Here is a 110783-nt window from a genome sequence, read left to right on the forward strand (position 1 = left end):
GCAGTTGGTGTTTGGCGCCTTGATCATGGGCGCCGGCATCGCCTGCATGCACTACACCGGCATGGCGGCGCTGCGCATGCTGCCAGGCATCGACTACGACCCGACACTGTTCGGCGCCTCGTTGCTGATTGCCGTGGGCGCCTCGGCGGCGGCCTTGTGGATTGCCTTCCGCCTGCGCACGCACACCCCCTACGTGCGGCAGATCCGCGGCCTGGCGGCGGTGGTGATGGGGTTTGCCATCGTCGGCATGCACTACACCGGCATGGCTGCGGCGAATTTTCCCGAGGGCAGCTTCTGCGGCGCGCTGGCGGCCGGGGGCTTGCAGGGCGATGGTCTGGTCTACCTGGTGCTGATCACCACCCTGGCGGTGCTGGCCGTGGCCTTGCTCACCTCGGTGCTGGATGCCCGCCTGGAGGCGCGCACTGCCGAACTGGCCCGGTCGCTGACCCTGGCCAACCAGGAACTCACCCAGCTGGCGCTGCACGACACCCTCACCGACCTGCCCAACCGCACCCTGCTGGCCGACCGTATCGAGCAAGCCATCGCCAAGGTGGCGGAGCAGGGCGGCTGCTTTGCCCTGATGTTCATCGACCTGGATGGCTTCAAACCGGTCAATGATGCCTTCGGCCACCACATCGGCGACCTGCTGCTCAAGGCCGTGGCGGCCCGCCTGCGCGGTCACCTGCACAGCCAGGATACGCTGGCGCGCATCGGCGGCGACGAATTCGTGCTGCTGGTGGAGTTGCAGGAGCCGAACGATGCCGTGGACGTGGCGGTGAAGCAGGTCAACCTGGTATCACGGCCGTTCCGCGTGGCCGAGCATGACCTGCAACTGTCGGCGAGCCTGGGTATTGTCCTGTACCCGGGCAATGGCCAGGACCAGCACGAGCTGCTGCGTAATGCCGACGCCGCCATGTACCACGTCAAAAGCGCTGGCAAGAACGGCTACAGCTTCTTCGACGTGTCGATGAACAGCAATGCCCGCCAGCAACTGCAGCTTGTGCAGGACCTGCGCCAGGCGCTGGAGCAGCGCCAGTTCCGCCTGCATTATCAGCCCAAGTTCGACGCCCAGGCGTGCCAGCCGATCGGTGCCGAGGCCTTGCTGCGCTGGGAGCATCCGCAGCAGGGCCTGCTGCTGCCCGATCGCTTCATTGGCCTGGCGGAAAAGACCGGCCTGATCATTCCTATCGGTGAGTGGGTGTTGATCGAGGCCTGCCGCCAGATGCGCCAATGGCTGGATCAGGGGTACCAGGACTGGCGAATGGCGGTGAACCTGTCGGCCATCCAGTTCTGCCATGCCGGGTTGGTCGAAAGCGTGGCCCGGGCGTTGCAGCAGAGCGGCCTTCCAGCCAATTGCCTGACCCTGGAAATCACCGAAACCACCGCCATGCACGACGCCGATGCCAGCCTGACAGTGTTGCAACGCCTGTCCGACATGGGTGTGGATCTGTCCATCGACGACTTTGGTACCGGCTATTCCAGCCTGATGTATCTCAAGCGCCTGCCGGCCAACGAGCTGAAGATCGACCGCGGTTTCGTGCGCGACCTGGAGCAGGACAGCGATGATGCGGCCATCGTTTCGGCGATCGTGGCGCTGGGCCAGGCGCTGGGCCTGCGTATCGTTGCCGAAGGGGTGGAAACCGACAAGCAGCAGGCCTTCCTGACCCGCCTGGGTTGTGATTCGTTGCAGGGCTACCTGCTGGGCCAGCCAGTGCCGGCTGAACAGTTCATGGGCAAGTTGCAGGCCATGCGTCAGGACAATGCGGCAGTGGGTTAGACCGCATCACGCAGGGGGATGGCAGGGATGAAGGCATCCATTTCCGCTTCGACGGCTTCGATGATGCGCTCCACGTCCGCGGCAGCCATGATCGCCGCGCAGGGGATGCCGGCAATGGCCAGCAGGGTTTCGCCGGTGGCGCGGTCGAACAACCGCGCGACCATGCTGCGCGGCGCATCCATGCTGGCTTCGAAGCCCAGCGGGTGGAAATGCCAACGCATCACCTGGCAGGCGTTGGGGAACGTCATCTTGTTCATGCCAGCCTCCTTGTCCTTGCCTGGACGTGGTGAGCGGGTGGCCATCATGCTATGGCCGCCGGGAAGGTAACCATAGCACCTGTCACGGGTGATTCTCGCTGGCAAATGCGACAAAAGTACTAATGCATGATGGCGGTCACATCCTTGGCCACGCCATCGCCCTCCGCGTGCCGCTCAGGCAAGCCTCTTCCCGGCGGGATAGCGTCAGTTGGGCCTGGGGTCGCCCGCCGTTGCATCGGTGTCAGGTGACGGGTTTTTTCGGACGAACGGTGCGGTTAACCCAGCAACCCTGCGGCGATGTTGATGGTGAAACCGAGAATCGCGGTATTGAAAACGAAGCCCACCACTGAATGCGCCAGTACCACCTTGCGCAGGCCGCGCCCGGCGACGCCGACATCCGAGGTTTGCACCGCCATGCTGATGGTGAACGAGAAGTAGTGGAAATCCCAGTAATCCGGGTGGCGTTCGCCGTCGGCGAAACGCAGCGCGGGTTCATGGTTTTGCGCTGTGTAGAACAGCCGCGCGTAATGCAGGCTGAAAATGCAGCCGATCAACAGCCAGGAACCGGCCACGGTCAGGCCCGTGTAGAGGTAGTGCAGGGCCAACGCTGTGCCTTGCAGGCCGCGGCTGGAGACCAACTGCAGGGTGACGGCGGCGAGGCTGGCAATGGCGGCGATGCACACCGTCAGCAGGACCAGGCCGGCGTTCTCGTCTTCGACGCGGGCGACCTTGTGTACTTTCGCCGGGGTGGCGGTCCAGGTCAGGTAGAACACCAGCAGCAGGTACAGCCAGACACCCAGGTTCCACCCGGCGAGGATGTGCTGAACGGTGTCGTCTGCAGGAATCAGCCACGCCCCGAGCAGGCCGACCAAGGTAGCGGCAGTCAGGCGCGGGTGGGTGTGGGTCAGGCGGTGGAAAGCCATGTGGCCTCTCTGGCTAAGGGTGTGGCTACTACTCTAGACGGTCACGGGGCACGGCTGTGTGGCCTGATGTTTCTTTGATGTCGCCCATCGCACGGCATTGCAACTCTCAGTACACTGCACGCTCCAATCCCAACATCCCCAACATCCGTTGAACTCGAGGTTTTTGCATGACGCTCAGTCCTTTGGCAGGCAAGCCGGCTCCGACCAGCGTGCTGGTCGATATTCCACGACTGCTCACCGCCTACTACACCGGCCGCCCCGATGCGGCCGTGGCGGCCCAGCGGGTGGCCTTCGGCACCTCGGGGCACCGGGGCACTTCACTTGAGTTGAGCTTCAACGAATACCACGTCCTGGCCATCACCCAGGCCATCTGCCTGTATCGCGAAGAGAAGGGGATCGACGGTCCGCTGTTCATCGGCGCCGACACCCACGCCCTGTCGGCACCGGCCACCGCCAGCGCCCTGGAAGTGCTGGCGGCCAATGGTGTGCAGGTGATGCTGTCCAAGGACGATGAATACACGCCCACCCCGGCCGTGTCCCACGCCATCCTTTGCCATAACCGTGGCCGCGTGCAGGGCCTGGCCGATGGCATCGTCATCACCCCGTCGCACAACCCGCCGCAAAGCGGTGGCTTCAAGTACAACCCACCCAATGGCGGCCCGGCCGACAGCGACGTGACCAAGTGGATCGAGGCCAAGGCCAACGAACTGCTGGCGGCGAACCTGGCGGGGGTCAAGCGCATGCCGCATGCGCAGGCGCTGCAGGCAGCCACTACCCAGCGCCACGACTACGTCAGCAGCTACGTGGCCGACCTGGAAAACGTCATCGACTTCGACGTCATTCGTGGCGCCAGGCTGCGCCTGGGTGTCGACCCGCTGGGCGGGGCCGGGGTTCGTTACTGGTCGGCGATTGCCGAGCGCTACCAACTGGACCTGGAAGTGGTGAATACCGAGGTCGACCCGACCTTCCGCTTCATGAGCGTCGACTGGGACGGCCAGATCCGCATGGACCCGTCCTCGCCGTACGCCATGCAAGGCCTGATCGGCCTGCGTGAGCGCTTCGACGTGGCGTTCGCCTGCGACCCCGACCATGACCGCCACGGCATCGTCACCCCGGATGGCCTGCTGCAGCCGAACAATTACCTGGCCGTGGCCATCGACTACCTGTACCGCCACCGCCCGCAATGGCGCAGTGATGCCGCAGTGGGCAAGACGGTGGTGTCCAGTGGCCTGATCGACCGGGTTACCCAGCGCCTGGGCCGTGAGCTGTACGAAGTGCCGGTGGGCTTCAAGTTCTTTGCCCAAGGGCTGTTCGACGGTTCGCTCGGCTTTGGTGGCGAGGAGAGTGCAGGGGCTTCGTTCCTGCGCCGCGATGGCTCGGTCTGGGCCACTGACAAGGACGGCCTGATCCCGGCCTTGCTGGCTGCCGAGATGACTGCCCGCACCGGGCGCAACCCGAGCCAGGCCTACGCCGACCTCACCGCGGCGCTGGGCAAGCCATTCGCCACGCGGGTCGAAGCCAAGGCCGATGCCCGGCAGAAAGCGCTGCTGAGCAAGCTGGCGCCTGAGCAGGTGAAGTCGACCGAACTGGCCGGTGAGCCGATCGTGCAGATCCTCAGCCACGCGCCAGGCAATGGCCAGGCGATCGGCGGGCTGAAGGTGATGACCGCCAATGGCTGGTTCGCCGCGCGGCCGTCGGGCACCGAGGACATCTACAAGATCTACGCCGAAAGCTTCATCGACGAGGCACACCTGCAGCGCCTGGTGCAGGAAGCGCAGGTGTTGGTGGACGCGGCGATCGCCTGATCCGGGCAAGTGCAAGCCGTGCAGGAGCGGCCTGGTGTCGTGATGGGCTGCGCAGCCCATCGCGACGCCAGGCCGCTCCTGCAATCGACCGCGTAAAACCGGTCAGACGGTGTCGGGCACCACGGCGATCACGTCGATCTCCATCAGCCACTCGGCCTGGGCCAACCCGGCGACCACCAGCCCGGTGGAAATCGGGAACACCCCCTTCAACCATTTACCCACTTCCTTGTATACCGGCTCGCGGAAGCGCGGGTCGGTGATGTAGGTGGTGGTCTTGACGATGTGCGACAGGTCCGAGCCGGCCTCTTCGAGCAGTTGCTTGACGTTTTTCATCGCCTGTTCGGCCTGCGCCCGCGGGTCGCCCAGGCCCACCAGGTTGCCTTCGAAGTCGGTGCCGACCTGGCCGCGCACATAGATGGTATTACCGGCACGCACCGCCTGGCACAAGTCGTTGTCCAGGGTCTGGTTGGGGTAGGTGGCCTTGGTGTTGAACATGCGGATGCGAGTATGGGTAGGCATCAGTGGGCTCCGAGGGTGCTGACGTTGCTGATCCGGGTTGGTTGCTGCTCATCCGCGGCGCGTTGCTGGCGGTCGCGGTAGGCGGTATAGGTGCGTTGCGTGGCGATGTGGCCGGCGACGTGCTTGGCGTCGTGCCACACGCCCCAGATGAACGATGAGCCACGCCGCGACAGCCACGGCAGGCCAAGGAAGTAGATGCCCGGCTCGCGGGCTACGCCGCGCTGGTGCTGGGGTTTGCCGTTGGCGTCGAAGGTGTCGACCTGTAGCCAGCTGAAATCCACGCTGTAGCCGGTGGCCCAGATGATGCTGGTGACACCGGCCTCAGCCAGGTCCAGTTGCAGCAGCGGGTTGCGCATGCATTCCGGATCGGCCAGGCGTTTACGGGCTTCGGGCTCTTCCGGCAGGTCAAGGCCGTTGCGCTGGATGTAGGCATCAGCGGCATCCAGCAGGGCCAGGTAGTTCTCGTCGCCGCGGTTGATGTTCTCCACCAGGTTGTCCTGGAAGCGTGCCACTCCGTTGTCGAACGACTGGGTCAGGCCGACCAGGGTCATGCCCTGGTGGGCGAGGGCGCGGAAGTCCACGGTGTGGCCGCCACGGGCACCGCTAACGGCAATGGTCACGTGCTCGCGGCCGGGCTTGGCGACTTCCGCATCCCACTCACCCAGCACCCCCAGCCACCAGCAGAAGTCACGGTTGCGGTAGGCGCGTGGCGGGCGGTCGTGGGCACCGACCGACAGGTATACCTGGCGCCCGGCACGCATCAGTTCCTCGGCGATCTGGACACCCGAGGAGCCGGCGCCCACTACCAGTACAGCCCCTGCAGGCAGTTGTGCGGGGTTGTAGTAGGCCGCCGAATGGATCTGGTGCAGGTTGCTGTCTTGCGGCGCAATGGCCGGAATCACCGGTTTCTGGAACGGGCCGGTGGCAGCGACGACGCGGTTGGCGCGGATCACGCCTTCATTGGTTTCGATGGTGAAGCCGGGACGGTCGCTGTTGCGCACGACCTTCTTCACTTCGATGCCGGTGCGTACTGGCAGGTTGTACTTGCGTACGTACTGCTCGAAGTAGTCGGCGACCTGGTCCTTGCCGGCAAAGGCATCGGCGTCGAGGTCGAATTCCAGCCCCGGGAAGCGGTCGTGCCAGGCCGGGCCGTTGGCCACCAGCGAGTCCCAGCGGCCGCTGCGCCAGGCCTCGGCGATACGCTTGCGCTCCAGCACCAGGTGTGGCACGCCAAGCTTGCTCAGGTGTTCGCTCATGGCCACGCCGGCCTGGCCGGCGCCGACCACGAGGGTGTCGATTTCGAGATTGTTCAGTGTCATGTCCGAGCCCTTGTTCAGGCGGTTTTTGTCAGGTCGGTTTGGCGGACCGCCGTTACCTGGGGCCAGACTAGGGATGCCGTGGAAACGGCGAAAATAGTATTTAGCTTGGGCTTGCCGATAAAACGGCGAAGGCCCCGATTCCTGTGGCTTGCAGGGCTGAGTGCAGCAGCATTTGCGAGGATTCGGCGGGGCTTGGCCTGGCCTTAGTTTTTTCCTCTGCAAGGCCTCGGAAAAAGGTGGTTTCGTCTGCCGGAAGGTTCCACCCAGAATGCCCCGTATCGCACAGCACAACAGGAACCATGACATGACTTTTTCCATCATCGGCCGCTGTCAGGAAACCGGGCAGCTCGGTATCGCCATCAGCTCGTCGAGCATCGCGGTGGGCGCCCGCTGCCCGTGGGTGCGGGCCGGCGTCGGCGCGGTGGCCACGCAGAACATCACCTTGCCGGCGCTCGGGCCGCAGATTCTCGATGTCCTGGAACAGGGCCAGTTGCCGCCTGCCGCGGCGCTGGACAGGGTGCTGAGTGCCAATGGCTGGAGCGAATACCGCCAGGTCACGGTGATCGACAGCCGTGGCCAGGTCGCGCTGTTCACCGGCAAGGAGGCCCTGGGCACGCACCATGCCGTGGCCGGTGAGCAATGCGCGGCAGCCGGCAACCTGCTGGCCTCGCCCCAGGTGATCGAGGCGATGGTGCAGGCTTTCGAACAGGCTGCGGGGCACCTGGCCGATCGCCTGCTGGCGGCCATGCAGGCAGCGATGGCCGCGGGTGGCGAGGCCGGGCCGGTGCATTCGGCGGCGTTGAAGATTGCCGGCGAACTGACCTGGCCGCTGGTGGACCTGCGGGTGGACTGGGCCGACGCTGACCCGATCGGCGCACTCGAGGGCCTGTGGCAGGCGTACCGGCCGCAGATGCAGGACTATGTCACCCGCGCGCTGAACCCGACTGCGGCGCCAAGCTATGGAGTACCGGGCGATGAGTGAAGATGCCAGCCGCGTGCTGCTGGCCCGGTTGATCGGCTTTGCCACGGTCAGCCGCGATTCCAACCTGGCGCTGATCGGTTTCATCCGCGATTACCTGGCCGGGCTGGGCGTGGAAAGCGAACTGTTCCATAACCCGGAGGGCACCAAGGCCAACCTGTTCGCCACCATCGGGCCCAGGGATGTTGGCGGCATAGTGCTGTCCGGGCATACCGATGTGGTGCCGGTAGACGGCCAGGCCTGGAGCGTCGAACCGTTTGCCCTGAGCGAGCGCGATGGCCGTCTGTATGGCCGCGGCACTGCCGACATGAAGGGCTTCATCGCCTCGGTCCTGGCGGCTGTGCCTGCGTTGCTTGCGCAGCCGTTGCGCCTGCCGGTGCACCTGGCGTTTTCCTATGACGAGGAAGTCGGCTGCCTGGGCGTGCGCTCGATGCTGGCCGCCCTTGAGCAGCGCCCGCACAAGCCTCGGCTGTGCCTGATTGGCGAACCCACCGAACTCAAGCCGGTACTCGGGCACAAGGGCAAGCTGGCGATGCGCTGCCAGGTGCAAGGTGCGGCTTGTCACTCGGCCTATGCGCCGTACGGGGTGAATGCCATCGAATTTGCGGCGAAGCTGATCGGCAAGCTCGGGGAAATCGGTGAGGCCCTGGCCTTGCCGGAACATCACGACGCGCGCTTCGATCCACCGTTCTCTACGGTGCAGACCGGTGTGATCAAAGGGGGCAGGGCGCTGAACATCGTGCCGGCAGAGTGCGAGTTCGATTTCGAAGTACGCGCATTGCCAGGCTTCGCCGCGCAGGCAGTGGCCGACCAGTTGCAGACCTATGCCGAGGCCGAGCTGCTACCACGCATGCGCAAGGTCGACGCGGCCAGCGCCATACGCCTGCAACCGTTGAGTGCCTATCCGGGGCTGGCGACCCCGGCAGACAGTGAGGCGGCGCAGTGGGTGGCGTTGCTGAGCGGCTCGGAGGCGTTCGCTACGGTGGCGTTTGGCACCGAAGGCGGGTTGTTCGACCAGGCGGGCATCCCCACCGTGGTGTGCGGCCCCGGGAGCATGGAGCAGGGGCATAAGCCGGACGAGTTTGTCAGTGTCGAACAGTTGCAGGGCTGTGATGCCATGCTGTCGAGGCTGGTGGATTACCTCAGGCAGCACTGAGCGGGCTGGCCGCGAATGAGCCGCACCGCGGCCCATGCACCTCAGAAGGTGGCCTTGACCTGCAGGCCAAGCACCAGCGCGTTGTCGATGGCTTTCCCGGAGAATGCCCCTGGCTCGATGATGTACTGCAGGTCCGGGCGCAGGTTCAGCCACGGCGTGGCCTGGTAGCCATAGCTCAGCTCGATCAGCTGCTCGGCGCTGTCGATATCGGGGAACGGCTGGCCAGCGTTGTAGGCGGCATCCTCCAGTACGTCGCGGCTACGCGGGTTGGGTACGGCGCGGCCATAACCCAGCGCCACGGTATCCTTCGGGCGCCCCTCGAACGGCTGGTACAGCACCACGCCGGCACCATACCAGCGGGTGAACGGCGAGGCGGCCTTGCTCGATGCCGAGTACTGGCCGAAGGCATGCAGGCTGCGGCCCGGCGAGCGTTGGTCATTCCACAGCGCCTGGTCGACCAGCAGGTAGTGGCCGCCACGGCCCGACACCTGTTCATCGCTGCCGATGCGCTTCACATCGGAGCTGTCGTAGTAGTAGCCCAGCTTGTACTCGCCCGGCAGCTCGTCCTGCAGCCTGTATACCAGCTCGACCGGTACCACGGTGCCAGTGGTGTGCTTGGGCCCCAGGTGCCAGGCCCGGCTGGCGTTGCCGTTGCTCTCGGGGTCGACATTGAAGGCTGCCACGCGCAGTTGCCAGGCTGGTGACAGGTCGTATTTCACCCGTACGCCCAAGTGCGCATTGGGGTAGTTGGTCCAGCCACTGCCGCCGGACATGTTCAGCGGGTGGCCGCAGAAACCGGCATTCATGAAGTTGCACAGGATGCCGCTGTCCAGGCCGCCGAGGTCGTTGCCCATGGCCATGTAGCCGAGCTTGACGTTCAGCGCCGGGGTGAACAGGGTGCGCTCGTAACTCAGTTCGGTCAGCCGGGTATAGAGGCCACCGTAGTTTTCCTGGATCGGCAGGCGGTTGCCCACCAAATCTTCCGAGGCACTGTTGCCGCGGCGGTCGTTGACGGTCAGCTGGACTTTCCCGCCGTTGTCCAGGCCATACAGCTTCGACAGGTCGAACTGCACGCCCAGTTTCAGGTTTTGCGAATAGCGTGCCGAGCGGTGCAGGCCGCCATGGGCGTTGTAGGCGGTTTCGCCACTGTAGTCGCCTGTGAACTTGACGCCGTCTGCTTCCAGCTGCTTGCGCAGGCCGCCCCAGTCGCCGGTAAGCGTGCTGCGGGTAGTCAGGTCGGCGTCGGCCAGGGCGGTGGTGCTGGCCAGGGCCAGCAGCAGGGTGGGGGTGATGCGGGGTACGCGGGGCATTGCTGAATCTCGGTGTGTGTTGCGGGGGAATTCGCAAGCAAGCCCGCGTCCCACGAAGGCCACTGGTGGCCCTGTGGGAGCGGGCGTGCCCGCGAAGCAGGCGACGCGGTGTTACGGCAGAGCGTAAGCCATCACGTAGTCGCCACGGTCAGTCGACTGGCGCGCGCCGCCAGCAGTGACCACCACGTATTGCTTGCCGGTTTTCGGCGAGACATAGGTCATCGGGCCGCCCTGGCTGCCCACGGGCAGGCGGGCCTTCCAGATCTCGTTGCCGTTGCTGCTGTCATAGGCACGCAGGTAGAAGTCCTGGGTGCCGGCGATGAACACCAGGCCACCTTGGGTCGACAGGGTGCCGCCGAGGGTTGGCAGGCCGATCTTGATCGGCAGGTGCATGCGGATGCCGAGCGGGCCGGTGTCTTCGACGGTACCGACCGGCACCTGCCAGGCCACCTGGCGGGTTTTCATGTCGATGGCGGTCAGGGTGCCGAATGGTGGCGCCTGGCACGGAATACCGGCTACCGAGAGGAAGCGGTTCTTGTTTACCGCATACGGGGTGCCCTTGAGCGGTACGGCGCCCATGCCGGTGTTCAGGGCCTCGCCGCCGGAGGCCGCACCGCCCTTGTTCTGCGACGGGATCATCTGGATCCACAGGCCCAGGCGCATGTCATTGACGAAGATGAAACCATGCACCGGGTCGGTGGAGATGCTGCCCCAGTTCATGCCGCCCAGCGAGCCCGGGAAGCTCAGCGCCAGGTCGGTGCCGGGTGCGGTGTACAGGCCGTCATAACGCATCTTCTTGAAGTCGATACGGCACAGCAGCTGGTCGTACGGGGTGGCGCCCCACATGTCGGACTCGGTCAGGGTCTGTGCGCCGATCTGCGGCATGCCCACCGACTTCGGCTGGGTCGGGGAATAGGGTTCGTTGGGAATGTTGCCGGGCTTGACCGGCACTTCCTCGACCTGGGTCAGCGGCTTGCCGGTGGCGCGGTCGAGCACGTAGATCTGCCCGGCCTTGGTGCCGATCACCACCGCCGGTACCGACTGGCCGTCGTCCCTGGTGAAGTCGATCAGGCTCGGCTGCATCGGCAGGTCGAAGTCCCACAGGTCGTTGTGCACGGTCTGGAACACCCACTTCTGGTTGCCGGTGGTGGCGTCCAGGGCCAGCACCGAAGCGCCGTAGGTGTGGTCCAGCCGGGTGCGTTCGACGCCGTAGATATCGGTGGACGACGAGCCCATCGGCAGGAATACGGTGTTCATCGCCGGGTCGTAGGACATCGGTGCCCAGCTGTTCGGGGTGCTGCGCACGTAGGTCTTGTCGCCCTGTGGCGCCTGCCGGTCTTGCGGGTTGCCCGGGTCGAAGGCCCAGCGCATTTCACCGCTGAACACGTCGAAACCACGGATCACGCCGCCAGGCATGTCGGTCTGCACGTTGTCGGCGATACGCCCGCCGACCACCACCGTGGTGCCGGCCATCAGCGGGGCCGAGGACAGCTGGTAGTAGGAGTCCGGTACGTTGCCCAGGCCGGCCAGCAGGTTGACCTGGCCGTTGTTGCCGAAGCCCTGGCAGAACTCGCCGGTGTCGGCGTCGACGGCAATCAGGCGGCCATCAATGGTGTTGGTCAGCAGGCGACGCTGGCAGTTGGCACCGGCCGGCACGCTACCGACGGTGACCGGCGTGCTGTTCGGCTGGGTTGGCTGGGCGATTGGCGCGCTGGCGTCGAAATAGGCCATGCCACGGCAGCGCTGCCACACCTTGGACTGGGCGTTGATCGGGTTTTTCCACAGTTCCTTGCCGGAGTCGGCGTCAAGCGCGATCAGGTTGTTGTGCGGGGTGCAGATGAACACCTTGTTGCCCACCTGCAGCGGCGTCAGCTGGTCCTCCGCACCGTTGCCGTCGCTGATGGCCACGTCACCGGTGTGGTAGGTCCAGGCCACCTGGAGCTTGTTGACGTTGTCGCGATTGATCTGGTCCAGCGCGGCGAAGCGGCTGCCGCCTTCGGTATTGCCGTAGTGGGCCCAGTCCTTCTGCTGCTTGCCGGCCTCGACCGGGGTCATGCCCGGGCCTTTGCCGGCAGGGGCGACAGTGGGGTGGGCAACGAACATGTTGCCGACGGCGACGACCAGCGCCACGGCCATGACCGCGGCCACGCCATAGGCACCACGGCCGCTGCTGGCGCCGCTGGCACGCGCCAGCAGCGGGTAGACCAGCGCCACCACCAGGCCGATGGCGCCGAACATGAACAGGCGCGAGAACAGCGGCCAGAACACCAGGCCAACGTCGACCAGTGCCCAGATCGCGGTACCTAGCAGGAACGCCGCGTACAGCCAGGCGCCAGCCGGCTTGCGACGGGCGATGAGAACACCGGCGATGGCCATGGCCAGGCCGCCGACCAGGAAGTACCAGGAACCGCCCAGGCCGGCCAGCTTGACGCCGCCCGCCGCCAGGAGGAGGCCAAGCAGGGCGATGATCACGCCCAGGCCGACCAGGATGATGTGTGTAGCGCCGGAAGCGCGCGGTATTGCTTTCATGCCAGGGATCTCAGCAGGTGGAATACGCGCAGTTTAAACGCTTAGCTTGCTAATTAACAAGTTGGTACATAATTTTGTGAGGCTGATTGTCGCAGGGTAGAACGAGCCCGAATGCCACTAAAAGTATGGATCAGGTAGCGAAAATGACGAGAAAAAGCGGTTCATATGGCCCAGCTGTGGATGTTGTCTGGTTACGCCGGCCACGGACTGCCACTGCGGTAGAACACCACAAGCCAGATCGTCGCTGTGCCGGGGGCAGTCCATTCCACGCGATGGCGGTAATGTGGCGGGATGTCCAGGCAATCGCCCGCTGCCAGCAGGCGGGTGTACTGTTCATGCTCGAAGCGCAGGCCCGCCGCACCGCTGAGCAAGACCACCCATTCGCCTTCGGCCTGGTCGTACCAGAACCCGGGCGGGCTGGCCTGGCCGGTGGAGACGATGCGTTCCACGCGCACCCCCGGGCGGCTGAGCAACTCATCGACACGTTCAGCGCTGGTGGCGGCGCAAGGGGGCAGGTCGGTCAGGAGGTTGTGCAATGTCATGGAATGCCTCGCTCGAAGGGGACTGCTTCCACTATGGACGCGATTTCCAGGTGCCGCGCTGCTTGACCCGCCCGGTCGTTTGTAAGAACTTTCCGAAATTTGGAAGACGGGCAGCAAATGGACAAACTCCTGGCGATGAAAATGTTCGTGGCCACCGTCGATGCCCAGGGCTTTTCGGCTGCCGCGCGCAGGCTTGGGCTGGCGACCTCGTCGGTGACACGCCTGGTCGATGCCCTGGAAACCGCGTTGGGCGCCACCTTGCTCAACCGCTCGACGCGCCAGGTCAGCCTGACCGAGGCCGGCGCACGCTATTACGAGCGTGCCCGGGGTATTTTCGAAGCGCTGGACGAGGCCGATGCCAGCGTCGCCGACCGCGGCGAGGAGCCTGTCGGCGTGCTGCGCCTGTGCTTGCCGGTGGAATTCGGCAGGCGGGTCATCGCCCCGCACCTCGGGTCGTTCCTGGCGCAGCACCCGGCACTGGAACTGGACATCGACCTCAGCGACCGCCTGGATGACCTGCTCGATGGCCGCTACGACCTGTCGATCCGCCTGGGTGACCCTTCACCCAATGACGAGCTGGTGTGTCGCCAGTTGGGGCGCTTCGAGCGGTGGCTGGTGGCCAGCCCGGCTTACCTGGCCGGGCGTGACGCCCTGGAGCATCCACGGCAGTTGCTCGAGCACGCCTGCCTGCGCTTTCGCTACGGGCAGAAAGGCCGCCCCTGGCGTCTGGCCCGGGCGCAGGAGAGCCTGGAGCTGGATGTGAGCGGGCCGTTGCGCAGTGCCAATGCCGACCTGTTGCGCGAAACCGCGTTGGCCGGCAGCGGTATTGCGCTGCTGGCCGATTGGCTGGTGCACGAGGATGTTGCCGCGGGGCGCCTGCAGCGGGTGTTCGCTGACTGGCAGGCCAGCCCCGGGGCGGCCAACAGCAGTATCAATGCCCTGTACCTGCCCAACCATCGTGGCTCTCGGCGGGTGAATGCGTTCATGCACTTTTGCGAAGGCTTGCTGACACCGCGTGGCTAGCGTTGCGCAGCGCGCAAGAGCGCGTTGCGCCAGCACCGGATTCCCGGCGTCAGCGTCGCTGGGTAAGGTGGCTGGCATATTCCATCCGTTGCCGAGGAACCTCGCATGAACCCCTCCCTTGCCGCTGCCCAGCCGGCAGCCACCGGCCTGAGCCGGGCCCTGGTCGCACTGCTGGCGTTCTGCTGCGGCGCGATTGTCGCCAACATCTACTATGCCCAGCCCATCGTCGGGCTGATCGCCCCGGACCTTGGGCTGTCCACCGAACACGCCAGCCTGATCGTCTCGCTCACCCAGCTAGGCTACGCCTTGGGCCTGTTGTTGCTGGTGCCGCTGGCCGACCTGCTGGAAAACCGCCGGCTGATGGTGGCCACGGCGGTGCTGGCCGGGATCAGCCTGCTGCTGGCAGGCACCAGCCGCAGTGGCCAGGGCCAGCTGTTCCTCGGCTATGCGCTGCTGATCGGGTTCAGTTCGGTAGCGGTGCAGATGCTCATTCCGCTGGCGGCGCACCTGGCGCCGGAGCAGCAGCGTGGACGCGTGGTCGGCAACATCATGGGCGGCCTGTTGCTGGGCATCCTGCTGGCGCGGCCGCTGTCGAGCGTGGTGGCCGACCACTTCGGCTGGCGCGCGGTGTTCGTCGGTGCCGCCGGGGTCATGTTGGCGATCATCCTGTTGCTGGCGCTGACCCTGCCGCAGCGTCGCCCCGAGCACAAGGCCAGCTATGCCGGCTTGATGCTGTCGCTGCTGACACTGCTGCGCCGCTACCCCTTGCTGCGCCAGCGCTCGCTGTACCAGGCATTGATGTTCGCGGCGTTCAGCCTGTACTGGACCGCGGTGCCAATGGCCTTGGCCGGTGAGCATGGCTTGTCACAGAGCCAGATCGCGGTATTCGCCCTGGTGGGCGCGGTGGGTGCCGTTGCCGCCCCGCTGGCCGGTCGCCTCGCCGATGCCGGGCATGCCCGGGCTGGCTCGCTGCTGGCGCTGTTGCTGGCCCCGGCGGCCCTGCTGCTGGGGCTGACAGCGCCGGGCTACAGCGTGATTGGCCTGGGCCTCACCGGGGTGCTGCTGGATTTCGCCGTGCAGATGAACATGGTGATCGGCCAGCGCGAGGTGTACGCGCTGGACCCGGCCAGCCGCGGGCGGCTCAACGCGGTGTACATGACCAGCATCTTCCTCGGCGGGGCGCTGGGCTCGGCGGTCGCCAGCGCAGTGTTCAGCCAGTTCGGCTGGCAGGGCGTGGCGTGGGTGGGGGCAGGGTTGCCGGGCGTAGCCTTGGTCATCTTCCTGGCCAAGGCCCGTCGCAACTGAAGGACGATGTGCGCTGCTGCGCAAGCTGCCTGGCTCATCGCCCAAGCGGCAGCGCCACGCCGATCAGGGCAAACAGGCTGCCACAGCAGCGATTGAAGCCTTTGCCGCCCTTGGCCAGCCAGGGGCGGATGCGAAACGCCAGGCGGGCCAACAGGTATTCGACCAGAAACTCGACACTGGCGAAGGTCGCCGCCATGACCACGAACTGCGAGAACAGCCCACGCTGCGGGTCGATGAATTGCGGCAGGAACGCACCATAGAACAACAGCACCTTGGGGTTGGCCATGGCCGACAGCAGGCCCTGGCGGAACAGACCGGCATTGCCTAGCCGGGCGCTTAGCCCGGTCAACTCAAGGTGCAGGCCCGGGCTGCGCCACAGCTGGATCCCCAGCCAGACCAGGTAGGCCCCCCCCAGCCACTTGAGCACGTTCAGTAGCGAGGCCGAGGCCTGCAGCAACGTGCTGAGGCCGAACATGGCCAAGGCGATCAGGGCGCTGAAGCCGAACACCCCGCCGATGATGGTGAACAAGGTCCGCCGTGCGCCGTACAAGGCGCCGTGGCTCAGGGCCAGCAGGCTGTTGGGGCCTGGGGTGAGCGACAAGCCGATGCTGGCCAGCAGGTAGATCAGCCAGGTGTCGAGTGCCATGACGGGATGAGCCTCATTGAGAAGAAGGGCCCAGTCTATGGTCTGGACCTTGTCCCGCCGGGGTATGATCTGGACATTCCATGGTCGTTTCTGGACGCTATGCCATGTCACCCGACATCCGCTTGCTGATCTTGCCGTTACCGGAGTTCGCCTTGCTGCCGTTCGGCGCCTTTCTCGACAAATTGCGCTTCAGCGCCGATGACGAGGATTACAGCCAGCAGCGCTATTGCAGCTGGACCGTGGCCGGGCTCAGCCCTGACCCGGTACGCTCGAGCAGTGGTGCGGTGGTGCAGGTCGAGGCGCTGGTCAGCCAGCTTGACCTGGCCAGTTTCGATTACCTGGTGGTATTCGGTGGGCGCAATGCCATGGCCACGGCCGCATTGGCGCCCTGCTACAAGGCGCTGCTCAGGCAAGCGGGCAAAGCCGGCGTCAAGTTGGTGGGGGTGGACAATGGCGCCTTCCTGCTGGCTGCATGCGGTTTGCTGGAGGGGCACAAGGTGGTCGTGCACTGGCGCCATGAGGCCGAGTTCCGTGCAGCCTTCCCGCAGTTACAGGTGCTGCCTGAGCAGCTGTATTGCATTGACGGTGGCCGCATCACCTGCGCGGGTGGTACCGCTGCCATCGACCTGGCCGTCGCGCTGTTGTCCGGCGTCTGTGGGCGCACCCGGGCGCTCAAGGGCCTCGCTGACATGCTGGTGGATGACCCGCGTGACAGCCGCCATGCCTTGCGCTCGCTGGAGCTGGGGCCAGGGCAGGGGCGGCAGGTGCAGCGGGCACAAGCGCTGATGCGGCATCACTTGGGGACGTCGTGGGCGGTGGAGCGCCTGGCAGCGGAGTTGGGCATCAGCCGCCGCCAGCTGGACCGGCAGTTTCATGCCAGCCATGGCGTGAGCGCCAAGGCCTGGTGGCTGGAAATGCGCTTGCAGCAGGCGCGCTGGCGCTTGCTCAATTCCAGCCATAGCCTGGCGCAGATTGCCGACGAAGTGGGCCTGGGCGACGCCAGTTACCTGGGCAAGTGCATACGCCGGCGGTTCGGTTGCAGCGCCCTTGAATTGCGTGCAAGTGCCCAGTAGGAGCGGATTCATCCGCGATGCAGGCGACGCGGAGAGTGGCACTGGCTCTGCCGGTATCCGCGACCATGGAGGGATACAACGATGTGCGCTGAGCCGCTCATGCCGAACGGCTGAAACCAGGCTATCTCCGCCTGCCTCATTGCGGAGCCCCGAACACCCCCGTCCAGTAGATGCCCGCATCGCTTTTCGGGTCCACCGCATAGGCAGCCCCCAGTTCGCGGAACTCCGGGTTCATCAGCGTGGCGCAATGCCCCGGGCTGTCCAGCCAGCCATCGACTACCTTGTGCGCGGTATCACGCCCTGCGGCGATGTTCTCGCCAATCTGCCGGTACAGGTAGCCGGCCAGTTCGGCCCGGTCACCGGGGGTACGGCCATCCTTGTCGATATGGTCGAAGAAGTTCTGGTTGGCCATGGCCCGGGTGTGGTTGGCGGCGACGCCGGCCAGCACGCCGCTCCAGCTCAGCGCCGGGGCCGCGGCAAACGGCTGGCCACCGCACTGGCGCGGCACTTTGCGCGCAGCATTGATTTCCTGCAGTACTTTCTGCCCTTCGGCCTGCCAGTCGCCCAGGCGGCCGCTGAGCAGCGGCCGCGCCAGCACGATACGCCATTCGCGGCCTTCCTGGCTGACGCCGATATCGACGAACTGCGGGTCGAGCACCACCTGGCAGAAGCTCTCCTCGATGGCGTGCATGGCAGCGCGTGCATCGCGCGGCCCGGACAGGCTGATGGCCTGCACGTTGACCATGGGGTAGGCGGCGCGGGTCATTGCCTGCTGCAGGTCGCGGGTACCTTCTGGCGACAACGCCAGGCGGGTATCGCTGTTGAGCGGCGGCAGCTCCAGCGACGCTTCGCCACCACAGGGCTGGGCCTTGCTGCGGTAGGTATTGATCGAATCGATCAGTTGCGCCTCTTCGCCGGTGGCAGCCAGTGCCCCGGTCGAGACGACCAGGGCCAGCGACAAGGCGGCAACGGATGACAGGACGCGCATGTGGATCTCCCTATGACTGGCAGCGTCGTGGTTTGCGCTGCTCATCCTACACAAGCCCGGGGCTTTTGGCCCGGGATCGTGCAAAGCAATGAAAACGCCGGCAATCGTTGCTGGCGGCAAAAGAGGGAGTAGACCGGCCAGCGCCGAAAAAGTGCGATCTGCCGCCTCATTGCCATGGCTGGCCGGGGCGGGGTTCAGCGCGCCAGCGCCTGGTTTGGCTTGTAGAAGAGAAAATGCCGGGTCTGGGCCGTCCTGCGATAGGCCTTGGCCCAGTCCGGGTGCACATTGCGATCATGAAAGTACAGCGCGCCACCGGTGGTGTCTTTCAGTTGCTGGTTGAGCGCCTTGCGCGCGATCTCCTTGGCGACGCCATAGCGCTGCGGCTCCTCGACCTGGTCGGGGCGCCCGTCGCACCACCAGGAGAACTGGCAGGCCTTGCTCTCGACACCCTGCTTGACCACGCCGCAGATGGTGTCCGGGAAGCCCTCGCTGCCCAGACGATTGAGCACCACGCTGGCCACGGCGGCCATGTCCTCGGCGTCGGCACCCTTGGCTTCCCAGTAGACAGTGCGGGCCAGGCAGGTGAGGCTGTCATCCAGCGGCGCCTGGCCGGCCGGGTCCACGGCCTGCGCCTCACCGGGGGTGAGGATTTCGGCCTTCCTGGGGGGTGGCGCGTTCTCCACCACTTTTTCCTCGAGTACTTCGGCCTTGTCCTCGGCGACGGCGGCCTTGGCCGCATCGGCCGCCTGCAAGGGGCCTGCGAGCATCGCCGAGGCCAGTCCGACCACCATCCACGCAAGGCGCATGGGCACGCTCCCGATCTGTGGGCTGGTTCACAGTCTAGTCAAGTGTCAGCATGAGTACCAAAGGCAAGGTCACGGCGGCCGCCACGGTCTGCAAGGCGATGATGGCTGCCATCAGCGGTGCGTTACCACCCATCTGCCGGGCCATTACATAGGACGAGGAAGCCGTGGGCAGCGCCTGGAACAGCACCGCCACCGTCGCCGCCTGGCCACCCAGGCCCAGCAGCCGGCACAAGCCCCAGGTGGTCAGTGGCATGACCAGGAACTTGAACGCCGATGCGGCCATCAGCGGGCGCACCTGCCGGCCAAGGCTGGCGCCGCCCAGGGCGGCGCCGACGCACAGCAGGCCCAGCGGCAGGGCGGCCTGGCCCAGGGCCTTGACCGTAGGTTCGATAGCGGCCGGCAAGCCCAGCCCGCTGGCGCGCAGCAGCAAGCCGCCAGCGCAGCCGATGATCAAGGGGTTGGCGAAGATCGCCCTTAGCACCGTGGCAGGCGAGCTATGACGGGCACTGAAACGGGCGAACACCAGCACGCAAAGCAGGTTGACCAAGGGCACGATGGCGGCGTTGGCGACTGCAGCCAGGGCGATACCCGCGCTGCCGTAGAGGCCCGCTGCCAGGGTGGCGCCGATGTAGTTGTTGAAGCGGATGCCGCCCTGGAACACCGAGGTGAAATCGGCGCCGTCGTGGTTGCTTGCGCCCTGGTACAGCACCAGCAGAACCGCCCCGGCGATGGTCGAGAGCATCAGCACGCCGACCATGCCCAGCACCGGCACGCCGTCGAGGTTGGCGCTGGCCAGGCCGTGCAGAAACAACGATGGCAGCAGCACGTAGTAACTCAGGCGTTCGGCGCCAGGCCAGAAGCTATCGGCAAGGAAGCCGCGCAAGCGCAGCAGGGAGCCCAGGGCAATCAGCAGGATGATCGGCAGCAGGGTGGTCAGCAGCAAGTGGAGCATGGTCAGCGTTCCGTGGACGGGTACGGGCACAGACTACGGGGCGCAACCGATCTGTAAAAACGTTGTTTTCTTCACTGACTGTTGAGAAAAAATGCACGTTGGCCGGAAGCAGGCTTACCCAGGAGCGTCGACCGTAATTTCAAGCTTCAAGCGCGGTTTTCAGTACTGCACTCAAGTGCCGCCGCTGGCTTTTCTCATGTTCCAGCAACACCACGCGCCGGATCAGTTGCGGTTCGCCAAACGGCAAACACGTGGCCGGCGGCAAGCGGGCAAGGTCTTCGTCAGCCATGGGAATGATGGCCACGCCCAGGCCCATCACGGCCATGCGTGCCAAGGCTTCCTGGCTGTCGAGTTCCATCTGTTCGCTCACTTGCAGGTGCTGGCGGCGCAGTTCCTGTTCGATCTGTCGCCCGGCCCAGGCCCGCTTGTCGAAACGCAGGAACGGCTGGCTGGCCAGCAACTGCGCCACGCTGCGCCCGGCCAGCTCGGGGCTGGCGATGACCCAGAAGCGGTCTTCGAACAACGCGGTGAATTCCAGGCTCTGCGGGTAGGGACTGACCGGTTCGGTAGTGATCGCGGCATCCAGCTCGCCATCTTCCACGCGTCGCGCCAGTTCGGCCGACATGCCGGACGCCACGCTGATGTGCAACTGCGGGTGGTGTGCCTTCAGCCACACCAGCGCCTTGGGCAAGCGCCGCGCCAGTACCGTATGGATCGCCCCCAGGCGCAGGCGACCGCGCAGGCTCGGCCCGCTGGCCAAGGCGTCGGCCAGTTCATCATAGGCAGCCAGGATGGCCTCGGCACGGGCAACCGCCAACTGGCCGGCCTCGGTCAGTGCCACCTGCCGGCGGCTGCGGTCGAACAGGGTCACGTGCAATTCGTCTTCGAGGGTCTTGATGTGCAGGCTCACCGCCGAGGGGGTGAGGCTGAGCAGGTCGGCGGCACGCGCGAACGTGCCGTGGCGGGCAATGGTCACCAAGGTGCGCAGGGCTTTGAGGGACATGCAGGTGGGTCCGGGCTGAACGGTCAGTGCATTGTCAGGCCCGCTCCGGTTGCCAGCAAGCCTGCCCCAGGCGGCTGCCTACAGGCTGCCTTCGACCTTGGCGGCGACGTCTGCCGGCAGCCAGGGTTTCCACACCTCGCGGTTATCGCGCAGGAAGGCGAGCGCGGCATCGCGGGGCCGCGTGCGCTTTTCGCTCATTTCGGCCAGGGCCTTGTTCAGCCGATCGATCGGCAAGTCCACTCGCTCGAACACGCTCACCAGCTCCGGGTGGCTTTGGTGAAACGCCTTGGACACCCCGATCGACAATTTCGCCGGCAGGGAACGGCTGCCCTTCGGCTCAGGGTTGCCAGGGTCGGTGAGGGTGGCCCAGGCCTGGGCATCGAACGGCGGTTCTTCCAGGCGTACGAGCTTGTAGCGGCCCATCAACGGGGTCGGGTTCCAGTAGTAGAACAGCACGGGTTTGCCGCGGCGGATGGCCGCAGCGATCTCGGCATCCATTGCCGCCCCGGAGCCGCTGCGGAAGTTGTTGTACAGCTCATCCAGGCCGTAGGCCTTGAGCTTCTGGCTGTTGACCGTTTCCGAGGTCCAGCCGGTGGGGCTGTTCAGGAAGCGGCCTTTACCCGGGGCTTCCGGGTCACGGAATACCTGCGGGTAGCGCTTGAGGTCGTCGACGCTGCGCAGGTCGGGCGCCACGGGCTTGAGCTGGCGGGCGCTGTCGCCTTCGATCACATAGGCCGGCACCCACCAGCCTTCTTCGGCGTTCTTCACCGTATCACCCAGGGCATACACCTGGCCGGCCTGCTCGGCCTTGACCCAGGCGGGGCTGCGCCCGGCCCATTCCTCGGCGATCACCTGCAGGTCGTTGCGGGCCAGCGCGACCTCCATGCTGACCGTGCTGCCGGGCAGGGTGTCGGTGGGGTAGCCATAGCCACGCTCCACGATCAGCCGCAGGATTTCCGTGGTCAGGGCCCCGCTTTCCCAGCCGATGGCGCCAAAGTGGATGGGCTCGCTGCGTTCGGCCGAGGCGGCGCTGTCGGTAGTGGCCAGGCCTGCGGTGAGCAGCAGGCCGGCCAACAGTGTTGGGATCTTCTTCATCCGGGGGCCTCGTCGGTTGCCGTTGGGTGGCTGCGGGCAAGTGTAGACGAGCGCCTTGGCCGACCGTGCCAGGGCAGATAGGAACACAATCCTGCTGCCCATGCGGGCCACAGGCTGCAAAGGTGGCGTGCCATTTGGTATCCACCCGCTAGCAGGAGTTTCCCGATGACCCTGGACCTGAATTTCGTTTATTACCGCAACTTCCGTTACGACGGCAAACTGCATGTTCGCTGTCTTGGCCCGGACCTGCACAAGGTCAACCGCATTCGTTACGAACTTGAACGTCATGACCCGGATGGCCCGGTATCGTTCAAGGGCGTCTCGGTATATTCCCAGGCCCGCAGTGGCAAACTCAGTGATCACGGCTGCCCAGCCACATTGGTCGCCGATGAAAAGGCAGGTGTCTATTCAATTCGGCCAAGGGTGGTGTTGCTGGATGAGCATGCGCAGGCGATGAACCGGCCACTCGGTGCTGCTGGTGTGATCGACATGCCGCCGCTGATGCTGGATATCAAGGCCGGCGAGAACAACCGCAGCGTACTCGACAATATCCCGCTGCCCGGTTCCGGCGGGCGCCGCAAGCGCTCAGCGCTGCAGCCGTCCCCGACTGAAGATGCGTTGCCACCACCGGTAGCGTTGCCACCAGGCAGCGCCTACCCGACGCTGCTCATCGAGTTCGGTGACGGGGGGCATGAACGCTTTATCGATGACCTGGAGCCCGGCTCGGGCTCGACGCTGCTGCGCCTGTGGCCGAACCTGAAATCAATCATCACGCTCAGGCCGGTACTGGACGAGCAGGAACGCGGTGACGACAGGCTAAGGCCATTGCGCCAGTATTACTGGCTCGATCAGCCAGCCAGCATGCTCAATGACACCTACCTGGCATTGCTGCGTACCCTGGCGGCACAGGACTATGTGTGCTCGCTCCACGTTCTGCCAGCCATGCCGGAACCTGGCCTGCTACTACTCGGCCTGGCCGCGGTGGTGGCGACGCTGCTGACCGGCGCCATCGTGGCGGCAGGCAACAAGGCCTATGAAAATGCCCAGCCCACCCCTGACTTCGAAGCGCAACAAACTTACCTCGACGCGCCCGGCCACAGATGGCGGGGCCTGAATGTTCGCAAGGCTTGGGCAAACCAGGTGACGGGCAAAGGTGCGCGTATCCATTTCTGCGACGGGGGCCTGTACCCACAGCACGAGGAACTGCGCGGCAATCCTGCCCTGAAAGTCGTGTCGTCCGAGCCCAACGATAATCCCCAGCACGGTACTGCATCGGTGGGCATCATCCTGGCGAGGCCGGACGGGGTGGGGGTAACCGGCATCAGTCATGACAGCGAACTGTACCTGTACAACAACCGCACGAACGATGCACAGGGCAATTTCCAGGCGCTCAAGGACCTGCTGCGCAATGTAAATCCTGGCGATATCGTCGGTGTCAATCGCCAGACTGCCCATATCGATGTGCTCAGCACCATGCTGCCGTCCCTGCACGACAAGGCCTGGTGGACGGTAATGCACACGCTGAACCAGCGCGGCGCAGTGGTGGTAAACGCGGCGGCCAATGGCAGCAACAGTACCCTGGCTGATAAAGATACCCAGGCGGGGCAGGGGGTTGACCTGGCCCACTGGCGCTATTTTGCCGACCATGGCGACTCGGGAACGATCCTGGTGGGCGCCTGCCACTCGTATGACGGCAAGCCCCACGCCTATTCCAACCATCACTATCGCTACCGCATGCTCAACGCCTGGGGCGACAGCGTGGTCACATTATCCTATGGCAAATTGCAGGACTTGTCGGGCAACGACAGGGACTACACGGACGCCTACTCTGGCACTTCAAGCGCAACACCGATGGTGTGTGGGGCGCTCAGCCTGATCCAGTCCTACGCCATTGAACACCACCACATCTATCTCGATGGCAACCAGATGCACCAGCTGGTCATGTCGTCCGGTTACCACGATGCCACTTTGCCGGATACCGACGTACTACCAATGGGGGCAAGGCCCAATGTCCATGGCGCTCTGGTGTTGCTGGACCGCATTCTCGGCGGCGGCAGGTTCGAAGCCTGAAGCCTGAAGCCGGGCCGGCGCCTGCCGGCCCGCCCGGTCTCATACGCGGAACTGGTCCATCAGCGCCTGTTGCTGGTTGGCCAGGCTGTTCAGCGACTGACTGACCCGCGCCGATTCGTTGGCCTGCCCCGACAGCGACTCGGTGACGTCGCGGATGGTCGCCACGTTGCTGTTGATTTCCTCGGCCACGGCGCTTTGTTCCTCGGCGGCCGAGGCAATCTGCAGGTTCATGTCGGTAATCACCGTCACCGCCTGGCCGATGCGTTGCAGCGCAGTGACCGCCTGGCCAACCTGCTCGACACCACCCTGGGCCTGGCGGTGGCTGTTGTCCATCGCCCCGACCACTTCACGAGTACCGTTCTGCAGCGCCTCGATCACCTGGCGGGTTTCTTCCACCGACTCCTGGGTACGCTGGGCCAGGTTGCGCACTTCGTCGGCGACCACGGCAAAACCACGGCCGGCCTCACCGGCGCGGGCCGCCTCGATGGCGGCGTTGAGCGCCAGCAGGTTGGTCTGTTCGGCGATCGAGCGGATCACCTCCAGCACCGAACCGATCTTCTCGCTGTTCTGCGCCAGGCCCTCGACTTCGGCCATGGCTTCGCTCATGTTGGCAGCCAGCGCATCGATGCTGGTGGTCGTACGCTCGATCACCGCCAGGCCCTCGCGGGTCGCCTGGTCGGCGTCGCGGGCAGCCTGGGCGGCCTGGGCGGCGCTGCGGGCGACGTCCTGGGCGGTGGCACTCATCTCGTGCGAGGCAGTGGCCACCTGGTCGACCTGGCGGTACTGCTGCTCCATGCCGGCGCTGGTCTGCGTGGCAATTGCCGAAGACTGGTCGGCGGTGCCACGGGCAGCCTGCACCGAGCGCTTGACCTCGGCGATGGTCGGCTGCAGCTTGTCGAGGAAGCGGTTGAACCAGCCGGCCAGCTCGCCCAGTTCGTCGTGCTTCTGATAGGTCAGGCGGCGGGTCAGGTCGCCTTCGCCGCTGGCGATGTCCTTGAGCATGGCGGCCACACCGAGGATCGGTCGGGTCACGCCGCGGGCCATCAGCCACACCAGCAACAGGCCGGCAACTGCCGCGGCCAGGCCCAGGCCCAGCTCCAGCAGGGTGCCGCTGGTGTTCAGTGCGTCCAGCTCCTGCTTCAGCGCCTCGGCCGGCCCGGTCAGGGCGTCCTCCGGCACGTCCAGCAGGACGCCCCACGGTTGGGCATCGGGGATCGGCCTGAACGCTGCCAGTACCTTCAGGCGCTGCTGGTCGTGCAGGGTGGTCAACTTGCCATCGGCCAGCTTGCGCACCAGTTCGGCGCCCTTGGCCGTGTCGACCTGGTCGAAGCGCTGGGCCAGCTTGCTGGCGTCGGCGCTGTAGCCGGCCAGCAGGCCTACCGGGCTGAGGATGCCGACCGTGGTGCGGCCTTCGTACAAGCTGCGGCTGGCGTCCTGGCTCAGGGCCTGCAGGCTGTTGAGGTTGATGTCGACGGACAGGGTGGCGATCACCTTGCCGTCGACCGCCAGCGGGAAGACGATGCTGGTCATCAGTACCTGCTGGCCATCGATGTCATAGAAGTACGGTTCCACCACGCAGACCTTGCCGGATGTACGCGGGCAGACCCACCAGGTATTGGCCGGCTGGCCGCTGGGGCCGATCTCGGTGTTGGCCATGTCGCTTTCCGGCAGGGCCATGGAGGTCAGCTGGCCGATCCGCGGCTGCGACCAGTACAGGGCGAAGCGCCCGGTTGCGTTGCTGCCCAGGTCCGCCTTGCCGGCGAACAGGCTGTCCTTGTTGTCCAGCGCATTGGGTTCGAACACCAGCGACAGGCCAAGCAGGTCAGGGTTGGCCTGCAAGGCGGCGCGCACCTGACGGGTCATGTCCTCGCGCAGGTCGAAGGCATCGAGAAAACGCTTTTCCGCCTGCTCGCGCAGGAACAGCACCTGGCGGGCGAAACCGGCACCGTACTGGTAGGCGTCCATGAACTGGCGGCGGATGTTCAGTGCCTGCACTTCGCCCTGCGACTCGATGCGCGCCTGCGCCGACTCGGTCAGCATCTGCATGCTGCTGGCCTTGACCAGGTCCGAGCTGTGGTCCATGCGGTACAGCGACAGGCCGACGAGCAGGGTGACGATGCCGGCCAGGCAGAGACCGGCGAGCAGGGTAATCTTCCACTGGATGGAAAGTTGTCGCAAAGGCATGGGATGGGTCCCTTGTAATAGGAGTGTGGCTGACGATTGTGTCGGCCGGCGCGGCGTTTTCTTTATTCAAACGTTCAATTTAACCCTCGGGCCTGCTGGGGGCTGCGCCAGGCATTGGTAATCTGCCGCAACATGGCGCTTTTGACTTCTGTCGCCCACTGCTTCAGAGTTCGCGCTTTTTTTCTGTCGCAATGAGGTAAACCAACCATGAATGCAGTGATCGCCGCGGTCGGCATCATGCTGATACTCAGCCTGTCGCGCGTGCACGTGGTCATCGCCCTGATCATTGGCGCCTTGGCCGGTGGCCTGGTGGGCGGCCTGGGCATCGAGGGGACGCTGAAGGCCTTCAATGGTGGCCTGGGGGGCGGCGCCACGGTGGCCCTGTCCTATGCACTGCTGGGGGCTTTTGCCGTGGCCATCGCCAAGTCCGGCCTGGCCCATGCCCTGGCCGACCGCGCCCTGGGCATGATCGAGCGCCAGGGCCATGCCAATGGCGGCAAGGTCAAATGGTTGCTGGTCGGCCTGATGCTGGCAGTGGCGGTGTCTTCGCAGAACATCCTGCCCATTCACATCGCCTTCATCCCGTTGCTGGTGCCGCCGCTGCTCTATGTGCTGACCCGCCTGCGCATCGACCGCCGGCTGATCGCCTGCGTCATCACCTTCGGCCTGATTACCCCGTACATGTTCCTGCCGGTGGGCTTTGGCAACATCTTCCTCAACGAAATCCTGCTGGCCAACGTCGCCCGAGCGGGCGTCGATGTCAGCGGCGTCAATGTCACCCACGCCATGGCCATTCCTGCCGCCGGCATGCTCGCCGGCCTGTTGCTGGCGGTATTCGTCAGCTACCGCAAGAAGCGTGACTACGACCTGGCGCGCATCGAGCAGGTAGAACAGGTGAGCGTGCAGTACAACCCGCTGACCCTGCTGGTGGCCGGGCTGGCCATCGCCGCGGCGTTCATCGTCCAGTTGTGGCTGGACTCGATGATCATCGGTGCCATGGTCGGCTTCCTGATCTTCTCGCTGTCGGGCATCGTGCGCTGGAAAGACACCGACGACCTGTTCACCGAGGGCATGAAAATGATGGCCATGATCGGTTTCATCATGATCGCCGCCTCGGGCTTCGCCGATGTGATGAAAGCCACCGGCGAGGTGAAAAGCCTGGTGGAAACGTCGGCGCAGTGGATCAACCACAGCAAGGGTATCGGTGCCTTGCTGATGCTGTTGGTGGGGCTGCTGGTGACCATGGGCATTGGCTCGTCGTTCTCCACCGTACCGATTCTGGCGGCGATCTTCGTGCCGTTGTGCGTGCAACTGGGCTTCGACCCGCTGGCCACGGTGTGCATCGTGGGAACTGCAGGCGCACTGGGCGACGCGGGTTCGCCGGCCTCGGATTCGACCCTTGGTCCGACTTCGGGGCTGAACGTGGACGGCCAGCACCACCACATCTGGGACACCGTGGTACCCACCTTCATCCACTACAACCTGCCGCTGCTGGCGTTCGGCTGGCTGGCGGCGATGACGCTGTAGGGCAGGGCGGGCGTCAGCCCTTGTCGGGTGGCGGCGAGATGCGGTTGAGCACGGTGCTGCCATCCTTGCTGCGGGTCAGGTAGACCGGCAGCACCTTGGGCAGGTTGTTGACCAGGCGCCCCACCTCGCGGGTGTTGTAGATACCGCTGATGCGAATGCGCCCGGTGCTGGCATCGGCCAGCAGCAGCGGTGCATCGAGGTAACGGTTGATCATCGGCAGCGCCTGGGCCAGGCTCAGGTTTTCGAGCACCAGCTTGCCCTCACGCCAGGCCAGGCTGTTGGCATAATCGCCGCTCTGTTGCAGTTGCGGTTCGAAATCGCCCTGGCGATAGCTGGCCTGCATCCCCGGGCCGAGGCGGTAGCCTCCGTCGTTGCCGTCGCTGGACACCAGTACCGAACCTTCCACCAGCGTGACCTTGACCTGGTCCTGGTACTTCCACACGTTGAACTGGGTGCCGGTGACACGGGTCTGGCCGCGGCCGGCATGCACGATAAACGGGTGGTTGCTGTCGTGGCGCACCTTGAAAAACGCCTCGCCACGCTTGAGCGTGACCTGGCGCTGGTCCTTGTAGTTGAGGTAGGTGAGCTCGGTATTGAGGTTGAGTTGCACCGTGCTGCCATCGCTCAGTTCCACGGTCTGCATGCGCTCGCCGGCGGCGAAGTGCTGGTAGTGGTTGGGCAGCCAGCCTTGTTCCCAGCCCAGCCAGCCAGCCAGCGGCAGCACCGCCAGGGCGATGGCGGCAGCAGACGCCAGGGGCCGCCAGCCGCGCGGGCGTGCCTGCTGCTGAACGGGCGGGTTGAAGTCGATGACGGTGGCGGTGCGTGGCAGCAGGTCGGCGGTTTGCCAGATCTCCAGCATTGCCTGGTATTCCTCGGCATGCTGCGGGTTGGCCGCCAGCCAGCGGCTGAACGCCTCACGCTCGGCCACCGTGCAATCCTCGGCATGCAGGCGCATGCACCAGTGCGCGGCGGCGTCGGTGATGGCATCGTCTGGGCTGGGGGGGTGGCGGTCGTGGTTCATTGCGGCTCCGGGTTTTGCGCATTCTACCCTTGGCGCAGGGCTGCCGAGAACCGAGGCAATAGCGAGTGACTCCCAGTTGTGCCGGTTTTTCATCGGATTGGCACTGGTTTTCCAGCGTTTGAGAACCCTTCGCGGCACAACCGCGGGGCGCCCTTGCAGTCCCGCCGGGCCGGGCGATCAGAATTGTCCGGCGCCCAGCCCATAGAGGCTGGCGCTGCCTGCGCGAATACTCGCCTCCAGGCCGAGGCCACGCGGTAGCACCCGCTGGAAGTAGAACTGCGCGCACGCCAGCTTGGCCTCATGGAATGCGCCATCCTCGTCACGCTTGGCCAACGCCACCGCAGCCATCCGCGCCCACATGTAGGCATACGCGGTCAGCCCGAACAGTTGCAGGTATTCCACCGCCACGGCACTGACCAGGTTGGGCTCCTCGCTGGCCCGCGAGCGCAGCCAGGCGCTGGTCGCTTCCAGCCGCGCCAGGCTCGCTTGCAGGGCTTCACGGTACAGCGGCGCGTCGAGGCTGAAGGCGCGTACCTCGGCAGCAAAGCTGGCCAGTGCCTGGCCGCCGTCGGCCAGCACCTTGCGCCCGAGCAGGTCAAGGGCCTGAATGCCGTTGGTACCTTCATAGATCTGGGCGATGCGCACGTCACGCACACGCTGCTCCTGGCCCCATTCACGGATGTAGCCATGGCCCCCATACACCTGCTGGCCGAGCACACAGCTTTCCAGGCCGTTGTCGGTGAAGAACGCCTTGGCCACCGGTGTCAGCAGCGCCACCAGGCGCTGGGCGTGCTCGCGTTCGCCGGCGTCCTCGGCGTAGCGCGCCAGGTCCAGCTGTTGGCCAACGTAGGCGGCGAACGCCCGGCCACCTTCGGTGAGGGTGCGCATGGTCAGCAGCATGCGCCGCACGTCACCGTGCTGGATGATCGGGTCGGCCACCTTGTCCCTGGCCTGCGGGCCACTGGCGGCGCGGCTTTGCAGGCGCTCATTGGCATAGCGGGCGGCGCTCTGGTAGGACGCTTCGGCACAGCCGATACCCTGCAGGCCGATGGACAGGCGTTCGTAGTTCATCATGGTGAACATCGCGGCCAGGCCCTTGTTCGGCTCGCCCACCAGGTAGCCGACCGCACCGTCGAAGTTCATCACGCAGGTGGCCGAGGCCTTGATGCCCATCTTGTGTTCGACCGAGCCGCAATGGGCGGGGTTGCGTCTGCCCAGGCTGCCATCGGCCTCGACCAGGTACTTGGGCACCAGGAATAACGAAATACCCTTGGCACCGGCTGGTGCATCGGGCAGCTTGGCCAGCACCAGGTGGATGATGTTCTCGGTCAGGTCCTGCTCGCCGCCGGTGATGAAGATCTTGCTGCCGCTGATGCGATAGCTGCCGTCGGCCTGGGGTTCGGCGCGGCTGCGGATCAGCCCCAGGTCGGTGCCGGCATGAGGCTCGGTGAGGCACATGGTGCCGGCCCAGCGCCCGGCGTAGAGGGGCGGCAGGTAGGTGGCCTTGAGCGCTTCGCTGGCGTGGGCATCGATCGCCAGGCAGCTGCCGGCGCTCAATGCCGAATACAGGCTGAAGCTGCAATCGGCGGCATAGAGCATTTCCTCGAACAGCACGCCGAGCATTTTCGGCATGCCCATGCCGCCATGCTCAGGGTTGCCACCCAGGCCGACCCAGCCGCCTTCGCGGTAGGTGTGCCAGGCCTCACGGAAGCCGTCGGGGGTGGTGACCCTGCCGGCCTCGAAGCGCACGCCTTGCTCGTCACCGTTGCGGCTGAGCGGGGCGACCAGCTGGCCGGTGACCTTGGCCGCTTCCTCGAGGATGGCATCGGCGGTTTCAGCGTCGATGCGCTCGGCCAGGGCCGGCAGGCGGGCCCACAGGGCAGGGGCGTTGAACACATCATGCAGGACAAAGCGCATGTCGCGCAGGGGGGCGGTATAGGTAGTCATCGCGGGACTCTCGAAAGGTGGGAATTCGGGGCTGGCCGGTTCGCAGGTAAAGCCGCGAACTGGCCGCCAGGGTTTCAGAGGGCCTTGGCCCGGTCGCGCAGCACGTACTTCTGGATCTTGCCGGTAGAGGTTTTCGGCAGTTCGCCGAACACCACGGTCTTCGGCACCTTGAACCCGGCCAGGTGCTCGCGGCACCAGCCGGTGATGTCGCCTTCGCGAGTGTCTTCGCGGCCCGGCTTGAGGGCGACGAAGGCGCACGGGGTTTCGCCCCATTTTTCGTCCGGGCGAGCCACTACCGCGGCTTCCAGCACGGCGGGGTGCTTGTACAGGGCGTCCTCGACCTCGATGGTGGAGATGTTCTCGCCGCCGGAGATGATGATGTCCTTGAGCCGGTCCTTGATCTCGACATAGCCGTCGGCATGCCACACGGCCAGGTCGCCGGTGTGGAACCAGCCGCCACGGAAGGCTTCCGCGGTCGCTTCGGGGTTTTTCAGGTAGCCCTTCATCACGGTGTTGCCGCGCATGAAGATCTCGCCCAGGGTATTGCCGTCGCGCGGTACCGGCTCCAGGGTCTGCGGGTCGGCGACCATCAAGCCATCAAGGGTCGGGTAACGCACGCCCTGGCGTGACTTGATCCGCGCGCGGTCTTCCAGCGCAAGTTGGTCCCATTCGTCATGCCAGGCGCACACGGTCACCGGGCCATAGACTTCGGTCAGGCCGTAGGTGTGGGTCACCTGTATGCCCATTTCCTCCACGGCGCCGATCACCTTGGCGGGGGGCGCGGCGCCGGCGACCATGGCCTGCACCGGGTGCTCGATGGCCGCCTTGGCCGCCTCGGGCATGTTGACCAGGGCGTTGAGCACGATCGGCGCGCCGCACAGGTGGCTGACCCGGTGTTCGCGGATCAGGTTGAGGATTTTCTGCGGGTCGACCCGGCGCAGGAACACGTGGGTGCCGGCCAGCGCGGTAATGGTCCACGGGTAGCACCAGCCGTTGCAGTGGAACATCGGCAGGGTCCACAGGTACACCGGGCGATGGCCCATGGCCCAGGTCATCTGGTTGCCCAGGGCATTCAGGTAGGCGCCACGGTGGTGATAGACCACGCCCTTGGGGTTGCCGGTGGTGCCGGAGGTGTAGTTGAGCGAGATCGCCTGCCACTCGTCGTCGGGCCATTCCCAGGCAAATTCCGGGTCGCCTTCGGCGAGGAATGCCTCGTAGTCCAGCTCGCTGAGGGCGCGGCCTTCGCCGTACTCCGGGTCATCCACATCCACCACCAGTGGCGGGTGTTCGAGCAGGGCCAGGGCGGCCTCGATGACCGTGTGGAACTCGCGGTCGGCAATCAGCACCTTGGCCTCGCCATGTTGCAGCATGAAGGCGATGGCCTCGGCGTCCAGGCGCACGTTCAGGGTGTTGAGCACGGCGCCGGTCATGGGCACGCCAAAGTGGGCCTCGAGCATGGCCGGAATGTTCGGCAACATCACCGCCACGGTATCGCCACGGCCGATACCCCGGCCCACCAGGGCGCTGGCCAGGCGTCGGCAGCGCTGGTAGGTTTCCTGCCAGTTGCGGCGGATGGCTCCGTGTATCACTGCGGGGTAGTTGCCGTAAACGGCAGCGGTGCGCTCGATGAAACTCAGCGGGGTGAGGGCGACATGGTTGACGGCTGCGGGCATCAGGCCCTGGGCATAGATCGACATGCAGTAGTCCTGTAAGGGAGGCAGGCGCAGCCAGTGCGCTGGACCCCCGGTGGCTGATTGTTAGCTCTGTTCAGGGTGCAGGGTGGCGGATGGTGAGCCGCTACCCTTGGCGGATTTTTACGCGAGTCGCTATGGTATTAGGAATATCGACTATAGCAATATAGTAAAACTACTATAACAACGAGCCGTTGACCGTGGACAAGACTGCCTACCCCTTGCTCGCCAAGGACCCCCAGCCCAGCCTGATGCTGGCCGGTGATGCCAGGCCGCTGGCGCTCAACCCGGCGCTGCAGGCGTGGCTCGATGACGGCCCCGCACTGGCCAGCTGGCTGCCGGCCAACTGTGCCGCCCTGGTGCGCGCCTGCCTGCGCCAGCACCGGGCAATTGCCGACGTCGAGGTGCAGGTCGGCGAGCGCATCGTGTTGTGGAACTTCATTCCCGACGATCAGGGCCAGCACGTGCTGGCGCGTTGCCGCGATGCCAGCGACGAGCGCCACGGTGCGCGCGAAGCCAGCCGCGCCCGGCGCCTGTACCGGCTGATCATCGAGAACACTACCGACCTGATCTCCCGGCACAGCCCTGATGGCCGTTTTCTCGATGCCTCGCCGGCGGCATTCCGCCTGCTCGGCTTGTGGCCCGAGCAATTGCGCGGCATGGCCGTGCACGGCCTGCTGCACCCGCGCGAACGTCGCCAGGTGCTGCGTCAGGCCGCGGCGGCCCTGGACCAGGATGGTTACCACACCATGACCTGCCGGGTGCGCCAGGCCGCAGGCGGCTACCGCTGGTTCGAAATTGCCAGCCGGGCGATCCGCGAAACCTACACCGGCGCGGTGGTGGAAGTGGTCAGCGTGTCCCGCGACATCACCTTGCGTATCGAGGCCCAGGAGGGCCTGGCGCACAGTGCCCGCCTGGCCACCCTGGGCGAGCTGGCTTCAGGTATCGCCCACGAGATCAACCAACCATTGGCCGCCGTGGTCAACTATGCCAATGCCAGCCAGCGCTACCTGCAGGGCGTGGCGCACGACCCGCAGGCGCGCGAGCGGGTCGGGCAGGGCCTGCAGCGCATCAGCGAGCAGGCCACCCATGCCGCCGAAGTGATCCGCCGCCTGCGCGCTTTCCTGCGCAAAGGGCCGCGCCGCCTGCAGGCGCTGGACGTGGCCGAGGTGGCCGGTGAAGCCATGCGCCTGTGTGCCTGGGAAGCCGCGCGCGACCAGGTGCTGGTCGAACTGCGCATGAGCGGGCAACTGCCCTCGGTGTACGCCGACCGGGTATTGCTGGAGCAAGTGCTGCTCAACCTGCTGCGCAATGCCATCGAGGCCAACCGCGAGCAGCACGGCGAGCGGCCGTCGCGTATCCTGCTGAGCGCCGCGCGCGATGGTGACGGCGTGCGGGTGGAAGTGGCCGACCAGGGGCCAGGCGTAGCCCCCGGGCAGCTGGATGAAATCTTCACGCCTTTCACCACCAGCAAGGCCGATGGCCTGGGCCTGGGGTTGAGCATGAGCCGCAGCCTGATCGAAGGCTTTGGCGGCAGCCTGTGGGCGCGGCCCGGTGACAAGGGTGGTCTGGTGCTGTGCTGCCGTCTGGCGGTCAGCAGGGGATAAGGGGAAACGCAGTGCAAGCGAAAGTGTATGTGGTCGATGACGACCAGGGCATGCGGGATTCGACCGTGTGGCTGCTGCAGTCGGTAGGTTTGCAGGCCCTGCCGTTCGCCAGCGGGCAGGCGTTTCTTGACGCCTGCGTTGATGATGGCCCTGCCTGTGTGCTGCTGGATGTGCGCATGCCGGGGCTGGGCGGGTTGGCGGTGCAGCAGGCGATGCGTGAACGCGGCCTGGCGCTGCCGGTGATTTTCGTCAGTGGCCATGCCGATGTGCCGATCGTGGTGCGGGCGTTCAAGAGCGGTGCCTGCGATTTCATCGAAAAACCGTACAACGACCAGTTGCTGCTCGACAGCGTGCAGGCCGCGCTGGAACACACCGGGCGCGCGCGCCAGGACAACCAGGCACTGGCGCTGGTGCAGGCGCGTATCGATGCCCTGACACCACGCGAGCGCGACGTGTTCGTGCCGTTGGCCCAAGGCTTGAACAACCGCGAGATCGCCGAGCGGCTGGGGGTCAGCGTGAAGACCGTCGACCTGTACCGCGGCCGGGTGATGAAGCGCTTGCAGGCGCAAAGCCTGGCCGAGCTGGTCGGCATGGCCATTGCCTGCGGTGCGGTGCAGGCACTGGGCCTGCGAGCCCTCTAACCGCCCTTGTCGTGGCCCCTGGACCACGCATTTCACCTTGAAGCGGCCCCGGGTTCCGTGTTGCGCCACGGACTGTTGGGGCCACTGGGTGGCCCATCGCGACGCAAGGCCGCTCCCGTAGAGGCCGACGGGTCAGGCCAGGATCATGAAATATTTCATAGCTTGCTAATCAAGGCTTTGACATTCACTGCCTAGGCAGTAATATTTTTACACACTTACCCGAGCAGTCGCTGATGGCCCATTTCACCCCAGACAACTTCCAGACCTGCGCCATCGGCATGCTGCTTGGCCGCGCGGCGATCCTCAAGGACCGCATCCTCGACTGGCACCTCGAATCCGAGGGCGTCACCGCCGCGCAGTTCAAGGTGTTGATCATCGTCACCCAGTACCAGGTGGATACCCCGGCCGAACTGTGCCGCTACCTGGGCCTGGACAGCGGCTCGATGACGCGCATGCTCGACCGCCTCGAGCAGAAGGAACTGATCGTGCGCAATCGCTGTGCCGACGACCGTCGCCAGGTGCGCCTGGCCTTGACCGTCGACGGCCAGCGCCTGGCCGACCGGCTGCCGGAAATCGGCGCCGCCGCCATGAACGAATTGTGCGGCGCACTGGACGCCGAAGAACTCAAGGCCCTGGAGGGCCTGCTGGCCAAGGTACTGCTTGCTGCCGGCGACCCGTTGACGATCCGCCGCTTCGGCGATCGCTGAACCCTGTCACGCATTTTCCAAGGTACTGTCATGGCCACTTCCGCAGACACCCCGTCTCCCTCCGCAGCGCCCGAGCCCTCGCGCAAGCGCAAGGCCTGGCTGCTCGGCCTGTTGCTGCTGGTGATCCTGGCCGCCGTTGGCGCCTGGGCCTGGTACAGCCTGGTCGGGCGTTGGCACGAAAGCACCGACGATGCCTATGTCAATGGCAACGTGGTGGAAATCACGCCGCTGGTCAGCGGTACGGTCACCAGCATCGGCGCCGACGACGGCGACCTGGTGCATGCTGGCCAGGTGCTGCTGCAATTCGACCCGGCCGACAGCGAAGTGGCCTTGCAGTCCGCCGAAGCCAGGCTGGCGCGCAGTGTGCGCCAGGTGCGCGGACTGTACAGCAACGTCGACTCGCTCAAGGCCCAGTTGGAAACCCGCCAGGCCGAACTGCGCAAGGCCCAGCAGGACTTCAACCGGCGCAAGGTGCTGGCCGACAGCGGGGCGATTGCCGCTGAGGAGCTGTCCCATGCCCGCGATGACCTGAGCGTGGCCCAGGCCGCGGTCAACAGCGCGCGTCAGCAACTCAGTACCAGCAGTGCGCTGGTCGACGACACCGTGGTGTCCTCGCACCCCGAGGTGATGGCGGCTGCCGCCGACCTGCGCCAGGCTTACCTCGACCACGCCCGTACCACCCTGGTCGCGCCGGTGACCGGCTACGTCGCCAAGCGTACCGTGCAGTTGGGCCAGCGCCTGCAGCCTGGCACCGCGACCATGGCGGTGATTCCTCTGGACCAGGTGTGGATCGATGCCAACTTCAAGGAGACCCAGCTGCGCGACATGCGCATCGGCCAGCCGGTGCAGATCAGCGCCGACCTGTACGGCAGTGAGGTCAAGTACAGCGGCACGGTCGACAGCCTTGGCGCCGGCACCGGCAGTGCCTTTGCCCTGTTGCCGGCGCAGAATGCCACTGGTAACTGGATCAAGATCGTCCAGCGCGTGCCGGTACGCATTCACCTCAGCCCCGATCAGCTCAAGGAGCACCCGCTGCGTATCGGCCTGTCCACTGTGGTCGAGGTCGACCTGCATGACCAGAGCGGCCCGGCACTGGCCCAGCAGCCACCGCAGCAGGCCAGCTATACCACCCAGGTCTATGATCGCCAGTTGGTCGAAGCCGACAACCTGATCGCCCGGCTGATCCACGAAAACAGCGCCAGCGGCAAGACGGCGCAGCGATGAGCAATACCGCCGCGGCCCAGTTCACCCCGCCGAGCCTGCTGCTGACCACCATCGGCCTGTCGCTGGCGACGTTCATGCAGGTGCTCGACACCACCATTGCCAACGTGGCCCTGCCGACCATTTCCGGCAACCTGGGGGTGAGCTACGAGCAGGGTACCTGGGTCATCACCTCGTTCGCGGTGAGCAACGCCATCGCCTTGCCGCTCACCGGCTGGCTGAGCCGACGGTTTGGCGAGGTGAAGTTGTTCATCTGGGCCACGCTGCTGTTCGTGCTGGCCTCGTTCCTCTGCGGGATTGCCCAGTCGATGCCGGAGCTGGTCGGTTTTCGTGTGTTGCAGGGCGTGGTGGCCGGGCCGTTGTACCCGATGACCCAGACGTTGCTGATTGCGGTGTATCCACCGGCCAAGCGCGGGATGGCCCTGGCGCTGCTGGCGATGGTAACGGTGGTGGCGCCGATTGCCGGGCCGATCCTCGGCGGCTGGATCACCGACAGCTACAGCTGGCCGTGGATCTTCTTCATCAACGTGCCCATCGGCCTGTTCGCCGCCGCCGTGGTGCGCCAGCAGTTGCGCAGCCGGCCGGTGGTCACCAGCCGCCAGCCGATGGACTACATCGGCCTGCTGACGCTGATCATTGGCGTCGGTGCCTTGCAGGTGGTGCTGGACAAAGGCAACGACCTGGACTGGTTCGAATCGTCGTTCATCGTCACCGGCAGCCTGGTTTCGCTGGTGTTCCTGACGGTGTTCGTGATCTGGGAACTGACCGACCGCCACCCGGTGGTGAACCTGCGCCTGTTCGTGCACCGCAACTTCCGGGTCGGCACCCTGGTGCTGGTCGGCGGCTATGCGGGGTTCTTCGGCATCAACCTGATCCTGCCGCAGTGGTTGCAGACGCAGATGGGCTACACCGCCACCTGGGCGGGCCTGGCGGTGGCGCCGATCGGCCTGCTGCCGGTGATCATGTCGCCGTTCGTGGGCAAGTACGCGCACCGTTTCGACCTGCGTGTGCTGGCGGGGCTGGCATTTCTGGCGATCGGTACCAGCTGCTACATGCGCGCCGGGTTCACCAGCGAGGTGGACTTCCAGCATGTGGCCCTGGTGCAGCTGTTCATGGGTATCGGCGTGGCACTGTTCTTCATGCCGACCCTGAGCATCCTGCTGTCCGACCTGCCGCCGCAGCAGATCGCCGATGGCTCCGGGCTGGCGACCTTCCTGCGGACCCTGGGTGGGAGTTTTGCGGCGTCGCTGACGACCTGGATCTGGATTCGCCGGGCGGACCAGCACCATGCCTACCTGAGCGAACATATCAGCCAGTTCGACCCGGCGACACGGCATACCCTGGAGCAGCTCGGCGGGGCCAGCCCGCAAAGCTATGCCCAGCTGGAGCAGATGCTCAACGGCCAGGCCTACATGATGTCGACGGTGGATTACTTCACCCTGATGACCTGGGTGTTTGCCGGGCTGATCCTGCTGGTGTGGTTTGCCAAGCCGCCCTTTACCGCCAAGGCGGGGCCGGCGTCGGCGGGGCATTGACGGGCGGGGGCCCTGGCTTGTGACGTTGGGCGGGGCGGATATCGAGCGCCATCCAACCCCCCCTCGCTGTTCCCACACCGTGTCTTTTCCCCTATTGTCGAACCTCCCTTTTGCAACCTTCGGCAAATCCATGGAGAACGTCATCGTCATCACCGGTGCCAGCCGTGGCATCGGCGCCGCCACAGCGCTGCTGGCCGCCCGCCAGGGCTACCGCATCTGCATCAATTACCACGCCGACGACCAGGCCGCAGAGAATGTCCTCCATCAGGTTCGTGCCCTGGGCGCCGAGGCCATTGCCGTGCGTGCAGACGCCAGCGTCGAGGATGAAGTCATCCAGCTGTTCCTGCGCGTCGACCAGGAACTTGGCCCGGTCACCGCGCTGGTCAACAACGCTGGCACCATCGGCCAGCAGAGCCGGGTCGAGGACATGTCCGAATTTCGCCTGCTCAAGGTCATGAAAACCAACGTCGTCGGCCCCATGCTCTGTGCCAAGCACGCCTTGCTGCGCATGGCGCGTCGACACGGCGGGCAGGGCGGGGCCATCGTCAACGTGTCGTCAGTGGCCGCACGCCTGGGCTCGCCCAACGAATACGTGGACTACGCCGCCTCCAAAGGCGCACTCGACACCTTCACCATTGGCCTGGCCAAGGAAGTCGCAGGCGAGGGCGTGCGGGTCAACGGCGTTCGCCCGGGCTATATCCATACCGGCTTCCATGCCCTTTCTGGCGACCCCGACCGTGTCAGCAAGCTGGAATCCGGCCTGCCCATGGGCCGTGGCGGGCGCCCCGAGGAAGTCGCCGAGGCCATTCTCTGGCTGCTTTCGGACAAGGCCTCGTATTCCACCGGCAGCTTCGTCGACCTGGGCGGCGGGCGCTGAGCCCGCCGCTCAGCTCTCCAGTAGCGTGCGTACCCGTTCGGCCAGCACTTGCAGCTCGAACGGCTTGGTCAGCACCAGCGTGCCGTGCAGCAACTGGCCGTCGGTGAGCGCTGCGCTTTCGTCGTAGCCGGTGACGAACAGCACCTTGAGCTCGGGGTAACGCTCGCGGCAACGTTCCGCCACCTGGCGGCCATTCAGGCCACCCGGCAGGCCGATGTCGCTGAGCAGCAGGTCTGGCCGCTCGCCTTCCTGCAGGTGGGCGAGGGCGGCCGGGCCGTTCTCGAATGCATCGACCCGATAACCCAGCTCCTCCAGCACTTCGCAGACCACCAGGCGCAAGGCGAGCTGGTCTTCGATCAGCAGGATACGCTGCGCGTTGGTGCTGCGGTGCTCTGGCAGCGTGCGCTTTGCCACGGCGGCCGGCGCCTCAGGTTGCTCGTGGTGGCGCGGTAGCAGCAGCTCGATGCGGGTACCTTCGCCAAGCGTTGACGATAGCCGTAGCTGGCCGCCGGATTGCCGCACGAAGCCGTAGGTCATCGACAAGCCCAGGCCAGTGCCCTGGCCCATGGGCTTGGTGGTGAAGAACGGGTCCACTGCGCGCTCGGCCACCTCAGGCGTCATGCCTTTGCCGTTGTCGATAATGCTCAGGCGCACGTATTCACCGGCTGGCAGTTCCACTGCGCGGGCCTGCTCGTCGTCCAGCACCAGGTTGTCGCCGTGAATGTCGATCGCGCCACCGTCAGGCATGGCGTCGCGGGCATTGATGCAGATATTGAGCAGGGCGCTTTCCAGTTGCGGTGGATCGATGAACGTTGGCCACAGCTGGCAGGGAAAGCGGCTGGTCAGGTTGATGGATGGGCCGATGGTGCGGCACAGTAGCTCTTCCATGCCTGCCACCAGCGTGGCCACCTGCGTGGCACAAGGTTGCAAGGTCTGCTGGCGGGAAAACGCCAGCAGCCGGTGCACCAGCGAAGAAGCCCGCTGCGCCGAGCCGCTGGACAGGTCCAGCAACCCTTCCAGGCTATCGAAGCGCGACTGTTGCAAGTGCTGGCGCATCAGGTCCTGGGCAGCCAGGATGCCGCCCAGCAGGTTGTTGAAGTCGTGGGCGATGCCGCCGCTGAGCTGGCCTACTGCTTCCATTTTCTGTGCCTGGCGCAAGGCCTCTTCGGCCTTGGCCAGACGTTGCTGCTCCTGCACCCGCTGACTGATGTCATAGGCGAACAGATAAGCGCCCTGGATCTCGCCTTCATGGTCACGCAGGGCGTTGAAGCGCAGCTCGTAGTGGCGTTGCCCGGGCGCTTGGCCAAAGGCGCCTGTCGCGATGAACTGCTCGCCCGCCAGCGCGCGTTGCCACAGTGGCAGGATCGGCGTCTGCTCGGTGTAATCGTGGTTGATCAGCCCGGGCATGTAATCGCCGACTTGCGGCGTTTGCCCGTACAAAAGCCGGAAGTCGTGCCTGGCCTGCCGGTTTACCGCCAGCCAGCGCATGTCCTTGCCGATCACGTGCACGTTGACCATGCTGTGATCGACCAACTCGGCAAACAGCCTGCGCTCTGCCAGTGCGGTGCTGACTCGTTGCTCGAGCTCCTGGTTCAGGCGCTGCAAGGCCTGTTCTGCCCGTCGCCGTTCGGTGACGTCCTTGAACAGCACGGCCACCTGGCGCTTCTCGGCGGGTTCTACGCGGAACGTGGTAATGGATAACACGCGCCCGGTGGCAACCAGCTCCTGCTCAAAATGCAGCGGTTCACCCGTGCGTAGCACAGCGCCGTAGCGTGCCACCCAATCATCCGCCTCGTCGGGCACCATTTCGCGCAGCTTCTGCCCGACCACATCGGCAATGCCTGCATGCTTGGCGTAGGCGGCATTGGCCAGCACGTGCACATAGTCACTGAGGGGCCCGTGCGGGCCGTCGAAGAATTCGATGATGCAGAAACCTTCGTCCATGGTGTCGAACAGCGAACGGTAGAAGTCCTGGCCGTGGTCCTGAAGGCTGGAAAGGCGCGCTTCCAGCAGCGCATTGTGCCGTTGCAGGTCTTCGACTTGTTGGCGCAGGTTGAGCAGTTCACGTTGAGGCATGTCGACATCCGACAAAAGGTACCGCCCAGACTTTAGCGCGTTCATCTGCACACGAATAGCCGCTCAGCGTGGCTGCGGGGCAACCCCCAGCAGCTGGTTGATGCGTTCGCCAAGGGACTGCAGGGTGAATGGCTTGGCCAGCAGTTCGGTGCGCCCGCCGAGCCGCACCATGGGTAGCGCGTCGGCAATGTCGTAACCGGTAATCAGCAATACCGGGGCGTCTTTCATCAGCCCCTGGTACACCGCGGCAAGCTGGTAACCATCGGTTCCCCCGGGCAGGCCGATGTCCGTGACCAGCAGGTCTGGTGGCGGGCTTTGGCGCATTGCCTCAAGGGCCTGGCGACCATCCTCCAGGGCCTGCACGTCATGGCCCAGTTCTGTCAGCACTTCGACGAGCACCAGGCGCAGTGCCGGTTGGTCGACCACCAGCATGATCCGACGCGCCTGCGGGCTCTCGGGCTGTGCATGGGCGGTGACAGCTGCAAGGTTGTCGTCGACGCCTGTGTGTTGATCCTGGGGGAAATACAGGTGTACGCAAGTACCTTCCCCGGCAACGCTATCGATCAGCAACTGCCCGGCGGACTGGCGGGCGAAGCCATAGGCCATCGCCAGCCCAAGGCCGGTGCCCTGGCCCAGTGGTTTGGTGGTGAAGAACGGTTCTAGGGCACGCTGCAGCACGGCGTCGGACATGCCCATGCCGGAGTCCTCGACGCGAATGTGCAGATAGCGGCCCGCCGGCAGGTCCAGGCGCCTGGCCTCGGCCGCCGCGAGATCGGTGTTTGCACTGGCGATACGCAGGGTGCCGCCGCGAGGCATGGCATCACGGGCATTGATGCACAGGTTGAGCAATACGTTTTCCAGCTGTTGCGGGTCGACACGGATCGGCCATTGCGCGGCCAGCGTGTGGTCCTGGAAGTCGATGTGCGGGCCGGTCGCGCTGTGGATCAGGTCGTGCATGTCGGCGACCAGTGCGTGCACGTCGAGCGCTTGCGGAAGCAGGGCTTGCCGACGCGAAAAAGCCAGCAGGTGCTGCACCAGGACTGCGGCGCGCGAGGCATTGTCGTGGCTGAGTTCGAGCAGGCGGGTGGCATCGGCGAGACGTTGCTGGCCGAGGCGGTACCTGGCGAGTTCCAGTGAACCCAGCAGGCTACCCAACAGGTTGTTGAAGTCGTGGGCGATGCCCCCGGTCAACTGGCCCACGGCTTCCATCTTCTGCGCCTGGCGGAGGGCTTCCTCTGTCTGGCGCAGGCGCTCCTGCTCGACCATGCGCTCGGTGATATCGAAGGCGAACAGGTAACCGCCCTGAATCTGTTGCCGGGCGTCGCGCCACGGGTGGTAGCGGATTTCGTAATGCCGGGGCGCGTCAGCTGTCCCGAGCATGACGGTTTCGATGAAGGCTTCGCCAGCCAGCACGCGGGGCCACACCGGTGCCAGGCGGTCCATGATATCGGGCTGGTTGACCAGGAACTGCGGCACGTAATCGCCGATCTGCGGCACGAAACCACGATAACGTTCGAAGGTTTCCCGGGCTGTCCGGTTGATCGCCACCAGGCGCAACTTGCGGTCGGCGGCGAACACGTTGGCCGGGCTGTTATCGAGCAATTCGCCCAGCAACCGGTTGTTGGCCTGTGCCGTGTCGTCGCCCTCGGCCAGGCGTGCCTCCAGCTCGGCGACACGCGCCTGCAGCTGAGCCAGTGACGGGAACGTGTCTGGTTGCATGGCGAAGTCCCGGTGTACGGATCGGCCAACTATAGCCGCCCACCGGGCCATCAGCCATCAGAACGAGCGGATGATCCGTCCCAGCGTCTCCATGGCCCGTTCCGCATCTTCATGCCAGGGGCTGCCGTAGTTCAGGCGGATGCAGTTGCCGAAGCGCCGGGTAGGCGAGAAGATCGGCCCGGGGGCGATGCTGATGCCCTGGGCCAGGGCCATGTGGAACAGCTTCAGGGCATCCATCTGCTCGGGCAGTTCCAGCCACAGGAAGTAGCCACCGGACGGTTGGCTGACCCGCGTCTGTGCCGGAAAGTGGCGGGCAATGGCCGCCAGCATGTTGGCCTGCTGGCCTTCCAGGGCGTAGCGCAGCTTGCGCAGGTGGCGGTCGTAGCCGCCGTGCTGCAGGTAGTCGGCGATGGCGGCCTGGGCCGGCATCGAAGCACACAGCGAAGTCATCAGTTTCAGGCGCTCGATCTTCTGCGCAAAACGCCCGGCCGCCACCCAGCCGATACGGTAGCCGGGCGCCAGGCTCTTGGCGAACGAACCACAGTGCATCACCAGGCCCTCGCTGTCGAAAGCCTTGGCCGGTTTGGGTGCCTGCTGGGCGTAGTACAGCTCGGCATACACGTCGTCTTCGATCAACGGCACCTGATGCCGGGCCAGCAGCGCTACCAGTGCCTGCTTTTTCGCTTCCGGCATGCTGGCGCCCACCGGGTTCTGGAAATTGGTCATGCACCACACGGCTTTGACCGGGTGTTTTTCCAGTGTCTGCGCCAGTACGCCCAGGTCCATGCCTTCACGCGGATGCACGGGGATTTCCACCGCCTTGAGCTTGAGCCGCTCCAGCACCTGCAGGCAGGCGTAGAAGGCCGGCGCCTCGATGGCCACCAGGTCGCCAGGCTGGGTGACCGCCTGCAGGCACAGGTTCAACGCTTCCAGCGCGCCGTTGGTGATCAGCAATTCTTCCATCGGCAACATCAGCCCGCCGACCATGTAGCGCAAGGCAATCTGCCGGCGCAGCTGCGGGTTGCCCGGCGACAGGTCGGTGACCACCATGCGTGGGTCCATGCTGCGGCCGGCGCTGGCCAGCGAACGCGACAGGCGCTGCAGCGGGAACAGCTCGGGGCTGGGGAACGCCGAGCCGAAAGGCACGGTGTTGGGGTCCTTGATCGAGTCGAGGATCGAGAACACCAACGCGCTGACGTCGACAGCGGTGGACTCGCTGACCGGCTGCAAGGCCTGCGGCTCGCTGAACTGGCGCGGGGCGTAGGCATTGACGAAGTAACCCGAACGCGGCCGCGCGCGAATCAGGCCGCGCCGTTCCAGCAGGTAATAGGCCTGGAACACGGTGGATGGGCTGACCCCGTGGGTCTGGCTGGCATAGCGCACCGAGGGCACACGCTCGCCGGGGCCCAGCACCCCGGAGCGGATCAGTTCGGCAATGTCGTCGGCAAAGCGTTCGTAGCGTTTCATTCTGGCCTTCTGTCGAAGCCTGGCAGGCAAGGTGGGGTCAGTGTAAGGGATCAACGGTTCAGCGGCGCGACGAAGCGGCTGTGGGCCACGTTGCGGATGCCGGGGTCGTCGCGGTCGCTGATTTCGAAGCTCAGCGACTGCGAGCTGCTGGCCGGGCGCTCGGCCAGAAGCGCTACCGACACCGGCACCTCGCTCATGTCGCCGGCCGCGACAGTGAAGGCAGTCTTGCCCTGCAAGCTGAAGCCGTCGGCGTCCAGCAGGCGCAGCTGATAGTGCCGGGCATGCTCGGTCTTGTTGATGACCTTGAGCAGGTAGATGTTCTCGATCTGGCCCTGGGCATTTTCGCGGAACAGGCCGCGGTCCTTGATCACGTCCAGCGATACCATCGGGCGCAGGTGCACGGCCAGCATCAGCGCCGCAATCATCACCACCAACGCGGCGGCGTAACCCAGCAGACGCGGGCGCCACCAATGGGTGCTGCCACCTTGCAGGCTGTGTTCGGACTTGTAGCCGATCAGGCCGCGGGCGTAACCCATCTTGTCCATGACCCCGTCACAGGCATCGATGCATGCCGCGCAACCGATGCAGGCCATCTGCAGGCCGTCACGGATGTCGATGCCCGTGGGGCATACCTGAACGCACAAGGTGCAATCGATGCAATCCCCCAGGCCCTGGGCGCGGGCGTCGCTGCCTTTCTTGCGCGGGCCACGGGCTTCGCCACGACGCGGGTCATAGGCGACTGCCAGGGTGTCCTTGTCGAACATCACGCTCTGGAAGCGTGCGTAGGGGCACATGTGCAGGCACACCGCTTCGCGCAGCAGGCCGGCGTTGATGTAGGTGGCGGCGCTGAAGAACAGTACCCAGAACAGCGCCACACCGCCCAGTTGCAAGCTGAACAGCTCTGCGGCCAATGGGCGAATCGGCGTGAAGTAGCCGACGAAGGTCAGGCCGGTGAGCAGGCCGATGGCCAACCACAGGCTGTGCTTCAACACGCGGCGGCCCAGTTTGTTCAGGCTCCAGGGAGCGGCGGCCAGCCTGATGCGCTGGTTGCGGTCGCCCTCGGTGACCTTTTCGCACCACATGAACAGCCAGGTCCAGGTGCTTTGTGGGCAGCTGTAGCCGCACCATACACGGCCGGCAAACACGGTGATGGCGAACAGGCCGAACGCGCAGATGATCAGCAGGGCCGACAGCAGGATGAAGTCCTGCGGCCAGAAGGTGGCGGCGAAGATATGGAACTTGCTGTTAGCCAGGTCCCAGAGCACGGCCTGGCGACCCTCCCAGTCCAGCCAGGCGGTGCCGAAGAACAGCACGAACAGGGCGCCGGCGAAGCCGATGCGCAGGTTGCGGTACAACCCGCGGAAGCTGCGCGTGTGAATGCCGCTGTCGTTGCGTCGTGGCCGGGGGCTGGCCGGGGCGGCGGCGATCTCTGTGAGAAGGATTCTATCGGTCATGGCTCGGTGCTCATCAGGCCTCGATCAGGCACGCACACTATGGCCCTGGGCCTGTTATCAGCACAGGCTCAGATTTCCCGATAAAAACCGTATCAGATTGCCCGGCTCGCCCCCCCAGGCCCTAGATTACCGAGCCTGGCGCGCTGGCTTTCAGATGCCTGCGGCTATCTACCGCACCCGCTACGGTGAGCGCATCGGCCTCGGCTTCGGTGATCGGCACGCGCTGGCCGGCAAGCAGGGCCACCGACATGCGCAACTTTTCATCGGTGATGATTTCGATGGCCGGGCCATCGCCTTCGACGCGCAGGTCCTCGCCAACGAGGGTGCAGCGGCGGGTGTTTGGGTCGATTTCAACGGGCATGGGGTGATCCTCCTGCGGCGGTTACAGGGTGGACCACGCAAGCGAGTGGGTTGCTGCATTGGCCGGTTCAGCGGCACTTTGCGCTGGGTATGGCGGTCAATCTTGGCAGATGACAGGCACGGGAACGAGCGCAATGGACCTCATCTGGCAAGCAATCCAGGCCGAATTCGCCGATATCACCGATACCCGCGAGGTCACCCAGATCCTCGTGCGCCTGCTGATGGCCGCCTTGCTCGGTGCCGTGCTCGGCTTCGAGCGCGAACACAAGGGCAAGTCGGCAGGCGTGCGCACGCATATGCTGGTGTCGCTGGGGGCCGCGCTGTTCGTGCTGGCGCCGAGCATGGCCGGTGCCGAGGAAGACGCCCTGAGCCGGGTGATCCAGGGGATCGTCGCCGGTATCGGTTTTCTCGGCGCGGGCACCATCCTGAAAGGTAACGGCCAGGACCCCAGCCATGTCAAAGGCCTGACGACGGCCGCCGGGTTGTGGATGACTGCCGCCATTGGCACGGCCGCCGGCATGGGCCGCGAGGCCACGGCGGTGATCAGCACGGTGCTGGCCCTGCTGGTGCTGGGCACGATGCCGTTGCTGGTGGAAAAACTGGAAGGGCAGGACGAGAGCAAGCAGGAAGAGGAAGAGGGCAGGAAGCACTGAGGGGAGCCGAAGCTCCCCTCAAAGCGTTGTTGCCTGCTCTTTTTTATTATTGGGACCGGCCTGTTGTTGTTTTTGTCAGCCGGTCCGGGTGTTGCGGGCGACCCCCATGCGGGGTCAAGAGCAAACGTATTTTTTTGAGCGCTGACCTGCTTTCATCATGGCTGATCCGAACCTGGCTGCCGCTACCTGGAGGTAGTTTTATTGTTCTGTGCCAGACCGCGGGGCGTACCCCTGAAAAGCGTGTCGACTCCAAAAAAATCTGCTTGCTGCGTCTCTGCCGTGTTGTTCTTGTTATGTCAGAGCCGTTACCTGTTGTTTTTATTGGGTGTCACGTTCTTTTTGTTGTTGTGCGAAAGATATAGCAGGGTGCGTGCCAACTTTTAAAAACCCTTTTAAATCAACCATTTAGCGATTTCTGTGAAAATCGCCAGGCCTGAAAATCTGCCGATTTGTTTCCCTGTTACCCGATTTTTCGCTGCACAACGTGGCGGCGGTAACACTCACCCACAACCCTGTGACACCCGTATGTCTTATTGCGCGCTGCGCGCCCGTGCCACCCGCGACCCATTGTCGCGGCCCAGCACGCCGCTGATGCGCTGGCCGGCGGCAATCAGCCGGTCCAGGTCGATGCCGGTTTCGATGCCCAGCCCCTGCAGCAGGTACACCACATCCTCACTGGCGATATTGCCAGTCGCCCCCTTGGCGTACGGGCAGCCGCCCAGCCCGGCTACCGAGCTGTCGAAAACACGGATGCCTTCGAGCAGGCTGGCATACACGTTGGCCAGGGCCTGGCCATAGGTATCGTGGAAGTGCCCGGCCAGTTGCTCACGCGGTACCTGTGCCGACACCACCTCGAACAGGCGCCGGGTATCACCGGCCGTACCGGTACCGATGGTGTCGCCCAGGGAAACCTCGTAACAGCCCATGTCGTGCAGGGCGCGCGCCACCGGGGCGACCTGGTCGGCGCTGACCTTGCCTTCATAGGGGCAGCCGAGCACGCACGACACGTAGCCACGCACGCGCACGCCGTGGTTGCGGGCCGCTTCCATGATCGGCTCGAAGCGCTTGAGGCTGTCGCTGATCGAGCAGTTGATGTTGCGTTGTGAAAAGGCTTCGGAGGCAGCCGCGAATACCGCGACCTCCTTCACCCCTGCGGCCACGGCATCTTCGAAACCGCGCAGGTTGGGCGCCAGCGCGGCATAGGTGACCCCCGGGCGCTGCTGGATGCCGGCGAACACCTCGGCGGAGCCCGCCATCTGCGGCACCCACTTGGGCGAGACGAAACTGCCCACTTCGATATAGGCCAGGCCCGCCTCGGTAAGGTCATCCACCAGGCGTACCTTGTCGGCAACGCTGATGGGCTGGGCTTCGTTCTGCAGGCCGTCGCGGGGGCCGACTTCGACCAGGCGGACGTGTTTGGGCAAGGACATGGCGGGTTTCCTGTGGCGTTCAGCGGTTGTCTTTGTTGTTCAGGGTGGCGGCCAGGGCCTGTTCGCAGCGCTCCTGGGCGGTGTCCAGTTCCAGTTGCATCTGGTGGATATCGAGCATCTGCTGTTCCAGCTGGGCGCGGCGCTCGGCGATTTTCGCCAGCATGCTGTTGAGCTGCTTGAGGTTGCCGCTGGACGGGTCGTACAGCTCGATCAGCTCGCGGCATTCGGCCAGGGAAAAGCCGATGCGCTTGCCGCGCAGGATGAGTTTCAGGCTGACCTTGTCGCGCGCCGAATAGATCCGTTCCAGGCCGCGGCGCTCCGGGCTCAGCAGGCCCTGCTCTTCATAGAAGCGGATGGCGCGGGTGGTGATGTCCAGCTCACGGGACAGGTCGGAGATGCTGTAGGTCTGGGGGCTCATGCTGGGGCTCGGCGTGGTGTATGCGGCTATCCTGACGTCAGGTTGACGTTTACGTCAAGCAGGGGCGCAGATGTGCGTCGTCGCTGCGCGCCTGCCTCAGTCTGGCTGGGCCGACCGCCGATAGCCATTGGGGGTCTGCCCGCTCAGGCGCTTGAACCAGCGGGCAAAGTACGTCGGGTCGGTGAACCCCAGGCTGTCCGACAACTGGCCGATACTCATCCGCGTGTAGACCAGCTTGCGCCGCGCCTCCAGCAGCAACCGCCGGTGTACCACCTGCAACGCGGTTTGCCCGCTCAGCGCACGGCACAGCTGGTTCAGCTGCAGGCTCGGGATATTCAGCCGCGCGGCAAATTCCTCCACCGACAGGTGCTCGCGATAATGCGCCTCGACCAGGCGCAGATATTGCCCGAGCAAGTGGCGGTCACGCTCATCGCGGTTGCGTGGTGCCTGCCCCGACTGCTGGCGGCGGCTGATCCATACCATCAGTGCGGTCACCAGAGCCTCGAGCAGCGCTGCCCGTGCCGGGGCGTTGCCCTGGTACTCCTGCTGCAGGGTGTCGATCAGGTTGCGCAGACGCCCCCGGTCCTGGCCCAACGGGTAGCACGCCGCTTTCGCCAGTACCGCCAGAGGCGCGCCCAGGCGCTGCTCCAGGTTCGCTACCAGCGCCGTACCGAAGGTCAGTACATGCCCCTGGATATCGGCACTGAAGCGAAAGCCGTGCACGGTCAGCGGCGGCACCACCTGGATCGCCGCTTCGCCGATGGTGCTGCGTGACCCCTCGATTTCTACCTCGGCCCGGCCGCGCTGCACGTACAGCAGCTGGAACAGCTCGGCATGCTGGTGTGGCTTGATTTCCCAGTGGTGCAGGCGGCTACGCGCCTCGATCGGCTCGCAGTGCAGCAGGTCGTTACCGGGCCAGGCCTGGTTTCCGCCATACAGGGTGAACACCGGGACGCCGGAGAGGGGAGATTTCATGCGTGAATGCCTGTCCGTTAATCGAACGATTTTTGTAAAAGTGCAGGTTATGCATGGAATAGCACAGCTTTACAGCGGTTATTGCCAGTAAAAATGCAAAGGCAAACCCTAACAGCAGATGCCGCCTCACTGCCAGTCCGGGGCCGGTGTCGTCCGCACAGAGACAACAACAATGAACACTCAGGTTGCAATTATTGGTGCAGGCCCGTCTGGCCTGCTGCTGGGCCAGCTGCTGCACAACGCCGGTATCGAGACGCTGATCGTCGAACGCCAGACCCCGGAGTATGTACTGGGTCGGATCCGCGCCGGGGTGCTGGAACAAGGTACCGTCGACCTGTTGCGCGAAGCCGGCGTGGCTGCGCGCATGGACCGCGAAGGGCTGGTTCATGAAGGGGTCGAGCTGCTGGTCGGCGGGCGTCGCCAGCGCCTGGACCTCAAGGCCCTGACCGGCGGCAAGACGGTGACGGTGTACGGCCAGACCGAAGTGACACGTGACCTGATGCAGGCGCGTCAAGCCAGTGGCGCGCCGACCATCTATTCGGCGAATAATGTCCAGCCGCACGAACTCAAGGGCGAGCGGCCCTACCTGACGTACGAGAAGGACGGCCAGCTCCACCGCGTGGATTGCGACTACATTGCCGGCTGTGACGGCTTCCACGGTGTCTCGCGGCAGAGCATCCCCGACGGTGTGCTCAAGCAGTACGAGCGGGTCTACCCGTTTGGCTGGCTGGGCCTGCTGGCCGATACCCCGCCGGTCAATCACGAGCTGATCTACGCGCACCATGCGCGCGGCTTCGTGCTGTGCAGCCAGCGATCGCTCACACGCAGCCGCTACTACCTGCAAGTCCCGCTGGAAGATCAGCTGGAAGCGTGGCCCGATGAACGCTTCTGGAATGAACTCAAGGCACGCCTGCCCGAAGACGTCGCGGCGCGCCTGGTGACTGGCCCGGCCCTGGAAAAGAGCATCGCGCCGCTGCGCAGCCTGGTGGTCGAGCCGATGCAGTACGGTCATCTGTTCCTGGTCGGCGACGCTGCGCACATTGTCCCGCCCACCGGGGCCAAGGGCCTGAACCTGGCGGCCTCGGACGTCAACTATCTGTACCGCATCCTGCTCAAGGTGTACCGCGAAGGGCGCACCGAGCTGCTGCAGCAATATTCGCCGCTGGCCCTGCGCCGGGTGTGGAAGGGCGAACGCTTCAGCTGGTTCATGACCCAGCTGCTGCATGATTTCGGCAGCCACAAGGACGCCTGGGACCAGAAGATGCAGGAGGCCGACCGTGAGTACTTCCTGTCTTCGCCGGCGGGGTTGGTGAACATTGCCGAAAACTATGTGGGCCTGCCGTTCGAAGAGGTGGCCTGAAGCCCGCGCCTGCCTGCCTGCATGCCGGAAAAGCCGCCAGGGCTTGCAGTGAAGTTTGCGTTTGACCGACAGTGCCGTGCTGAACAGCTGATGGCAGGAAGCAAACGATGACATTCTTCACCCACCTGGCGGGCACCCTGTGCCTGCTGGCTTCCAGTGCTTGGGCAGGTGCCGACGCGCTGCTGCCCGCACCACCGGAACTGGCCTCCGGCTATCGCTCTGGCTTGCAGCTGGTGCACGCCAGCCGGCACATGGTCGCTGCCGCCAACCCGCTGGCCAGCGAGGCGGGACGGGCGATGCTGCGGGCCGGTGGCAGCGCCATCGACGCGGCCATCGCCATGCAGATGGTACTGACCCTGGTCGAGCCACAATCCAGTGGTATTGGCGGCGGGGCGTTCATCCTGTACTGGGACGGCCAGCGCGTGCAGGCTTACGATGGCCGCGAGACAGCCCCGGCAGAAGTGTCGGAAAATCTGTTCCTGCAGGCCGACGGCTCACCGATGCCGTTCCGGGCCGCGCAGATCGGCGGGCGCTCGGTGGGGGTGCCCGGGGTCTTGCGGGCATTGCAACTGGCCCATGCGCAACACGGCAGGTTGCCCTGGCGTGAGCTGTTCACCCCGGCGATTGCCTTGGCGCGCAACGGTTTCCCGGTGTCCGAACGCCTTCACGCCTTGCTGGCGAGTGACCCGTTCATTGCCCGTTCACCGGCCATGGCCCGCTACTTCCTGGATGCCCACGGCAAACCGCTGGCGGTCGGCACCACCTTGCGCAACCCCGAGCTGGCGCAAACCTTCGAGCAGATTGCCGCGCATGGCGCCGAGGCGTTCTACACCGGCGCAATCGCCGAAGCCATCGTGGCCAAGGTGCGCAGCCATGCCAACGCCGGCTACCTGACGCTGCAGGACTTGCAGCAGTACCAGGCCAAGGAGCGCGAGCCGGTATGCGGCCCCTACAAGGCCTGGCGCGTCTGCGGCATGCCGCCGCCTTCGTCGGGTGGGGTGGCGGTGCTGCAGACCCTGGGCATTCTCGAAGCGCTGCAGCGGGCTGCACCGGCACGCGACCTTGCCGCCATGCGGCCGCTGCCTGCTGCATCGGCTGCCGAACTCGAAGCCCCACCGCTGGCCGTGCACCTGGTTGCCGAAGCCGAGCGCCTGGCGTATGCCGACCGCGCCCAATACCTGGCCGACAGCGATTATGTGGCGGTTCCGGTCAAGGCCTTGACTGACCCCACCTACCTGGCCACCCGCGCCGGGCAGATCGGCGACTACAGCATGCAGCGCGCGCGCCCCGGGCAGCCGCAGGGGGCCGACCTGGCCCTGGCCCCCGACCGCTCGCCACTGCGGGTTTCCACCTCGCACCTCAGCGCGGTCGATGACCGCGGCCAGGCCCTGGCCATGACCACTTCGGTGGAAGCAGCGTTCGGTGCGCACCTGATGGTCAAGGGCTTCCTGCTCAACAACCACCTGACCGACTTCTCGTTCATCCCGCAGGAGCAGGGCAAGCCCGTGGCCAACCGGGTGCAGCCGGGCAAGCGGCCGCTGTCGTCCATGGCACCGACCCTGGTGTTCGCGCAAGCCTCCGGCGAACTGGTGGCCAGCCTGGGCTCGCCCGGTGGCTCGCAGATCATCGGTTACGTCAACAAGGCGCTGATCGGCCTGCTGGACTGGCAGCTTGATCCGCAGCAGGCCGCCGGCCTGCCCAACTTCGGCAGCCGCAATGCCGACACCGAAGTGGAGGCGGGGCTGGCCAGCCCGGCGCTGATCCGCCAGCTGGCAGCCTGGGGGCATGTGGTAACACCCCTGACCATGACCAGTGGCATGCAGATCATCCAGCGCAGCGGCGACGGCTGGTTGGGCGGTGCCGACCCCCGCCGCGAAGGCGTGGCGCTCGGCGACTGAGCCTGTGCGTTGCGGTGCAGGGGGTGGCGTGATAGAAAACAGCCTTGCCATTTGAAAGTTGAATACCAGGATGTCTACTGGCGTGAAATCGAATAGGGCCCTGTTCGACCTCGACCTGCTGCGCGCCATTGTGGTGGTGGCGGATTGCGGCAGTTTCACCACGGCTGCCGCCCGCCTGCACTCGACCCAATCGACCATCAGCCAGAAGGTGCGGCGCCTCGAGGACATGGTCGGGCATCGCCTGCTGGTGCGCGGCAACCGGGATGTGTTGCCGACCGACGCTGGGCAGACCCTGCTTGGCTATGCCCGGCACATGCTGGCCCTGAACGACCAGATGCTCGAAGCCCTGGCCGGGGCGATGGTGGGCGTGACCGTGCGCCTGGGGGTGCCCGAGGATTTCGTTGGCGGGCGGACGACCAATGCCTTGTCAGCGTTCAGCCGGCGGCACCCGCAGGTGAAGCTGGAAGTCACCAGCGGCCTGTGCCGCGACCTCAGCCAGGCCTACGATAATGGCGAGCTCGACCTGGTGCTGCTCAAGCAGCGGCGCAACAGCCGCGAAGGAGTGGCGTGCTGGCCGGAGCGCCTGCAATGGATCGACAGCGCGCGCACGCCGGCATTCGAACTGGACCCGATCCCGCTGGTTACCTTTCCGCCGCGTGGGCTGTACCGCGACGACATGATCAACGCCATCGAGGGCATGGGCCGGCGCTGGCGCATCAGCTTCACCAGCTCCAGCCTCAGTGGCATCCAGGCCGCAGTGGCCGATGGCATGGGCATCAGCCTGCTGCCACCGCGGGCCGCTACCGGCGAGCACCGGGTGCTAGGGACAGGCCAGGGCCTGCCGGAGGTCGACAGCTACGAAATCGTCATCGTCCACCGGCCGACGGCGGATGTCATGGTCAAGGCGCTGACCGAGGTGATGACGCAATTGTTGGCGGGCGGCGGGATCTGAGAACTGCAACTGCGGTAGCAGGGGTTCGGCGGCATGTCGAGTGCGGTGTCTTTCCCCTGCAACGATGGCTGCTGCCTCGATCGTTCCCACAAGGCAGGAGCGGGGTTCTGAATGATTCACGGGGAATGTGGCTAAGGCCATCCAGGCTGGGGGGAGCATAGGATCTGCTGCGCAACCCCTTTGATCTCATTCCGGAGACCCTATGAAAAAAATCGCATTCATAACCCTGCTGGCCGCCGCAGGCCTGGTTCAAGTAGCGCATGGCAACGAGCATGAAGATGCCGATACTGCCGTCAGTGAAAACGACTGCATCGTCTACCCAACAACCTGAAGCCCGTCGCCGGGCTGTGCGGAGCATTGGCGTGCCAAGCACACCCTGCCCTGAAGGTACCTACCTGACTGAAACCGGTCATTGCAATTCGGCCCACGAGTTCGAGTGAAGCCTCAAGGTTGACGCTCGGCTACTGCCCTCAGGGTCCTGAGGGTCACCACCGGCGCATCGACCACGAACCGATTGGCCAGCCAACCCGGCACATCCCCTGCCGGGTCGGCTTGCAGTTGGTAGATCACCTCGGTTTCCTGCTGGCCGAGTGGCCTCATGATCCATTCCCCCGACAAATGCTGCACGCGGATCAGCCCGGGCTCTTCGGGCAAGCGGCCCGGCTCGGCGTTCAGGTGCCGCACCAGGGTGCCGTCGTCGAGCCGCTCGGTGGTTACCTTCAGCACGATGTCCCGTGGCATCGTCGGCCACGGCAGGTTGGTGGTCAGGTACACCCAGGTATCGGCGCCGTTCACCTCCAGCAGGCGCATCTGCTCGCAGGCGTACAGCCATTTGCAGGCCACCCGCAGGTTCTCCTGCAGGTCGGTGAGCGTGCGCACGCTGGCTTTCATGGTGCTGACCCCACGAAATTGCTGGTACGGCGAGCCGCTGACACCACTCAGGTACACGCGAATGCCTTCGCGGTCGTAGGCCAGGTCCCAGTCATCGGCGGCCAGGGCGGAGGAGCCGAGCAGCAGGACGGCGAGCAGCAGGCAGCGGTTCATGGCGGGCACCGCGCGGGGATGGAGGTTTCAGTATGCGCGGCAAACAGAAAGCCCGCCAGATTGGCGGGCTTGCGGGGGCAGCCTGGGCTTAGCGCTTGGGGTTCAGCGTCAGGTGTACGTGGCGGTTGACGTCCTTGTACAACAGGTAGCTGAACTTGCCTGGGCCGCCGGCATAGCAGGCTTGCGGGCAGAAGGCACGCAGCCACATGAAGTCGCCGGCTTCCACTTCGACCCAGTCCTGGTTCAGGCGGTACACCGCCTTGCCTTCAAGCACGTACAGGCCGTGTTCCATCACGTGGGTTTCGGCGAACGGGATCACGCCGCCCGGCTGGAAGGTGACGATGTTCACGTGCATGTCGTGGCGCATGTCGGCCATGTCGACGAAGCGGGTGGTGACCCAGCGGCCTTCGGTGCCCGGCATTTCGATGACGGTGGCGTTGTCACGGTGGGTGACGAAGGATTCCGGAACGTCCAGGCCCTCGACCTTCTGGTAGTGCTTGCGCAGCCAGTGGAAGGTGACGTTGGCCTTGCTGTTGTTGCGCAGGCTCCACTCGGCGCCGGGTGCCAGGAAGGCGTAGCCACCCGGTACCAGGGTGTGGTGCTTGCCTTCGACGGTGATGTCCAGTTCGCCTTCGACGATGAACACCACTGCTTCGGCGTTCGGGTCCAGCTCGGGGCGCTCGCTGCCGCCTTCCGGGGCGACTTCGACGATGTATTGCGAGAAGGTCTCGGCAAAACCGGTCAGCGGGCGGGCAATGACCCACATGCGCATCTTGTCCCAGAACGGCAGGTGGCTGGTGACGATGTCACGCATCACGCCCTTGGGAATGACGGCATAGGCTTCGGTGAACATGGCACGGTCAGTCAGCAGCTCGGTCTGAGCCGGGTGCCCACCGTGGGGGGCGAAGTAGGAATGATTCGACATGGACGATCTCGACTTGTTGTTCTCTCCCCATGCCGTGAACCGCACCGGCCGGTGCGGCGCAGGGGATGTGGCGACAGAATAGGGGCGAGGGCGTGCCATCCACAAATTAAATGTTGGAATACCCGGTATTTGCCAGCTAAATGCTGACCTGGCGGCCAGCGTGCGCTTGCGGCAAACGGTCACCCTGGCCGAACAGCTTGTGCCGCAAGCTGCCTTCGGCATAGCTCAGCGGGTAGCGGCCACGCCGTTGCAGCTCGGGTACCAGCAGCTCGACCACCTGGGCGAGGTCGTCCGGTTGCACGGCGTAGGTCAGGTTGAAACCATCGATGCCGGTCTCTTCCAACCAGCTTTCCAACTGGTCGGCGACTTCGCTGGCCGCGCCGACCAGCACCGGGCCGCGGCCACCCAGGCCGACGAATTCGGCGGCCTCGCGCACGCTCCAGCGGCGGTTCGGGTCGGCCGCGGTGAAGGCGGCCAGGGCGGCACGGCCGGCATCGTTCTCGACATATTCGATCGGCGCATCGGGATCGAGGCCGGCAAAGTCAATGCCGGTCCAGCCTGACAGCAGCGCCAGGGCGGCGTCCAGGTCCACGTAACGGCGGTACTCGGCGAAGCGTGCTTCGGCTTGCTCCCGGGTGGGGGCGACAATCAGCAGGGCCTGGGCGTAGATCAGCACGCTATCACGGCCGCGCCCGGCGGCCTCGCTGGCCTGGCGAATGCCGTCGGCGTAGCGGCGCAGCACCGTGGGCGTCGGCCCGCTGATGAACACGCATTCGGCATGGCGCGCCGCGAACTGCTGGCCGCGCGGCGAAGCGCCAGCCTGGAACAGCACCGGCGTACGCTGGGGTGACGGCTGGCACAGGTGCATGCCGGGCACCTGGAAATGTTCGCCGGCATGCTTGATAGGGTGCACCCGGGATGGCTCGATATACCGCCCGCTGTCACGCTCCAGCAGCACCGCGTCTTCGTCCCAGCTTTTTTCCCACAGCTTGTACAGCACCTGCAGGTATTCCTCGGCCAGGTCGTAGCGCTGGTCGTGGCCCAGCTGCTGCGCCAGGCCCAGGTTCCTCGCGGCGCTGTCGAGGTAGCCGGTGACGATGTTCCAGCCGACCCGGCCATTGCTCAGGTGGTCGAGCGTGGACATGCGCCGGGCGAACGGGTAGGGGTGTTCGTAGGTGAGCGAGAAGGTGACGCCAAAGCCCAGGTGTTCGGTAACCCCGGCCATGGCCGGGACCAGCAGCAGCGGGTCATTGACCGGCACCTGCACACCACCGCGCAGGGCCGCCTCGGGGCTGCCCTGGTAGACGTCGTAGATGCCCAGCACATCGGCGATGAACAGGGCGTCGAACAGGCCGCGTTCGAGCAGGCGGGCCAGGTCGGTCCAGTAATCCAGGCGATTGAAGTTCACACTGGTATTACGCGGGTGGCGCCACAGGCCGGGCGACTGGTGGCTGGCGGCGTTCATGCTGAAGGCATTGAAGCGGATCGGGCGGGGCATGCTGTGGGCTCCGTTCAAGGCAACACGGAAGCCGGGTAGACCGCGTCGGCGACCTGCAGCTTGTGCGGAATCAGGCCCAGGCCCTGGAAGGTGTCGGCCAGCTTCTGCTGCTCGGCGACGATCTGCGGGGTGATCGCCACGGCGTTGTAGTTGCGCCGCTCACTGGCCACTTGCAGGACGCTGGCGTTGATCCCCAGTTGCGGCGACAGCAGCGCGGCGACTTCGGCAGGCTTGGCGTTGGCCCACTGGCTGACCTTGCCCAGTTCGGCAAAGAAGGTTTTCAGCAGGTCGCGGTGCTGATCGGCGAAGCTGGCGGTGGACAGGTAGAAGGTGCGGTTGTTCGACAGGCCGCTGCCGTCGCGCAGGTTCTTCAGGCCGGGCTGGCTTTCGGCTGCAGCCAGGAACGGGTCCCACAGGGTCACGGCCTGGACGCTGCCTGACTGCAGGGCGGCCACGGCATCGGCGGCGTTGTTGACGTAGGCCGGTGTGATGTCACGGTAGCTGAGGCCAGCCTGCTCCAGGGCAACGGCCAGCAGATACTGGGCATTCCAGCCGCGGCCCGTGGCAACGCGCTTGCCTTTGAGGTCCGCGACGCTGGCCAGTTGGTCCTGCTCGCGCACTACCAGGCCGATGCCACGCGGGTAGGGTTGCTCGGCAGCCAGGTACACCACCGGCTTGCCTGCGGCCTGGGCGAACACCGAAGGTGCATCGGCAGCGTGGCCGAGGTCGATGGCACCGGTGCTCAGGGCTTCGAGCAACTGCGGGCCGGCGGCGAATTCATGCCAGCTGACGGTCACGCCTTGTGGTGCCAGGGCCTTTTCCAGCGCACCGCTGCCCTTGAGGATATTGATACTGTTGAACTTCTGGTAGCCGATGCGCAGGGTCCTGGTGTCGTCGGCCAGGGCTTGCGACCAAGGCAGCAGGGCGCTGGCGACACTGGCCAGCAGACCGCCGAGCAGCAGGCGGCGCAGGGGAGAAAAAGCACGGGCGGGCATGGGCATGGCTCCTTGAGACGGTAGGGAAACGGTGCGCCCAGACTAAGGAGCTGGCGTTAGGCTTTCAATTTTTATATTCCATTTCGTTAGAATGTTTAGTCATTTACATATCGTTTTGTTTTATGTGAAAGCTGCCCGGCGCGTCAGTTTCCAGGATAGCGCCTGGCCGCCGTACCCACAGCGCGCTTCCCTGCTTGGCCCTGCTCACGGATAATCCGGGCAATCCAATAAACAGCCTGTGAGTGGGTATGAGTGATTCCGTAGTCAGCCTCGGCCAGCCTGAAATCGAAGGGGCGCGCAAGACGCGCAAGAACAACCCCGAGAAAACGCGTGAGGACATCCTTCAGGCCGCCATCCACGAGTTCGTCCAGCAAGGGCTGGCCGGCGCCCGTGTTGACGCCATCGCCGAGCGCACCGCCACCTCCAAGCGCATGATCTACTACTACTTCGGCAGCAAGGAGCAGCTGTACTGCGAGTGCCTGGTCAAGTTGTACGGGGATATCCGCAAGACCGAGCAGAGCCTGGACCTGGAGTCGCTGCCGGCCGAGCAGGCGATCCGCCGGCTGGTGGAGTTCACCTTCGACCACCACGACCGCAACGTCGACTTCGTGCGGATCATCTGTACCGAGAACATTCACTATGGCGAGTACGTGAAGCAGTCGCCGGCGATCCGCGAAATGAGCAGCCTGGTGCTCGAGGCGCTGGGCAATACCTTGCGCCGTGGTGTCGAGGAAGGGGTGTTCCGCGCCGGCATCGAGGTCCTCGACCTGCACATGCTGATGAGTTCGTTCTGCTTCTACCGGGTGTCGAACCGCCATACCTTTGGTGAGATCTTCCAGATCGACCTTTCCGCCGAAGAGGTCAAGCAGCGCCACAAAGCCATGATCTGTGATGCCGTGCTGCGCTATATCCGCGCCTGAGCGGCATTTTCCCGTGGCTTGGGCGGCCCGTCATTCGCCCAGCCGCTGTTCACGCGACGGCGGGTAGCCGAAGTACGCCGCATAGCATTTGCTGAAGTGCGACACCGAGACGAAACCGCAGGCCACTGCCACCTCCATCACCGACAGGTCGGAGTACTGCAGCAGGCGGCGGCTCTTGGTGATGCGCAACTCCATGTAGTACCGCCGCGGCGAGGTGCCCAGCTGGGCCTGGAACAGGCGGTCGATCTGCCGCCGCGAGCGCCCGCTGTAGGCGGCCAGCTGGTCGAGGCTGAGGGTTTCCTCGAGGTTGTTCTCCATCAGCTCGACGATGGTGCGCAGGTGCAGGCTCATGGATTTCTTCGCCCCCGGGCCAACCTGGCGGTAACGGGCGCCGGAGAACGACAGGATCTCTTCGACGCCTTCGGCCAGGCCATCGCCATACAGCCGGCGCACCAGGCCCAGCATCAGCTCCATGGCGCCATTGGGGCTGGCGGCACTGAGGCGGTCGCGATCGAGGGTGAAGCTGGCCGGGGTGATGCGCGTTTGCGGGCTGCGTTCACTCAGGCTGGCGCGCTGCTCGGGGTGGATGCTGCAGCCGTAGTCGTCCAGCACCCCGGCGCGGCCAAGGAACCAGGCACCATTCCACAGGCCACCCAGGGCCATGCCATGGCTGGCGCAGTCGCCCAGCAGGCGGTCAAGTTCCGGGTACTTCAGCGGGGTGCGCAAGCCGCCGCAGATGACCAGCAGGTCCAGTTCTTTCAGCGCCTCGGCAGACACCTCGGTGGCCACCAGTTCCAGCCCCAGGTCGCTGAGCACACGGTCGCCATCCAGCGACAGCGGGGTGAAGCGGAAGCTGTCGGCGCGCAGCAGGTTGGCCGTGACCAGTACGTCCATGGCCACGGTGAAGCTGGCCATGGAAAAGTGTTCGAGCAATACGAAATCGACCCGATAGGGGGCCTGGGCATGGGCGCTGGTGGACTTCAGGCGCAGCATGTTGCTGGTACTGGTCTTCTTGCTGAACTGGCGTGGCGTGGGCACTCTGGACTCCGCTACCGGGCTGGCCGGGAGAGTGTGGCGGGTGGCCGCGGGAAAGACAATCTTGCAGGTGGTGCTGGCATGTTCGAGGTCGTGTTCAGGCAAGCTGTCTGGCCTGGCTGGTTATCGTTATGCTGATGTCCCCGCTACTGAGGATGCCGTCGATGAAATACGCCGCTGCCCTGTTGCTCTGCCTGGTGCCACTGCTGGCCAATGCCCTGCAGCCTGGCGAAAAGCTCGCGCCGTGGACGTTGCTCGACCAGTACGACCAGGCCTACAGCCTTGATGCCGGCACGCATATCCTGCTGGTAGCCCGCGACATGGACGGTGCCAAGCTGGTCAAGGCGGCGTTGGCCGACCAGCCCAAGGGTTACCTGGAAGCGCGCGATGCGGTATTCGTCGCCGACATCCAGCGCATGCCGGCGCTGATCAGCAAGCTGTTCGCCATCCCGGCCATGCGTGACTACCACTACCGGGTGCTGCTCGACCGTGATGGACGGGTAGCCAGCCGCTATCCCGGGCAGGATGGCCAGGTGCAGTGGCTGCAACTGGAACAGGGCAGGCTGGTCAGCCAGCAGGCGTTCGCCGATGCAGCGGCGTTGAAGGCGGCGCTGGAGACCGCAGCACGGCACTGAAACCTGCCTGGGGCGGCCTGGTGGCCGGTAAGCACAGGCAAATCAATCTGAACCCTTGGCGTCCTCCGAAACCCAAAGCAGTACATGCCATTGGGAGGATGCTCATGGAAATCGGAACGATCTGGTTCATCGTCGCCATGCTGGTGATCGTGCTGGAAATCTGGGCCATCTGGCACATCATCGGCAGTGACCGGCGCGCCGAGCGCAAGATGCTGTGGGTAGTGTTCGTGGTCTACGCGCCATTCCCCGGCCTGCTGTTCTGGGCCTGGCGCGGGCCGCGGGCGGTCAAGGGCAGGGCGGTGCTGGAGGAGAAATGACCCCAGGCGGCAACCAGGCGCGGGGGCGCCTGGTTGCCCTGCCCTGTGGTCAGGGCACGATGCTCAAGCGGATGGCTGAGCCAAGGCCATCGACCATCAGGCTGCCGTAGAATTTCACACGTGACAGCAGCCGAAGGCTCTTGAGTTCTTCGCGGATACGCTCGCGAATCTGCCGCTCGGCTTCGTCCAGACGATCGCTGGTGGTGCTGTGGTAGAGGTGAACCACGCCGAGCAGGGTTGTCTCGATGTGCTCCACGGTGTCCCAGCCAAGGTTTGCGCGCAGGTGCTGGCGGGCCGTGGCAGCATCAGCCTCGTCGTCGGGGTGATGCGGCTTGATGGTGTAGGCAAGTTGAAAGTTGTGTCTGGTCATGGATATGTCCTTGGTGCATGCAGGCCTCCGTGCCGGGATCTGCAATCTAGCGCCTGCTCGCCATTGTGCAAACAGACGCGTGGTTCACCAAGACACGCGCTCTGTGCGAAACATCCTACACGGGAGCGCTTGACCTGAAGCTGACTTGAGGTCCGATACTGCGCAGCTCTTTCCTTAATCGAGGGCTTACCGTGACCCGTTCAGGCGCATTCCAGCTGAGCAACCCCGAAGCTTTGTACGACCCCAGTGGCAATGCCTACTCGCATGTTGCCGAGGTGCGGGCAGGCAGCCGCCTGCTGTTCATCGCCGGCCAGGGCGGGGAGGACCGCGAGGGACGGCTGTCACCCCTGTTCGCCGAACAGGCGCGGCAGGCACTGGCCAACCTGGAACTGGCCCTGGCCTCGAAGGGCGCCGGCCTGGCTCAGGTGTGCAAGCTCACCCTGCTGATCGTCGCCCACAGCGAAACGCGCCTGCGGGAGTGGGTAGCCGAGGCTGACAGGGCTTGGGGCGGGCACATGAAACCGACCTGCACGCTGATACCGGTACCTCGGTTGGCGTTGGACGGCATGCTGGTGGAGATCGATGCGGTGGCCGCGCTGTAGCGCCAGGGAAGCGCGTTGTTGTATACCGGTGCCGGGCCTGTCAGCCTCGCACCGATAACAACAACAGCGCTTTCAGAGGTGACCACACCATGAGCACCGGCACCACCACGCTCGACCACCGCAAGGCCCGACCCTGGCTGTGGGCCGCGCTCTTCAGCCTGGTGGCCTTCGCCGCCAACTCGGTATTCTGCCGGCTGGCACTGAAGGACGGGGCCGTCGATCCGGTTTCGTTCACCGTGTTACGCCTGGCCAGTGGCGCTGCGTTTCTGCTGTTGCTGATCCGCTTGCGCAGACCGGCGCTGGCCATCGGTGGCAGCTGGCGGGGTGGGCTGGCACTGTTCCTGTACGCGTTCCTGTTTTCCGCAGCCTACCTGCAGCTGGGCGCCGGGGCAGGGGCCTTGCTGCTGTTCGGCGCGGTGCAGATCACCATGTTCGGGTTCGCCTGGTATCGGGGCGAGCACATCACTGCGCGTATGCTCTCGGGCATGCTCGTCGCTTTTGCCGGGCTGTTGCTGCTGCTGTTGCCCGGGGCCTCGGCGCCGCCCCTCGGCAGTGCCTTGTTGATGGCCCTGTCGGGTGTCGCCTGGGGTATTTACTCGCTGCTGGGCAAGGGCTCGCCGAGGCCGCTGGCCGACACGGCGGGCAATTTCGCCCGGAGCCTGCCGTGCCTGGTATTACTGGCGCCGATGCTGCTGCTCGGCACTGACGTGCACGTGACGGCGGTGGGCTTGGTGTATGCCCTGGGCTCTGGCGTGCTGGCTTCCGGGGCCGGTTATGCCGTGTGGTACGGCGTGCTCAGGCAGGTCAGTGCGCAGCAGGCGGCGACCCTGCAACTGAGCGTGCCGGTGATCGCGGCGCTCGGTGGGGTTGTGCTGGTCGGTGAACCGCTGTCGTTGCGCTTGCTGGCGGCCAGCGCTGTGGTGCTCGGCGGAATCGCACTGGCGCTGGCACCACGGCGCTGAAAGAAACGGCCTGCGGCCTGGAGCCGGGGCGTGCTGTCGCGATAGCTGCTGATGCCTATACTGGTTCAACCTGCCTCGTAGTGCTGGCCATTTCAGCCTTGGTTCGAACGCCCGGTGACGCTGGCTTCGGTAACCACCGGCAGGTTGTCGGCACGCTGGATGGCCCGCCGTTGCTGCTCGTAGTCGTCCAGCGACAGGCCGCGGCGTTGCAGCGCCTCGAGTTGCAACTGACGGGTTTCCTCCGCGCTGTATGGGCGCAGTTCCGGGTGGCTGGCACAGCCGCCGGCAAGGGCAACGGCAACAACGGCAAGGGTGGCGCAGAGCAGGCGGGCCAGGGTGTTCATCGGGTAGCTCCAGGAACCGGTGTGGTGAGGTCAGGTCGATGGAGCCAGGGTATTCGGCCAGGCCGCTGGACAGAAATTGCCGTTCTCGATAGTGACTATCGATGGTTCCAGCGGAACCGGGAGGGCGTGATGGGGCAAGACGAGCAACCGCGCAAGTGGGGTGTGCTGGAGCCGATCGACCGGATTACCGAAGTGATCTTCGGGCTGTTGATGGCCATGACCTTCATCGGCTCGCTGAGCGTCGCCACGGCGGGACGCGAAGATGCCCGGCTGATGCTGATTGCCGCGTTCGGCTGCAACCTGGCCTGGGGCCTGGCCGATGCGGTCATCTACCTGCTGCGCACCTGGACCGAGCGCACCCGCAGCCGTACGCTGCTGGCCCGCATGCAGGCCGGCGAGGGCAGCCAGGGGCGCAGGCTGATTGCTGCTGCGTTGCCGGCGCGCATCAGCCTGGCGCTGGATGAAGACGGCCTGGAAGTGTTGCGCGAACGCATGCTGCGGGATGCCGCCCGCCCCATACCGGCACGTCTGGGCGTGGATGATTTCAAGGCTGCCCTGGCCACGTTCCTGCTGGTGGTGCTGGCAACATTCCCGGTGGTGATACCGTTCCTGCTGATTGACACCACCGCCACGGCCATCCGCGTATCGCACCTGGTGGCCCTGGCCATGCTGTACCTGGCGGGCTGGCTGCTGGCCCGCTACTCCGGTGGTCGGACCCAGTTGACCGGCGTCGTCCTGGCGGCTGTCGGGGCGTCATTGATCCTGGCCATCATTGCCTTGGGCGGTTAAGCACTGCCCTTTCAATACTTGATGTCTCGGGCGCGTTCGCGGCCTTGTTGCTTGGTATGGCGTTTGTCCTGGCGGCATCCAGCGTTGCTTTGCTGGTCGGCGTAACGGCAGTCCTGTTTGGTCTGGCGTGCGTCCTGACGGGTTTCCTGGCGCACGTCGCGGGCCTCGCGGCGCCGCTCGGCACGCTCGGTAGCCGCCCAGGCCGAGGAGCATAACGCGGCCAGCGCGATGACGGCGATGAGGCGGGGTATGTTCATCGGGGTGGCTCCTGTCTGAACGTTATTCGTCATGGCTGTACCCGCTCTTCAGCAGGCAGGGCGCTACGCGAACACGCCTTGCATGAAGCTGGCGCGCAGCGAAGGGCCGGTACAGGACAATTACAGTTGGCAACCAGGCCGTTGGATAGATTCAAAAGCAGCAACCATCCTCACCCTTAGAGTGCAAAAAGTTTGCGCTCCATCAGGTGGCCAAAAGCAGTGTCATTGCTACCCTTAAGCCACGCGGTCTGACCTGTTGGGGAGAAGCGATGCGCATGCCATTGTCTGCGGTCTTGTCGGCGGTCCTGTATCTGAGCGCCATGCCCGGCCTGGTGCTGGCGGAAGACGTACCCGCCCCCGACCCGGCACCCCAGGCCGACACGGTCACGGCCAAGGACCCGGTGTTCACCCAGGAGCAACTGGACCAGATGCTCGCGCCTGTCGCCTTGTACCCGGATGCCTTGCTGGCCCAGGTACTGATGGCAGCCACCTACCCGGGGCAGGTCAGCGAAGCGGTGACCTGGTCCAAGGCCAACCCCAAGGCTTCAGGTGACGATGCGGTCAGAAAAGTGGCGAACCAGCCTTGGGACCCGAGCGTACAGGCCTTGGTCGCCTTTCCCCAGGTGCTGGCCACGCTGGGCCAGGACCCGGTCTGGGTGCAGCGCCTGGGCGACGCCTTCCTCGCCCAGCCCGACGATGTCATGGGCGGCGTGCAGCGCTTGCGTCACCAGGCCCAGGCCGCTGGCAACCTGCAGAGCAACCAGTACCAGAATGTGACCGTCCAGGCGGCGCCGGCACCGGCGCCGGCCTCCAGCAGCACCCAGGTGGTCGCGGCCAGCAGTCCGCCCACCACCATCATCATCGAACCGGCCGACCCGCAAGTGGTGTACGTGCCCAGCTACAACCCGACCACCACCTACGGCACCTGGGCCTACCCGGCCTCGCCACCGCCGTATTATCCGCCACCGCCGATGTACTACCCCGGTTCCGCGCTGGTTGCCGGCCTGGCCTTCGGTACCGGCGTGGCGATCGTCGCCTCGCTGTGGGGCGACTGCGACTGGGGCAACAATGACATCGACATCGACGTCAACCGCTACAACAACATCAATGCCAACAACCGCATCAGCAACAACCAGAACAAATGGCAGCACAACGCCGCCAACCGCGACGGTGTGCCTTACCGCGACGCCCGCAGTCGCCAGCAGTATGGTCGCCAGCTTGACGGTGCCAGCCAGCGTACCGCCTTCCGTGGCGACGACGCCCAGCGCGCCCGGGCCCGCGACCAGGCGCGCGCCTCCATGGACCGGGCCGGCATCGAACGGCCGGCCACCAGCAATCGCCAGGCCCGCCAGCAGATGCGCGAGGCGCAAGCAGGCAATACGCCTGGCAACCGCATGCAACCCCGGAACGACACCAGGGCAGCCGAGCGTCGTCAGGACACCCGCAGCACCCAGGCCCGCCAGCAGAACAACCAGGTTAACCGCAGGCAGGGTGAAGGCCAGGCGCGACAGGTAGCGCAGAACCGGCCTGGCAGCAGCGCCGGTCGGGCCCGCAACAATGCCTTTGATGGCGTGCGTGCGCCGTCGCGCACCAATCTGCAGGCCAGCCGTGGTCGTACCAGCCAGTCGCTTGCCCAGCGACCGGGCGCCTCGCGTGCCGCCGGGCACACGATTTCCCGGCCCAGTGCGCCTGTACGCCGCGGAGGAGGAGGCCGTCGATGAACCGTCAACCGATAGCGGCACTGGTAATCGCGGCCGGCATCCTCTGGTCAACCCTGGTTGCGGCGCAGGAAGCCTTCCCGACACCGGAAAAGGCCGTGGACGCCTTCGTTGCGGCGCTGGGCGAAGCGAAACCCGATGAAGCTCGCCTGGCCCAGCTGCTGGGCGATGACTGGCGTAACTACATACCGCGCGGTGGTGTGCAACGCAGTGACGTGGACACCTTCCTGGAGCAGTATCGCGCGCAGCACAGCATCGACAGGACAGAGGATGGCAAGGCCGTCCTCGCGGTGGGCAGCGCGCACTGGACCCTGCCTATCCCGCTCACGCAAGGCAGCCAGGGCTGGCGCTTCGACCTCAAGGCCGGCAGTGGCGAAATCCGCGCGCGGCGCATTGGCCGCAACGAACTGGGGGCCATGCAGTCGCTACTGGCCTACCACGACGCGCAGATGGACTACGCCACCCAGGACCATAACGGTGACGGCGCCCTGGAGTACGCGCAGAAGATTTTCAGCGAGCCCGGCAAGCATGACGGGCTGTACTGGGAGGATGACGGTGACGGGCAGGTCAGCCCGCTGGGCCCGCTGTTTGGCCAGGACGTGGTCGGCGACGCCTGGTATGGCTACCACTTCCGCATCCTCGACGGCCAGGGCCCGTCCGCCCCCGGCGGCGCCTACAGCTACCTGATCGGCAAGCACATGAGCCGCGGCTTCGCCATGGTCGCCTGGCCGGCGAAGTACGACGACAGCGGGGTGATGAGCTTCATGATCAGCCATGACGGCGAGGTGTTCGAGAAAGACCTCGGGCCGAACGGTGACCACCTGGCCAGGCAGATGAAGCGCTTCGACCCGGATGACAGCTGGAAGGTGGTGGAGGTGCCGGCGGAGGATTGAGTGATCGAGTCACAGGGTGGTTCACGGCGCGGTTCGCGATTCAAGGTCCATTTCGGCTGGCCAGTTCACCTTGGGGGCTAAACGCAGGGCGAATTCACACCAGAGCACGTCGTTGTGGTCTTTGGGTTCGCCGGGGGGCGGCAGGGCTGAGGGGCCTTCTTGCATGTAGGTGCAGATGTAGGCCCAAGTATGCTGGTCTGCCATGATGCCCAAAGGGAAACGGTCGATGACGTTGTTCGTGCCTGGTGCGACGATTGATAACATGACCCCCCACTTGATAATGAGCCCACCGTTCGGCAGGGCGCCATTTTGTGACCAGCGTTCTGCGCGAACTTGGGACCAGTCGTAAGACACTGTCTCGACTTTCCAGGTCGCGAATGGGTTCCACCAGCAGTATTTAAAATTATATGCATACATCTTTCCGCGTGGGCGATTGAAGCGAATGGGCTCGTCTCGAGGAGGGGATAAACTTACTCGGAGGCCAATGATAAACATCCATATTCCACATGCGGAAGCTAGTATGCTTAGGAATGTATTTTCAAAATCTCGGTATTCTAAGCTTGATGGTATAAGGCTGAGTGGGAATAAGCTTATTGCGACAGTGGGAAATGCTAGAAAAGCCATTATTTCCCTTGCCCAACCTAACGTTCTGGGTAGCTCGAGGTAGACCAGATCTTGGTGGTTTGGGTTTTGACTGCCCAAGCTGGTTTCAATCGTAGGAGGAATGTCAGGGTAGGGGAGATCTTCTATCCAGCCTTTGCAGGGTGGATTAAGGAGTGGGCGAGACATTAGAATAGACTCCTCAGCGAGGATAGATTATTTTCTTTTGCTGTAATCTTTGCGTAAAGCGACTGGTCGTTTTTGTTGGGCCAGTAGGTGAGTGTTAATTCAATCGATTTTGCATTATGATTTTCAAGTAAAGGGATTGAGTTGCTAATATGGAGGGTGTTGTGGGTGGTTTTCAGTTGTAAGTAGTCGTTGATGACTTTAGGATTGGCAAAGGTGTTTGTTGTTTCTTCGGGGGTGTATTCAATTATTTTGGGGCGTGAACTGTTGCTATAAAGATGAAATGGCTGCCGGGCAACGCCTGCCGGGTATACAGTCAGTTGCCATTTGAAATGTGCATCTTCTGGATTGAAATTAGGCAAGCTGATATGCAAGTCAAGTACGAAGCCTGCCGCGACAGCAGAGCTATCGCCGATTAAAGTACCAGTTTGCTCTTGTATATGAGCGTTTTGAGATATTTGAAATCTGGTTTCGATAGAAGTTTTGGCCGTAATCCCCAGAGCTGCCGCATGCAGTGCGCCAATCGAGGTGTCGAGGTCTCTTGAGTCTACCCATCGTCGATGGGTTTCTGGTATTCCCCATCTACTATGTCGAGACCAAAGTTCTAACAATGAGGACTCTTGACTTTTGGCATCCATCGCCAGCGCATAGGCGGCTAGGCCAAAGATAATTGCAACGCCCAAGGGGCCGAGTAGCGAGCTTGCGAATAGTGCGGAGTAAATCCCGGAAAAGGCGGAGACAGCGGCAAACGCTGCCGCCTGTGCGTACTTGTAACCGGAAGAACTGTCCCCTTGGCGATCAGCCCGAACGTGCGCATTCAAATACTGCGCTGCATCCATGACACCCGCGAGCGCGGTAATAGCACCGCCATACCTGGCCAGGTTCTTTCCCAGTGTTGCCTCAGTTACCATCCCAGGCCACGGTATCTTCGGGCGTACTACCGCAACAACACCCCCTGCCACTTCAACCCCAACCCCCAACAACCCAAGCGACGAAGACCAGATCGCCGCCAGCGCTTCCGGGTTGTTCTGATGCGTCTCCTGCAACGCCCGATAGTTCCTGCCCAGGCTGTCCTGGTGAAACCACAGGCTGCCCAGGGCAAACAGCAAGCCGACGCTGCCGCCACTGGCGGCGGCATCGCGCAGGCTGCGCATGGCATCGCTGGCCACGCTTTGCGCGGCCAGCGAGCTGATCTTCAACCCCTCCGTGACCTGGGTACGCAGCGTACCCGCACCTATCGCGATATTCCGTACCAGCGCCCCGACACCACCGGCTGCTCCTTCCCGCAGCTGTACCAGCCGCGCCTGCAAGCTCTCGGCGCTTTCGAACGTCCACAGCACCACCTCGATCATCTGGTTGCGATTGCCCGGTGCGGCGATATTGATCGCCCCGCTCAGCACCATGGCCCGCACCTTGCGCCCCAGGGGATCGCGGAACTGCTGGTCGACCTGCTGCAGGAACGCCTCGGTCCGTGCCTGCACGGCCTCGTCGAGCAGGCTCATGTACTCGCCCAGGGTCAGCGAGAGCCGGAACGGGGTCACCTGCTGCCCGGCGAACAGTGCCAACGCCGAGCGGTGCACGTGGCCGATCAGCGTCCTGGCCCGTTCACTGAGGTGCTGGCTGAGTGCGTTCCCCGCACTGTTGGTCGCGCCCAGCAACTGGCCGACGGCATCCTGGATCGGCTTGATCATCAACAGCTGGCCGTCGTCAGTCCCGGCGATGCCCTTGATGATGTCGTGCACCTTGCCGAAGTCGTCCCCGGACAGCGCAGCGACCACCTGCTGCATCAGGCCCTGGTGCTTGGCCAGCAGCGCCTGGTACAGCAGGCTCTGCTCATCTTCCAGCAGTTGCTGCCAGACATGCTGGGTCAGCCCGAGCGGCTGACCTTGCGCGGGCAGGGCTTCAGTAGGGCCACCGGCCAGGCAGGCCGCCATCATCTGGATGAAATACTCGACCGACACAGGGTCTGCCGCGTCATAGTCGAAGTAACCGATTTGTTGGAACGCGCGCGCGGCATAGTGCCGTGCATACAGCTTGCCGACCTGGTCGATCATTGCCTGCCAGTTCTACAGCTCGCGATCGTAATCGGCCTGGAACGCGGCGCGGGCGCTTTCGTCGTAACGCTCCTCCAGGCGCTCGCGGGCTTCCTGCTGTTTGCGCGCGATGTTGCGTTCGCTCCTTGCCTCGATGTCCACCGACGGCAGAGGCGCCTTGCCGGCCAGCGCGCTGTGGTTCCATTGCTCGACCTCTCGCGCCTCGCGCTGTGCATCTTCGGTACCCTGCGCGGCGGCGGTGGCGGCGTGCAGCTCGCGGATGCCCAGCAGCGCCTGCGAGGTGAAGTACTCGAAGTGCCGCTGCGGCTGCGCGCGCCACGCCTGCATGGACTGGACCCAGCCCGTGCGCTGCGCATTCAGCTCCATCACCATGCCGACCGGGTCGGGCACTGTCAGCGCCAGGATGCCGTTGGGCAGTTGCTCGCGCTGGATGGCGTTGCGCACCTGGACGCGGGTTTCATGCCAGCGCCCCAGGCGGCTGTAGAAGCCATGCACGCTGGCATACCTGGCGGAGGAGAACGTCGAGAACTCCAGCACCTTCTCCAGGCCGAAGCGGAAGCTGTCGGTCATGGCGATGCCGAGGCTGGCAGGGTCGTTGCGCGCGGTGTCCAGGTCCACCTCGACAAAGCGGGCGAGGGTGCCCGGGTCGCCGCTGGCGATGCCTTGCCGGTAGCGGTCGAGGACCGCCCGCGGCCAGGGGGCGTTGGCGAAGGCGATCCAGGCTTTGCGGTAGCGCAGGGTATCGATGTTGATGAACGAGGCGATGACGTCATGGCCCTCGGTGGCGCACCACTTGGGCAATGGCCTGGGTGGCGCCAGGGGCATCTGCGACACCGGGAAACGCTGCAGGGTCCCGGCTGCCGCAACCTCGTAGGCTTGCCAGATTTCCTGGTCGAGCAGCACGTAGACGTAACCCTGGCGCAGCAGGCGCAACTGGTCGGTGTGCATCGGGTGGAAAGTGATCTCGCTGTCGTCCGCCAGGCGATAGGGGCGGTCGGTATCCGGGCGCGGGGCGTAGGCTTCGCGCAGCAGCAGGATCGGCAGGCCGAGCCGTCCGCAGGCCTTGCAGTGGCCATAGGTGTTGGGAATCTCTTCCTGCATGGCGATGTGGATGGCTTTGCTGATGCTCATGAGGAGTTCCTTTTCCAGTGATTGACGCAACGGTCAGAACACTAGCGAGGAACGACTTCGCGGGGGAGCAACGGGCTTCCTAAAACGTTGTAGGACCTTTCGGTTTAGTGTCCGGTGCGGGCTGGCTGCGTGCCGGCGAGATCAGCCTGCTGCCCCAGCATCTGCCGCACCAGCCACTGCCCCGCAGGCCCCAGCGCCTGGCGGCCTGACCAGACCACATCCATGGCGACACGCCGTGGGTAACCGGCTACCTGCAGCTCCATCAAGCCTTCGCCAAACCGCGCCACCAGCGCCCTGGGTAGTTCTGCCCAGCCAAACCCGCGCACGGCGAACTCCAGCAGGGTGAGGTAGTCCGGCGCCGACCAGGCCTGGCCGCGGCCCTGGTGCGGGCTGGGGGCATAGGTCTTGATGTACAGCTGCCGTGTGCTTTCGAGATGCCGCATCTGCAACGCGGCCCGGTTCGCCAGCGGGTGGTCGCTGGCCACGTACACGCCGAACTCCGCCTGTTCCGGCAAGCGGGCCACGGCCACGTCGGCGGGGTATCCAGGTTGCGCGGCCAGAATGCCGACCTGCGCCAGGCCTTGCTGGATCAGCTCGATCACATCGGCATCTTCTGACGGCCCGCAGCGCAGCTCGGTATGCGGATATCGCTCGGCAAAGCGGGCCATCAACGCGCCCTGGAAGGTGACGCTGTAACTGTCCGACATCACCACGGACACCAGCGCCTCGACATTTTCCGCCAGCCGTACCGCCAAGGCATCCAGCTGGGCACTGGCATCGAGAATCGCCTCGACGTGGCTCAACACTTGCCGGCCCGCCTGGTTCAAGGTGGGATGGCGACCGCTGCGGTCGAACAATGGGCAGCCGATATCGGCCTCGAAATTGGCGATGGCGATGCTGATGGTGGACTGGCTTTTACGCAGCTTGCGCGCTGCCGCGGAGAACGAACCCAGCGATGCGGCTTCGACAAAGGCGAGTAGAGCTTCGGGTGAGTAGCGCATGGTATTGATAAAACCGATGGTAGCTATGTCGCGAGTATCAGTTTTAACAAAGAAAATGGGAAGCACGACTCAAGCAATATGATGGGCTTTGCCATGAAAAACGTTTCCTTCATTGAACGCCTGGTTCATGCCGTTGGTTACGAAGTGTTCGCCGTGCTGCTGTGTGCGCCGCTGTTGTCCTGGATCATGGGCAAGTCGCTGGCAACGACCGGGCTGCTGGCGGTGATGCTGTCGCTGGTCGCGATGCTGTGGAACATGGTCTACAACGCGCTGGTCGATCGCCATGTACGGCTTGAGCGAATCCACTGGACGGCCCGCGCACGGTTTGCGCACGGCCTGGGTTTCGAGGCGGGGCTGGTGGTCTGGTGCCTGCCGCTGGCGGCGTGGATGCTGGATATTTCCCTGGTGCAGGCGTTCATGGTGGAGCTGGGCTTCTTCGTGATCATCCTGCCTTACACCGTGCTGTACAACTGGGTGTTCGACAAGGCGCGGCACCTGTTTCTGCAGCGCCGTGCTGAACAAGTCAGCAGCCCGACACGAGCCCTGTAGCAGCGCGCACGTTCCATGGATGCAAGTAAAAACGGGGCATGCCATCGCTGGCATGCCCCGTTTCATTCCACCAAGGCGCCTCAGGCGACTTTGACGATCCAGCCTGCCGGTGCTTCGATATCACCGCTCTGGATACCGGTCAGCTCGTTGTAGAGCTTCTGGGTAACCGGGCCGACCTTTTCCAGGTCATGGAACACGTGCAGCTTGCCGTTGTACTCGATGCCGCCGATCGGGGTAATCACCGCAGCAGTACCGCAGGCGCCCGCTTCGACGAAACGGTCCAGCTTGTTGATTTCGACATCGCCTTCGATCACGGTCAGGCCCAGGCGCGATTGCGCCAGTTCCATCAGCGACAGGCGGGTGATGCCCGGCAACACCGAGGCCGATTTCGGGGTGACGAACTCGTTGTTGGCGGTGATGCCGAAGAAGTTGGCCGAACCGACTTCCTCGATCTTGGTGTGGGTCAGCGGGTCGAGGTAGATCGCGTCGGCAAAGTTGGCCTTCTTCGCTTCAGCGCCCGGCTGCAGGCTGGCGGCGTAGTTGCCACCGACCTTGGCCGCGCCAGTGCCTTGCGGGGCCGCGCGGTCAAAGCTGGAAATCTGGAAGTTGTGCGGCTTCATGCCACCCTTGAAGTACGAGCCAACCGGGATGGCGAAGATCGAGAAGATGAACTCGGGGGCGGTGCGCACGCCAATGTTGTCACCGGTGCCGATCACGAACGGGCGCAGGTAGAGGGCGCCTTTGCCGTGTGGCGGGACGAACTTCTCGTTGGCCTTGACCACTTGCTTGCACGCCTCGATGAACACATCGGTCGGCACCTGCGGCATCAGCAGGCGGGCGCAGCTGCGTTGCATGCGCGCGGCGTTCTGGTCCGGGCGGAACAGGTTGATCGAACCGTCCTTGCAGCGGTAGGCCTTGAGGCCTTCGAAGCATTGCTGGCCGTAGTGCAGGGCCGTGGAGCCTTCACTGATGTGCAGCACGTTGTCTTCAGTCAGGGTGCCTTTGTCCCACTCGCCATTGCGCCATACGGACAGGTAGCGTTTGTCGGTCTTGATGTAGTCGAAACCCAGCTTGTCCCAGTTAATGCTTTCGTTGCTCATGACACCCTCATTGTCTTGCAAGTGCCCAATCGATCGGGCTGCTGTTATATGCGCACCACGCCACCATAATACATCCGCGGCAGATCGGGAACGGCCAGTCACGAAACTCCCTGCTGGCGAAGGTCATTCAGCGCCTGGGGGACCGAGCGCTGAACATATCGAGGCAAGCCCCGGCGGCAATGGTTGACCACCCGACAAGCACTGCGTAGCCTTGCCACTTCGAGGTTCTTCGGCCTGGCCGAAGCTAAGACGGGAACGCGGTACAAGCCGCGGCTGCCCCCGCAACTGTAAGCACCGACAACGGATCGACACAGCCACTGCGCCAGCGCGCGGGAAGGCGTCGTCCTGCCAGCCTGCCGCAGCGGCGTGCAACTGGAGTGGTGCGAGCCAGGAGACCTGCCTCGTCACGTTTTCGACTTTCAACCGGGCGGGGTGATCCGGTGGCGAACACGCCCGGCCGGCCTGGCCTGGGGCTGTCGTCCTGCATGCCCGCGCCAATCTGCCAAGGGCAATGCGACATGAAAACACTGGCCAAGCTTCCCGTCACCATCGTCACCGGCTTCCTCGGCTCGGGCAAGACCACCTTGCTGCGCCACATGCTCGACAATGCCCAGGGCCGCCGCATCGCGGTGATCGTCAACGAGTTCGGCGAGCTGGGCATCGACGGTGAAATCCTCAAGCAATGCAGCATCGGTTGCACCGAGGAGGAAGCCAGCGGCCGGGTCTACGAACTGGCCAACGGCTGCCTGTGCTGCACCGTGCAGGAAGAGTTCTTCCCAGTCATGCGCGAGCTGGTGGCACGCCGTGGCGACCTCGACCACATCCTCATCGAAACCAGCGGCCTGGCCCTGCCCAAGCCACTGGTGCAAGCGTTCCAGTGGCCGGAAATCCGCAATGCCTGCACCGTCGATGCGGTGATTACCGTGGTCGACAGCCCGGCGGTGGCCGCCGGCACCTTTGCCGCCTACCCGGAGCAGGTCGATGCCCAGCGCAAGCTCGACCCCAACCTCGACCACGAGTCGCCGCTGCACGAACTGTTCGCCGACCAGCTGGCCAGCGCCGACCTGGTGGTACTGAACAAGGCCGACCTGATCGACGCTGCGGGCCTGGCCAAGGTCCGGGCCGAAGTGGCCGAAGAGCTGCCTGCAGCGGTCAAGGTGATCGAGGCCAGCAGCGGCCAGTTGCCACTGGACGTGCTGTTGGGCGTGGGCGCCGAAGCCGAGGCACACATCGATGGCCGCCGTACCCACCACGACGCGCACCATGACGGCGATGACCATGACGAGCATGACCACGACGCCTTCGATTCGATCTCGATCGACTTGCCAGAGGCCGACGAAAGCCTGCTGCTCGATGCCCTGACCCAACTGGTGGGTGACTTCGGCATCCTCCGTGCCAAAGGCTTCGCCGCCATCCCGGGCAAGCCGATGCGCTTGCTCGTGCAAGGCGTGGGTACCCGTTTCGACAAGCACTTCGACCGCGCCTGGCGTGCCGACGAGCCACGCATCACCCGCCTGGTGCTGATCGGCCAGGACCTTGACGCCGCCCGTCTGGAAGCGCGCCTGCGCCAGGCCCTGGGCGCCTGACCCCATGCACCTGCTGCGGACCCAGCCCGGCGGCTTCGTGCCGGATGACAGCATTGCCGACCTTGGCCAGACCCCCGCCGAGCTGGTGATCCTCTGCAGCGGCGATTCGCACCTGGCATTGCTCGCCGATACCGCCGAGCTGTTGCCCGAGGATTTCCCCAGCCTGCGCCTGGCCAACCCGATGCAGGTGCAGAACCATGCCTCGGTCGACTTGTACGTCGACCAGGTGCTGCGCCATGCCAAGCTCATCCTGGTGTCGCTGCACGGTGGCGTGGGCTACTGGCGCTATGGCGTCGAGCAACTGGTCGAACTGGCCGCGCGGGGCGTGCAGCTGATCCTGGTGCCGGGCGATGATCGCCCGGACCCGGAGCTGACCCGCCTGGGCAGCGTCAGCGACGAGCAGGCCGAGCGCCTCTGGCATTACCTGCGCCAGGGCGGCAAGGCCAACGCCATCAACCTGTTCAACTGCCTGGCCAGCCAGTGGCTGGGCCGCGATTATGCCTGGGACGAGCCGCAGCCGTTGCCACGCACCGCGGTGTATCACCCGGCCCGGGGCAGTGCCACGTTGCAGGACTGGTACCCGCAGTGGCACCCCGAGCAGCCGGTGGCACCGCTGCTGTTCTACCGCTCGCACCTGCAGGCGGCCAATACCGCGTTCATCGACGTGTTCTGCCAGCGGCTGCAGGCCGCCGGGCTCAACCCGCTGCCGATCGCCGTGGCCAGCCTCAAGGAAAGCGCTTGCCTGGAACAGGTCGAAGCCTGGCTGGACGAGGTTGGCGCCGAGGTACTGGTCAATACCACCGGCTTTGCCCTGTCCAGTCCCGAGCGGCCCAACTTGCGCCCGTTCCGCCGCGACATCCCGGTACTCCAGGCCATTTGCGCCCAGGATAACCAGCCCGGCTGGGAAGCCAGCGAGCAGGGCCTGGGTGCGCGCGACCTGGCCATGCACATTGCCTTGCCGGAACTGGACGGGCGCATCATCACCCGCCCGGTCAGTTTCAAGGACATGGCCTGGCGCAGCGAGCGCAGCCAGTCCGATGTGGTCTGCTACCGTGCCCACCCCGAACGCATGGATTTCGTCGCCGAACTGGCCCGCCGCTGGGTCGAGCTGGCGCGCCTGCCGAATGCCCAGAAGCGCGTGGCCCTGGTGCTGGCCAACTACCCGACCCGGGATGGCCGCATTGGCAACGGCGTCGGCCTGGATACGCCAGCGGCTGCGTTGAACATCCTCAAGGCGCTGCGGGCCGAGGGCTACCCTGTGGCGGAGTTGCCGGGCAGCGGCACGCAGCTGATCCAGCAGTTGCTGGGCGGCGTGACCAATGACCTCGACCAGCTGGACCTGCGCCCCTGCGCGCAGAGCCTGGGCCTGGCCGACTACCAGGCGGCCTTCGACCGCCTGCCCGAAGCCAACCGCCAGGCAGTGCTGGAACGCTGGGGGGCGCCGCAGCAGGACCCGATGTACCGCAGTGGCCGGTTGATGGTCGCCGGCCTGCGCTTCGGCCTGACCTTCGTCGGCATCCAGCCTGCACGCGGCTACCAGGTGGACCCCAGCGCGGTCTACCACGACCCCGACCTGGTACCGCCGCATGGCTACCTGGCGTTTCACTTCTGGCTGCGCCACGCCTTTGCCGCCGACGCGGTGATCCACGTCGGCAAGCACGGCAACCTCGAATGGCTGCCTGGCAAGGGCGTCGGCTTGTCGGCACAGTGCTGGCCGGACGCATTGCTCGGCCCGCTGCCGAACATCTACCCGTTCATCGTCAATGACCCGGGCGAGGGTGCCCAGGCCAAACGGCGTACCCAGGCGGTGATCATCGACCACCTGATGCCGCCGTTGACGCGTGCCGAAACCTACGGCCCGTTGCGCCATCTGGAGCAACTGGCCGATGAATTCTATGAAGCGCAACTGCTCGACCCAAGGCGCGCGCGCGAACTGCAGCGTGACATCCTCGAACTGGTCAAGGCCAACCACATCGACCGCGAGCTGCAACTGGAAGGGCAGCTGGACGACGCTGCCGTGTGGCTGCCGCGCCTGGACACCTACCTGTGCGACCTCAAGGAATCGCAGATTCGTGATGGCCTGCATGTGTTCGGCCAGTCGCCGCAGGGGCGGCTGCGCCTGGATACCCTGCTGGCGCTGTTACGGGTCGAGCGGGGCGATGGACGCGGCGGTAATGCCAGCCTGCTGCGCGCCCTGGCCAAGGTGTTGGTGCCCGGTTTCGACCCGCTCGATTGCGACCTGGGCCAGGCATGGCAGGGGGCGCGTCCCGAGCGCCTGCTGGCCATCAGTGCCGAGCCTTGGCGCACCTGTGGCGACACCCGCGAGCGCCTTGAACTGTTGGCGCTGCAGGTGATCGAGCAGGCACTAGACGGCACCGTACGGTTACCGGTCGCGGGCGTATGGCAGCCGGTGCATGACGTGGTGCAGGCCCTGCGCGAAGCGGTGGCCCCCAGCCTGGATGCCTGCGGCAGTGCCGAAATCAGTGGCTTGCTGGCCGCGCTGGCAGGGCGCTTCGTGCCTGCCGGGCCCAGTGGTGCACCCAGCCGCGGGCGCCTGGATGTGCTGCCCACCGGTCGCAACTTCTATACCGTGGATGTGCGCAACCTGCCCACCACCACAGCCTGGCGTCTGGGCTTCGCCTCGGCCAACCTGATCCTCGAACGCCACCTGCAGGACCACGGCGACCACCTGCGCCAGCTCGGCCTGTCGGTGTGGGGCACGGCGACCATGCGCACCGGTGGCGACGACATCGCCCAGGCCATGGCGTTGATGGGCGTGCGCCCGGTATGGGCCAGCGGCAGCCAGCGCGTCGACGATTTCGAAATCCTGCCGTTGAGCCTGCTCGACCGCCCGCGGGTGGACGTGACCTTGCGCGTTTCCGGGTTTTTCCGCGACGCCTTCGGCAACCTTATCCGCCTGTTCGATGCCGCTGTGCAGGCAGTCGCTGCGCTGGATGAGCCCGACGACCTCAACCCCCTGGCCGCCCGCGTGCGCAGCGAGCGTGCCGCGCTGCAGGCGCAGGGGCTGGATGCCGCGCAGGCCGCACGCCAGGCCGGTTGGCGGGTGTTCGGCGCCAAGCCCGGGGCCTACGGCGCCGGGGTACAGAACGCCATCGACGGGCGCCTGTGGCACAGCCGCGACGACCTGGCCGAGGTCTACCTCAACCACGGCGGCTACGCCTACGGTGCCAGCGACGACGGGACTCCGGCCCGCGCCCAGTTCGCCCAGCGCCTGGCCAGGGTGCAGGCGGTGTTGCAGAACCAGGACAACCACGAGCACGACCTGCTCGACTCCAACGACTATTACCAGTTCCAGGGCGGCATGCTGGCGGCGTCGGAAACCTTGTCCGCTGCGGCCGTGGCCAGCTACCACGGCGACCACAGCCAGGCCGACCGACCACGCATCCGTACCCTCAAGGAAGAGCTGAACCGGGTCATCCGCGCCCGTGCGCTGAACCCGAAGTGGATCGACGGGGTCAAGCGGCATGGCTACAAGGGCGCGTTCGAGATGGCGGCGACGGTCGACAACCTGTTTGCCTTCGATGCCACCACGCACCTGATCGACGACCATCATTACCAGGCGCTGGCCGATGCCTATGTGCTCGACCCGGCGACCCGCAACTTCATGCGCGAGCACAACCCCGAGGCCTTGCGCGACCTTACCGAGCGCCTGCTGGAGGCCCAGCAGCGAGGCCTGTGGCAGGCGCCGGGCGATTACCGCGAAGCCCTCGAGGAGCAACTGCTCGACGGCGAGGAACAGGCTTGAAATGAGTGAACCCGTGCAATTCCCGCTGGCTGCCGTGGTCGGAGCCGACGAGCTGAAACTGGCGCTGTGCCTGACCGCCATCGACCCGAAGATCGGCGGTGTGCTGATCGAGGGGCCGCGTGGCATGGCCAAGAGCACCCTGGCCCGTGGCCTCGCCGACCTGCTGGGTGAGGGGCCGTTCGTCACCCTGCCGCTGGGGGCCAGTGAGGAGCGCCTGGTCGGTACCCTCGACCTGGATGCCGCGCTCGGCCAGGGCAAGGCGCAGTTTTCCCCCGGCGTGCTGGCCCAGGCCGATGGCGGCGTGCTGTACGTCGACGAGGTCAACTTGCTGCCCGACACCCTGGTCGACCTGCTGCTCGACGTGGCCGCCAGCGGTACCAACCGCGTCGAGCGCGACGGCATTTCGCACCGGCACAATGCGCGCTTCGTCCTGATCGGCACCATGAACCCGGAGGAGGGCGAGCTGCGCCCACAGCTGCTCGACCGCTTTGGCCTGAATGTGGCCCTGGAGGGCTTGCCCGAGCCCGAGGCGCGCCAGCAGATCATTCGTCGCCGCCTGGCCTTCGACACTGACCCGCAGGCCTTCTGCGCGCAATGGGCCCAGGCTCAGGCGCAATTGCGCGAACGCTGCCAGGCCGCTCGCCAGGCCCTGGCCGATATTGCCCTGGACGACCAGGCGCTGGCCTGGATCACCGAGCGCTGCTACGCCGCCGGGGTCGATGGCCTGCGCGCCGACCTGGTCTGGTTGCGGGCTGCACGCGCTCACTGCGCCTGGCGTGGCGGCGCAGCCATCGAAGAAGCCGATGTCGAGGCGGTGGCAGAGTTTGCCTTGCGCCACCGCCGCCGGGTCACGCCACAGGCCAACCCGTCTTCGCCGCCACCCGCTGAACAGCAGCCCCTGCCGCAAGGCGTCCGCCAGCCGGGTGAGCAGGGCGGGCAGGGTGACTGGGGGGCGCTGCCGCCACAGCCGGTCGCCAGCGGCGCCCGCCGTGAGGTGCCGAACTGGACAAAAAAGCCCTGAGCATCCCCCAGCCAACTGCCAAGGGGCCGGATGCCAAAGCAGGCGCAGGCAAGCAGGACGGTAGCCGCACAGGCCGCGCGCGTATTGCCGCCAGCGGCCGGGTGGCCTGGCTGCCGACCCTGCTCAAGGGCCGACCACGGCTGCGCCAGGACCTGTGCTGGCAGCAGCGCCAGGCCAGCCCCGCAGAGTTGTGGCTGGTTATCGTCGACAGCTCGGCCTCGACCCGGCGTCACCAGGCGCTGGCGCAGACCAAGGGGCTGCTGGCGGCGCTGTTCGACCAGGCATACCGCCAGCGCGCCCGGCTGGCCCTGCTGACTGCCAGCGGGCGCACGCCGCAATGGCAGCGCCATGGCCTGAAGGCTTCCGCCGCCTTGCAGCCGTGGCTGCAAGCCTTGGGGGCAGGTGGCGGGACGCCGTTGCTCGCGGCACTGGCACAGGCCCGGCATTGGCTGCAGGCGCGGCAACGCGCCCACCCGCATGAAGCGCAGCGCTGCCTGGTGTTCACCGATGGCCGCCTGCAGCACTGCAATGGCGTACAGCCGATGCCGTGTGCCACGTTGCTGGTAGATATGGAACTGGCGCCGGTGCGCCTGGGCCGCGCGCAGCGTCTGGCAGAACAACTGCAAGCGGATTATCAGCACTTGCAACAGTTCAGAATCGTCGATTGAAAACGGCTTGCGCGACACTATGTCGCAACAGGAAAACATAGCCAGAACAGCAACTGGCTAGTTGTACAAGTGCGTGCTGGCGCACGCACTTGATTGACCGGCTTATATTATTTCGGCATCGACCACGGTTGCAGGTCGTAGCCTTTTTCGCTCAGCTCTGCGCGTACTTCCTCGAGCAGGCTGGCCCACTGGGCCGGGTCGGAATAGATGCGCGACGACACTTGCTTGCTGCCGATGCGGGTGCTGGTCCGGTCGATCACTGCCAGGCTCAGCTCACCAGTACCGTTGGGTGCATCCCAGGCTACGCACTGGAAGGGTTCGAAGGCGTGGTCGGCAATCAGCAGTGCTTCGTTGACACGGAGCGGGGCATTCATGGTGCGGTCTCTCTATTGGTCCCAAACATCCAGATAAAGTCCGCGTTGCCTGGAAGTCGCCTCAGTGGTCGCGAACTGCAGCGCGGGGTTATGTGTACTGATGCTCAATGTCCGGGGGCAAGTCACACAGGCGTTGTAAAAATTTTTCCAGGGCGGGCTTCCGTTTCTGCCCTGGCCGCCATGTGATGTCGATAAAGTGCGAAAATTCCCATGACAGATTGTAAAAAGATAATTCGGCAGACAGACGGTACTGGGAACCGTCAACTTCGTTGCTACTGTTAATCGGGCGCCACAACTTGCTGTTTTATCTCAAAAAACCAAAAACTGGCGCCAAGGATCGGTCATGCAACAGCCAGCCGCCCAACGCCGTTTGCTCATCGTTGACCCTTGCGATGACTGCCACCGTTTGTTGCCAGGCCTGCGCATCGCAGGCTGGGATGTAAACAGCTGCATGCTCGGCGCCGCGCTGGATCATCCGTGCGATGTGGGCCTGCTGCGCTTGCAGGCCGGGCACCTGCGGCACCCGGATGCGGTCAAGGACCTGATCAAACGCAGCAATACCGAATGGATTGCCGTGCTCAGCGCCGAACAGCTGCGCATGCCAGCGGTCGGTGATTTTGTCTGCGAGTGGTTTTTTGACTTCCATACCTTGCCGTTCGACGTTTCCCGGGTCCAGGTCACCCTCGGTCGTGCCTTCGGTATGGCGCGCCTGCGCGGCAGGGGTGTGCGCAAGGTGGACGGCTCTACCCATGAGCTGCTCGGTGAAAGCCGGCCGATCCGCGAGTTGCGCAAGTTACTTGGCAAGCTGGCGCCTACCGAGTCACCGGTATTGATTCGCGGGGAAAGCGGCACTGGTAAGGAGCTGGTGGCGCGCACCCTGCATCGCCAGTCGCAGCGCAGCGAGCAACCGTTCGTCGCCATCAACTGCGGGGCGATCCCCGAGCACCTGATCCAGTCGGAATTGTTCGGCCACGAAAAGGGTGCCTTCACCGGTGCTCACCAGCGCAAGAGCGGGCGCATCGAAGCCGCCCACGGTGGCACGCTGTTCCTCGATGAAATCGGTGACCTGCCGCTGGAGTTGCAGGCCAATCTGCTGCGCTTTCTGCAGGAAAAGCACATCGAACGGGTGGGGGGCAGCCAGCCGATCCCGGTCGACGTGCGCGTGCTGGCGGCCACCCATGTGGACCTGGAAAGGGCTATCGAGCAAGGGCGTTTCCGCGAAGACCTGTACTACCGGCTCAACGTCCTGCAGGTGGTAACCGCACCGTTGCGTGACCGGCATGGCGACCTGTCCATGCTGGCCAACCATTTTGCCCAGCTCTACAGCGCGGAAACCGGGCGCCGCCCGCGCTCGTTCAGCGACAATGCCCTGGCGGCGATGGGCCGGCATGACTGGCCGGGGAATGTCCGCGAGCTGGCCAACCGGGTTCGCCGCGGGCTGGTACTTGCCGAAGGCCGGCAAATCGAGGCGCAGGACCTGGGCCTGGAAACGCCCGACCAGGCCCGGTCGCCACTGGGCACGCTGGAGGAGTACAAGCACCGGGCCGAGCGCCAGGCGCTCTGCGACGTGCTCGACCGGCACAGTGACAACCTCAGCGTGGCAGCCAAGGTACTGGGCATTTCGCGCCCGACGTTCTATCGCTTGCTGCACAAGCACCAGATACGCTGAACGGGCGGCTTGCCCGGTGCTGGAGCACCGGGCCTAGCCGCAGGGGCGCTTGCCCGGCAAGGTCAATGCGGCCCGCGCGGAATGGTCTTGAGCAGGTCTTCCGGGCTGATGTGGCCGACCACCTGGGCCACCGCGCTGCCTGGGGTCGGCAGGTCGATGATGTGGCTTTTCATCTTGCCGATCACATGCATTTCGCACGGCTTGCAATCGAACTTCAGGGTCAGCACCTCATCACCCTGTATCAGCTGCATCGGTGCCACCTTGGTGCGCACGCCGGTCACACCCTTGGCCTGCTTGGGGCACAGGTTGAAGGAGAAACGCAGGCAGTGCTTGGTAATCATCACCGGCACCTCGCCATGCTCTTCATGAGCCTCGTAGGCCGCATCGATCAGCTGCACGCCATGGCGGTGGTAGAAGTCGCGGGCCTTCTGGTTGTACACGTTGGCCAGGAACGACAGGTGCGACTCGGGGTACACCGGCGGCGGGTTGGTCTCGGCCTTGCGCCCGCCACGCGGGTGCGCCTGCACCCGTGCTGCGGTCAGGGCCTCGATGGCTTCGCGGCGCAGGGCCTTGAGCTGCGAGTTGGGGATGAAGTACGCCTGCGGGGCATCCAGTTCGATGCTGTCGGCGTGGTACATCGTGGTACCCAGCTGGCCGAGCAGGTCGTGCAGCTGCTCCAGCGCCTGCTGCGGCTTGTTGGCCGGGCCGAACGGCCCGTCCAGTGCCATTTGCGCGCTTACCCCCTCCTCACTGGTGACGGTCAACGCCAGGCGCTGCTCGCGCAGTACCGCATGCCACTGCACGCCGACCCGGCGCTCGGCCGAGGTGCGTTGCAGGGCCTGCTGCCAGTTGTGGTCGAGGTTGCGCGACAGCGGGTGATTGGGCCGCAGCTTGTGCAGGCCTTCGGGCATTTCGTTGGGCTCGACGCGGTAGCGGTAGCGTTTCTCGCCGTCTTCCTCGAACTCGCCGCGCAGTTCGGCGATGTTGGCGCGGAAGCCCACCACCTCGCGCTTGACCAGCACATTGAGGCCGTCACCGTTGGTCAGCGGCACTTCGGTGACCACTTGCAGGTCACGCTTGCCGACCTTTTCCACTACGCCCACCGGCAGGCCGGTGAAGGTTGGCGAGTCGAAGGCACCGATGTCGACCTTGCGGTCGGTGACGAAGTAGTCGGTGCTGCCCCGGTGGAAGGTCTTGTCCGGGTCGGGCACGAAGAAATGTTCGGTGCGGCCACTGGAGGCGCGGGCCAGCTCCGGGCGGTCTTCGAGGATGGCGTCGAGTTCCTTGCGGTAGTGGGCGGTGATGTTCTTCACGTACCCCACGTCCTTGTAGCGGCCTTCGATCTTGAACGAGCGCACGCCGGCATCGACCAGGTCGCGCAGGTTGGCGGTCTGGTTGTTGTCCTTCATCGACAGCAGGTGCTTCTCGAAAGCCACCACGCGGCCCTGGTCATCCTTCAGGGTATAGGGCAGGCGGCAGGCCTGCGAGCAATCGCCACGGTTGGCGCTGCGCCCGGTCTGCGCGTGGGAGATGTTGCACTGGCCGGAGAAGGCCACGCACAGCGCACCGTGGATGAAGAATTCGATGGCGGCATCGGTTTCGGCGGCGATGGCGCGGATTTGCTGCAGGTTCAGCTCGCGGGCCAGCACCAGCTGGGAGAAACCGGCCTGGTCGAGGAACTTGGCCCTCGCCAGGGTACGGATATCGGTCTGGGTACTGGCGTGCAGCTCGATCGGCGGGATGTCCAGCTCCATCACACCCAGGTCCTGCACGATCAGGGCGTCGACGCCGGCGTCGTACAGCTGGTGGATCAGCCTGCGCGCGGGTTCCAGTTCGTTGTCGTGGAGGATGGTGTTGATGGTGGTGAAGACGCGTGCGTGGTAGCGATGGGCGAACTCGACCAGGCCGGCGATATCGCTGACTTCGTTGCAGGCGTTATGGCGCGCGCCGAAGCTCGGGCCGCCGATATAGATGGCGTCGGCGCCGTGCAGGATCGCTTCGCGGGCGATGGCGACGTCACGGGCAGGGCTGAGCAGTTCCAGGTGGTTCTTTGGAAGGGACATGTCGTTTTAGGTTCGGGCTGGCACGGTTTAGGCGGGCATTGTAGCGGCGAAACGGGCTGGCGGCATCATTGGGGTGCCGAGAGGCGCAGGATGCAGGAATATTGTGGGGCACGGGCAACTGTGGGAGCGGCCTTGCGTCGCGAAAGGGGTGCGTAGCGCCCCCAGGGGCTTGGATCCACTGCAAGATCACTGGGGCCGCTTTGCGGCCCTTTCGCGACACGAGGCCGCTCCCACAGGCCGCTCCCATCAGGTTGGACCTGCCTGGATGAATCAGCGCTTGGCAGCCATCGCGGTCACTTCCACGCGCATGCCTTCCACCGCCAGCGCGGCCACGCCCACTGCGGCGCGTACTGGCCAGGGCTTGCTGAAGAACCGCTGGTACACCTCGTTGAACGCCGCGCGGTCGGCCATGTCGGTGAGGTAGATGGTCAGGTGCAAGACCCGGTCCATGCCGCTGCCGGCCTTTTCCAGGGCAACCTTCAGCGCCTGCAGGGTGCACTCGCTCTGTGCGACGATGTCGCCCAGTTCCAGGCTGCCATCGGCGTGGGTCGGGATCTGGGTGGAGACCAGCACGCCATTGAATTCGGCGACGTCAGAGGAGATCGACTCGGCGTCCGGGTCCGGGGTGTAGATGATGTCTGCATTTGCCATGGTGTGTCTTGCCTTGCAACGGAAGGAAAGCGGCAAGCCTACGCGAGCACGCTGGCCCGGTCGAGGGCAGCCCGGCGTTTGAAATGCGCGGCGTTCGCCGTCAGAATCGCGGCCCATTGCTAAGCCAGGGGGCTACCTTGAACGAACAGACATTGTCCAGGCGCCTGGAGCGCGTGGCCGCCCATGTGCCGCAGGGCGCGCGCCTGGCCGACATCGGCTCGGACCATGGCTACCTGCCGGTGGCCTTGATGTTGCGCGGCGTGCTGGAGGCGGCGGTTGCCGGCGAGGTGGCGTCAACGCCATTCGCCTCGGCCCGGCGCAACGTGCGCAGGAACGGCCTGGAAGACCGGGTCAGCGTGCGCCTGGCCGATGGCCTGGCAGCGATCGAGCCGCAGGACCGTATCTCGGTGATCAGCATCTGCGGCATGGGCGGCGATACCATGTGTGACATTCTCGAGGCCGGCAAGCAGCGCCTGGCCGGCGTCACCCGCCTGGTGCTGCAGCCCAATGGCGGTGAGCGCGAGCTGCGCCAATGGCTGATGGACAACGGTCTGCGCATCGTCAGCGAGGAGCTGTTGCGGGAAAACCGCTTCGACTACGAGATCATCGTCGCCGAGCCGGGCACGGCGGCATACAGCGCCGAACAGCTGTACTTCGGCCCGGTGCTGTTGCAGGAGAAGAGCGAGGCGTTCCTGGTCAAGTGGCGGCGCATGCTGCGCCAGAAGCAGCAGACCCTGGCCAACTTCGAACGTGCCCGCGATGCGGTGCCTCGGGCAAAGATCGATGACTTCAACCAGCAGGTGGGCTGGATCAACGCGGTACTGGCCTGATTCACTGCTGCGAGCAGTTGCCCATTTCCCGGTAGTCGATCTCGCGCTTCTGCCCCTGATGGTCGACATACACCATGTGCGCGGTGCCCACCTGGCAGTCGGCGGCATTGCTGGGTGGCGTGATGGAAATGACCTTGGCCACGTCCAGCGGCATGCCGTATCGGTACTGGCTGCTCACCGGCTGGCTACTGCCGGTATCGGCGAAGGCGCCGAACGAGGCGAGGGTAGTGGCAACGACAAGGGCAGCGATCGAGCGTTTCATGGCAGGCTCCTTTTTCAATGGATGACCCATGATGTATTCATTGGTCATCCACAATAAATGGGCCGATCCGTGATAGATTCCTGCCTGTGGCGCAAGAATACATCGAACAAGGAGCCCTCCATGGACATGCTGCATGCCATGCGTACCTTCGCCCGGGTAGTGGAATGCGGCAGCTTCGCTGCGGCGGCCAATGCCTTGGACATTTCCGCGGCGCAGGTGTCGCGCATTGTTGCCGAGCTGGAAAACCAGCTGCAGACCCGCCTGCTGCACCGCACGACGCGGCGTTTGCGCATGAGCGAGGCCGGCGAGCGGTTTCTCGAACGTGCCCGGCAGATCCTGCTGTTGACCGAAGAAGCGGTGGGCGAAGCCCGTGGTGCACACCTGACGCCGCGTGGCCACCTGCGTCTGCATTGCCCGCACGGGCTGGGGCTGTTGCTGATGCCGCTGGTGGCCGGCTACAACGCCCTGTGCCCGGAGGTGGTGATCGAGCTGACCCTGTCCCAGCGCAACCCGGACCCACTGGCCGAAGGGCATGATGTGGTGATCACCGTAGACGGTGCCCTGCCGGATTCGCAGTTGATCGCCGTGCCGCTGGGCAACATCTTCAGCATCCCCTGCGCAGCGCCCAGCTACCTGCAGGCTCACGGTGTACCCGAGCGCCCGGAAGACCTGCACCAGCACCGCTGCCTGCGCATGGCCTACCCGATGTACGAAGGTGACTGGGTGTTCCCGCAGGGGGTGGACCAGTGCGTGATCGCGCCGAACGACAGTTTCTCCACCAACGTCGCCGACGCCATGCTGGTGGCCAGCGAGCTGGGCATGGGTATTGGCCTGCTGCCGTTCTATACCGCCAGCCAGGCGATCGAACAGGGGCGCTTGTGCCGGCTGCTGGCGCCGTACCGGCTGAGGGAAAACGCGCTGTACGCGATGTACCCGTCACGCCATTACCTGGATGCCAAGGTGCGGACCTGGATCGACTACCTCAAGGAGCAGTTGCCGGCGTTGTTCGAGGGCCATGCCAGGGTGGTGGATGATGCGCGCTATTGGCGATAGCCGAGTGGGGGCAGTTAACGCCGGCCTTTGTAAGAGCGGCCTTGGGTCGCGCCAGGGCCGCATGGCGGCCCCAGCAATTTGTGCATCGAAGCTGACATCTTGGAGCCGCGTTGGCGCCCTGTCGCGACACCAGGCCGCTCAGGGCGCGCAAGGCTTCAAATCGGGTAGTGCTTCAGCTCCCGGGCAATCAGCATCCGCTGGATCTCGCTCGAGCCTTCATAGATCTGCGTGATCCGCGCGTCGCGGTAGTAGCGCTCCACCGGGTAGTCCTCCAGGTAGCCATACCCGCCATGCACCTGGATCGCCATCGAGCATACCCGCTCGGCCATTTCCGAGGCGAACAGCTTGGCCTGCGACGCCTCCGACAGGCACGGCTTGCCGGCGCTGCGCAGGCGCGCGGCATGCAGGATCAGCAGGCGCGCGGCATTGACCTGTACCTGCATGTCAGCCAGCAGGTTGGCGATACTCTGGTGCTCGTTGATCGGCTTGCCGAATTGCACGCGGTCACGTGAGTACAGCAGCGCCGCCTCGAATGCGGCGCGGGCAATGCCCAGGGCTTGCGCGGCAATGCCGATCCGGCCGCCTTCGAGGTTGGACAGGGCGATGGCCAGGCCCTTGCCACGTTCACCGAGGATATTGGCAGCGGGGATACGGCAGTTGTCGAAGGTCACCGCGCAGGTATCGGAGGCGCGGATGCCCATCTTGTGCTCGCTGCGGTCAACCTTGAAGCCCGGGTTGTCGGTGGGTACCAGGAATGCCGACAGGCCTTTCTTGCCCAGCTCGGGGTCAGTCACCGCGAAGACGATCGCCAACCCGGCGCGGCGGGCGTTGCTGACGAACTGCTTGGCGCCGTTGATTACCCACTGGCCGTCCACCAATTCGGCGCGGGTGCGCAGGTTGTGCGCTTCGGAGCCGGCCTGCGGTTCGGTCAGGCAGAAGCAGCCGATCACTTCGCCGCTGGCCAGGCGCGGCAACCACTGCTGTTGCTGCTCCGCTGTGCCATAGGCCAGCAGCGGGCCGCAGCCTACCGAGTTGTGGATGCTCATCATCGCCCCGGTAGCACCGCAGCCGGCGGCGATCTCTTCCACGGCCAGGGCGTAGGCGACATAGTCGGTGTAGCTGCCGCCGAATTGTTCCGGCACGACCATGCCGAGCAGGCCCAGCTCGCCCATCTTGCGTACCACGCCATCGTCGATCCAGCCGGCCTTTTCCCAGGCCTGCGCATGCGGGGCGATCTCGCCACGGGAGAAGTCCCGGGCCATGTCGCGGATCATGATCTGTTCTTCGCTCAGTTCCAGGTCTTGCATCTGTGTACTCCCCGGCTCACAGGCCTTCGAAGAATTGTTCGACGCGCTGGCGCTGCAAGGCGGCCAGGGTCGGCGGGTTCCAGCGTGGCTGCTTGTCCTTGTCGATGATCAGCGCACGCACGCCCTCGATGATGTCGCCGTGCTGGAACCACTGGCGGTCCAGGTGCAGCTCCATGGCAAAGCAGTCCTCAAGCCCCAGGTGACGGCCGCGGCGCAGCATCTCCAGGGTAACCGCCATGGCCAGCGGCGAGCGGCTTTCCAGCTGGTCGGCGGTGGCCACGGCCCAGGCGTGGCTGTCGCCAATGCTGACCGCGCGCAATTGCTCGACGATCGCCGGCACATCGGGCAAGGCGAAGAAGTGGTCGATGACCGGGCGCAGTTTCTCCAGCGGCGCATCGTCGAGCACCTGGGTGCCGAGCCTGGCCAGCAAGTTCTGCAGGTCCTTGAGCGGGTGGTCGCCAAAGCGCAGCTGGTCGAGGCCCTGGTCGAGGTCCGCGAGCTTGTCGCTGGCCAGGTACCAGTCGGCCAGGCCGCAGTACAGCGCATCGGCGGCCTGGATCTGCGTGCCGCTGACGCCCAGGTAGGTGCCCAGCTCGCCGGGGAGGCGCGACAGGAAGTAGCTGCCGCCGACATCCGGGAAGTAGCCGATGCCCACCTCCGGCATGCCCAGGCGGCTGCGCTCGGTGACCACGCGCAGTTCGCAACCCTGGGCCAGGCCCATGCCGCCGCCCAGGGTGAAGCCGTCCATCAGCACCAGTACCGGCTTGCGGTAATGGTGGATGACCAAGTCGAGCGCGTATTCCTCGACGAAGAAGGTTTCATGCAGCGTTTCGCCAGCCTTGAAGCTGTCATGCAGCGAACGGATGTCGCCACCGGCACAGAAGCCCTTGGGGCCCTCGCCACGCAGGACCACGGCCTGCACTTGCGGGTCGTTGGCCCATAGGTCGAAGTGCCGGCGCAGGCTGCGCACCATGTCCAGGGTCAGGGCATTGAGGCCGGCAGGGCGGTTCAGGGTCAGGTGGCCGATGTGGTTGCGGACTTCGGCCAGTACAGGGTCGGTGGCTGAGGTAGTAGCGTGCGCAGTCATTGCGTTCTCCCTGCTTTGTTATTGATTTTCCAAGTGAAGTCTGGAGTTCGCTGGAGGATCGCAGAATCCTGTCATGCGAATTTGCCGTGCACAATCGACAAATCTGCAGGGGGATTCTGCATTTTTGCCTTGGGCAAGCCTAGCGCCACTCTAGCAACAATTTGCCTGGCACTCGAACGTGAGGCAGCCAGACCCGGCGTTCGTTAACTTTACCGTAACGATCAGTCCGTGAGCTTGATTGATGCACCCGTCACCCCGGCCCTAAGGTGGCCCCACGACAGCGAACCCGTGGAGTCACCATGACAACAACACAGAATCCACCGCCGCAATGGTCGCGACGGCGCGCCGAGAAACAGCGTCGCCTTGACCGGGTACGCCACCTCGCCGATGGCGTTGTGCTGCCCACCGAACGTATCGTCGAAGCCCTGGAACTGCTGCTGGCCCCCGGCGACCGGGTGGTGCTGGAAGGCAACAACCAGAAGCAGGCCGACTTTCTCTCGCGTGCGCTGGCCAAGGTCGACCCCGGGCGCCTGCACGACCTGCACATGATCATGCCCAGTGTCAGCCGCGCCGAGCACCTGGACCTGTTCGAACGCGGCATCGCGCGCAAACTGGATTTCTCCTTTGCCGGCCCGCAGAGCCTGCGCATTGGCCAGCTGCTGGAAGACGGCCTGCTGGAAGTGGGGGCCATCCACACCTACATCGAACTGTACTCGCGGCTGCTGGTGGACCTGATTCCCAACGTCACCCTGGTGGCAGGCTTCATGGCCGACCGCGACGGCAACCTCTACACCGGCCCCAGCACCGAAGACACCCCGGCGTTGGTGGAACCTGCGGCCTTCAGTGACGGCATCGTCATCGCCCAGGTCAACCAGCTGGTGGAGCGCGGCGCTGACCTGCCACGGGTCGATATTCCCGCATCCTGGGTGGACTTCGTGGTGGTGGCCGACCGGCCCTTCTATATAGAACCGTTGTTCACCCGCGACCCGCGCCATATCAAGCCGGTGCATGTGCTGATGGCGATGATGGCCATCCGCGGCATCTACGAAAGACACCAGGTGCAGTCGTTGAACCACGGCATCGGCTTCAATACCGCGGCCATCGAACTGATCCTGCCGACCTACGGTGAGTCCCTGGGGTTGAAGGGCAAGATCTGCCGCAACTGGACGCTCAACCCACACCCGACCCTGATCCCGGCCATCGAGACCGGCTGGGTGGAAAGCGTGCACTGCTTCGGCACCGAACTGGGCATGGAGGACTACATCGCCCAGCGCCCCGATGTGTTCTTCACTGGCCGCGATGGCTCGCTGCGCTCCAACCGCATGATGTGCCAGCTGGCCGGGCAGTACGCCGTCGACCTGTTCATCGGCGCCACCCTGCAGGTGGATGGTGATGGCCATTCCTCGACCGTGACCCGTGGCCGCCTGGCCGGCTTCGGTGGTGCGCCGAACATGGGCCACGACCCGCGTGGCCGGCGCCATGCCACCCCGGCGTGGCTGGACATGACCGTACCGGAAACGCTGCTCGAACGTGGCCGCAAGCTGGTGGTACAGATGGTCGAGACCTACCAGGAGGGCGGCAAGCCCACCTTTGTCGAAACCCTGGATGCCGTGGCGATGGCCAGGACAGCCGGCATGCCGCTGGCACCGGTGATGATCTATGGCGACGACGTCACCCACCTGCTGACCGAAGAGGGTATTGCCTACCTGTACAAGGCGCGCAGCCTGGAAGAGCGCCAGCAGATGATCGCCGCTGTGGCCGGGGTCACTGTCATCGGCCTGCGTCACGACCCCAAGGCTACCTTGCGCCTGCGCCAGCAGGGCCTGGTTGCCTTGCCGGAAGACCTCGGCATCCGCCGCACCGACGCCCGCCGCGAGCTGTTGGCCGCGCGCAGCATTGCCGACCTGGTCGAATGGTCCGGCGGCCTGTACAACCCGCCCGCACGATTCAGGAGCTGGTGATGAACGCACTCGACATCCGCGAAACCGCTGCGGTCGCTGTAGCGCCGGGCTTGCCCGTGAACAGGCCAGCGCGGCCAACTGGAATCGCCCTGGCCGACCACCTGGCCGACCTGGCCGTGGAAGCCCTGATCGACGAAGCCGACCTGTCGCCCAAGCCCGGCCTGGTCGACCGCCGCGACAACGGCGCCCACCACGACATGACCCTGGCCCTGATGCACGCTTCGGCGCTGGCCCTGTGGCCATGCCTGCGGCAAATGGCCGAAGCCGCCCAGGCGCTCGGCAGCGTCAGCCAGGCGCTGCGTGCCAGCCTCGGCCACATCGGCCGCGAAGGCGAGGCGGCGATGCTGGCTGCCACCGGCGGGGTCAACACCCACCGTGGCGCCATCTGGGCACTGGGCCTGCTGGTCGCGTCCAGGGCCCTCGCTAGCCACGCTGACGCCGTTACCCTGGCCGCCCGCGCCGGGCGCATTGCACTGCTTGACGACCCGGCCACGCTTGCACACGACAGCCACGGCCAGCAGGTGCGCCGCCGCTATGGCTCGGGAGGCGCCCGCGAACAGGCCCAGCAAGGCTTCCCTGCGGTCATCGGCCACGGCTTGCCACAACTGCGGCGCAGCCGCGCCAACGGCGCCAGCGAGGTGCATGCCCGGCTTGACGCCTTGCTGGCGATCATGGCCGTGCTCAGCGATACCTGCGTGCTCTGGCGCGCCGGCCCACAAGGCCTGCACGCCGTGCAGCAAGGCGCCCGCGCGGTACTGGATGCCGGCGGTAGTGCCAGCCTTGGCGGTCGTCGTCAGCTGCGTGCGCTGGACGCCCGACTGTTGCGCCTCAACGCCTCACCGGGCGGTGCCGCCGATTTGCTGGCCGCCTGCCTGTTCCTCGACAAAGCCGGGAGCCTGTGACATGGAAACCCTGACCTTTCAATTCCCCGCCGCCGAACCGGGCCGTGGCCGCACGCTGGTGGGTTGCGTCAGCTCTGGCGACCTCGAAGTGCTGATCGAACCGGGTACCGCCGGCACCGTGCAGATCCAGGTGGTGACCTCGGTCAACGGTAGCGGCGCCCGCTGGACGCAGTTGTTCCAGCGCCTGTTCGCAGGCCACACCTGGCCGGCCATGAATATCGACATCCATGATTTCGGCGCCACCCCAGGCGTGGTCCGCCTGCGCCTGGAACAAGGCTTCGAGGAGATCGCCCATGACTGACACCGCACGCTTGCTGCGCAGCCGCAGCTTTGTCGAACTGGGCGCCCGCCAGCGTGCCCGCGCCTTGCTCGACCCCGGCACCTTTCGTGAGCTGCTGGGGCCGTTCGACCGGTTGATGTCGCCTTGGCTGCCACGCCAGGGCATCGTGCCGCAGGCCGACGATGGCGTGGTCATCGCCAAGGGGCGGCTGAACGGGCGCAACGCCGTGGTCGCGGCCATCGAAGGCGGCTTCCAGGGGGGCAGCATGGGCGAGGTCGGTGGGGCCAAGATCGCGGCTGCGCTGGAACTGGCCTGCGAAGACAACCGCAACGGCATCCCCACCTGTGCCGTGTTGTTGCTGGAAACCGGCGGTGTGCGCCTGCAGGAGGCCAACCTGGGGCTGGCCGCGATTGCCGAAATCCATGCGGCGATCGTCGAACTGCGCGAATGGCAGCCGGTGATCGGGCTGGTCGCAGGCGCGGTCGGCTGTTTCGGCGGCATGGCCATCGCCGCTGGCCTGTGCAGCCATTTGCTGGTTACCCGTGAGGCGCGCCTGGGCCTCAACGGCCCACAGGTGATCGAACAGGAGGCCGGCATCGCCGAATACGATGCCAGCGACCGGCCGTTCATCTGGGCTCTGAGCGGTGGCGAGCAACGCCATGCCAGCGGGCTGGCGGATGGCTATGTGGCCGATGACATCGAGGCCCTGCGCGAACGGTTGCTGCAACTGCTCGACGAGCCTTCCAGGCAGCGTGCCAGCCAGCACGACTGGTTCCTCGGGCGCCTGGCCCGGCTGGGTGCTGCCTGCCCGCAACTGGACGCCACTGCTGTGCGCGCCCTCTACCAAGGAGAACGCCAATGAACCGTGCCTTGAACTGGCTGCCGGGCCTGGCCGGCGGGCAAGCCTTGCCGGGCTACCCGGCGTCGTTGCGGGTAGTCGACGGTGAACTGGATAACCGCCTGGCGCGCTTCATCGCCGTGGTGCCGGATGCCGACAACCCGTTCCCCCGGGCCCGCTCAGGCGAAGTCGGCTTGCTGGAGGGCTGGGGCCTGGCCAAGGCGGTGCGCCAGGCGGTCGAGGCTGACCGTGACAGCCAGAAGCGGGCGATCGTCGCCGTGATCGACGTGCCCAGCCAGGCCTATGGCCGCCGCGAGGAAGCGCTGGGCATTCACCAGGCGCTGGCGGCTGCGGTGCAGGCCTATGCCCAGGCACGCCTGGCCGGGCACCCGGTGATCGGCCTGCTGGTCGGCAAGGCCATGTCCGGCGCCTTCCTGGCCCACGGCTACCAGGCCCAGCGCCTGATCGCCCTGGACGATGCCGGGGTCATGGTGCACGCCATGGGCAAGGCGGCGGCAGCGCGGATTACCCTGCGCAGTGTCGAGCAACTGGAGGCGCTGGCTGCCGAGCTGCCGCCGATGGCCTACGACCTGGCCAGCTACGCGTCCCTCGGCTTGCTGTGGCGGCGGTTGGCGGTAGCGGACGCCGAGGCACCGAACGCCGCCGACATCGCCCGGGTGCGCGCCTGCCTGGCCGAAGCCGTGCGGGATATCGGCACCTCGACCGATTTGTCATCGCGGCTGGCGGGCGAGCACCGCAGCGCCTCGCGCCAGGTACGCGAACAGCTGCGCCAGCAATGGCAGGGCGTTTGAGATGAACGCGCCAAGGCCGCACGACCTGCTCTGGGGCATGCCCGCCTCGGGCTTGCCTGGTGATGCGCCGCAATGGGCGCGGGACGTATTGCGCGGCGGCCAGCCGGTGGTAGTGCGTCGTGCCATCGTTGACGATGGCTGGGTGGCGGTGGGGTTACGCGGCCAGGGCCGGGCACAGCGCTTGGCGGCAATGATGCGCCTGGCGGATATCCAGCGTCGGCAAGGCCCCGAAGCACTGCGCTGGCAAGCGCAAAGCCGCTGGCCTGCCTTGCAGGCTTTGCGCTCGGTCACCCCGTTACTGGACGCCAGCGGCCTGGCCTGGGGACCTACCGGCGCGGTCGGCTACCAGATCGCTAGCGGTAGCCAGGTCGTCCACGCCGCCAGCGACCTCGACGTGTTGCTGCATACGCCACAACCGCTACCCCGCGCGCAGGCGCGGGAGCTGCTGGATGCCCTCGATTGTGCGCCGTGCCGTATCGACGTGCAGCTGGAAACGCCGGCGGGCGGCATCGCCTTGCGCGAGTGGGCTGGCCTGGCCCGCCGCGTGCTGCTCAGGACAGCCCAGGGGCCACGCCTGGTCAGCGACCCATGGGCAGCCTTGGAGCGTGCCGCATGAGCAGCCTGTTTGCCTTCCCTGGCCAGGGCGCGCAGCAGGCGGGCATGCTGCAGCGTTTGCCTGACGGTGCCGGGCGCTTGCTCGAAGAGGCCAGCGACATCCTCGGCCAGCAGGCGCTGGCGCTGGACAGCCAGCAGTCGCTGCAGACAACCCGTGCCGTGCAACTGTGCCTGCTGCTGGCTGGCGTGGCCTGGGCACGTTGGCTGATGCAACGTAGCCCCGCACCGGGCTACGTGGCGGGCCTGTCGATTGGCGCTTACCCAGCGGCAGTCACGGCAGGCGCCCTGGATTTTGCCGATGCCGTGCGCCTGGTTGCGCTGCGTGGCGAGCTGATGCAGCGCGCCTACCCGCAAGGTTATGGCATGACTGCCCTCAATGGCCTGGACCTGGCCAGCGTCGAGCGCCTGCTGATGGCGGCAGGCGGCGAGGTCTATGTGGCCAACCTCAACAGCGACAGGCAGATCGTCATCGCCGGTAGCGACGCGGCGATGGCTGCCGTGGCCGACCAGGTGCGGCGGCTGGGGCAGGGCATGGCCCGGCGGTTGGCGGTCAGTGTGCCGTCGCATTGCCCGCTGCTGGAGGGCCCGGCGGCGGAACTGGCCAGTGCCTTCGCCACGGTAGAGCTGCGGCGGCCACGCATCCGCTATCTCAGTGGCAGCAGCGCACGCCCGGTGTGCGACCCACAGCAGTTGCGCGACGACCTCGCCGGCAACATGGCGCGGCGGGTCGACTGGCGTGGTACGTTGCGCAACGCCTATGAGCGCGGCGTGCGCCTGCACCTGGAAATGCCGCCCGGCAGTGTACTCAGCGGGCTGGCCAGGCCGGTGTTCGTACAGGGCCGGGTGGTGACCGTCGAAGGCACCCGTTGGGACAGCCTGGATGCGCTTTTGCGCCAGGGGGTGGCCGACGATCGATGAGGGCAGCTGGTCCCTGCCGGCGGCTGTGTGTTCACGAAGGACAACAACAAGCAACTTCGACACTACCTGAGGACAACAACAATGATTATCTATGGTGTGGCTCTGCTGGCGGTCTGCACGCTTGCCGGCGTCATCGTCGGCGACTTCCTGGGCCTGCTGCTGGGTGTCAAATTCAACGTGGGCGGCGTCGGCATCGCCATGATCCTGCTGATTTGTGCGCGCCTGTACATGCACCGCAACGGTGGCATGAGCAAGGAATGCGAATTCGGCGTGGGCTTCTGGGGCGCCATGTACATCCCGGTGGTGGTTGCCATGGCGGCCCAGCAGAACGTGGTCACCGCCCTGCACGGCGGGCCGGTGGCGCTGTTGGCGGCGGTGGGCGCAGTACTGGTGTGCGGCGCCACCATCGCGATGATCAGCCGCAGCCATCGTGGCACCCCTCTGCCGACAGACACCGGCCCCGAAAGCAACGTGCAGGCTGCGCCTGCAGGAGGGCGTTGATCATGTGGCCGATCATTGACAATGCGCTGCAACACAACGCCCTGATCACCGCGTTCGCGGTGGTGGGCGCCATCATGTGGCTGTCGGTGCTGCTGTCGAAGTACCTGACCTTCGGCCGCGTGCATGGCTCGGCCATCGCCATCGTCATCGGCCTGGTGCTGGCCTGGGTCGGTGGCACCCTTACCGGCGGGCAGAAAGGCCTGGCCGACATGGCCTTGTTCTCCGGTATCGGCCTGATGGGCGGGGCCATGCTGCGCGACTTCGCCATTGTCGCCACGGCCTTCGAGGTACAGGCCACCGAGGCTCGCAAGGCCGGCATGATCGGCGCGCTGGCGCTGTTGCTGGGCACGGTGCTGCCATTCATCGTCGGTGCGGCGGTGGCCTATGCCTTCGGTTACCGCGATGCGGTCAGCATGACCACCATCGGCGCCGGAGCCGTGACCTATATCGTCGGCCCGGTGACCGGCGCGGCGCTGGGCGCCAGCTCGGAGGTGATGGCCCTGTCGATTGCCACCGGGCTGATCAAGGCGATTCTGGTGATGGTGTTCACCCCGGTATCGGCGTGGCTGTTGGCGCTGGACAACCCGCGCTCGGCGATGGTGTTCGGCGGCCTGGCGGGCACCGTGTCGGGGGTGACCGCCGGGCTGGCGGCGACGGACCGGCGGTTGGTGCCGTATGGCGCGCTGACGGCTACCTTCCACACCGGCCTGGGTTGCCTGATGGGGCCTTCGATCCTGTACTTCTGCGTACGCGGCCTGGTCGGCTGACGGACCAAGGCGGGCAACGGCACAGTGTGATGGTAGCGGCAGCGAAGCGGTGCCAGCCCGCGAACCGCTGCCATCACTGCCGCCCCCCCGATTCGGGGAATACCGCTGGGGCATCCTCCCCAATCTGTTTCGCTTGCCGACCTGAAGTGTTGAAAAACAAGGCAATTATCTTGTGGCATATACCTTGCTCCGGCCCCTCGCAGAGATCCTGTGTCCCGGAGGTCCGGCATGGCTATGCCACACACTCGCCCTGCTTACCTGGGGATGGCATTTGGCGGCGCACTGATCGCGTTGGGGGTAGCTTATGAAAGCCTCTGGTGCGACCCGCGCGAGCTGTTGCAGGCACCCGCCGACCCGCTGGCCCTGCACCGGTTGAGCCGCGACGGCGTGACCGTGGAGTTCGAGGCCAGGCCGCTGGCCGGGGAGGCGTTGCAGGAGGGCAGCATTGCCAGCATCCGCTTCAAGGTCAGCGACCAGGCCAGTGGCCGACCCCTGTCGGGCATGGCCCCGGGGGCGTGGATCGACCCGACCCAGGCGAGCACCGAGGGCGACCGGGAGCACAGCTGCAAGGCCCGGGTTGCGCTGTTTCTCAAAAGCAGCATCGGCGCAAGGCCGTTGCTCGACCTGAACAGCTACTTCCTGCTGATGCTGAACCAGGACGCCAGCCTGACAGTGATCGACCCGACGGTGTCGGTGGGCGGCGTGACCAGTACCCTGGCCCGCATCGAGCTGCCTGGGCGGCCCATGGACTGGGTGGCCACCGCGGACGAAAAGCAGGTGTTCGTGTCCATCCCCGAGCGTGGCAAGGTCTCGGTGATCGACACCGAAACCTTCTCCCGCGTGGCCGACCTGGACGCCGGCGAGCAGCCGCTGCGCGTGGCCCTGCAGCCGGACCAGCACCGGCTGTGGGTGGGCAACGACAGCAGCGACCCGGCCAGGGGCGGTGTCACGGTGATCGATGTGCCGGGGCGAAACACCCTGAAAACCTTCAACACCGGCAGCGGGCACCACGAAATCGCCTTCAGCGCCGACTCGCACTTTGCCTACGTCAGCAACCGCGCCAGTGGCACGCTGAGCGTCATCGACATCCCGCAGATGCGCCTGGCCAAGACCCTCCAGGTGGGGCCGCAGCCGCTATCGGTCAGCTATTCGGCGCGGTCCCAGGCGGTGTACGTGGTCGATGGCGAAGAGGGCAGCGTGCGGGTGTTCGATGCCCGCAGCCAGCAACTGCGCCACACCGTCCAGGCCGGACAGGGCCTGGGGCCGATGCGCTTCAGCCACGATGGGCGTTACGGCCTGGTGCTCGATAGCCTGGCAAACCAGGCCCTGGTCATCGATGCCAGTAGCGACAAGCTGATCCACCATATTCCGGTGGCCGCGCAACCGTACCAACTGACCTTTACCCACAACTACGCCTACGTACGCAGCCTGGCTTCGCCGCAAGTCAGCATGATCAACCTGGCCAGCCTGGGCGAAGGGCGCACGCCGATCATCCAGGGCTTCGAGGCCGGCCCGGCGGCGCCACGCCAGGCCGGTGAGCTGCCGCTGGCCCAGGGCATGGCGGTGTCGCGCGATGGCAACTCGGTGTTCGTGGTAAACCCGGTGGACAACACCACCTACTTGTATACCGAGGGCATGAATGCGCCAATGTCCGGCTACAACAACCGTGGCCACCAGGCCCGCGCCGCGCTCATCGTCGACCGCAGCCTGCGCGAGGTGGCACCGGGGGTGTACGGCTCGACGGTGAAGATGCCCGCCGCCGGCAAGTTCGACGTGGCCTTCCTGCTCAAGCAGCCGCCGATCATCCACTGCTTCAGCACCGAGGTGGCCGAAGCGCCGGATGCTGGCACGCGCAAGGGCGCGCATGCCGAGTTCATCGGCCTGGACCGGCCCTTGTCGCAGGACCACGCGATTACCGCACGGGTGCGCATCATTGGCGACGACGGCCAGCCCCGCCTGGGCCTGAGCGACCTGAGCCTGCGCTACTTCCTGGCGCCGGCTTCCATGCCGCGCAACCTGCAACTGCAAGAAGTGGGCGATGGTATCTACCAGACGGCCCTGAGCCTGCCCGAAGCCGGCGCCTGGCAGCTGCATGTGCAGTCGCCGTCGCTGGGGCGCAGGTTTGCCGAAGAAAACTACACCAGCCTGCGGGTCATGCCGGCCGCAGCGGTCAACGCTTCCCAGACAGGTGCGAGGAATCTGCGATGACTACCAGGCACGCTTGCAGAGCATTGGCCCTAGCCCTGGCCCTGGCGCTGGCCGGCAACCTGGCACTGGCCCATGGCGACGATGCCGGGCAGCCAGCGGCGGCCACCCAGGAAAAGGCCAGCGTCCGCTTTGCCGATGTATCGCTGTTGAACCAGGACGGCATGCCGGTGCGCCTGGAACAAGACCTGGTGGGCGAGCACCTGGTGGTCATGGGCTTCATCTACACCCGCTGCACCACGGTGTGCCCGGTGGTATCCGCGATCATGGGCAAGGTCCAGCAGCAACTGGGTGGCCGGGTAGGGCAGGACATTCAGCTGGTGTCGATCAGCGTCGACCCGCAACACGACGACGCCAGGCGCCTGCAACGTTATGCCCGGGCCTTCCAGAAGGGCCCCGGCTGGAGCTGGCTGACCGGCACACCGTATGCCATAGGTGAAACACTCAAGGGCCTGGGCTTCAGCGCCGACCTCAGCCGACACCCGCCACTGATCCTGGTGGGTGACGGGCGCAGCGGGCACTGGAGACGTTATTACGGCGTTACCGACCCGGCGGTGCTGATCGATGAGCTCAACCGCCTTGGCGCCCGCCGGGTACACGTCAAAAGCACGGCCATTGCCGACCACCACGAGGTGCAACCATGAGCCAGGCAGCTTCCCGCCGCGTGGCCATGCGCGGGGTCGACTGGCTGGTGCTGGGCGCTTGCCTGTGGATCCTTGCCTCGGTGGCGTTTGCCCGTCAGGGCCATGCGCCTCAGGTGCCGGAGCCGCAGCCGGCAGTGCCGGCGATGGGCGGCGACGGCGGTGGCCCTGGCTGGGCCCCGGTTCACTGCGGTCACCCCGTGCCGGCCGCCGCCGGACAACCCTTGGACGGAGGTTGCTATGCATATGCTGTTGTTGTGCCTGTTGCAGGTGCTGGCCAAGGCCAGCTGGGCCGATGTGCCGGCGGCGCGGGTCAATGGCGTGACAATCGGGTTGCTGCGCCTGGAGTGCTATCTCGGCGTATACCTGCAGGCGCGGGGGCGCGCGGTGACCAGCATCGGCAACCCGACCCTGTACAAGCGCTGGCGCGACCAGGCCCTGGACGAGCTGATCGACAAGGAACTGCTGTGGCAGGAGGCCATGCGCCTTGGCATCACTGTCAGCGCGCAACAAGTATCGGCGCATGTCGGCGAGGTCGAGGCCGCGGTCGGCAGCGTGGCGGTTTTCGAGCGGCGGCTGGCACAGGCGGGCCTGGACAGGGCACAGTACAATGACTACGCCCGGTACGAACTGGCCGCGCAGCAGGTGTATGACCTGCTCAGTGCGGTCGACGCACCCGGCCCGGACGAAGTGCAGGCGTTCTACGAGGCCAACCGGGAAGAACTGCAAGGAGCGCAGAACCAAAGTGATAATGCTTCGGTCATACGCGAACACGGCCTGGCCCTGGCCAGGGCCACGCTCATCGCCCAACGCCAGGCGCATGCGCGCCAGGCCGTGCGCCAACGTTTGCGTGCATCCGCTACAGTGGAAATCGCCGATTGAGGTCAGACATGGCTTTGCCCCAATACTGGGGCTTAACCAATTTGCCCTGTACCGGCAGTTTCCCCGGATATGGGGAAACGGGCCGGTGCGGCTGTCCGCAGCAGTGCCGGTTTCAGGAAAAAAGCCGATCGGTATCAAGGGCTTGAAGCGATACAGCATGACCTTCAACGCCTGGCACGAAGCCTGCTCAAGCCTGTACGAGGGCGCACTTCGCAGACCGGCTGACCGGGCAGTTCTTGGGAGTCGACCTTGGTGAACAGCGTATTGGTAGTCGATGACGAACGGACTCTTGCGCAGAACCTGCAGGCGTATCTGCAGGCGCAAGGCCTGGACGTCCATGTTGCCCACGATGGTGCCGGTGGTATCGAGCTGGCTGCAAAGCTGGCGCCCCAGGTCATCGTGCTGGATTATCGCTTGCCCGACATAGAGGGTTTTCAGGTTCTGGAAGCCGTACGCAGGAACAGGCAGTGCCACTTCGTGCTGATTACCGCCCACCCCACCGTCGAGGTACGTGAGCGAGCTGCCGGGCTGGGAGTGAGTCATGTCCTGTTCAAGCCGTTCCCGCTGGCGGAACTGGCCCGTGCGATTTTCGACCTGTTGGGCATCGAGCGCCAGCACAGGGCTACGGACACCCCGGCTGAAGGGTTCGTCGAGCGACGCCATAACAGCAACGAGTCGTTCCCCCTGCAGTTGTACGATGGCAGCTGGGTACTGGCCGACCGCCGCCGTAACGGCGCCAAGCCCCCCGGCCCGGACGACGACCAACTGCTCACCGGGGAATAGCGGCGCCCGCACCCTTGGCCGAGCCAGTCTGCGACGTGCCCCTGAGCGGAGTCGCAGGCCATGCCAGAAGCATTCGATGCATCACGGGACGCGCTACTGCCTGCACCGGCTTCTTCGCGGGCACCCTGCCCAGCCTACCCGCGCGACCTCCTGGCCCAGGCCCGCCTGCAAAGCAGCGACGAACGCCTGCTCACCCGCCTGGAACAACTGGCCTGCGACACGCCTGACACGTTCACCCGGCGCCTGGGCTTGACCCTGCATTACCCGGTGCTGGACAGCCACACCTTGCTGGCCAGCACCCCACGGTTCGACAAGGTCAGCCTGGCGGTGTGCCTGAAGCGCGAATTCGTGTTGATCGAGCAAGGCGGCCAACTGCTGGGTGTGTTCGCCGACCCCTTCGAGCCTGCCCGGCTGGCCTGGATCGACGATGTACTGCAGGGTGCGCCCCTGTACCTGGCCCATGCCGCCGACCTGGCCACCTTCCTCGCCCGCCAGGAAGAAAGCTTCCACGCCGTCGACGCCCTCGGCCACGACGCCGAGGCCAGCAATGACAGCGGCCCGCTGCAACGCCTGTCGCTGGCCAGCATCAGCGAAGACCAGAGCCGTGTGGTCAAGCTGGTCAACTCCACCCTGTACGACGCCCTCAAGCTGCACGCCAGCGACATCCACCTGGGCATGACCGGCCAGGGGCTGACCATCAAGTACCGTATCGACGGCGTGCTCAACGCTGCCGGCAAGGCCAGTGGCAGCGCCTTCGCCGACCAGGTGATCTCGCGCATCAAGGTCATGGCCGAGCTGGACATCGGCGAACGACGGGTGCCCCAGGATGGCCGTTTCAAGGTCGCCGTGGGCGACCGGCAGATCGACTTTCGCGTGTCGATCATGCCCAGCATCTTCGGCGAAGACGCGGTGCTGCGGGTGCTGGACAAGCAGGACTTGTCCGACCGGGTCAACGGCGTGCAGCTGCAAGCCCTGGGCTTTGCCGAGGACACCCTGCGCGCCTTGCGCCGGCTGGCCGCCGAACCCTACGGCATGATCCTGGTGACCGGCCCCACCGGCAGCGGCAAGACCACCACGCTGTACGCCATGATCAGCGAGATCAACCACGGCGTGGACAAGATCATCACCATCGAGGACCCGGTCGAGTACCAGCTGCCCGGCGTGCTGCAGATCCCGGTCAACGAGAAGAAAGGGCTGACGTTCGCCCGCGGCCTGCGTTCGATCCTGCGTCACGACCCGGACAAGATCCTGGTCGGTGAGATCCGTGACCCGGATACCGCGCAAATCGCCGTGCAGTCGGCGCTCACCGGTCACCTGGTGTTCACCACCATCCACGCCAACAACGTGTTCGACGTGATCGGCCGTTTCAGCCAGATGCAGGTCGACCCGTACAGCTTCGTTTCCGCGCTCAATGCGGTACTGGCCCAGCGCCTGATTCGCCTGGCCTGCCCGCATTGCGCCACGCCGTGCGAGGTAGATGACGACACCTTGGATGGGGCAGGCCTGAGCCGCGCGAGCGTGGCTGGCTGGAGGTTCGTGCGTGCCATGGGTTGCGGCCAGTGCCGTGGCAGTGGCTACCGTGGCCGTAGCGCGATCGCCGAACTGCTGCACCTGGACGATGACCTGCGGCAGATGATCGTCGAGCGCCGCCCACTGTCGCAGATCAAGGCGCTCGCCTGCCAGCGCGGCCTGCGCCTGCTGCGCGCCTCGGCCCTGGACCTGGTCCGCGATGGCCGTACCACCCTCGAGGAGATCAACCGTGTCACGTTCATCTGACCATGGTTCGTGTCGATACACGGCGGTGCTCGGCGCCGAGGGGGTCGGCCTGGGTTGCTGGCAGGCCAACCGTCAGCACTGGCTGGGCAGCCGTGCCTTCACCTGCGCCGTCGGCCAAGCGCCCTGGGTGGCGGCCGTCGACGCACTGGCCGCCATGCTGAGCGAGCGTGGCGCAGGCGGCGCCCAGTTGCGGGTGTTGCTGTCGGCCCGCTACAGCCGCTTCTGCCTGGTGCCCTGGAGCGATGTCATCGGCCACCCGCGCGAACTGGACGCCTATGCCCGGGCCTGCTTCGAAGCGCTCTACGGGCAGACCCTGGACGACTGGCGCATCGTCCTGTCGCCGGAGCCTGCCGGTGCCGCGCGTATCGCCACGGCGCTGCCCGAAGCCTTGTTGTTGCGGCTGCAGGCGCTCGGCCGCGACCACCACCTGAGCCTGCGCTCGGTGCAGCCGTACCTGATGGCCGCCTACAACCGATGCACGGAGCAGCTGGCGCAGGGCGACTTCCTGTTCGTCCTGGCCGAGCCACAGCGCAGCGTGCTGCTGCTGGCCGCCGGGGGGGCCTGGCAGCAAGTGCTGGCGCAAGGTTGTGCCGACAGCGACCAGGCCCTGCAGGCGCTGATCGAGCGGACCTGCGAGCTGTATGGCGAGCCCCTGCCACCGGTCTACCTGCATGCCCCGGCGCGGGTTGATGTGCCGCGGGTGGCGGCGCTGCAGCTGTGCCCACCGGCCAGCGATGCCGACCCGTTGTGTGCCATGTGGCGGGCGGTGGCCTGAGATGCGCCGCCTCGACCTGGAATTCCAGCCCCGGCGCAGTGGCCCGCTGGCCTGGTCGCTGCTTGCACTGGGCTGCGCCGTGGTCGCCGGCCTGTTGCTGCTGCAACAGCGCCTGCAGGCCGAGCAGGTCGAACGGCAGGCCAGCGTGCACAACCTGGAACTGCAGCTGGGCCGCCGTCCGGCCAGCGCCGCGCCGCTGAGCAGCGCGGCCAGCCGCGAGCAGGCCGAGCGCCTGGCGCAGATGCAAAGCGTCTCGCAGCAGTTGCAACGGCCGTGGCAGCAACTGTTCGCCATGCTGGAGGCGCAGCCGCAGGACGACGTGGCGCTGCTCAGCCTGGCGCCTGACGCGCGCAAGGGCCAGCTGCGCATCGCCGCCGAGGCGCGCAACCTCGAAGCGATGTTGCAATACCACCAGCGCCTGGAGGCCAGTGCCGAGCTCAGCGACGTGTCGTTGCTCAACCACGAGGTGCTGGCCAGCCAGCCCGAGCAGCCTGTGCGTTTCACCCTCACGGCCACCTGGGAGACCGGCCATGCGCGCCCGTGAACCGCTGAACAGGCTGATCCTGCAGGAGCGCCTGCGTCGTCTCGGCCCGGTCGGCGTGGCGGCTGCCATCGTCGCGTTGCTGGCGCTGGGCGTACTGTGTGCCGAGGTCTTGCCGCAATGGCAGGCGATTCGCGAGCTGCGTGCCAGCGAAGCGGATGCCCGGCTGCAGCTGGAGCGGGTCAGACGCGGCGAGCTGAAGATCGCCACCCAGCCCGAGCAACAGGCCCTCGACAGCCTGCGCCAGCAACTGCCGGGGCAGCCCCAGGCCAGCGCGCTGATCGAACGCTTGTACCACCTGGCCAGCGCCGAGCAGATCAGCCTGGCCCATGGTGAATACGCCTTGGGCATCGACCCCAAGACCCAGCTGGCACGCTATCAGATCGTGCTGCCGGTGCATGGCAGCTACCTGCAGATTCGCGGTTTCGTCCGTGGCCTGCTCAAGCAGCTGCCGACCCTGGTGCTGGAAGACCTGGAGCTGCAACGCAAACGTATCGGCGACAGCGAGCTCGACGCCCGCCTGCGCATGACCCTTTACCTGTCGAGGTCGTGATGAACACACAGCGTGCAGTCATCTGGGCCGGCTTTCTCGGCGTGAGCGCGGCGCTGGCCTGGGCGCCGGGCCACTGGTTCGGCCAGGAGGACGGGGGCGTGGCGTTCGCCGGCAAGTACGCGGCCACCCAGCCGGCAGGCAATGCCGGGCCGGTGGCAGCGGCTTCAGCGGCGAAAGGGCCGGAGCCGGCGCCCAGGGACCTGTTCCCCACCCAGCAGTGGAGCGCCCCCGAGGCCCTGGCCAGCATCACCGAACAGCCCGAGGCTGCCTCCCCGGCCGTACCTCAGGCGCCCACCGCGCCGGCCTTGCCATTCCAGTTCATCGGCCGCATCGGCGACCGTGACGACCTGCAGATTTTCCTGCAGAGCGGCGAAAAGCTCTACGTCGTGCGCCAGGGCGACGTCATCGATGACACCTACCGCCTCGACCGCGTCTCGGCCAGTGAGCTGAGCCTGGTCTACCTGCCTTTGCATCAGCCGCAGACCTTGTCTGTAGGGAGCGCTCCATGAAGTCGTCAACGCTGTGCAAGCCGGCCCCGTTCCTGCTCGTGGCGCTGTGCGTGGCCATTGCCGGCTGCGCTTCCAATGCGGTACGCGAGGACAGTGACCAGCTGATGCGGGAGGGCCAGTACGAGGCGGGCATCGCGCAGCTGGAACAGGCCCTGCTCGAAGACCCGCGCGACACCGAGCTGAACATTGCCCTGGCACACAGCCGCCAGGCCGCAGTGGAGGCGCTGCTGACCCAGGCCGATGCCAGTCGCGTCCGCCATGACTTCGCCGCTGCGCGCATGGGGTATGGCCGGGTACTGACCCTGGAGCCGAACAACCGCCGCGCGCAGGAAGGCATCCGCCAGCTGGAGCTGATCCGCACCCTCGACGAGCGCGTCGCGCTGGGCCAGGCGGCGCTACGCCAGGGTGACCTGTTCGGCGCCGAGCGCTACATGCGCGAAGTGTTGCGCCTGGACCCGCAGAACCAGAAGGGCCTGGCCCTGCGCAGCGACATCGAGAATGTCCAGGCGCGTACCGCGCAGCCTTACCCGCAACTGCGCAGCAAGCTGGAGCGGCCGGTAACCCTGGAGTTCCGCGATGCCAACCTGAAGAGCATCTTCGAAGTGCTGTCCCAGGTCGCCGGCATCAACTTCATCTTCGACAAGGACCTGCGCCCGGACATGAAGGCGACCATCTTCGTCCGCGATCTGCGCATCGAGGACGCCGTGGCACTGTTGCTCGAGCAGAACCAGTTGCGCCAGAAGATCGTCAACGAAAACACCCTGATGATCTACCCCGACTCGCCGCAGAAGGCCAAGGACTACCAGGAGCTGGTCATGCGCACGTTCTACCTGACCAGCATCGATGCCAATACCGCACTGAACATGGTCAAGACCATGCTCAAGACCCGCGACGTGTTCGTCGACGAACGCCTCAATACCCTGACCATGCGCGACACCCCCGATGCCGTGCGCATGGCCGAAAAACTGCTGCAATCGCAAGACCAGTCCAACCCCGAGGTGGTCCTGGAGGTGGAGGTGATGGAAGTGGCCACTTCGCGCATCCTCGACCTCGGCCTGCAATGGCCCAACACCTTCGGTGTGCTCACCTCCGATGGCCAGCCGGTCAGCGTGCTCGACCAGCTCAAGGGCATCGATTCCAGCCGCATCAGCATCTCCCCGGCACCACAGGCCAAGATCAACGCCCAGGACAAGGACATCAATACCCTGGCCAGCCCGGTGATCCGGGTCAGCAACCGCGAGCAGGCGCGCATCCACATCGGCCAGCGGGTACCGATCATCAGCGCCACGTCGGTGCCCTCCACCCAGGGCCCGGTGATTACCGAAAGCGTCACCTACCTGGACGTCGGCCTGAAGCTTGAAGTGCAGCCGACCGTGCACCTGAACAACGAAGTGGCGATCAAGGTGGCCCTGGAAGTGAGCAACGCCACGCCGCTGGAACCGACGCGCCAGGGCACCATCCCGGTCCAGGTCGACACCCGCAACGCGCAGACCAGCCTGCGCCTGCACGATGGCGAAACCCAGGTGCTGGCAGGCCTGGTGCGCAACGACCACAACGCCAGTGGCAACAAGATCCCCGGGCTGGGGGACATCCCCGGCCTGGGCCGGCTGTTCGGCAGCAACAAGGACGACATGAGCAAGTCGGAGCTGGTGCTGGCAATCACCCCGCGCATCGTGCGCAACCTGCCGTACCAGAGCCCGTCGGATATGGAGTTCGCCACCGGCACCGAGTCGGCCATGCAGGTGCGCCAGATGACGCCATTGCCGCCGGCGGACGTGCCGGGCAATGCACCCGCCAGCGATGCACCGGTAGTAGACAGCCAGATGGCCGTCGCCCCGGTGAAACGGAGCCCGCAGCCATGACCGGGCAGCGCTGCATGCGCGGCTTCAGCCTGATCGAAGTGGTGCTGACCCTGGCATTGCTCGGGCTGCTCGCCAGCATGGCCGCACCGCTGACCGAAACCGTGGTGCGCCGCGGCAAGGAGCAGCAGCTGCGCGAGGCGCTGTACCAGATCCGCGATGCCATCGATGCCTACAAGCGGGCGTTCGATGCCGGCTATATCGAGAAGCGTCTGGATGCCAGCGGCTACCCGCCGAACCTGCAGGTACTGGTCGAAGGTGTTCGCGATGTGCGCAGTGCCAAGGGCGCCAAGTTCTATTTCCTGCGGCGCATTCCGCACGACCCGCTGCTGGCCGCCAGGCATGACGACGCTGGCGGCTGGGGCCTGCGCGCCTACGACAGCAGCCCGGACAACCCGCGCGAAGGTGAAGACGTGTTCGACGTGTACTCCAGGGCCCGTGGCAAAGGCCTCGACGGCATTCCCTACCGGCAATGGTGACAGCCATGAAACGCCGCACAGGCTTCACCTTGATCGAGCTGCTGGTGGTGCTGGCGATCATCGCCACGCTGATGACCATCGCCATGCCGCGCTACTTCAACAGCCTGGAAAGCGCGCGCGAAGCCACCTTGCGCCAGAGCCTGGCGGTGCTGCGCGAAGCGCTGGACCATTACTACGGCGACACCGGCCACTACCCGGACTCGCTGGAGCAACTGGTGGAACAACGCTATTTGCGCAACACCCCGGTCGACCCGATCACCGAGCGCAGCGATGCCTGGCAGCTGGTGCCGCCACCCGAAGGCGTGGGCGGCGGGGTGGCCGATGTCAAGAGCGGTGCTACCGGGAGGGCCCGCGATGGCAGCCTGTTCGCGGAATGGTAAGGCCAACCGCGGCTTCACCTACCTCGGCGTGCTGCTGCTGATTGCCGTCAGCAGCGTGGCCCTGGCCGCCACGGGCACGCTGTGGACCAGTGCTGGCCAGCGCGATCGTGAACGCCAGTTGCTGTGGGTCGGCGGCCAGTACGCCCAGGCCCTGCGCAGCTACTACCGCGCCTCGCCGGGGTTGGCCCAGTACCCACAGGCGCTGGCCGACCTGCTGCAGGACAACCGCTTCCCGCAGGCCCGGCGGCACATTCGCCGGTTGTACCCCGACCCGATCACCAACAGCCAGGAGTGGGGCTTGCTGCGCGGGCTCGACGGCCGTATCACCGGCATCCACAGCCGCTCCGACGCCACCCCGTTCAAGCGCAGTGGCTTCGAGACGCAGTTCTCCGCTTTCGAGGGCCTGGAACACTACAGCGACTGGCAGTTTGTCGCCGAGCAGCCGTTCAATGAAAGCGCCGATGGCGCCCGTACCCATGCCGGCCCGGGAGACGCACCCTGAAACGCCTACCTTGACGCATGTCTTGAGCCACGCAAACCGGCTGACAACCATGGCCGCACAGGCATGGCCTCGTTGCAACAAATGTGGGAGCGGATTTATCCGCGATGCGCCGCGCGGGCGGCGCTCGAACTCACAGGCGCCACACCTCGTGAGGCATGCACCTCGACGCCGACAGAAATCTCCCCCACACTGCGGAAAAAACACCAAGCCCGTTGCCCGATCCAGGGCACAGCTGGAGCAACAAATGGCGCGACAATTGCCCATAACAAACGCCCACGACCCGCTGCATGAATCCCGCCAGGCCCGCCTCAAGCTGGCCAGCGAAGGCGAGCTGCCATCGGGCATGCTGCGCGACGAGATCGATGCCTCCTGGCGCCGCAGCCTCGGCCATGGCCTGGACTGCCTGCAGGGCGAGCAGGTCGGCCTGGGCCTGGAGCACGGCCATGACCTGCGCATGCTGCTGGAGCGCAACCGCCTGCTGGTCGACGCCGTCACTCCCGAACTGGACTACCTGGTCGCGCGCCAGGGCAAGGCCGGTATCGTCATCCTCGGTGATGCCCAGGCCAACGTGCTGGCGATCGAGGGCCAGACCCACGTGCTCAGCCGCGAGGGCCTGCGCGACCTGCACCCGGGCAGTTGCTGGAGCGAGTCGCTGCGCGGCACCAATGCCATCGGTACGGCGGTGGTCGAAGGCCGGCCGACGCTGATCAATTGCGGCGAACACTACCTGGACCGCCTCAGCCCGTTCTCCTGCACCTCCGTACCGCTGCGCGACCCGCGCGGCGAAGTGATCGGCGTGCTGGACATCACCCGCGAGGGGGTGATGGCGCAGCCACAGGACAGCCTGACCACGCTGATGCTGGCGGCCGGCAACATCGAAAGCCGGCTGTTCGGCCTGTGCCACCCCGAGCAGCTGGTGCTGGCCTTCCACAGCCGCCCGCAGTACCTCAACAGCGCCTGGCATGGCCTGCTGGCCCTGAGCCTGGATGGCGAAGTGCTGGCCGCCAACGACAGTGCCTGCCAGCTGCTGCAGGTGCCACGCCATGAGCTGATCGGCCGGCGCAGCAGCGACTTGCTGGGCGAGCGTTCGCCCGCCTTCATTGCGCGCTTGTGGCAGGGTGGGGTGAGCAGCGTGCAAACGGCCAAGGGCGAGTTCCACTTTCGCGCCCTGCAGCTGCCGCGCCATGGCCGGGTCAACGCCGGCACGCCGGCCAGCAAGCCGGCAGCGGGCCAGCAGGCGCCGGC

General features: G+C 65.5%; 101 protein-coding genes, 3 pseudogenes and 1 riboswitch (2 of these 105 only partly in view). Of the genes and pseudogenes, 60 read left to right on the forward strand and 44 right to left on the reverse strand.

From position 1 onward, the window contains the following. A protein-coding gene (locus ACLEJP_RS01995; protein ID WP_440804107.1) for a putative bifunctional diguanylate cyclase/phosphodiesterase crosses the window boundary here: on the forward strand, positions 1 to 1777 show its 3' portion. It extends 314 nt beyond the left edge of the window; the window shows 1777 of its 2091 coding nt (coding positions 315-2091); its start codon lies off the left edge, out of view; its stop codon occupies positions 1775 to 1777. Here the strand turns inward: ACLEJP_RS01995 and ACLEJP_RS02000 are convergent. Then, positions 1774 to 2034 carry a DUF1652 domain-containing protein gene (locus ACLEJP_RS02000; protein ID WP_170030233.1) on the reverse strand — a complete coding sequence of 87 codons (261 nt, stop codon included), beginning with the start codon at positions 2032 to 2034 and terminating at the stop codon, positions 1774 to 1776. The genes ACLEJP_RS01995 and ACLEJP_RS02000 overlap by 4 nt on opposite strands. A 275-nt stretch (positions 2035 to 2309) precedes the next feature. Then, positions 2310 to 2957, reverse strand: a complete 648-nt coding sequence (locus ACLEJP_RS02005) for a DUF1345 domain-containing protein (protein WP_440804111.1) — start codon at positions 2955 to 2957, stop codon at positions 2310 to 2312. Between the two features lie 167 nt (positions 2958 to 3124). On the opposite strand from ACLEJP_RS02005, the gene pgm reads away from it, so the two are divergent. Then, positions 3125 to 4762, forward strand: coding sequence for a phosphoglucomutase (alpha-D-glucose-1,6-bisphosphate-dependent) (gene pgm, locus ACLEJP_RS02010; RefSeq protein WP_440804113.1), 1638 nt, complete (start codon positions 3125 to 3127; stop codon positions 4760 to 4762). Positions 4763 to 4864: 102 nt separating this feature from the next. Here pgm and ACLEJP_RS02015 read toward each other — a convergent pair whose 3' ends face one another. Together ACLEJP_RS02015 and ACLEJP_RS02020 are read right to left on the reverse strand one after the other, a co-directional pair. Then, entirely contained in the window at positions 4865 to 5281 is a 417-nt protein-coding gene (locus ACLEJP_RS02015; RefSeq protein WP_225777504.1) for a RidA family protein, read from the reverse strand. Continuing rightward, entirely contained in the window at positions 5281 to 6600 is a 1320-nt protein-coding gene (locus ACLEJP_RS02020; RefSeq protein ID WP_440804116.1) for a flavin-containing monooxygenase, read from the reverse strand. The genes ACLEJP_RS02015 and ACLEJP_RS02020 overlap by 1 nt, the downstream gene beginning before the upstream one ends. A 304-nt stretch (positions 6601 to 6904) precedes the next feature. On the opposite strand from ACLEJP_RS02020, the gene ACLEJP_RS02025 reads away from it, so the two are divergent. Then, a complete protein-coding gene (locus ACLEJP_RS02025; RefSeq protein ID WP_440804118.1) occupies positions 6905 to 7582 on the forward strand; it encodes a DUF1028 domain-containing protein in 678 nt (225 codons plus the stop codon). Then, entirely contained in the window at positions 7575 to 8735 is a 1161-nt protein-coding gene (gene argE / locus ACLEJP_RS02030) for an acetylornithine deacetylase (protein ID WP_440804120.1), read from the forward strand. Before ACLEJP_RS02025 ends, argE begins: the two co-directional genes overlap by 8 nt. 41 nt (positions 8736 to 8776) lie before the next feature. Here the strand turns inward: argE and ACLEJP_RS02035 are convergent, their stop codons facing one another. The 3 genes from ACLEJP_RS02035 to ACLEJP_RS02045 all read right to left on the reverse strand — a co-directional run bounded on the left by ACLEJP_RS02035 (position 8777) and on the right by ACLEJP_RS02045 (position 13116). Continuing rightward, positions 8777 to 10045, reverse strand: a complete 1269-nt coding sequence (locus tag ACLEJP_RS02035) for a carbohydrate porin (RefSeq protein ID WP_440804123.1) — start codon at positions 10043 to 10045, stop codon at positions 8777 to 8779. Between the two features lie 111 nt (positions 10046 to 10156). After that, on the reverse strand, positions 10157 to 12574 hold the full coding sequence (locus ACLEJP_RS02040) for a glucose/quinate/shikimate family membrane-bound PQQ-dependent dehydrogenase (RefSeq protein ID WP_440804126.1): 2418 nt from the start codon (positions 12572 to 12574) through the stop codon (positions 10157 to 10159). Between the two features lie 191 nt (positions 12575 to 12765). Continuing rightward, positions 12766 to 13116, reverse strand: a complete 351-nt coding sequence (locus ACLEJP_RS02045) for a cupin (protein ID WP_440804128.1) — start codon at positions 13114 to 13116, stop codon at positions 12766 to 12768. 117 nt (positions 13117 to 13233) lie between these two features. Here ACLEJP_RS02045 and ACLEJP_RS02050 point away from each other — a divergent pair, with 117 nt between their 5' ends. Further along, positions 13234 to 14139: a LysR family transcriptional regulator gene (locus tag ACLEJP_RS02050; protein ID WP_440804130.1), complete on the forward strand. Its 906-nt coding sequence runs from the start codon at positions 13234 to 13236 to the stop codon at positions 14137 to 14139. 105 nt (positions 14140 to 14244) lie between these two features. Further along, positions 14245 to 15444 carry an MFS transporter gene (locus tag ACLEJP_RS02055; RefSeq protein WP_440804132.1) on the forward strand — a complete coding sequence of 400 codons (1200 nt, stop codon included), beginning with the start codon at positions 14245 to 14247 and terminating at the stop codon, positions 15442 to 15444. Between the two features lie 34 nt (positions 15445 to 15478). On the opposite strand, the gene ACLEJP_RS02060 is transcribed toward ACLEJP_RS02055, so the two are convergent. Continuing rightward, positions 15479 to 16090 (reverse strand): LysE family translocator, encoded by a 612-nt coding sequence (locus ACLEJP_RS02060; protein WP_440804134.1) that lies wholly within the window; start codon positions 16088 to 16090, stop codon positions 15479 to 15481. Between the two features lie 104 nt (positions 16091 to 16194). On the opposite strand from ACLEJP_RS02060, the gene ACLEJP_RS02065 reads away from it, so the two are divergent. After that, positions 16195 to 17163 (forward strand): GlxA family transcriptional regulator, encoded by a 969-nt coding sequence (locus ACLEJP_RS02065; RefSeq protein WP_440804136.1) that lies wholly within the window; start codon positions 16195 to 16197, stop codon positions 17161 to 17163. A gap of 136 nt (positions 17164 to 17299) precedes the next feature. Here the strand turns inward: ACLEJP_RS02065 and ACLEJP_RS02070 are convergent, their stop codons facing one another. From ACLEJP_RS02070 to ACLEJP_RS02090, 5 genes are all read right to left on the reverse strand, one after another. After that, the gene (locus ACLEJP_RS02070) at positions 17300 to 18151 is read right to left on the reverse strand and encodes a CAP domain-containing protein (RefSeq protein WP_289132459.1); all 852 of its coding nucleotides are present in this window, start codon (positions 18149 to 18151) and stop codon (positions 17300 to 17302) included. A gap of 194 nt (positions 18152 to 18345) precedes the next feature. Further along, entirely contained in the window at positions 18346 to 18957 is a 612-nt protein-coding gene (locus tag ACLEJP_RS02075; protein ID WP_440804139.1) for a cell wall hydrolase, read from the reverse strand. 34 nt (positions 18958 to 18991) lie between these two features. Further along, positions 18992 to 19909: an AEC family transporter gene (locus tag ACLEJP_RS02080; RefSeq protein WP_440804141.1), complete on the reverse strand. Its 918-nt coding sequence runs from the start codon at positions 19907 to 19909 to the stop codon at positions 18992 to 18994. A 139-nt stretch (positions 19910 to 20048) separates the two neighbouring features. Further along, positions 20049 to 20912: a LysR family transcriptional regulator gene (locus tag ACLEJP_RS02085; protein WP_440804143.1), complete on the reverse strand. Its 864-nt coding sequence runs from the start codon at positions 20910 to 20912 to the stop codon at positions 20049 to 20051. 78 nt (positions 20913 to 20990) lie between these two features. Beyond that, positions 20991 to 22007 carry an ABC transporter substrate-binding protein gene (locus ACLEJP_RS02090; protein WP_440804145.1) on the reverse strand — a complete coding sequence of 339 codons (1017 nt, stop codon included), beginning with the start codon at positions 22005 to 22007 and terminating at the stop codon, positions 20991 to 20993. Between the two features lie 165 nt (positions 22008 to 22172). Here ACLEJP_RS02090 and ACLEJP_RS02095 point away from each other — a divergent pair, with 165 nt between their 5' ends. Further along, positions 22173 to 24077 carry a S8 family serine peptidase gene (locus ACLEJP_RS02095; RefSeq protein ID WP_440804147.1) on the forward strand — a complete coding sequence of 635 codons (1905 nt, stop codon included), beginning with the start codon at positions 22173 to 22175 and terminating at the stop codon, positions 24075 to 24077. Between the two features lie 39 nt (positions 24078 to 24116). On the opposite strand, the gene ACLEJP_RS02100 is transcribed toward ACLEJP_RS02095, so the two are convergent. Next, on the reverse strand, positions 24117 to 24872 hold the full coding sequence (locus ACLEJP_RS02100) for a methyl-accepting chemotaxis protein (protein ID WP_414707184.1): 756 nt from the start codon (positions 24870 to 24872) through the stop codon (positions 24117 to 24119). Positions 24873 to 24974: 102 nt separating this feature from the next. Beyond that, a pseudogene (locus ACLEJP_RS02105) lies at positions 24975 to 26261 on the reverse strand (PDC sensor domain-containing protein); the annotation flags it as partial. 207 nt (positions 26262 to 26468) lie between these two features. On the opposite strand from ACLEJP_RS02105, the gene ACLEJP_RS02110 reads away from it, so the two are divergent. Next, the gene (locus ACLEJP_RS02110) at positions 26469 to 27788 is read left to right on the forward strand and encodes a Na+/H+ antiporter family protein (protein WP_440804149.1); all 1320 of its coding nucleotides are present in this window, start codon (positions 26469 to 26471) and stop codon (positions 27786 to 27788) included. Between the two features lie 13 nt (positions 27789 to 27801). Here the strand turns inward: ACLEJP_RS02110 and ACLEJP_RS02115 are convergent, their stop codons facing one another. From ACLEJP_RS02115 to ACLEJP_RS02125, 3 genes are all read right to left on the reverse strand, one after another. Further along, positions 27802 to 28809 (reverse strand): FecR family protein, encoded by a 1008-nt coding sequence (locus tag ACLEJP_RS02115; RefSeq protein WP_440804151.1) that lies wholly within the window; start codon positions 28807 to 28809, stop codon positions 27802 to 27804. A gap of 177 nt (positions 28810 to 28986) precedes the next feature. Then, a complete protein-coding gene (locus tag ACLEJP_RS02120) occupies positions 28987 to 30756 on the reverse strand; it encodes an acyl-CoA dehydrogenase C-terminal domain-containing protein (protein ID WP_440804154.1) in 1770 nt (589 codons plus the stop codon). 74 nt (positions 30757 to 30830) lie between these two features. Further along, entirely contained in the window at positions 30831 to 32453 is a 1623-nt protein-coding gene (locus ACLEJP_RS02125; protein ID WP_440804157.1) for an acyl-CoA synthetase, read from the reverse strand. 194 nt (positions 32454 to 32647) lie between these two features. Between ACLEJP_RS02125 and ACLEJP_RS02130 the strand changes: the two genes are divergently transcribed. The 6 genes from ACLEJP_RS02130 to ACLEJP_RS02155 all read left to right on the forward strand — a co-directional run bounded on the left by ACLEJP_RS02130 (position 32648) and on the right by ACLEJP_RS02155 (position 39035). Next, positions 32648 to 34054 (forward strand): sensor histidine kinase, encoded by a 1407-nt coding sequence (locus tag ACLEJP_RS02130; RefSeq protein ID WP_440804158.1) that lies wholly within the window; start codon positions 32648 to 32650, stop codon positions 34052 to 34054. An 11-nt stretch (positions 34055 to 34065) separates the two neighbouring features. Further along, the gene (locus ACLEJP_RS02135; RefSeq protein ID WP_440804160.1) at positions 34066 to 34695 is read left to right on the forward strand and encodes a response regulator transcription factor; all 630 of its coding nucleotides are present in this window, start codon (positions 34066 to 34068) and stop codon (positions 34693 to 34695) included. A gap of 233 nt (positions 34696 to 34928) precedes the next feature. After that, complete coding sequence (locus ACLEJP_RS02140; protein ID WP_440804162.1) at positions 34929 to 35402, forward strand: MarR family winged helix-turn-helix transcriptional regulator; 474 nt, start codon at positions 34929 to 34931, stop codon at positions 35400 to 35402. Between the two features lie 30 nt (positions 35403 to 35432). After that, positions 35433 to 36626, forward strand: coding sequence for an HlyD family secretion protein (locus ACLEJP_RS02145; RefSeq protein WP_440804164.1), 1194 nt, complete (start codon positions 35433 to 35435; stop codon positions 36624 to 36626). Continuing rightward, a complete protein-coding gene (locus ACLEJP_RS02150) occupies positions 36623 to 38158 on the forward strand; it encodes a DHA2 family efflux MFS transporter permease subunit (protein WP_440804166.1) in 1536 nt (511 codons plus the stop codon). Before ACLEJP_RS02145 ends, ACLEJP_RS02150 begins: the two co-directional genes overlap by 4 nt. Before the next feature lie 130 nt (positions 38159 to 38288). Next, on the forward strand, positions 38289 to 39035 hold the full coding sequence (locus ACLEJP_RS02155) for an SDR family oxidoreductase (RefSeq protein ID WP_440804168.1): 747 nt from the start codon (positions 38289 to 38291) through the stop codon (positions 39033 to 39035). 9 nt (positions 39036 to 39044) lie between these two features. Here ACLEJP_RS02155 and ACLEJP_RS02160 read toward each other — a convergent pair whose 3' ends face one another. The 5 genes from ACLEJP_RS02160 to ACLEJP_RS02180 all read right to left on the reverse strand — a co-directional run bounded on the left by ACLEJP_RS02160 (position 39045) and on the right by ACLEJP_RS02180 (position 46112). Continuing rightward, positions 39045 to 41111, reverse strand: coding sequence for a PAS domain-containing protein (locus tag ACLEJP_RS02160; RefSeq protein WP_440804170.1), 2067 nt, complete (start codon positions 41109 to 41111; stop codon positions 39045 to 39047). A 63-nt stretch (positions 41112 to 41174) separates the two neighbouring features. Further along, a complete protein-coding gene (locus ACLEJP_RS02165; RefSeq protein ID WP_440804173.1) occupies positions 41175 to 42830 on the reverse strand; it encodes a PAS domain-containing protein in 1656 nt (551 codons plus the stop codon). Between the two features lie 57 nt (positions 42831 to 42887). After that, on the reverse strand, positions 42888 to 44297 hold the full coding sequence (gene mapR, locus ACLEJP_RS02170; RefSeq protein WP_225777533.1) for a GntR family transcriptional regulator MpaR: 1410 nt from the start codon (positions 44295 to 44297) through the stop codon (positions 42888 to 42890). A 50-nt stretch (positions 44298 to 44347) separates the two neighbouring features. After that, on the reverse strand, positions 44348 to 45751 hold the full coding sequence (gene ccoG / locus ACLEJP_RS02175; RefSeq protein ID WP_440804176.1) for a cytochrome c oxidase accessory protein CcoG: 1404 nt from the start codon (positions 45749 to 45751) through the stop codon (positions 44348 to 44350). 121 nt (positions 45752 to 45872) lie between these two features. Next, positions 45873 to 46112, reverse strand: coding sequence for a DUF3203 family protein (locus tag ACLEJP_RS02180; RefSeq protein ID WP_440804178.1), 240 nt, complete (start codon positions 46110 to 46112; stop codon positions 45873 to 45875). A gap of 133 nt (positions 46113 to 46245) precedes the next feature. On the opposite strand from ACLEJP_RS02180, the gene ACLEJP_RS02185 reads away from it, so the two are divergent. After that, positions 46246 to 46764, forward strand: a complete 519-nt coding sequence (locus ACLEJP_RS02185; RefSeq protein ID WP_440804181.1) for an MgtC/SapB family protein — start codon at positions 46246 to 46248, stop codon at positions 46762 to 46764. A gap of 530 nt (positions 46765 to 47294) precedes the next feature. Here the strand turns inward: ACLEJP_RS02185 and ACLEJP_RS02190 are convergent. From ACLEJP_RS02190 to ACLEJP_RS02200, 3 genes are all read right to left on the reverse strand, one after another. Then, complete coding sequence (locus ACLEJP_RS02190; protein WP_440804183.1) at positions 47295 to 48194, reverse strand: hydroxymethylglutaryl-CoA lyase; 900 nt, start codon at positions 48192 to 48194, stop codon at positions 47295 to 47297. Positions 48195 to 48213: 19 nt separating this feature from the next. Then, the gene (locus tag ACLEJP_RS02195; RefSeq protein ID WP_440804185.1) at positions 48214 to 48612 is read right to left on the reverse strand and encodes a MerR family transcriptional regulator; all 399 of its coding nucleotides are present in this window, start codon (positions 48610 to 48612) and stop codon (positions 48214 to 48216) included. A 96-nt stretch (positions 48613 to 48708) separates the two neighbouring features. Beyond that, positions 48709 to 49587, reverse strand: coding sequence for a helix-turn-helix domain-containing protein (locus ACLEJP_RS02200; protein ID WP_440804188.1), 879 nt, complete (start codon positions 49585 to 49587; stop codon positions 48709 to 48711). A gap of 172 nt (positions 49588 to 49759) precedes the next feature. On the opposite strand from ACLEJP_RS02200, the gene pobA reads away from it, so the two are divergent. From pobA to ACLEJP_RS02220, 4 genes are all read left to right on the forward strand, one after another. Next, positions 49760 to 50947 carry a 4-hydroxybenzoate 3-monooxygenase gene (gene pobA, locus ACLEJP_RS02205; protein WP_440804190.1) on the forward strand — a complete coding sequence of 396 codons (1188 nt, stop codon included), beginning with the start codon at positions 49760 to 49762 and terminating at the stop codon, positions 50945 to 50947. Positions 50948 to 51054: 107 nt separating this feature from the next. After that, positions 51055 to 52845 (forward strand): gamma-glutamyltransferase, encoded by a 1791-nt coding sequence (ggt, locus tag ACLEJP_RS02210; protein WP_440804192.1) that lies wholly within the window; start codon positions 51055 to 51057, stop codon positions 52843 to 52845. A gap of 70 nt (positions 52846 to 52915) precedes the next feature. Beyond that, positions 52916 to 53797, forward strand: a complete 882-nt coding sequence (locus tag ACLEJP_RS02215) for a LysR substrate-binding domain-containing protein (RefSeq protein ID WP_440804194.1) — start codon at positions 52916 to 52918, stop codon at positions 53795 to 53797. A 202-nt stretch (positions 53798 to 53999) separates the two neighbouring features. Further along, positions 54000 to 54128, forward strand: coding sequence for a hypothetical protein (locus tag ACLEJP_RS02220; protein ID WP_440804197.1), 129 nt, complete (start codon positions 54000 to 54002; stop codon positions 54126 to 54128). A 113-nt stretch (positions 54129 to 54241) separates the two neighbouring features. Here the strand turns inward: ACLEJP_RS02220 and ACLEJP_RS02225 are convergent, their stop codons facing one another. From ACLEJP_RS02225 to ACLEJP_RS02240, 4 genes are all read right to left on the reverse strand, one after another. Further along, positions 54242 to 54841 (reverse strand): START domain-containing protein, encoded by a 600-nt coding sequence (locus ACLEJP_RS02225; RefSeq protein WP_440804199.1) that lies wholly within the window; start codon positions 54839 to 54841, stop codon positions 54242 to 54244. An 88-nt stretch (positions 54842 to 54929) separates the two neighbouring features. Continuing rightward, positions 54930 to 55766, reverse strand: a complete 837-nt coding sequence (locus tag ACLEJP_RS02230; RefSeq protein WP_170030190.1) for a bifunctional allantoicase/(S)-ureidoglycine aminohydrolase — start codon at positions 55764 to 55766, stop codon at positions 54930 to 54932. A 136-nt stretch (positions 55767 to 55902) separates the two neighbouring features. Beyond that, on the reverse strand, positions 55903 to 57264 hold the full coding sequence (locus ACLEJP_RS02235) for an LLM class flavin-dependent oxidoreductase (RefSeq protein ID WP_440804201.1): 1362 nt from the start codon (positions 57262 to 57264) through the stop codon (positions 55903 to 55905). 14 nt (positions 57265 to 57278) lie between these two features. Beyond that, on the reverse strand, positions 57279 to 58259 hold the full coding sequence (locus tag ACLEJP_RS02240; RefSeq protein ID WP_225777546.1) for an aliphatic sulfonate ABC transporter substrate-binding protein: 981 nt from the start codon (positions 58257 to 58259) through the stop codon (positions 57279 to 57281). Positions 58260 to 58507: 248 nt separating this feature from the next. Between ACLEJP_RS02240 and ACLEJP_RS02245 the strand changes: the two genes are divergently transcribed. After that, positions 58508 to 59179 (forward strand): TetR/AcrR family transcriptional regulator, encoded by a 672-nt coding sequence (locus ACLEJP_RS02245; protein ID WP_440804204.1) that lies wholly within the window; start codon positions 58508 to 58510, stop codon positions 59177 to 59179. A gap of 30 nt (positions 59180 to 59209) precedes the next feature. On the opposite strand, the gene ACLEJP_RS02250 is transcribed toward ACLEJP_RS02245, so the two are convergent. Then, entirely contained in the window at positions 59210 to 60217 is a 1008-nt protein-coding gene (locus tag ACLEJP_RS02250) for a GlxA family transcriptional regulator (RefSeq protein ID WP_440804438.1), read from the reverse strand. Between the two features lie 161 nt (positions 60218 to 60378). Here ACLEJP_RS02250 and ACLEJP_RS02255 point away from each other — a divergent pair, with 161 nt between their 5' ends. Beyond that, complete coding sequence (locus tag ACLEJP_RS02255) at positions 60379 to 60849, forward strand: FAD/FMN-containing dehydrogenase (RefSeq protein WP_440804207.1); 471 nt, start codon at positions 60379 to 60381, stop codon at positions 60847 to 60849. Between the two features lie 104 nt (positions 60850 to 60953). Then, a complete protein-coding gene (locus ACLEJP_RS02260) occupies positions 60954 to 61166 on the forward strand; it encodes a PLD nuclease N-terminal domain-containing protein (RefSeq protein WP_186685698.1) in 213 nt (70 codons plus the stop codon). 49 nt (positions 61167 to 61215) lie between these two features. On the opposite strand, the gene ACLEJP_RS02265 is transcribed toward ACLEJP_RS02260, so the two are convergent. Further along, positions 61216 to 61536 (reverse strand): hypothetical protein, encoded by a 321-nt coding sequence (locus ACLEJP_RS02265; RefSeq protein WP_440804210.1) that lies wholly within the window; start codon positions 61534 to 61536, stop codon positions 61216 to 61218. A gap of 191 nt (positions 61537 to 61727) precedes the next feature. Between ACLEJP_RS02265 and ACLEJP_RS02270 the strand changes: the two genes are divergently transcribed. Both ACLEJP_RS02270 and ACLEJP_RS02275 read left to right on the forward strand, forming a co-directional pair. Next, positions 61728 to 62138: a RidA family protein gene (locus ACLEJP_RS02270; RefSeq protein ID WP_440804212.1), complete on the forward strand. Its 411-nt coding sequence runs from the start codon at positions 61728 to 61730 to the stop codon at positions 62136 to 62138. Between the two features lie 89 nt (positions 62139 to 62227). Further along, positions 62228 to 63100: a DMT family transporter gene (locus ACLEJP_RS02275; protein ID WP_440804214.1), complete on the forward strand. Its 873-nt coding sequence runs from the start codon at positions 62228 to 62230 to the stop codon at positions 63098 to 63100. 92 nt (positions 63101 to 63192) lie between these two features. Here ACLEJP_RS02275 and ACLEJP_RS02280 read toward each other — a convergent pair whose 3' ends face one another. Next, on the reverse strand, positions 63193 to 63444 hold the full coding sequence (locus ACLEJP_RS02280) for a hypothetical protein (RefSeq protein ID WP_440804216.1): 252 nt from the start codon (positions 63442 to 63444) through the stop codon (positions 63193 to 63195). Positions 63445 to 63573: 129 nt separating this feature from the next. On the opposite strand from ACLEJP_RS02280, the gene ACLEJP_RS02285 reads away from it, so the two are divergent. Then, positions 63574 to 64233: a hypothetical protein gene (locus tag ACLEJP_RS02285; RefSeq protein ID WP_440804218.1), complete on the forward strand. Its 660-nt coding sequence runs from the start codon at positions 63574 to 63576 to the stop codon at positions 64231 to 64233. Positions 64234 to 64244: 11 nt separating this feature from the next. Here the strand turns inward: ACLEJP_RS02285 and ACLEJP_RS02290 are convergent, their stop codons facing one another. Continuing rightward, entirely contained in the window at positions 64245 to 64490 is a 246-nt protein-coding gene (locus ACLEJP_RS02290; RefSeq protein WP_440804220.1) for a hypothetical protein, read from the reverse strand. Between the two features lie 269 nt (positions 64491 to 64759). Between ACLEJP_RS02290 and ACLEJP_RS02295 the strand changes: the two genes are divergently transcribed. Further along, positions 64760 to 66211: a DUF3300 domain-containing protein gene (locus tag ACLEJP_RS02295; RefSeq protein ID WP_440804223.1), complete on the forward strand. Its 1452-nt coding sequence runs from the start codon at positions 64760 to 64762 to the stop codon at positions 66209 to 66211. Next, positions 66208 to 67101 (forward strand): DUF2950 domain-containing protein, encoded by an 894-nt coding sequence (locus ACLEJP_RS02300; RefSeq protein ID WP_440804225.1) that lies wholly within the window; start codon positions 66208 to 66210, stop codon positions 67099 to 67101. Before ACLEJP_RS02295 ends, ACLEJP_RS02300 begins: the two co-directional genes overlap by 4 nt. Positions 67102 to 67122: 21 nt before the next feature. Here ACLEJP_RS02300 and ACLEJP_RS02305 read toward each other — a convergent pair whose 3' ends face one another. From ACLEJP_RS02305 to ACLEJP_RS02315, 3 genes and pseudogenes are all read right to left on the reverse strand, one after another. Next, positions 67123 to 67890 (reverse strand): DUF6708 domain-containing protein, encoded by a 768-nt coding sequence (locus ACLEJP_RS02305; RefSeq protein WP_440804227.1) that lies wholly within the window; start codon positions 67888 to 67890, stop codon positions 67123 to 67125. Beyond that, positions 67890 to 71072, reverse strand: a pseudogene (locus ACLEJP_RS02310) (T6SS effector BTH_I2691 family protein). Before ACLEJP_RS02310 ends, ACLEJP_RS02305 begins: the two are co-directional and overlap by 1 nt. A gap of 104 nt (positions 71073 to 71176) precedes the next feature. Next, a complete protein-coding gene (locus tag ACLEJP_RS02315; protein ID WP_440804229.1) occupies positions 71177 to 72073 on the reverse strand; it encodes a LysR family transcriptional regulator in 897 nt (298 codons plus the stop codon). Positions 72074 to 72166: 93 nt separating this feature from the next. On the opposite strand from ACLEJP_RS02315, the gene ACLEJP_RS02320 reads away from it, so the two are divergent. Next, entirely contained in the window at positions 72167 to 72622 is a 456-nt protein-coding gene (locus tag ACLEJP_RS02320; protein WP_440804232.1) for a multidrug/biocide efflux PACE transporter, read from the forward strand. 80 nt (positions 72623 to 72702) lie between these two features. Here ACLEJP_RS02320 and ACLEJP_RS02325 read toward each other — a convergent pair whose 3' ends face one another. Beyond that, entirely contained in the window at positions 72703 to 73722 is a 1020-nt protein-coding gene (locus ACLEJP_RS02325) for a branched-chain amino acid aminotransferase (RefSeq protein WP_087501753.1), read from the reverse strand. A gap of 205 nt (positions 73723 to 73927) precedes the next feature. Next, positions 73928 to 74140: riboswitch (cobalamin riboswitch) on the forward strand. Between the two features lie 100 nt (positions 74141 to 74240). Between ACLEJP_RS02325 and cobW the strand changes: the two genes are divergently transcribed. The 4 genes from cobW (at position 74241) to ACLEJP_RS02345 (ending at position 80763) form a co-directional block, all read left to right on the forward strand. Further along, positions 74241 to 75308, forward strand: a complete 1068-nt coding sequence (gene cobW / locus ACLEJP_RS02330) for a cobalamin biosynthesis protein CobW (RefSeq protein WP_440804234.1) — start codon at positions 74241 to 74243, stop codon at positions 75306 to 75308. Positions 75309 to 75312: 4 nt separating this feature from the next. Next, a complete protein-coding gene (gene cobN, locus ACLEJP_RS02335; protein WP_440804236.1) occupies positions 75313 to 79074 on the forward strand; it encodes a cobaltochelatase subunit CobN in 3762 nt (1253 codons plus the stop codon). A gap of 1 nt (position 79075) precedes the next feature. Next, on the forward strand, positions 79076 to 80095 hold the full coding sequence (locus tag ACLEJP_RS02340; protein ID WP_440804238.1) for an ATP-binding protein: 1020 nt from the start codon (positions 79076 to 79078) through the stop codon (positions 80093 to 80095). Between the two features lie 101 nt (positions 80096 to 80196). Beyond that, the gene (locus ACLEJP_RS02345) at positions 80197 to 80763 is read left to right on the forward strand and encodes a vWA domain-containing protein (protein ID WP_440804240.1); all 567 of its coding nucleotides are present in this window, start codon (positions 80197 to 80199) and stop codon (positions 80761 to 80763) included. A gap of 107 nt (positions 80764 to 80870) precedes the next feature. Here the strand turns inward: ACLEJP_RS02345 and ACLEJP_RS02350 are convergent, their stop codons facing one another. Further along, positions 80871 to 81137: a hypothetical protein gene (locus ACLEJP_RS02350; protein WP_225777562.1), complete on the reverse strand. Its 267-nt coding sequence runs from the start codon at positions 81135 to 81137 to the stop codon at positions 80871 to 80873. A gap of 343 nt (positions 81138 to 81480) precedes the next feature. On the opposite strand from ACLEJP_RS02350, the gene ACLEJP_RS02355 reads away from it, so the two are divergent. Continuing rightward, complete coding sequence (locus tag ACLEJP_RS02355; RefSeq protein ID WP_440804242.1) at positions 81481 to 82806, forward strand: sigma 54-interacting transcriptional regulator; 1326 nt, start codon at positions 81481 to 81483, stop codon at positions 82804 to 82806. A gap of 62 nt (positions 82807 to 82868) precedes the next feature. Here the strand turns inward: ACLEJP_RS02355 and ACLEJP_RS02360 are convergent, their stop codons facing one another. Both ACLEJP_RS02360 and ACLEJP_RS02365 read right to left on the reverse strand, forming a co-directional pair. Continuing rightward, positions 82869 to 84869, reverse strand: a complete 2001-nt coding sequence (locus tag ACLEJP_RS02360) for a peptidase U32 family protein (protein WP_440804243.1) — start codon at positions 84867 to 84869, stop codon at positions 82869 to 82871. A 270-nt stretch (positions 84870 to 85139) separates the two neighbouring features. Beyond that, a complete protein-coding gene (locus ACLEJP_RS02365; protein ID WP_225777565.1) occupies positions 85140 to 85520 on the reverse strand; it encodes a RidA family protein in 381 nt (126 codons plus the stop codon). Positions 85521 to 85657: 137 nt separating this feature from the next. Here ACLEJP_RS02365 and ACLEJP_RS02370 point away from each other — a divergent pair, with 137 nt between their 5' ends. Then, positions 85658 to 86350, forward strand: coding sequence for a tRNA (adenine(22)-N(1))-methyltransferase (locus tag ACLEJP_RS02370; protein ID WP_440804247.1), 693 nt, complete (start codon positions 85658 to 85660; stop codon positions 86348 to 86350). Position 86351: 1 nt separating this feature from the next. Here ACLEJP_RS02370 and ACLEJP_RS02375 read toward each other — a convergent pair whose 3' ends face one another. Beyond that, positions 86352 to 86612: a DUF2790 domain-containing protein gene (locus ACLEJP_RS02375; protein ID WP_440804248.1), complete on the reverse strand. Its 261-nt coding sequence runs from the start codon at positions 86610 to 86612 to the stop codon at positions 86352 to 86354. 120 nt (positions 86613 to 86732) lie between these two features. Here ACLEJP_RS02375 and ACLEJP_RS02380 point away from each other — a divergent pair, with 120 nt between their 5' ends. Then, on the forward strand, positions 86733 to 87665 hold the full coding sequence (locus ACLEJP_RS02380) for a LysR family transcriptional regulator (RefSeq protein WP_440804250.1): 933 nt from the start codon (positions 86733 to 86735) through the stop codon (positions 87663 to 87665). Positions 87666 to 87820: 155 nt separating this feature from the next. On the opposite strand, the gene ACLEJP_RS02385 is transcribed toward ACLEJP_RS02380, so the two are convergent. Beyond that, positions 87821 to 88972, reverse strand: coding sequence for an acyl-CoA dehydrogenase family protein (locus ACLEJP_RS02385; protein ID WP_170030161.1), 1152 nt, complete (start codon positions 88970 to 88972; stop codon positions 87821 to 87823). A 16-nt stretch (positions 88973 to 88988) separates the two neighbouring features. Continuing rightward, positions 88989 to 90059 carry an enoyl-CoA hydratase/isomerase family protein gene (locus ACLEJP_RS02390; protein ID WP_440804253.1) on the reverse strand — a complete coding sequence of 357 codons (1071 nt, stop codon included), beginning with the start codon at positions 90057 to 90059 and terminating at the stop codon, positions 88989 to 88991. Between the two features lie 299 nt (positions 90060 to 90358). Here ACLEJP_RS02390 and mdcA point away from each other — a divergent pair, with 299 nt between their 5' ends. The 24 genes and pseudogenes from mdcA to ACLEJP_RS02510 all read left to right on the forward strand — a co-directional run. After that, the gene (gene mdcA, locus ACLEJP_RS02395; RefSeq protein WP_440804256.1) at positions 90359 to 92020 is read left to right on the forward strand and encodes a malonate decarboxylase subunit alpha; all 1662 of its coding nucleotides are present in this window, start codon (positions 90359 to 90361) and stop codon (positions 92018 to 92020) included. Then, complete coding sequence (locus ACLEJP_RS02400; protein WP_440804258.1) at positions 92020 to 92922, forward strand: triphosphoribosyl-dephospho-CoA synthase; 903 nt, start codon at positions 92020 to 92022, stop codon at positions 92920 to 92922. Before mdcA ends, ACLEJP_RS02400 begins: the two co-directional genes overlap by 1 nt. A gap of 1 nt (position 92923) precedes the next feature. Beyond that, positions 92924 to 93223 (forward strand): malonate decarboxylase subunit delta, encoded by a 300-nt coding sequence (locus tag ACLEJP_RS02405; protein WP_440804260.1) that lies wholly within the window; start codon positions 92924 to 92926, stop codon positions 93221 to 93223. Further along, the gene (locus tag ACLEJP_RS02410) at positions 93216 to 94064 is read left to right on the forward strand and encodes a biotin-independent malonate decarboxylase subunit beta (RefSeq protein ID WP_440804262.1); all 849 of its coding nucleotides are present in this window, start codon (positions 93216 to 93218) and stop codon (positions 94062 to 94064) included. Before ACLEJP_RS02405 ends, ACLEJP_RS02410 begins: the two co-directional genes overlap by 8 nt. Then, positions 94061 to 94852, forward strand: a complete 792-nt coding sequence (gene mdcE, locus ACLEJP_RS02415; RefSeq protein ID WP_440804264.1) for a biotin-independent malonate decarboxylase subunit gamma — start codon at positions 94061 to 94063, stop codon at positions 94850 to 94852. Before ACLEJP_RS02410 ends, mdcE begins: the two co-directional genes overlap by 4 nt. Before the next feature lies 1 nt (position 94853). Further along, on the forward strand, positions 94854 to 95468 hold the full coding sequence (locus ACLEJP_RS02420) for a malonate decarboxylase holo-ACP synthase (RefSeq protein ID WP_440804266.1): 615 nt from the start codon (positions 94854 to 94856) through the stop codon (positions 95466 to 95468). Next, complete coding sequence (mdcH, locus tag ACLEJP_RS02425) at positions 95465 to 96385, forward strand: malonate decarboxylase subunit epsilon (RefSeq protein ID WP_440804268.1); 921 nt, start codon at positions 95465 to 95467, stop codon at positions 96383 to 96385. Before ACLEJP_RS02420 ends, mdcH begins: the two co-directional genes overlap by 4 nt. An 81-nt stretch (positions 96386 to 96466) precedes the next feature. After that, positions 96467 to 96886 carry a malonate transporter subunit MadL gene (gene madL, locus ACLEJP_RS02430; protein WP_440804270.1) on the forward strand — a complete coding sequence of 140 codons (420 nt, stop codon included), beginning with the start codon at positions 96467 to 96469 and terminating at the stop codon, positions 96884 to 96886. A gap of 2 nt (positions 96887 to 96888) precedes the next feature. Next, the gene (madM, locus tag ACLEJP_RS02435) at positions 96889 to 97653 is read left to right on the forward strand and encodes a malonate transporter subunit MadM (RefSeq protein WP_440804272.1); all 765 of its coding nucleotides are present in this window, start codon (positions 96889 to 96891) and stop codon (positions 97651 to 97653) included. A gap of 234 nt (positions 97654 to 97887) precedes the next feature. Further along, positions 97888 to 99861, forward strand: coding sequence for a beta-propeller fold lactonase family protein (locus ACLEJP_RS02440; protein WP_440804439.1), 1974 nt, complete (start codon positions 97888 to 97890; stop codon positions 99859 to 99861). Beyond that, entirely contained in the window at positions 99858 to 100502 is a 645-nt protein-coding gene (locus tag ACLEJP_RS02445; RefSeq protein ID WP_440804274.1) for an SCO family protein, read from the forward strand. Before ACLEJP_RS02440 ends, ACLEJP_RS02445 begins: the two co-directional genes overlap by 4 nt. Then, a pseudogene (locus ACLEJP_RS02450) lies at positions 100499 to 100663 on the forward strand (SCO family protein); the annotation flags it as partial. The gene ACLEJP_RS02445 and the pseudogene ACLEJP_RS02450, both read left to right, overlap by 4 nt. Positions 100664 to 100739: 76 nt before the next feature. Further along, positions 100740 to 101381 carry a SurA N-terminal domain-containing protein gene (locus ACLEJP_RS02455; RefSeq protein ID WP_440804276.1) on the forward strand — a complete coding sequence of 214 codons (642 nt, stop codon included), beginning with the start codon at positions 100740 to 100742 and terminating at the stop codon, positions 101379 to 101381. Between the two features lie 249 nt (positions 101382 to 101630). Continuing rightward, entirely contained in the window at positions 101631 to 102164 is a 534-nt protein-coding gene (locus ACLEJP_RS02460) for a response regulator (RefSeq protein WP_440804278.1), read from the forward strand. Positions 102165 to 102224: 60 nt separating this feature from the next. Then, positions 102225 to 103940: a GspE/PulE family protein gene (locus tag ACLEJP_RS02465; RefSeq protein ID WP_440804280.1), complete on the forward strand. Its 1716-nt coding sequence runs from the start codon at positions 102225 to 102227 to the stop codon at positions 103938 to 103940. After that, positions 103894 to 104715, forward strand: a complete 822-nt coding sequence (locus tag ACLEJP_RS02470; protein WP_440804282.1) for a hypothetical protein — start codon at positions 103894 to 103896, stop codon at positions 104713 to 104715. The genes ACLEJP_RS02465 and ACLEJP_RS02470 overlap by 47 nt, the downstream gene beginning before the upstream one ends. Before the next feature lies 1 nt (position 104716). After that, on the forward strand, positions 104717 to 105259 hold the full coding sequence (locus ACLEJP_RS02475) for a PilN domain-containing protein (protein WP_440804285.1): 543 nt from the start codon (positions 104717 to 104719) through the stop codon (positions 105257 to 105259). Beyond that, positions 105246 to 105809, forward strand: coding sequence for a type 4a pilus biogenesis protein PilO (pilO, locus tag ACLEJP_RS02480; RefSeq protein ID WP_440804287.1), 564 nt, complete (start codon positions 105246 to 105248; stop codon positions 105807 to 105809). The genes ACLEJP_RS02475 and pilO overlap by 14 nt, the downstream gene beginning before the upstream one ends. After that, the gene (locus ACLEJP_RS02485; RefSeq protein WP_440804289.1) at positions 105809 to 106318 is read left to right on the forward strand and encodes a hypothetical protein; all 510 of its coding nucleotides are present in this window, start codon (positions 105809 to 105811) and stop codon (positions 106316 to 106318) included. Before pilO ends, ACLEJP_RS02485 begins: the two co-directional genes overlap by 1 nt. Then, positions 106315 to 108180: a secretin N-terminal domain-containing protein gene (locus ACLEJP_RS02490; protein ID WP_440804291.1), complete on the forward strand. Its 1866-nt coding sequence runs from the start codon at positions 106315 to 106317 to the stop codon at positions 108178 to 108180. The genes ACLEJP_RS02485 and ACLEJP_RS02490 overlap by 4 nt, the downstream gene beginning before the upstream one ends. Then, positions 108177 to 108656, forward strand: coding sequence for a type II secretion system protein (locus ACLEJP_RS02495; RefSeq protein ID WP_440804293.1), 480 nt, complete (start codon positions 108177 to 108179; stop codon positions 108654 to 108656). The genes ACLEJP_RS02490 and ACLEJP_RS02495 overlap by 4 nt, the downstream gene beginning before the upstream one ends. Before the next feature lie 5 nt (positions 108657 to 108661). Then, positions 108662 to 109036: a type II secretion system protein gene (locus ACLEJP_RS02500; RefSeq protein ID WP_440804296.1), complete on the forward strand. Its 375-nt coding sequence runs from the start codon at positions 108662 to 108664 to the stop codon at positions 109034 to 109036. Next, positions 109011 to 109538, forward strand: coding sequence for a type II secretion system protein (locus ACLEJP_RS02505; protein WP_440804298.1), 528 nt, complete (start codon positions 109011 to 109013; stop codon positions 109536 to 109538). Before ACLEJP_RS02500 ends, ACLEJP_RS02505 begins: the two co-directional genes overlap by 26 nt. A gap of 244 nt (positions 109539 to 109782) precedes the next feature. Then, positions 109783 to 110783, forward strand: partial view of a sigma-54-dependent Fis family transcriptional regulator gene (locus ACLEJP_RS02510; RefSeq protein WP_440804300.1) — the 5' portion only. The gene runs 913 nt beyond the window's last position; the window shows 1001 of its 1914 coding nt (coding positions 1-1001); it begins with the start codon at positions 109783 to 109785; its stop codon lies off the right edge, out of view.

The organism is Pseudomonas sp. SMV7, assembly GCF_052041995.1.
In the GTDB taxonomy this organism is placed as follows: domain Bacteria; phylum Pseudomonadota; class Gammaproteobacteria; order Pseudomonadales; family Pseudomonadaceae; genus Aquipseudomonas.

Excerpts from the sequence above, each read along its gene's own strand:
- ACLEJP_RS02055 (WP_440804132.1), top strand. The coding sequence starts at position 14,245 with ATGAACCCCTCCCTTGCCGCTGCCCAGCCGGCAGCCACCGGCCTGAGC.
- ACLEJP_RS02115 (WP_440804151.1), bottom strand. The coding sequence starts at position 28,809 with ATGAACCACGACCGCCACCCCCCCAGCCCAGACGATGCCATCACCGAC.
- ACLEJP_RS02445 (WP_440804274.1), top strand. The coding sequence starts at position 99,858 with ATGACTACCAGGCACGCTTGCAGAGCATTGGCCCTAGCCCTGGCCCTG.
- ACLEJP_RS02145 (WP_440804164.1), top strand. The coding sequence starts at position 35,433 with ATGGCCACTTCCGCAGACACCCCGTCTCCCTCCGCAGCGCCCGAGCCC.
- ACLEJP_RS02070 (WP_289132459.1), bottom strand. The coding sequence starts at position 18,151 with ATGCGCGTCCTGTCATCCGTTGCCGCCTTGTCGCTGGCCCTGGTCGTC.
- ACLEJP_RS02475 (WP_440804285.1), top strand. The coding sequence starts at position 104,717 with ATGCGCCGCCTCGACCTGGAATTCCAGCCCCGGCGCAGTGGCCCGCTG.
- ACLEJP_RS02035 (WP_440804123.1), bottom strand. The coding sequence starts at position 10,045 with ATGCCCCGCGTACCCCGCATCACCCCCACCCTGCTGCTGGCCCTGGCC.
- ACLEJP_RS02470 (WP_440804282.1), top strand. The coding sequence starts at position 103,894 with ATGGCCGTACCACCCTCGAGGAGATCAACCGTGTCACGTTCATCTGAC.
- cobN (WP_440804236.1), top strand. The coding sequence starts at position 75,313 with ATGCACCTGCTGCGGACCCAGCCCGGCGGCTTCGTGCCGGATGACAGC.
- ACLEJP_RS02005 (WP_440804111.1), bottom strand. The coding sequence starts at position 2,957 with ATGGCTTTCCACCGCCTGACCCACACCCACCCGCGCCTGACTGCCGCT.
- ACLEJP_RS02265 (WP_440804210.1), bottom strand. The coding sequence starts at position 61,536 with ATGACCAGACACAACTTTCAACTTGCCTACACCATCAAGCCGCATCAC.
- ACLEJP_RS02065 (WP_440804136.1), top strand. The coding sequence starts at position 16,195 with ATGTCACCCGACATCCGCTTGCTGATCTTGCCGTTACCGGAGTTCGCC.
- ACLEJP_RS02025 (WP_440804118.1), top strand. The coding sequence starts at position 6,905 with ATGACTTTTTCCATCATCGGCCGCTGTCAGGAAACCGGGCAGCTCGGT.
- ACLEJP_RS02125 (WP_440804157.1), bottom strand. The coding sequence starts at position 32,453 with ATGTCGATCTATGCCCAGGGCCTGATGCCCGCAGCCGTCAACCATGTC.
- ACLEJP_RS02100 (WP_414707184.1), bottom strand. The coding sequence starts at position 24,872 with ATGGAGCAGCAGTACCGCCAGGTCGACCAGGTGGCCACTGCCTCGCAC.
- ACLEJP_RS02040 (WP_440804126.1), bottom strand. The coding sequence starts at position 12,574 with ATGAAAGCAATACCGCGCGCTTCCGGCGCTACACACATCATCCTGGTC.
- ACLEJP_RS02260 (WP_186685698.1), top strand. The coding sequence starts at position 60,954 with ATGGAAATCGGAACGATCTGGTTCATCGTCGCCATGCTGGTGATCGTG.
- ACLEJP_RS02500 (WP_440804296.1), top strand. The coding sequence starts at position 108,662 with ATGAAACGCCGCACAGGCTTCACCTTGATCGAGCTGCTGGTGGTGCTG.
- ACLEJP_RS02325 (WP_087501753.1), bottom strand. The coding sequence starts at position 73,722 with ATGAGCAACGAAAGCATTAACTGGGACAAGCTGGGTTTCGACTACATC.
- ACLEJP_RS02245 (WP_440804204.1), top strand. The coding sequence starts at position 58,508 with ATGAGTGATTCCGTAGTCAGCCTCGGCCAGCCTGAAATCGAAGGGGCG.
- ACLEJP_RS02420 (WP_440804266.1), top strand. The coding sequence starts at position 94,854 with ATGAACGCGCCAAGGCCGCACGACCTGCTCTGGGGCATGCCCGCCTCG.
- ACLEJP_RS02095 (WP_440804147.1), top strand. The coding sequence starts at position 22,173 with ATGACCCTGGACCTGAATTTCGTTTATTACCGCAACTTCCGTTACGAC.
- madL (WP_440804270.1), top strand. The coding sequence starts at position 96,467 with ATGATTATCTATGGTGTGGCTCTGCTGGCGGTCTGCACGCTTGCCGGC.
- ACLEJP_RS02075 (WP_440804139.1), bottom strand. The coding sequence starts at position 18,957 with ATGCGCCTTGCGTGGATGGTGGTCGGACTGGCCTCGGCGATGCTCGCA.
- ACLEJP_RS02300 (WP_440804225.1), top strand. The coding sequence starts at position 66,208 with ATGAACCGTCAACCGATAGCGGCACTGGTAATCGCGGCCGGCATCCTC.
- ACLEJP_RS02000 (WP_170030233.1), bottom strand. The coding sequence starts at position 2,034 with ATGAACAAGATGACGTTCCCCAACGCCTGCCAGGTGATGCGTTGGCAT.
- ACLEJP_RS02490 (WP_440804291.1), top strand. The coding sequence starts at position 106,315 with ATGAAGTCGTCAACGCTGTGCAAGCCGGCCCCGTTCCTGCTCGTGGCG.
- ACLEJP_RS02305 (WP_440804227.1), bottom strand. The coding sequence starts at position 67,890 with ATGTCTCGCCCACTCCTTAATCCACCCTGCAAAGGCTGGATAGAAGAT.
- ACLEJP_RS02160 (WP_440804170.1), bottom strand. The coding sequence starts at position 41,111 with ATGCCTCAACGTGAACTGCTCAACCTGCGCCAACAAGTCGAAGACCTG.
- ACLEJP_RS02505 (WP_440804298.1), top strand. The coding sequence starts at position 109,011 with ATGGCAGCCTGTTCGCGGAATGGTAAGGCCAACCGCGGCTTCACCTAC.
- pobA (WP_440804190.1), top strand. The coding sequence starts at position 49,760 with ATGAACACTCAGGTTGCAATTATTGGTGCAGGCCCGTCTGGCCTGCTG.
- mdcH (WP_440804268.1), top strand. The coding sequence starts at position 95,465 with ATGAGCAGCCTGTTTGCCTTCCCTGGCCAGGGCGCGCAGCAGGCGGGC.
- ACLEJP_RS02050 (WP_440804130.1), top strand. The coding sequence starts at position 13,234 with ATGGACAAACTCCTGGCGATGAAAATGTTCGTGGCCACCGTCGATGCC.
- ACLEJP_RS02020 (WP_440804116.1), bottom strand. The coding sequence starts at position 6,600 with ATGACACTGAACAATCTCGAAATCGACACCCTCGTGGTCGGCGCCGGC.
- pilO (WP_440804287.1), top strand. The coding sequence starts at position 105,246 with ATGCGCGCCCGTGAACCGCTGAACAGGCTGATCCTGCAGGAGCGCCTG.
- ACLEJP_RS02365 (WP_225777565.1), bottom strand. The coding sequence starts at position 85,520 with ATGGCAAATGCAGACATCATCTACACCCCGGACCCGGACGCCGAGTCG.
- ACLEJP_RS02235 (WP_440804201.1), bottom strand. The coding sequence starts at position 57,264 with ATGCCCCGCCCGATCCGCTTCAATGCCTTCAGCATGAACGCCGCCAGC.
- ACLEJP_RS02200 (WP_440804188.1), bottom strand. The coding sequence starts at position 49,587 with ATGAAATCTCCCCTCTCCGGCGTCCCGGTGTTCACCCTGTATGGCGGA.
- ACLEJP_RS02155 (WP_440804168.1), top strand. The coding sequence starts at position 38,289 with ATGGAGAACGTCATCGTCATCACCGGTGCCAGCCGTGGCATCGGCGCC.
- ACLEJP_RS02090 (WP_440804145.1), bottom strand. The coding sequence starts at position 22,007 with ATGAAGAAGATCCCAACACTGTTGGCCGGCCTGCTGCTCACCGCAGGC.
- ACLEJP_RS02440 (WP_440804439.1), top strand. The coding sequence starts at position 97,888 with ATGCCACACACTCGCCCTGCTTACCTGGGGATGGCATTTGGCGGCGCA.
- ACLEJP_RS02015 (WP_225777504.1), bottom strand. The coding sequence starts at position 5,281 with ATGCCTACCCATACTCGCATCCGCATGTTCAACACCAAGGCCACCTAC.
- ACLEJP_RS02405 (WP_440804260.1), top strand. The coding sequence starts at position 92,924 with ATGGAAACCCTGACCTTTCAATTCCCCGCCGCCGAACCGGGCCGTGGC.
- ACLEJP_RS02495 (WP_440804293.1), top strand. The coding sequence starts at position 108,177 with ATGACCGGGCAGCGCTGCATGCGCGGCTTCAGCCTGATCGAAGTGGTG.
- ACLEJP_RS02315 (WP_440804229.1), bottom strand. The coding sequence starts at position 72,073 with ATGCGCTACTCACCCGAAGCTCTACTCGCCTTTGTCGAAGCCGCATCG.
- mapR (WP_225777533.1), bottom strand. The coding sequence starts at position 44,297 with ATGAAACGCTACGAACGCTTTGCCGACGACATTGCCGAACTGATCCGC.
- ACLEJP_RS02485 (WP_440804289.1), top strand. The coding sequence starts at position 105,809 with ATGAACACACAGCGTGCAGTCATCTGGGCCGGCTTTCTCGGCGTGAGC.
- pgm (WP_440804113.1), top strand. The coding sequence starts at position 3,125 with ATGACGCTCAGTCCTTTGGCAGGCAAGCCGGCTCCGACCAGCGTGCTG.
- ACLEJP_RS02240 (WP_225777546.1), bottom strand. The coding sequence starts at position 58,259 with ATGCCCGCCCGTGCTTTTTCTCCCCTGCGCCGCCTGCTGCTCGGCGGT.
- ACLEJP_RS02140 (WP_440804162.1), top strand. The coding sequence starts at position 34,929 with ATGGCCCATTTCACCCCAGACAACTTCCAGACCTGCGCCATCGGCATG.
- ACLEJP_RS02110 (WP_440804149.1), top strand. The coding sequence starts at position 26,469 with ATGAATGCAGTGATCGCCGCGGTCGGCATCATGCTGATACTCAGCCTG.
- ACLEJP_RS02185 (WP_440804181.1), top strand. The coding sequence starts at position 46,246 with ATGGACCTCATCTGGCAAGCAATCCAGGCCGAATTCGCCGATATCACC.
- ACLEJP_RS02465 (WP_440804280.1), top strand. The coding sequence starts at position 102,225 with ATGCCAGAAGCATTCGATGCATCACGGGACGCGCTACTGCCTGCACCG.
- ACLEJP_RS02380 (WP_440804250.1), top strand. The coding sequence starts at position 86,733 with ATGGACATGCTGCATGCCATGCGTACCTTCGCCCGGGTAGTGGAATGC.
- ACLEJP_RS02410 (WP_440804262.1), top strand. The coding sequence starts at position 93,216 with ATGACTGACACCGCACGCTTGCTGCGCAGCCGCAGCTTTGTCGAACTG.
- ACLEJP_RS02455 (WP_440804276.1), top strand. The coding sequence starts at position 100,740 with ATGCATATGCTGTTGTTGTGCCTGTTGCAGGTGCTGGCCAAGGCCAGC.
- ACLEJP_RS02355 (WP_440804242.1), top strand. The coding sequence starts at position 81,481 with ATGCAACAGCCAGCCGCCCAACGCCGTTTGCTCATCGTTGACCCTTGC.
- ggt (WP_440804192.1), top strand. The coding sequence starts at position 51,055 with ATGACATTCTTCACCCACCTGGCGGGCACCCTGTGCCTGCTGGCTTCC.
- ACLEJP_RS02215 (WP_440804194.1), top strand. The coding sequence starts at position 52,916 with ATGTCTACTGGCGTGAAATCGAATAGGGCCCTGTTCGACCTCGACCTG.
- ACLEJP_RS02165 (WP_440804173.1), bottom strand. The coding sequence starts at position 42,830 with ATGCAACCAGACACGTTCCCGTCACTGGCTCAGCTGCAGGCGCGTGTC.
- ACLEJP_RS02295 (WP_440804223.1), top strand. The coding sequence starts at position 64,760 with ATGCGCATGCCATTGTCTGCGGTCTTGTCGGCGGTCCTGTATCTGAGC.
- ACLEJP_RS02230 (WP_170030190.1), bottom strand. The coding sequence starts at position 55,766 with ATGTCGAATCATTCCTACTTCGCCCCCCACGGTGGGCACCCGGCTCAG.
- ACLEJP_RS02220 (WP_440804197.1), top strand. The coding sequence starts at position 54,000 with ATGAAAAAAATCGCATTCATAACCCTGCTGGCCGCCGCAGGCCTGGTT.
- ACLEJP_RS02385 (WP_170030161.1), bottom strand. The coding sequence starts at position 88,972 with ATGCAAGACCTGGAACTGAGCGAAGAACAGATCATGATCCGCGACATG.
- ACLEJP_RS02190 (WP_440804183.1), bottom strand. The coding sequence starts at position 48,194 with ATGTCCTTGCCCAAACACGTCCGCCTGGTCGAAGTCGGCCCCCGCGAC.
- ACLEJP_RS02255 (WP_440804207.1), top strand. The coding sequence starts at position 60,379 with ATGAAATACGCCGCTGCCCTGTTGCTCTGCCTGGTGCCACTGCTGGCC.
- ACLEJP_RS02390 (WP_440804253.1), bottom strand. The coding sequence starts at position 90,059 with ATGACTGCGCACGCTACTACCTCAGCCACCGACCCTGTACTGGCCGAA.
- ACLEJP_RS02150 (WP_440804166.1), top strand. The coding sequence starts at position 36,623 with ATGAGCAATACCGCCGCGGCCCAGTTCACCCCGCCGAGCCTGCTGCTG.
- ACLEJP_RS02085 (WP_440804143.1), bottom strand. The coding sequence starts at position 20,912 with ATGTCCCTCAAAGCCCTGCGCACCTTGGTGACCATTGCCCGCCACGGC.
- argE (WP_440804120.1), top strand. The coding sequence starts at position 7,575 with ATGAGTGAAGATGCCAGCCGCGTGCTGCTGGCCCGGTTGATCGGCTTT.
- ACLEJP_RS02225 (WP_440804199.1), bottom strand. The coding sequence starts at position 54,841 with ATGAACCGCTGCCTGCTGCTCGCCGTCCTGCTGCTCGGCTCCTCCGCC.
- ACLEJP_RS02080 (WP_440804141.1), bottom strand. The coding sequence starts at position 19,909 with ATGCTCCACTTGCTGCTGACCACCCTGCTGCCGATCATCCTGCTGATT.
- ACLEJP_RS02195 (WP_440804185.1), bottom strand. The coding sequence starts at position 48,612 with ATGAGCCCCCAGACCTACAGCATCTCCGACCTGTCCCGTGAGCTGGAC.
- ACLEJP_RS02320 (WP_440804232.1), top strand. The coding sequence starts at position 72,167 with ATGAAAAACGTTTCCTTCATTGAACGCCTGGTTCATGCCGTTGGTTAC.
- ACLEJP_RS02285 (WP_440804218.1), top strand. The coding sequence starts at position 63,574 with ATGGGGCAAGACGAGCAACCGCGCAAGTGGGGTGTGCTGGAGCCGATC.
- ACLEJP_RS02350 (WP_225777562.1), bottom strand. The coding sequence starts at position 81,137 with ATGAATGCCCCGCTCCGTGTCAACGAAGCACTGCTGATTGCCGACCAC.
- cobW (WP_440804234.1), top strand. The coding sequence starts at position 74,241 with ATGAAAACACTGGCCAAGCTTCCCGTCACCATCGTCACCGGCTTCCTC.
- ACLEJP_RS02400 (WP_440804258.1), top strand. The coding sequence starts at position 92,020 with ATGAACGCACTCGACATCCGCGAAACCGCTGCGGTCGCTGTAGCGCCG.
- ACLEJP_RS02120 (WP_440804154.1), bottom strand. The coding sequence starts at position 30,756 with ATGACTACCTATACCGCCCCCCTGCGCGACATGCGCTTTGTCCTGCAT.
- ACLEJP_RS02280 (WP_440804216.1), bottom strand. The coding sequence starts at position 63,444 with ATGAACACCCTGGCCCGCCTGCTCTGCGCCACCCTTGCCGTTGTTGCC.
- ACLEJP_RS02060 (WP_440804134.1), bottom strand. The coding sequence starts at position 16,090 with ATGGCACTCGACACCTGGCTGATCTACCTGCTGGCCAGCATCGGCTTG.
- mdcA (WP_440804256.1), top strand. The coding sequence starts at position 90,359 with ATGACAACAACACAGAATCCACCGCCGCAATGGTCGCGACGGCGCGCC.
- ccoG (WP_440804176.1), bottom strand. The coding sequence starts at position 45,751 with ATGACCGATAGAATCCTTCTCACAGAGATCGCCGCCGCCCCGGCCAGC.
- mdcE (WP_440804264.1), top strand. The coding sequence starts at position 94,061 with ATGAACCGTGCCTTGAACTGGCTGCCGGGCCTGGCCGGCGGGCAAGCC.
- madM (WP_440804272.1), top strand. The coding sequence starts at position 96,889 with ATGTGGCCGATCATTGACAATGCGCTGCAACACAACGCCCTGATCACC.
- ACLEJP_RS02275 (WP_440804214.1), top strand. The coding sequence starts at position 62,228 with ATGAGCACCGGCACCACCACGCTCGACCACCGCAAGGCCCGACCCTGG.
- ACLEJP_RS02290 (WP_440804220.1), bottom strand. The coding sequence starts at position 64,490 with ATGAACATACCCCGCCTCATCGCCGTCATCGCGCTGGCCGCGTTATGC.
- ACLEJP_RS02180 (WP_440804178.1), bottom strand. The coding sequence starts at position 46,112 with ATGCCCGTTGAAATCGACCCAAACACCCGCCGCTGCACCCTCGTTGGC.
- ACLEJP_RS02340 (WP_440804238.1), top strand. The coding sequence starts at position 79,076 with ATGAGTGAACCCGTGCAATTCCCGCTGGCTGCCGTGGTCGGAGCCGAC.
- ACLEJP_RS02045 (WP_440804128.1), bottom strand. The coding sequence starts at position 13,116 with ATGACATTGCACAACCTCCTGACCGACCTGCCCCCTTGCGCCGCCACC.
- ACLEJP_RS02360 (WP_440804243.1), bottom strand. The coding sequence starts at position 84,869 with ATGTCCCTTCCAAAGAACCACCTGGAACTGCTCAGCCCTGCCCGTGAC.
- ACLEJP_RS02375 (WP_440804248.1), bottom strand. The coding sequence starts at position 86,612 with ATGAAACGCTCGATCGCTGCCCTTGTCGTTGCCACTACCCTCGCCTCG.